Source organism: Mesorhizobium dulcispinae (assembly GCF_033977345.1).
In the GTDB taxonomy this organism is placed as follows: Bacteria; Pseudomonadota; Alphaproteobacteria; order Rhizobiales; family Rhizobiaceae; genus Mesorhizobium; species Mesorhizobium dulcispinae.
The window spans coordinates 1-113,657 of record NZ_JAVIIY010000002.1; the positions used below are offsets into that span (position 1 = coordinate 1).

Here is a 113,657-nt window from a genome sequence, read left to right on the forward strand (position 1 = left end):
CCATCGCCTGTGGCCCGCGGGTTCCTTCCTCGGGGACTTTCGTACGCCTGCCGGCGCCCGAAACTCTTCACGAAAGCGGTCGGTCGGCTTCCGAGGCTCGGATTCTTAGAAGCGGACCTTGAGTCCTCTGCCGGCGTCGACGTGATCTGACCCGAAGCGGTCATCCGGCAGACTGCGGATTAGCCCGGAAGCTCCAGCTATGTTAGAGTTGCGGTGATCGCATCGCCAGAGTTGAGCGTATTTGGTGCGACACTCTTTGCCGATGATGCGACAGTTCAAGGCGCTATGGAACGCAAGCTTGCGGCCATTCTTGCCGCCGACGTCGTAGCTTACTCGGCCCTGATGGAGGCGGACGAAGCAGGCACTTTCGAACGGCTAAGGGCCAGCCGTAAGGAACTGTTCGAGCCCGAGATCGACAAGCGTCACGGGCGCATCTTCAAGCTGATGGGCGACGGCTTGCTGGCGGAATTCGGCAGTGCTGTCGATGCCGTCGAATGCGCGGTGACGCTTCAACGCGGCATGGTGGAGCGCAACGCGAGCGTCCCCGAAAGCAAGCGCATCGAGGTCCGTATCGGGATCAATCTGGGAGAAGTGATCATCGAAGGGGACGATCGCCACGGCGAGGGTGTCAATGTCGCGGCGCGCCTGCAGCAGGTGGCTGATCCCGGCGGCATCTGCGTCTCGGGAAAGGTCTCGAAAGAGGTCGAGAAAAAGCTCGCCTTCGGCCTTGAGCCGATGGGCAAGCAGCGGATGAAAAACATCGCTGAGCCGATCGCTTGCTATCGCGTCCGCCTACAAACCTCGTCGGCATCCGCTAAGCCCGACCGACCCTTACGCACTCCACCAGGCTTGCCCAACAGGGCGGCAATCGCCGTTCTGCCATTCACCAACATGAGCAGTGACCCGGAACAGGAATACTTCGCAGACGGCTTGGCCGAAGATTTGATTACCGATCTGTCCAAGGTGCCCGGGCTGCTCGTCATCTCGCGGCATTCGGCATTCGCCTACAAAGGGAAGTCTGTCGATATTCGTGTGGTCGCGACGGATCTGGGCGTGAGGTTTGTTGTCGAAGGCAGCGTGCGCAGGGTTGCGGCCCGGGTCCGCATCAATGTCCAACTCATCGATCCGGAGGATGGAACACACCTTTGGGCTGACCGGTTCGACCGCGATCTAGCAGACATTTTCATGGTACAGGACGAGGTGGTGGGCAGGATCGTAGATGCTCTTTCCCACTTGCTACCATCGGCGCACCCCGTTGCCAGGCAAAGGGCCACGAACCTTGAAGCTTACGATCTGTTCGTACGCGGGCGGGTGCTGGTAACGCAATCGGTTCAGAGTAACAGAGAGGCTCGCCCGCTCCTCGAGAGAGCAATCGAACTCGATCCAGGCTTCGCCGACGCGCACGCCTGGCTTGCGATGAGCCATGTTTGGGGATGGTCGTACTGGGGAGAAGCGCCTGAACCCGGTCGCTCGCTTGCTCTCGCGGCAGCGCGACGAGCCGTGTCGCTCGACCCAGAAAACGCTGGTGCGCACGCGATTCTCGGCTTTGTGCGGTTCTTGGATGGTAGGCTGGATGCGGGCGCACCAGAATTGACGACAGCGCTCGAAATCAACCCTAACCACTCCGACGCTTGGGCATTCCTGGGTGTGATGAAAGCGTTCGAGGGCAGCGCTGGCGAAGGCATCGACTCCTTGCGGAATGCGTTCCGTCTCAATCCGCACCCGCCAGGATGGTACTATTGGCATCTCGGTCTTGTACAATATCTGGCGCGCCAATACGAAGATGCAGTCGAAACTTTGCGACACGAGGCTACACACCGTTCGGGTTCGCAACGCATCCTGGCCGCCAGCCTAGCGCAGCTTGGCCGCATGGACGAAGCCAAGACGGAAGCAGCGCAGTTCCTTGTCGCACACCCTAACTTCTCGGTAGAGGACTGGGCGAGCAGGCAGCCGTTCCAGCGCCGCGAGGATCGGCAGTGTTTTGTCGAAGGGTATCTAAAGGCGGGTCTGCCAGGGTGAGAGCGGTGCTACCAACCGATGTCCACAAGTTCGCCGGCGGCATTTCGCGTCAACCAGATGCGTCGGCGATACATCAATGGCTGGCGAAGAGGCCCCAATGAATAGGACGGCCATCGTCAACACCGACCCGGAAGCGGCGCTTGCCGATGCCCAGGCCCGCTATGCCGCGAGCAATTCGGAGAGTCTGACGCGACATGAGGAAGCCTGCGAGGTGTTTCCCGGCGGGACCACGCGCACGGTGTTGTTCTATCCTCCGTTCCCCTTGACGATGGTTCGCGGGGAAGGCGCGAGGCTCTGGGACGCAGATGGGCACGAATACATCGATTTCCTTGCAGAGTACACGGCAGCCGCCTACGGCCACTCGCATCCCAAAATCCGTGCTGCAATCAACAAGGCGCTCGACGGCGGTATAGACCTGGGAGGCCACAATAGGTTTGAGGCAAGACTGGCCGCTGCCTTGTGCTCTCGCTTTCCCTCAATCGACCTAGTCCGCTTCACCAACAGCGGAACCGAGGCGAACCTCATGGCGGTCAGCGCGGCCTGCGCCATAACCGGTCGCACGAAGGTCCTTGTGTTCGATGGCGCCTATCATGGAGGCGTGTTCCTTTTCGCGAACGGTGGCAGCCCAATCAATGCGCCTTTCGGATTCGTAGTCGCCAATTACAACGACCTCAATCAAACGATCGACCTGGTCGAGCAGCAGGCGAACGATCTGGCGGCTGTGCTGATAGAGCCGATGATGGGCGTCGCTGGCTGCTTGCCCGCCGACAGAGCGTTTCTTCAGGCCCTGCGTGATGCCACCCATAAGCACGGCATCCTCCTCATATTCGACGAGGTAATGACGTCACGTCTGTCACCGGGCGGTCTACAGGAATTCCACGGAATTCTGCCGGACATAACCACGCTTGGGAAATATATCGGCGGCGGCATATCGTGCGGTGCCTTCGGTGGCCGCAAGGACATCATGGACCGCTTCGACCCTCGCAAGCAGGGTTCTTTCCCCCATGCCGGGACTTTCAACAACAATGTCTTGACCATGTCCGCTGGAATTGCCGGCCTGACGGAGGTCTATACACCTGAAGCTGTTCGCCAACTCAATGGCCTCGGTGACCGGATGAGAAGTCGGCTCAACCAGTTGGCCCAGGCCGAGAGCGTAAGGATGTGTTTCACCGGGCTCGGATCGATGATGAGCGTCCACATGCGCAGCGGCCCCATCCATACGCCGGCAGACGCTTTGAAGGGAAACGCCACACTGAGGCAGCTCTTCTTTTTTGACATGATCGAACGGGGCGTATGGATGGCTCCGCGCGGCATGATCAACCTTTCACTGCCCATCACCCAAGAAGACAGCGAGAGGTTTGTCGCCTCGGTGCAGGAGTTCATCGAATCACGGCGATCACTGCTAGGCCCTTAACCGGCATTGATTTGCCGTACTCCGACCGTACCGCCGGAGAGTGGTCGCGGCTTGCAAAGTCTGCTTCGACGCAACCGCGACCTCCAGCGCGGTCGCCGGCAATGTCTGCTTTCAGGCGGCGGCAACGCTCACCTCAACGGCCGACATTGAGGCGCTAAGCTGCCGTCGAAATCGGGTCTGCGTACGCCGCGATCCGCAATCCGGCGGATCAGCTATGCTGACATTGTGGATAATTAAACGGCGCGCCATGGTCTCAGCGCAAAAGGTCCGTTGAGCGCCTTCCTGGCATCGCCGATGAACGGCAAGCCGTCGGGCACGTTCCTGCGAGCGCACTATGGCGCAAGTCGGCCCATTGCCGACTTTCCCGCACCCAATATTCCTTGCGAAGGATGATCCTGCTTTGAGGTCAACCGGCGCCCACAACACCAAGGCTTCAACGGTTTTTTTGCGGCCAATTAGCCTCTGCCGGGCCGTATACGGGCAGCCGTCACTCCGGCAAGCCCGCGATCCGCATGTGTTCGATCCAGCGGTCGAGGCTTCCGGGGGCGGTCCATAGCTTCTCCCACTCCCTGCGTTCCTTACTGATGGATTGACCGGGCGAGTCTTTAAGGAAAACCGCAAGCGCTTCCCTTGCCTCGCGCTTATTTCCCAGACAAGCGTGGATTCCCGCAAGCATTCGGTGCGCGCCGCTCGGGATTGTGGACATTTTCCGCATCGCCGCCAGCGCAGCCCCGCAATCGTTCTTTTCCCAGAGCGCCCAGCCCATCTGCCAGTTGAAGTCGTCTGGGTAGAAAGGATCGATGCCCATGGCCTGCTTGATCCGATCGATCGCTTCGTCTGTACGGCCAACATAGAGTAGCAGATCCGTGCTGCGGACCAGGATATCGGAGTTGCTGGGGTTCAGGGCGATTGCCTGATCGTACTGGCCACTGGCCTGCTCGACCTCGCCGGCTTCGGTGTGGATGCTGGCGCGGATATTATGCGCTTCAGCGTCATCAGGAGCGAGCAGGATGGCCTTGTCGGCGTATTCGGCCGCGCGCTTCAACGCCTCGTCACGGTCAGGTTCCTGCTCGTTCCAGCCGAACATCGCATCGTTGCGATAGGACCAGGCCAGCCCGATATAGCCGAACTGCGAGTTCGGATCTTCTTCGATCGCCTTGAGGTTCAGCTGCCGAAACAGCTCGTTCCTCGGGGCCGAGAAATCCTCTCGGATCTCGGCAATCCCCATCAGATGATAGTGGAGCGCGCTGACCCTGGCGGCACCGGTCTGTGGCAAGGGGCGCTCGATCCTGCGCCCGACCCGTACCGCAAGCGTGCGGATGATTTCCTCCTGGACGACGAAAAGATCGCCAATCTCCCGGTTGTAGGAGTTCGCCCAGACATGCGATCCATCATGCGCATTCAGCAGTTGGGCCGTCACTTTCAGCCGGTCTCCCACCTTCTGCTGGCTACCCTCAAGCAGGTAGTCGACCCTGAGTTCATCTCCGATCTGCCTGGTGTCGGTGGGCTTACCGCGGTACCTGAAACTCGAGTTCCTGGCGATGACGGCATAAGTCTTGCTTCGTGCCAGCTCGGTGATGATCCCCTCGGCAACGGCATCGCTGAGATATCCCTTGTCCGCTCCGGCACTGAAGTCATCGAAGGGAAGGATTGCAATCCTGGGCATATCGCTCGAAGGAACCGGAGCGGCTCGCCACATTTCGGTGCCGTAGTATGCGCCGATCGCTGCCGCAGCGAGAACGATTGCAGCAAGAATGAAGCCGCGCTGCGAGAATCGTTTCTTGGCACGTTCCGTGACGGCTGCGGCGTTTGGGGCCGCCGCGTCCGACAGATCGGCATTCAGTCGGTAGCCTCTCCTTGGGACGGTTTCCACGATCACGTGCGCGTCGTCCGCCAACGCGCGGCGAATATCGGCAATACATTGCGTGAGGCTGTCGTCGGTCACGAAGGTATCGGGCCAAACCGCCTGCATCAGCGCATCCTTCGACACGATTTCGCCCGGTCGCGCCGCGAGCACCGAGAGCACCTCGGCGGACTGGCTGCGAAGACTGACCGCTTTGCCTTCGACGGTTCGGAGTTCTTTGCTTTTCGTCAGGAAGACAAAACCGCGAAACGTGATCGTTTCAGCAGATTTCAGGTCAATTTCAGGGGCCGTTCGGGACATTTCACCTTCCTGGCGCGCTTTCTAGTTTAGCCCATTCGGCCTTCGCCTCCAAGCGATCCCAGCAGCACCGGATGAGACGGAGGACGACATGAATCGCATCAAGCTCATCATCGCTCTCGCTCTTCTTTTGGCAGCGCAAACGGCCGCAAAAGCGGATTCCCGCACCGCGAGATCCTGTGGCCCTGACCATGTCAACCAGGTTGCCTCAGACGAGGTCCGTCCCAGCCCCCGCGGTTATAATGTCGCCAGCCTTGAGTCGATGGATAGCCGGACCGTGCTCTCCGCCAGCGCTGTCACAATCCTTCTGACCAACCACGGGGAGCTAATCAGGCTCCCCGACGTGAAACCCATGACCTCCATGGCCGAGTGCAGAGCTTGGACCCATCAACAGGAGTTCATGCCCGGACTCCCCGGCTATCTCGCCACCTTCCATTACTGCGACTACGCATTGTGAGCTGCCGAGCCGGGACGACCATGGTCGGACGCGCCTTTTCGCGGGGGGCGCGCATGTTTGGTACGAACTGAGGTGGCGCCCCAGCGAAGATCCGCAAGATTCCAGAAATTTGGATTTCGCTTACACGCATCATCGAATGTCAGGTTTGGTCCTCTATCCTGCCAAAGATGACAATTCCTGGTACTTCCGCTTCTCATCTATTCAGGACGTTCCGACCGTGATGTCGCAACGACTGCACAGCTGGTGGCCGTTCCATGCTCCTGTTCGGCCCTCCAGGCGGCGGAAAGAGCCATCTTGCTTCGGCCATCGGGCTGGCCCTCATCGAGAACGGGTGGCGGGTCATGTTCACCCGCACCACCGATCTCGTTCAGAAGCTGCAGGTCGCGCGCCGCGAGCTCGGCCTCGAAGCCGCCATCAATCGGCTCGATCGCTTCCACCTGCTCATCCTCGACGACCTCGCCTATGTCACCAAGGATCAGGCCGAGACCAGCGTGCTGTTCGAGCTCATCAGCGCTCGCTACGAGCGGCGCTCCATGCTCATCACCGCCAACCAGCCCTTCGGCGAATGGGGAAAGGTCTTCCCGGACCCCGCCATGACGCTCGCCGCGGTCGACCGCCTTGTCCATCACGCCACCATCTTCGAGCTGAATGTCGAGAGCTATCGGCGGCGCGAGGCCATCGAGCGAAAAAGAGGGCCAAGCAGGCCGGCGTCATATGCAACCCCGGCCAACGTCGCTCCTGATTGACGCGCCGCGACAATCAAACCGACAAAACCTCTTGCGCGCGACAATCAATGCCGCGATCATCACAACCGCCGCGACACAAGATTCTCATCCAGATTGTCGCGCGCCTCTCTCCCAGATTGTCGCGCTATAACTTCTGTCGGAGCGCTGATAACTGGAGTTTCGGTTAGCCGCTCAGATCCCCGTGGCCTCCTGCGGTGGCCCGCGCCTCTGCGGATTCGATTCTTGCTTCCGGCCACCGCAAGGTCATGGGGCAACTGGAGTTCGAAGATTGTCCGCAGAACCGTTCTCCATAAAGCACGATCTTTTCCAGCTGGGGCGTAAAGGATTCGCTGTCCTCGAGAGCATGGTCTTCCCCTTGCCGCTCGACCGCAAAGACGCCAAGTACCGGGCGGCTCGCCTCACGATCCGAACAGGCGAAGCTCAGTACGCTATCTTCGCTGCGAACATGAATCTGGAAGCTGCAAAGGAACTTGCCAGCCTGCTGCCGCTTCCTCGTCCAGAACTTAACGGGTTGAAGCTCACTGCTGGCCATGACCAATTGCGCAGCTGGGGCGATCCGCTTGTAGCGGCAGGCCAGCTGCCGTCGCGTGATTGGGTTCTGCAGGTCGACGATCCTGGCGACGCTGCTGTTCAGGTCGACGACATCTTCACGCCGGATGGCCTCGATCGCATGACGCCGTCGAACCATCCCAATGCCCAAATCGAAGACCATGTCGCCAGGGAATTCTATCGTCTGCGGACCACTGACCAGGAAGTCAAGCTGGCGCTCTGAGCAGAGAGGCAACGCTTCCGCATGCTACGCGGCGAGTTCGAACCCATCTGCCTCTTCTCGCGTAATCTCCACATGTCCTGCGGCGCCGATAGCAAACAGAAAGTGGAGTATGCGTTCATCAGCCGAGACGACAAGGCAGGTTAGTCTGCCGGTGGCGTATGCCCCGGTATCGATGGCGATACGGCAGCGCTCCTTCTCGGGCAGACAGTTCGACGTTGGCGTGTGGCCGTGGACGACGACGTGAGACAGCTCGCCCTTGTATTGAAGGAAGGGTTCGCGGATCATCATCATGTCCTTCGGATCCTGTTCCGTGATGGGGCGATTTGGATCGACTCCCGCGTGAACGTAGGCGAGGCGGTTATCGACTATGATCGGGACGGATTTCCGCAATGCCTCCACGTGTCGGGCAAAGTTTGCCCTGAATGCGGATGCAATGTCGGAGATATCGCCGTCGGCAAGCAGCCCATAAGATTCCAGGGTCTCGTAGCCGCCCAGCCGTAGCAGCCACTTGGTGAACCTAACCTCGTCGACAGCATCGGAGGTCATGAAATCCAGGAAGTAGGCATCATGGTTGCCACGGATCAGCCGCGACCGAGGCCATATCTCCAGGGTGTGGCAGACAAGGTCCAGCGCCTGCCGGCTCGATGGGCCGCGGTCGACGATGTCCCCGAGGAAGAGCACGCGGGGCTCGCGGCCGGATGCGCCAGCTTCCCGGCCGATGGCATCAAGGAGAGGCGCAAGCAGGTCAGCACGGCCGTGAACGTCGCCTATGGCGTAGGTGGTGTATGGCAATCCAGGAATCCTTCCGAGGACCCACAAGTAGCGGCTGTCTCGGCAATCGTTTTGGTCAAACGAAACGTGGCTTGGGGCTAGCGCTTCGTCCCAGTCGGTCGCTTTGCGCGGCGTTTGATAGGGACCAAGTCGTCGAGGCCTTCGTCATATTCATAGGCAACGCCATCGAGGGTAATCCGACCGTCATGGGGCGGGAGAGGGGGTGCTCCGTTGGCGTGGGCCTCGCAATCAACGGAAAGCCACGACTTGTCTCGTAGGCTGCCCGGCTTGCCGCAGGTCTCGCAGTATCGATAGGAACGCAAGTCGGCGAGGACCTCTGCCCTATCCAGTGCAAGGTGAACAGAGCGGGTAACGGCGCCCTCGGGCATCGCATCAACCCTCAGGCTTCCATATTTCTCGTAGACTTTGTCGAGGCGTAAGCGCGTTCCTGATGGAAGGGCGGCGGAGACGTCGCCGAAATACTTGTCCAGGACCTTTTCCCATCCCGGCCCGCACTCGAAATCCATTCGGGCCGGAATCAGGTCCGGGTACTTCGTCTTCAAATTCGGGAAGTCTGTCATCTGGAAGCCTTTCACCTTTCGCCAAGGCACGCCAGCTTGCAGCGATAGCAAGATAGAGGTGAAGGCTTCGTTCATCCCTTCGTCTAGCTCGTTACGAGTATTCCGGAAACACCGACGGTCAGGGGCATGGCCATCCGAGTACCGGCATGCAGTCTGCATATTGTTTCTTCTGGTTGAAGGTTCGCCTGAAGCTGTCAAGTCTCAGAAGAAACGGAACTCTCCTGGAGCCTTACTAGGCCTCCACGCTCGAAGACACTTGCCGAGAGGTAGACCTCTCGTGCAGCCGAAGTGCCAGCTATAATCATGACCGGCTTTGGACATCGATAGCTGATTTCCTTTGAAATCGCCCGCATTTCCTTGATGTCGCTCGCGCTCGGCTCGGGCGCTGCGCGTGGGTGCGAATGCCATTCCCCGACGTAGTATTCGCCATGGCGCCAACGGCTTTGGAGAAGGTCTTTCAAGCCATGGACACCACGCTGAAACCATGTCCGACCTGACCGAGAATCCTTAGACTGCGTCGTTGCCTCGGAGACGGTTACGTTATTCCCGTGGCCATCGTAGCGGCCGACTAGGATGCCTCCGGTCTCGCGGTCTCCCGCCGCCAGCGCGTATTCTTTGATCGTGTGAACGGCCACTCCGGTCAGATGTACTGAGATCCCATGAACCTGGCTTACGAAGTCTTTTCCGTCCTCAGGCATCCTGACGCTCCACGGTCCCGTCCACGCCCTGCCTGAAATACTCGCAACGCCTTTGCGGAGACCGGATCGCCCTTAGAATGGCTTTCGATCCAATCGCGCCCCACAATCGCACGTCCGATGCATCTGCCGGGAACACAGGGTGCCAGCAGCCGATACCTTCTATTCGCGCGTCATCAAGAGAGGCAGGGGGAACGCCGAAATCCGCGAAGCTCTCTTTGGCGTCCACCGTGGGAAACGAGGTTTCCGATGCAGTAAACACGAGCAAGCCTTCGCCTTTCCAGGTCATCGCTAAGCTGACGAACGTTTTTTCGTCCCCCCAGTCGAACATTGACAGGGCATCAAGAACACTGTCCGATCCCGAGCAATCGACAATCACGTCGAATGAACGCACCTGTTCTGCTATCTCCGTGTCTGTCGGCGGGAAACTCGATGCGAAGCCCGTGACGTTTGCGTCCGGCATGATCAGGTTCAGGGCACTGGCAAGCGCCGAGGCTTTGTTGTGGCCAACCGCGTCCATGCCCAGCGCGTGTCGGGTAAGGTTGCCGACGTCGAGAAGGTCGGCATCAAGGACACCCATCTCGATCAAACCCATCCGAACCAGATTCTCGCACACCGCGCTGCCGAGAGAACCTGCCCCGATGACGAGGACCCGCTTCGACGGCACCACATTCTCCGGACCTGCGCGGGCCCGGATTTCCTCGGGCTCCCAGTTCACCGTGCGGAGCCATTTCAGGTTCGAATTCAAGGACGCGCGGGAGCGGTCGATGAACTGCCGCGTATTTTCATTCGCTCGGAAACCGTTTTTCTTTGCCCGACGGTCAGCAAGTTCGACGCCGTCGATCGCTAGCCAATGATAGCGCAAGGGCGGTTCGCCGATCGTGTACGAAAGTGGAAAACCAAGAAGCATCATTACGGGACCGCTGTCCTTCGTTCGGTGACGGCGATCCGCTCCCGATCGAACAAGGACCTCTCCGAGATCGACTCCGACGGTTTCTAGGTAGGAGGACAGGGCGGCCCAGGTCCGTGGCAACTCCCATGGCGCGACGACAGGCAACCGATCGAGGGCGATCCAGAGCGCTGTTGCGGACGACTCCTGGGCCGCGATCAAGCGGCCCCATTTCAGCTCGCGGATCGATTTTTGACCTTTGCCGTGGAAAGCCGTGATGCCATAGCTTGCGACCGATCTCGGAAGCCGTGCTAGGTCTGCCCATCCCCACTGACCGTTCATTGCCTGCCAGTACTGAAGGTCGTCGACCGAGCTCGTGAAACCCACCACAGGAAAACTTGTCTGACCAGGACCGGACGGCAGTTCCAGAGGCTCTCCCGGGACCGCGAGTTTATCGCTCGCCCCAGCGTCGATCCAAACAAGTAGCCGCTCGAGATGCCACCAAATCTTCTCGTCGATGGCTTTGGGTTCGCCTGCCCAGGCGACGCGGGCGAAAGCTGCTGCTTGACGATTAAGGCACGGATTGCCCAGCCGCCACGGTAGGGCGGCCGGACCTTCGTCATTGAAACTCTGGTGCTGGTGGGTCGCAGTTATCCCACCTACCTTCGATGGGAAGACGGTCACAGACACGCTGGCCGGATCGAACACCAGATACCAGTTTGTCTCCGTTGGAATGGTGCCACATTCGGGAACTGAAAGGCGCGCGCATATATACAGCGTCCACCGGCTGTCGGCCAGACGTGTCCACGGCCGGAGTACCGTAATTCGGCTGTGGCCGACAACGCTGTCGGCCACGTTCTGAAGGACCTCAGGTACGAACAACTACGAGGTCCTCATGCGAACCGCTCGGTCCTCCGTGGTTCGGCGGGCTGCGCAGGCGCGGTGAAGAAACCTGGCTTTCGATCTCCTCCGTTCGGACCGGGAAGGGGGAACTTTCCGCCGAACAGTTTTTGCCAGAGCTGGCCGCTCTCCTGAACGTCGTCACACTCCAGCGCCTCGCGCGCCTGATCGGCCGCGGTCGTGATCGCAGAGTGGAATGCCCTGAAGTCTTCCAGAGACAGGCGCTTGAGGACGTTGTGCTCGGGCACGCCGTGGTCCGCCAGTACAGGGACCTTGCCCACGAGGGCTTCGAACCTCCATTTGTCCCGCATCGTCTCGAATACCTGGACGAGGCCTGAAGCCATGGAACTGGTGCCTTCCTCAAGGACGTGGCCGATCATATGCTCCAGCGGGTAACCCTTGGGATATTTGGGGAGGGTCTCGGCATACTGCTGCCGCCACCATTTCGTCGCGCGTACCAGATTGACGTAGTGTCCGTTGCAAGCTCGATTCTTGGCGGCCGTCCACTGGATTTGAGCCAGCGGATGCGTACGTCCCCACCTCCCGACATCGCGGTCGGGAAGGAAAAGCGGATGTGGTCGCCAGTTGCCTGAAGGCGCGTCCTCAAGCAACTGCGGCTGAACTCCGAAGGGCGTTGGCTGCCAGCGCTCGTTCAGCCGCCAGCTCATGTCGTCTTCGATAGTACTGGTGGTCAACACCGAGTTGGACCGATACAGACGCTCCATTGCCTGACGCGACGTCGGATCAGTCGGAAGCGCGGTGATGACCAGATCGAGATCGACATAGGAAAGTTCGATCCCGAAGGAACGTCCCTGAGCCCGCCACTTGCCTGGGTAGTGTCGATCGAGGAACGGCACGAACTTGTCCATCGCCTGCTGGGGGGTGGTTTTGTCACAGTCGATATCCGTCACCACCACCACATCGACATCCGGACGCTTGTCGCCCGTCGGACGAATGGCAGTGGAACGTCGGATGCTTCCCTGCAGGAAGGTCGCCACCACGATTCCACTCAGGTCCCTGTCCGCCGCTAGGCGAGACCGGAGCGTGTTCGAGCCCGTCTTCCATTCCTCCTTCTGGCGATCGGTAGGGCGGATTTCCCTGAGAAACTCACTGAACTGCGATTTAAGTTCCATGTTCAACCGATCCTGATAGAGGGGATGTAGCTGCCGTCCACGGCGCTCTTGAAGTCGAATTCGTATAGCGTCACAGGACCCATCGAGTCGCGGTGCTGGCCCATGAAGAATGTGAAGGCATTCGGGGCCGTTATGAAGAAGTGCCGCCGCGCGCTGATCGGCGGGCGAAGCGCCTTCACGGCACCCGCGATCTGATCGGCGAGATCGGCTGCATGCTCTCCGCCAGCGAGCGCTTTCTGGCTCGGGCCGTTTGCGGCGACGACGTGCAGGATTCTCCCGATGCTCGGGGCGGTCGTCCTGATGTATTCCTGGACATCCGCCAATGCATTTCGCGAGAAGCTGACCACGACAGCGATCTCGTCGCCGGATCCGACTGGAATCACCTCGGTTGTGGCCGCCGGGCCGACTTTCCCGTCGTCCGACCGCCATACGGTGGTCGGCCCTCGTCCCTTCTGGTTGAGTTCGACGTGCGTGCTGGTCTTGAAGCCGAGCATCGCGCCTGCAAGGAAGGCAATCGAGGAATGGCTATCTAGGAACAGACGGATGTCCTTGTCCGTCTGGCGAACGCGCGTGAGGAACTCCTCGACAGCAGAACGGACGTCGGTGTTCCAGTCGATTCCCTCCCTGAGATGCCGCAAGTTGAACAAGTCCACGAGCGAGAGCGTGTTTTCCGGCTGAGCATCGAGGTAGTCTGTCGGACCGTCTGTGAATGAACGGATGGAAATGTTCTTTCTATCCTCCGGCTGGGTCGTTCTCACCCAGCCTTGTTCGATGCACAGCTCTTCGAAGGCCTCACGGGTAAGCACATTTCGCTGAGTCGCCTTGAGTGCCCGGGCTGCACCATCGAACTTGAATTCGAGGCTGTTACCCCCGGGTGCCAGACCGACGACCTGGAATCTGAGGTCGACGTTTTCACGCATGTCTTGCAGCGAATGATACGCCTCCATGATATGGAAGGTGTCGAGGATCGCGTAGAGTTCTTCGTCCGATTCCAGCTCGAGATGATTGCGCCAAAGAGCGCGGACCTCACCCATTTCGCTGCGTTCTGTTTTCCCTACGGCGAGCTTTTCCAGGTCCAGCGACTTGTCCGCCGTTTTGAGAAGCTTGGACAGCGGGTCATCATCGCGGACGCGATCTGTCGTGACCAATGTGAACGTCGAGCGGGGTGGGGCTTTCGCCACCGCTTCCTTCAGGCGCTGCAAGATAGAGATCGCGCTGGCGCCGATAAACTCGGGTTCCACAAGCTCCCTGAAGCCGAAACGCCCAGCTTGGTTTACATGAAATTTGACCTGGTGGTGGGCGGTCTCGACTCTGAACGAGCGACGCCCGGCCATACCAGGATTATATCGCACGACAACGTCGTCGAACCCTTTCGGGCCGTCGGCCTCGTACGAAACTTCGACCACATGGGGTGTCTCCGGATTGCGGAGACCCGAAGCATGTATCCAGAAGAATCGGGCCTGATAGTCATGCCCGTCCCAGTTTGCAATCACTGCGTCAGCCATAGGCACCCACTACCTATACTCTCAATTCTCGTTTTGTTCGCCGTACCATTTTCCGGGCACCCTAGTGCCCGGAAACGTTCGTTTCAGTGTTCGCCCGACCTATTCAGGCCGGGTGAGCGGACTTCGTGTGTCGAATGAGCGATCTACCTTGACGTTGAGTGAGATTCAGTGACGCGTCAGGGTCGAGGCGGCATCTAGTCCTCAGCTGCACCCACTCGTCGAACCACAAGTATCGCACTTCTCGCAGGTGCCGTTCCGCACCATGGTGAAGTTGTGGCATTCGGAGCATTCGTTGCCGGTATAACCTTGGAGCAGCGACTGCTGGCGGCGGGTGGCGGCGAGCTTCTTCGCCTCGGCGGCCTCGTTGGCGGCTGCGTCAGTGAATAAAGCCTCGGCGCCGCCAGCAGCCTCGGCTTCCCGTTCGACCATTTCCTCGGCCAGTTCCCTGGCACGCTCCTCATAGTCGCGCTTGTAGGCGATCGCCTCGTCGCTTGCCGGCTTCAGCGTCAGCACGTTGGAGCCCGAGAAGGCGGTTGGTGCGGCGCGGGCAGGAGCCGTCGTCGGGGTCGAGCCGCCAAAGCCCTTGGGCTCGCCGCCGATGCCCGACACCAGCTTCACCGGCGAGGCGCCGCGATAGAGACCCTTGGAGAAGGGCGTCGCCTTGCCTTCGGTGATGCCGCGGCCGAGCGCCGTCTTGTCGAAGTCCGACTGGTCGACATGGGCAAGGTCGTGGCGGCCGAGATAGGAGACGGCAAGCTCGCGGAACACGTAGTCGAGGATCGACGTCGCGTTCTTGATCGCGTCGTTGCCCTGCACCATGCCGGCCGGCTCGAACTTGGTGAAGGTGAAGGCCTCGACATATTCGTCGAGCGGCACGCCATATTGCAGGCCAAGCGAGATGGCGATGGCGAAGTTGTTCATCATGGCGCGGAAGGCAGCGCCTTCCTTGTGCATGTCGATGAAGATCTCGCCGAGGCGGCCGTCGTCGAACTCGCCGGTTCTGAGATACACCTTGTGGCCGCCAACGACCGCCTTCTGCGTGTAGCCCTTGCGGCGGTTCGGCAGTTTTTCGCGGTCGCGGTAGAGGCGCTCCACCACACGCTCGACGATCTTTTCCGTCACCTGCACGGCGCGCTGCGCGGCGGGGGCGGCGATGAACTGCTCGACCGCCTCGTCCTCATCCTCGTCGTCATCGGCAAGCAGCGAGGCATTGAGCGGCTGCGACAGCTTCGAGCCGTCGCGATAGAGGGCGTTGGCCTTCAGCGCCAGCTTCCAGGACAGCATGTAGGCGTTCTTGGCGTCCTCGACCGTCGCCTCGTTCGGCATGTTGATGGTCTTGGAGATGGCGCCCGAGATGAAGGGCTGCGCTGCAGCCATCATCAGGATGTGGCTCTGGATCGACAGCGAGCGCTTGCCGATCTTGCCGCAGGGGCTGGCGCAGTCGAACACCGGCAGATGCTCGGGCTTCAGGAAGGGCGCGCCTTCGAGCGTCATGGCACCGCAGACATGGATGTTGGCGGCGTCGATCTCCTTCCTGGTGAAGCCCAGCGCCGGCAGCATCTCGAAGGAGAAGTCGCTGAGCTGCTCGTCGGTGAAGCCGAGCGTTTCCTTCACCCAGTCGGCGCCCAGCGTCCACTGGTTGAACACGAACTTGATGTCGAAGGCCGACTTCAGCGCAGCATTCAGCGCCGCGATCTTCTCGTCGGTGAAGCCCTTGGCCTTCAGCGTCGACGGGTTGATGCCCGGCGCCTGGTTTAGGTTGCCGTGGCCGACCGCGTAAGCCTCGATCTCGGCGATCTGGCTTTCGGAGTAGCCCAGCGTGCGCAGCGCTTCCGGCACGGCGCGGTTGATGATCTTGAAATAGCCGCCGCCGGCGAGCTTCTTGAACTTCACCAGGGCGAAGTCGGGCTCGATGCCGGTGGTATCGCAGTCCATCACCAGGCCGATCGTGCCGGTCGGCGCAATCACGGTCGCCTGCGCGTTGCGGTAGCCATGCTCCTCGCCGAGCTCGATGGCGCGGTCCCAGGCGGCGCGGGCATGCTCGGCCAGCGCCTGCTGCTTGAGGTCGGCAGCGACCAGCGGCACCGGATTGACGGCGAGCTTCTCGTAGCCGTCCTTGTCGCCATAAGCGGCGCGGCGGTGGTTGCGCATGACGCGCAGCATGTTCTGGGCGTTGCGGTCATAGTCCGGGAAGGCGTCGAGCTCGGCGGCCATTTCGGCCGAGGTCGAATAGGCGACGCCGGTCATGATGGCGGTGAGTGCTGCGCAGATGGCGCGGCCCTCGTCGGAGTCGTAGGGAATGCCGGACGTCATCAAGAGGCCGCCGATATTGGCGTAGCCGAGGCCGAGCGTGCGGTAGTCGTAGGAGAGCTTGGCGATCTCCTTCGACGGGAACTGCGCCATCATCACCGAGATTTCGAGCACGACGGTCCACAGCCGAACGGTGTGCTCGTAAGCGGCGATGTCGATCGTGCCGTCTTCCTTGCGGTAGGGCAGAAGGTTGATCGAGGCGAGGTTGCAGGCCGTGTCGTCGAGGAACATGTATTCCGAGCACGGGTTGGAAGCCCGGATCGCACCGGCGGAGGCGCAGGTGTGCCAGTCGTTCATCGTCGTGTTGAAGTGCAGGCCGGGATCGGCCGACGCCCAGGCGGCGTAGCCGATCTTTTCCCACAGATCCCGCGCCTTCAGCGTCTTCAGCACCTTGCCGTCCTTGCGGGCGGTGAGCTGCCAGTCGCCATCGGCCTCGACGGCGCGCAGGAAATTGTCCTTCAGCGACACCGAGTTGTTGGAGTTCTGGCCGGAGACGGTGAGGTAGGCGTCCGAATCCCAGTCGGTGTCGTAGGTCTTGAACGACATCGAGGTGTAGCCCTGGCGGGCGAACTGGATGACGCGGTAGATATAGTTTTCCGGCACAGAGTTCCGCTTGGCCAACTTGATCTCACGCTTCAGCGCGGTGTTCAGCGCCGGGTCGAAGCAGTCGTCGCCATTGCCTTCGCAATTGACGCAGGCCTTCATGATCGCTTCGAGGTGCTTCTTGACGATCTTCGAGCCGGTCACCAGCGAAGCGACCTTCTGCTCTTCATTGACCTTCCAGTCGATGAAGTCCTCGATATCGGGATGGTCGGCGTCGACGATGACCATCTTGGCGGCGCGGCGCGTGGTGCCGCCCGACTTGATGGCGCCGGCCGCGCGGTCGCCGATCTTGAGGAAGCTCATCAGGCCGGACGAGCGGCCGCCGCCGGAAAGCTTCTCGCCTTCGCCGCGCAGCATGGAGAAGTTCGAGCCGGTGCCGGAGCCGTATTTGAACAGGCGCGCCTCACGCACCCACAGATCCATGATGCCGCCCTCGTTGACGAGGTCGTCCTGCACGCTCTGGATGAAGCAGGCATGCGGCTGCGGGTGCTCGTAGGCGGACTTGGACTTGGTCAGCTTGCCGGTGAAGGGATCGACATAGAAATGACCCTGGCTCGGACCGTCGATGCCATAGGCCCAGTGCAGGCCGGTGTTGAACCATTGCGGCGAGTTCGGCGCGACGCGCTGGGTGGCCAGCATATAGGCGAGCTCGTCGCGGAAGGCGCGCGCGTCTTCTTCCGACTTGAAGTAGCCGCCCTTCCAGCCCCAATAGGTCCAGGTGCCGGACAGCCGGTCGAAGACCTGGCGGGCATCGGTTTCCGAACCATAGCGCTCCGCTTCCGGGAGCTTCGCAAGTTCGGCCTCGTCGGCAACCGAGCGCCACAGGAAGGAGGGGACGTCGTTCTCCTCGACCTTCTTCAGGCGCGCCGGCACGCCGGCCTTGCGGAAATACTTTTGGGCCAGGATGTCGGCCGCGACCTGGCTGAACTGGGCCGGCACATCGATGTTGTCGAGACGAAACACCACCGAGCCATCGGGATTCTTGATCTCCGACAGGGCCTTGCGGAATTCGATCTCCGCATAGGCAGCCCTTTCTTGACCTGCTTGGTCTGGCTTGGTGAAGCGACGCTCGATGCGCATTGGTCCGGTCCCTTTTGTCTACATATAGCGCTTTTCCCCAGGGATTTCTGCCCCGATAGCCAAAAGCGCGGTCCGCCGTTTGCCGGCATTGCGAACAACGCCGGCATTCTCCTCGTCGCAGGTGCCGCCGTGCAGACAGCAAAACGCCTTGCCCAAGCATTTGCCCGGGCTGCAGGCCGACCCCCGCGGGTCCCTAACTGAAACTTTGGTCGATTCCCTCGTTCGAGGGAGGTTCACACTATCTAGGGTCGAGCCTGCCTGCAAACACTAAATATAGTGTTAACAGATCATTTTTTCCAGGCCGACAATTCTCCCTTTCGCCCACCCAAGCCCCAACATCCCAACGCTTCCGCCGGCCTCGCGACCAGGCGGAAATGCGGGCAAAACGCACAAAATCCGGGAAAAAAGACCGGCCTCTGAACTCTCCGGTCACGCCCACAACAGGAGCGCATGGCCTATAAAAAGCGACTCGTTCTGACCCGTCAAGGATTCGTTTTTGTAGCTTTTGTGACCCCAATATGTTGTGTGTCACATATGTGGATAACGGGGACAGAAAGGCGCCTCGAAAGGCCCGGATTCGACCGGTCGTTGCAGACAGGTTCGCCGGGTGGCCCGGAGCCGAGCCCGACGAGCGGCTTTTCATTTTAGCTGGCTTGCACTATCTCTTGCGCTTGCGCGGGGGCGTGTCTTGTCAAGCCTAAAAGCATTCGTTACGCCCCGCTCATGACAGTTACCGTTCGTTTCGCCCCATCGCCGACCGGCCGCATTCATATCGGCAATGCGCGCACCGCGCTGTTCAACTGGCTGTTCGCCATGAACAACAAAGGCCGCTACATCCAGCGCTTCGACGACACCGACATTGCCCGCTCGACGCAGGAATTCGCCGATTCCATCCTGTACGACCTGCATTGGCTGGGCATTTTCCCGGATGTCACCGAATACCAGTCGCGCCGCGTCGAGATCTATGATGCGGCGGTCGAGCGGCTGAAGGCGGCACGTGTGCTCTATGCCTGCTACGAAACGCCGGAGGAGCTCGATCTGCGCCGCAAGGTGCGCCGCACGCGCGGCCTGCCGCCGGTCTATGGCCGCGAGGCGCTGACGCTGACGCCCGAGCAGGTGGCCGAATACGAATCCGACGGGCGCCGTCCGCACTGGCGCTTTCTTCTGCCGAATTTCACGAGCGACCCGCTGCAGCCTGAACGCACCGAGGTGCACTGGAACGACCTGGTGCGCGGCGAGGAGACCGTCGATCTGGCCTCGCTGTCGGACCCGGTGCTGGTGCGCGAGGACGGCACCTATCTCTACACGCTGCCTTCGGTGGTCGACGATATCGAGATGGGCGTCACCCATGTCATCCGCGGCGACGATCACGTCACCAATACCGGCGTGCAGATCGCCTTGTTCCAGGCGCTGGGCGCCGAGCCGCCGGTGTTCGGCCACCACAATCTCTTGACCACCGTCTCGGGCGAGGGGCTGTCGAAGCGCACCGGCGCGCTGTCCATCGAAAGCCTGCGCGAGGACGGCATCGAGCCGATGGCGGTCGCCTCGCTCGCCGTGCTCGTCGGCACGTCGGAAAACGTTGCGGCCGCGCACGATCTCAACGAGCTCGCCGGGCATTTCGACCCGGCGGCGACGTCCAAGTCCGCCGCCAAGTTCGATCCCGACGAATTGTTCGTGCTCAACCGGACGCTGATCCATCAAATGTCGTTCGAGGAGGCGCGCGACCGGCTGATCGTGCTCGGCATTTCCGGCGACAAGGCCGAGCCGTTCTGGCTGGCGGTGCGCGGCAATATCGACCGCTTGTCGGACGCCGTCGCCTGGTGGCGAATCCTGAGCGACGGGCCGCAGGAGCAGGCGGAGTTTTCCGGCGAGGATCGCGATTTCCTTCACCAGGCGTTCGACCTCCTGCCCGAGGAGCCGTGGAACGGCTCTGTCTGGAAGGACTGGACGGGCAAGATCAAGGAAGCGACCGGCCGCAAGGGCAAGCCGCTGTTCATGCCGCTGCGGCTCGCGCTCACTGGGCGGACTTCGGGGCCTGAGCTTTCAGATCTATTGCCGCTGATGGGTCGGGAAGGAACGCTGGCCCGACGACCCTGACCTTGCGCTGTTCCGGCGGCAGCACTGAGACCGGTGACACCGGCACCTTGGTGGTCAGGCGCTTGATCGCCGCGCGATCGAGCCCGCCTTCGGCATTGGCGAGCGTTTCGGGGTCGGCGCCAGGATCGGGTTTGGCGGCCGGCGCCGGGATGAAGGGTGTGGCCTCGCCGTCCGGCTGCGACTGTTCGGGATTGGGCGGATTGCCGGCGATGATCGAGAAGTTTTCAGCCCGGGCGTTGCAGCCGCACTGCGGCGGCCGCGAGAAGTTGGCGCTCTTGTAGAGGTAGGCCGTCGGCAACTCGCTGTAAGGGCGGCCGGTTACGGACGAGGTCATCGCGCCGGCATCGTCGTCCATGCCGCGCGTGTAGAAGACCTGCATCTCGGTGCCGGGGCAGCTCGATTCGCAATTCTTCTGGTCGCGCTCGAAATCGCCGTAGGACGCGGCGTTCGACATCGGGAAGAAATAGCCGTCGCAGGTGCGTACGCAGACTGTGCGGAATTCGCCGTTCAGCCGCGGCAGGTCCATGCCGTCCGGCTGGTTGATGACGCCGCGGATGTTACGCACGCTCGGATCATCGGATGGCACCTCCGATGCATCGGGCACGTCGAGAGGCTCGGCTTCCTGACCGCGGCCGAAAAGCTGTTCGAAGAGATTGCCGTTGCCATCGTCGCGGGCGGCCTCCGGCATAGGAGGGCGGCGCGGCGCGATCTCCTCGTCGCGGCAGCCATTGGCGTCGAGCGCCGCAAGGATGCGGCTGCGGTCGCGCCGGGTGCCGCCGTCGGCCAGCCGCTCGCGCTTGGCCTGCAAGGTGTCGAGATTGGCGTTCATGCGCTCTATCGAGGCATTGATCGCCGCGCATTGGCCGACATTGCGCGAAAACAGCGTGAAGCCGCAATTGGCGTCGCTTGCCCGGCTGCGCGCCTTCGCCAGTTGCTCGCGCTGGCGGGCGATCGCGTCGTCATATTTGCGGATCAGGGCCGGGCCGCCGCCGCCGCCACGTGCGCCGGCCAGCTCGGCTTCGAGCTGGCGGCACGTGCGGGAAGCCGCCTGCGGCTCGGTGACGGCGACAGCCGACGCCGCCAACGCTGCAAGCAGCGCCGCGAGATGCGTCAGCTTCAACCCCTTCATCCGCCTGCAATCCCGATTGCCCGTGGCCGGAAGGCTGCTGCGTTCGTGGTTAACTGTTCCCTAGTAGAGGCCATACCGATGCCAGCAAGAGCATGACGATTCCAACAAACGCAACGTTCCAAACGAGCGAGCGAAGCAGGGGAACGCCGAATGCATAGAGCGGAAGATAGACCAGCCTGGCCGAAAAATAGAGTCCGGCTCCCCACTTGCTGAGCGCGGTCTCGTGGCCAGCCGCGTGGACGAGAAAAACCGCCGCCACGAACACCGGAAATGTCTCGACGAAGTTTCGCAGTGCCCTTTCCAGGCGCCCCGCCATTCCCGTGAGCGGAGGGACTTCGGCGTCTCGGGCGCTGGCCGTCGAGCGGTAACCTCGCTGGAAGCTCGCCGAATGCGAGGCGAGAACTATGTGGATGAAACAGAGCACACAACTTGCAGCGAGCATGGCTAGTTCGAAGCTCATTCAACCCTCGCACCTGGCCATTCATCATTCGCCCCGCGATGGCCACCACTGGTGTTTACGGCTAGAGCGGTCCTCAACCCAGATTGGCGATCGCCTGCGCCTTGTGCGCCGCTTCCACCACCGCCAGCGCCGTCATGTTGACGACGCCGCGCGAGGTCACCGAAGGCGTCAGGATATGCGCGGGCTTGTCGGTGCCGAGCAGGATCGGCCCGACATGCAGCGCATCCATCATAGCACGCAGCGCCGTCAGCGTGATGTTGGCCGAATCGAGGTTCGGGAACACCAGGAGATTGGCTTCCCCTTTCAGCCGCGAATGCGGGTAGACGCGCTGGCGCAGATGCTCCGAAAGAGCGGAGTCGGCATGCATCTCGCCGTCGCACTGCAGGTCCGGCGCGATGCGCGCCAGGATCGACGCTGCTTCGCGCATCTTCAGCGCGCCGGGCGAATCGCGCGAGCCGAAATCCGAATGCGACAACAGCGCTGCCTTGGGCTCGATGCCGAAGCGCTGGATCTCTTCCGCCGCCAGCACCGTCATCTCGGCGATCTCCTCCGCCGTCGGATCGACCGAGACATGGGTATCGGTGAGGAAGATGATGCCGCGCTGGGAGATCAGCATCGACAAGGTCGAGAGATCGCGGTCCTTGATGCCGGGACGCGGCCCGATGATCAGCGTGACATTGCGCAGATGCCGCTCGAAGCGGCCTTCGAGCCCGCAAATCATCGCATCCGCATCGCCGCGCTTCAGCGCAAGCGCGGCAATCACGGTGTTGTTGGTGCGCACCATGGTGCGAGCGGCTTCCGTCGTTATACCGCGGCGGCCGGCGAGCTCGATCAGGAGATCGACATAGTGGCGATAGCGCGGATCGTCTTCCGGGTTGATCAGGCCGAAATCGACGCCGGGCTTGATGCGCAGGCCGTAACGCTTCAGCCGCACGTCCACGACATGCGGGCGGCCGATCAGGATCGGCTCGGCGATGCCTTCCTCCAGCACCACCTGTGCGGCGCGCAGCACGCGCTCGTCCTCGCCGTCGGCGTAGATGACGCGCTTGGCGCTGGACGCCTTGGCCGAGGAGAACACCGGCTTCATCACCAGGCCGGAGCGGAAGACGAAGCGGTTGAGCTTGTCGATATAGGCTGAAAAGTCGGCGATCGGGCGCGTCGCCACGCCGGTGTCGCAGGCGGCTTTGGCCACGGCCGGCGCGATGCGCAGGATCAGACGCGGATCGAAGGGCGAGGGGATCAGGAAATCCGGGCCGAAGACCGGCGTCTCGCCGGAATAGGCGCGCGCGGCGACGTCCGACGGTTCTTCGCGGGCAAGAGCCGCGATCGCCCTGACCGCGGCCATCTTCATCTCCTCGTTGATGGCGCTGGCGCCACAGTCGAGCGCCCCGCGGAAGATGTAAGGAAAACACAGCACGTTATTGACTTGATTGGGAAAATCCGAACGTCCGGTGCAGATCATGGCGTCCAGCCGGGCCGCCCTTGCCACTTCCGGCATGATCTCCGGCGTCGGGTTGGCGAGCGCCAGGATCAGCGGCTTCGGCGCCATGTGCTGCAGCAATTCGGGTTTCAATACGCCGGCGGCGGAGAGGCCGAGGAAGACATCGGCGCCTGGGATGACGTCGGCCAGCGTGCGGGCTTCCGTATCCTTCACATAAGGGTCTTTCCAGCGGTCCATCTCCTCGACGCGGCCCTTATAGGCGACGCCGAAACGGTCGGTGACCCAGATGTTTTCCACCTTGGCGCCGAGCGAGACCAGGAGGTTGAGGCAAGCGAGCGCCGCCGCACCGGCGCCGGAGGTGACGATCTTGATGTCGGAGATCGTCTTGCCGGCGAATTCCAGCCCGTTGAGCACTGCCGCGGCGACGATGATTGCGGTGCCGTGTTGGTCGTCATGGAAGACCGGGATGCCCATGCGGGCCTTCAGCCGCTCCTCGACCTCGAAGCATTCCGGAGCCTTGATGTCCTCGAGATTGATGCCGCCGAAGGTCGGCTCGAGCGCGGCCACCGTCTCGACCATGCGCTCGATCTCCGGCGCGTCGATCTCGATGTCGAAGACGTCGATGCCGGCGAACTTCTTGAACAGCACCGCCTTGCCTTCCATCACCGGCTTGGAGGCGAGCGGACCGATATTGCCGAGGCCAAGCACCGCCGAACCGTTGGAGACGACGCCGACAAGGTTGGCGCGCGCCGTGTAGTCGGCGGCGGTCGCCGGGTCGTCGCGGATCTCGAGGCAGGGGGCGGCGACGCCCGGCGAATAGGCAAGCGCGAGATCCCGCTGGTTGCCGAGCGGCTTGGTCGCCTGGATCTCGAGTTTTCCCGGGGTGGGGTACTTGTGGAAGAAGAGCGCGGCCTCGTCGAGGTCCGATCGGGCCATTTTCTTGCTCTCGCCGTCCATTCGCGGCCCCTCCTTGCGCTTCCTGCTTTCGAGCCTTTTAGCACGCGGCGACGATTCTTCGCGACGCCAAATCTCGGCTCCGGTATTCACAATGCCGAAGCGACAATAATCAATCTATTTCAGCCTGTTGGCTCGGAAACTTCCGACGGATTGACGACGCTCGTCAGAAAGCGCTGACGTAGAGGCCACCATCCACCGGAATGTTCTGGCCGGTGAGATAGCCGGCATGGACCGAGCACAGGAAGGCGCAGATCTGGCCGAATTCCTCCGGCGTGCCGAGACGCTTTGCCGGCACATCGGCGCTGATGCGGGCCTTGCGCGCGGCCGCCGCCGCCGGGTCTTCCGGCGTGCCGGCCTCATGCGGGCCGCGCAGCCGGTCGGTGTCGAGCTTGCCGGGCAGCAGGCTGTTGATGGTGACGTTGCGGTCGATCACCGTGCGCGCCACGCCGGCAAGGAACGAGGTCAGCCCGGCGCGGGCGCCCGATGACAGGTCGAGGCCCGGGATCGGCACATAGACCGACAGCGAGGTGATGTTGACGATGCGGCCGAAGCCGCGCTTGGCCATGCCGTCGATCACCGCCTGGATCAGCTCGATCGGCGTCACCATGTTCTGCGTCACGCCTTCGAGGATTTTTGCGCGGTCGAGCTCGCGGAAATCGCGAAGCGGCGGGCCGCCATTGTTGTTGACCAGGATGTCCGGGTCGGGGCAGGCGGCGAGCAGCGCCTTCTGTACCTCCGGCTTCGAGACGTCGCCGGCGATCTCGATCACCTCGACGCCGAGTTTTTCGCGGATTTCCCGCGCGGTCCTCGCCAACAACTCGGCATTGCGGCCGTTGACGACGAGGTCGACGCCGGCTTCGGCCAGCGCGATGGCGCAGCCGCGCCCAAGTCCCTTGCTCGAAGCGCAGACGATGGCCTTCTTGCCGCGAATGCCGAGATCCATGGTGGTTTCTCCTTTTTCAAGGGCGGCAAGCTAGCGCCTGGGCTGGACCAACCGCAACCGTCATACGGTTGTTGCATGAATCGAGGCATAGGCACGCGAAAGAAAGGTGGAAATCGCGATGTCCGGTCCAGAGCCCCGCACTTTTCGCACCATGTTCATTTCCGACGTGCATCTCGGCTCGAAAGCGGCCAAGGCCGATTTCCTGATCGATTTCCTGCGCTACCATGACGCCGATACCATCTATCTGGTCGGCGACATCGTCGACGGCTGGCGCCTGCGGCGCAGCTGGCATTGGCCGCAGAGCCACAACGACGTGGTGCAGAAATTGCTGCGCAAGGCGCGCAAGGGCGCCTCGATCACCTATATCGCCGGCAACCACGACGAGTTCGCCCGCCAGTTCCAGGGCGTGCATTTCGGCGGCATTGTCGTTGCCGACCGCGCCATCCATGAGACCGCCGACGGCAAACGACTGCTTGTCATCCATGGCGACCAGTTCGACACTGTCGTGCACAACCAGCGCTGGCTCGCTTATCTCGGCGACTACGCCTATGACGCGGCGATGCTGGTCAATCGGGTCGTGACCAGGCTGCGCCATCTGCTGGGCCTGCCTTACTGGTCGTTCTCGTCCTGGGCGAAGGTCAAGGTCAAGAAGGCGGTGAACTTCATCGGCTCGTTCCAGACGGTGCTGTCCGAAGAAGCGCGGCGCTCGCATGTCGACGGCGTCATCTGCGGCCACATCCATCACGCCGCGATCGAAAACTATGGCGACGTGCAGTACATCAACACCGGCGACTGGGTGGAAAGCTGCACGGCTGTGGTCGAACATTTCGACGGCCGCATGGAGATCCTGACCTGGGCGCATGTGCTACCCGAGGTTCCGGCCGGCAAGGACGTGCTGGTGCCCGTCGATATCGTCAATCTCAAGGGCAGGGCGGCGGCCAAGGCCGCCTGAGCGCCTTTCCGCCTTCTCCGGGCCGAGATTCCTTGTCTTTCAACAGCTTTAGCCGGATCGATTGGTCCAGGCAGTTCCGCCTCGCATTGCCGCATGATAGGGATCGAGATGCGCTGAAGGTCGTAAAATGCAGCGTAATTGGATCGATTCATGTCGCTGCCGCCGCTTTCGCCTGAGCAACTCGTCAAGCCCGACCATTTCGAACTGCGCATGAGCCTGATCTTCGCGACTTTGTTCGTGTCGCAGGGCACGCATCTGCCCTATTTTCCGCTCTGGCTGGAGGCGAAAGGTTTTCATGCCGAGCAGATCGCCGTCATCCTGGCCGCGCCGATGTTCCTGCGCGTCGTGACGACGCCGATGCTCACCGCGCTGGCCGACCGGGCGAAGGACCGCGCCAACGTCTATATCGCGCTGGTTGCGGCGACGATGATCATTTCGGCCGGCTATTTCCTGCCGGCCACCTATGTGGGCGTGCTGGCCGTCTCGCTGTTGGTCTCGATCCCGTGGGCGCCGCATTCGCCGATGGCCGATTCGCTGTCGCTGTCGGGCGTGCGCCGCTTCGGCTCGAACTACACCGCCATGCGCAAATGGGGTTCGATCTCCTATTTCTGCGCCAATATAGTGGGCGGCTTCATCCTGGCGGCCACGGGTCCTCAGGCCGTTCCGGCGATCATCTTCGTGGCCCTGGCGGCGGCCCTTGTCGCAGGACTGTGGGCGCCGCGCATGGGCAAGCCCCGCAAGGCCTCGCCGCTGTCGGCGACCGACATCCAGCATTCCGCCCCGAGCCTGTTCAACGCCTATTTCCTCTATTTCACGCTCGGCGTCGGCATCATCACCGCCAGCCACGCCTTCCTCTACGGCTTTGTGTCGATCTACTGGAAGTCGATCGGCATTAGCGATTCCGTCGTTGGCCTGCTGTGGGCCTGGGGCGTGGTCTCTGAGGTCTGCATGTTCGTGTTCTTCAACCGGATTTTCGCTTCCGTCTCGGTCGTCAGGGTAATGGTGATCGCCGGCATTGGCTCGATCGTGCGCTGGATCGCCTTACCGCTGGTCTGGCCGCTCGGCCTCGGCGTCGTCGGCTTCTTCGGGGTGCAGACGCTACATGCGGTATCAGTGGCGATGGTGCTGATCGGCCTGCAGAAGATGATCGGCGAGACGGTTTCCGAAGAGCGCACGGGCGCCGCGCAAGGCATCGCCTATTTCTTCAACGGCTTCTTCATGGCCGCGGTGACGCTGGCCTCGGGACCACTCTACGACCGTCTCGGCGTCGGCGGGTTCCTGGCGATGATTCCGATCGCGATCATCGGCCTCGTGCTGATCGGTCTTGCCGCGCGCTCAGCCCCACAGCGCCCGCTCAGGGGGTGACACCAGCGACCCCTGGTAGACGAGACCGGGCTCGCGGTCGCGCGCCAAGAGCAGCGGCCCGTCGAGGTCGACGAAATCGGCGCCTTGAGCCAGGAGCACGGCCGGCGCCATGGCGAGCGACGTGCCGACCATGCAGCCGACCATGATGCCGAAACCCAGTTCGCGGGCACGGTCGCGAAGCATCAGCGCTTCGGTCAGGCCGCCCGATTTGTCGAGCTTGATGTTGACGGCGTCGTAGAGGCCGACCAGCGCTTCGAGATTCTTCGCCTCGTGCACGCTTTCGTCGGCGCAGATCGGCACGGGATGCGCGATTTCGCGCAAGATGCCGTCACGGCCAGCCGGCAGCGGCTGCTCGATCAGCGCTATGCCGTGCTGCGCCGCGAAAAAGAGGTTCTCGACGATGTTGTCGTCCGTCCAGCCTTCGTTGGCGTCGAGGATGATACGGCTTTGCGGCGCGGCTTCCGTCACCGCGCGAATCCTTGCCGTGTCGTCGTCGCCGCCGATCTTGACCTTGAGCAGTGGTCGCGAGGCATTGGCTCGTGCTTGCGCGGCCATCGCCTCAGGCTCGGCGAGCGACAGCGTGTAGGCGGTCTCCAGCGCCGTCGGCGAAACGACCCCGATCGCGTCCGCCACCGGCCGGCCGCTCAGCTTTGCCTCGAGATCCCACAAGGCGCAGTCGACGGCGTTGCGGGCCGCGCCCGCCGGCATGGCCGCGAGCAGGGCGGCGCGGCCGATGCCGCCGATGATCTGGCCGCGCATCGCCTCGATCGCGGCGCGCACGCCCTCCATCGTCTCGCCGTAGCGCTTGTAGGGAACGCATTCGCCGCGACCGGCATGCCCGTTCTCGCCGATCGTCACTGTGATGACCTCGGCCTCGGTCTTCGATCCACGCGAGATGGTGAAGGTGCCGGCGATCGGGAATCGCTCGGCCTCGACCGAAATGACACGCGCCATATTTTTCTTCTCCGGCTGTGCGACACCGGTCTGCCGGCAAATCGACACGCCAGTCCCGTCACGCTAAACAGGACGCCATGTTGAACATCCGCAAACGCGACGCAAGCCGCACGCCAGCCGGTGAGGCCAATCACCAGCCGCGCATCGCCGTGGGCGAGGAAGGCGGCGTGCTCGGCTGCGCGTTCTCGGGTGTCTGGACGACGCGGACTGTGGCCTCGGTCGACGCCGAGATGCGCAGAATAGAAAAGCGCAACAGCGCCAAGACGCTGATGCTCGACCTTTCCAAGATCGAGAAGATGGACACGGCCGGCGCCTGGCTGATCGACCGGCTGGCCAGTGCCTTCGAGAAGAAAGGCGTCGAGGTCCATGTGCAGGGACAGAGCGAGATCGCCTCGATCCTGCTCGGCGCCGTCGGCGACGCGGTGCGGCGCGAGCCCGAATCGGGACCGGCCGGCCCACCCAACATCATCCTGCGCGCGCTGGAGCTGGTCGGCCGCCGCGTCTACGAGATGCGCGACGACTTCCTCGCCTCGATGAACATCCTCGGCGCCACCATCCGCGGCGCGCAGATGAAGCTTGGCCGCGGCCATGCCGTCAATCCGGCCGCGATCTTCAACCAGATCGACCGCATGGGCGTCGGCGCCATTCCCGTGGTGGTGCTGATGTCGGCCATCGTCGGCGCCATCGTCGCCCAGCAGGGCGCCTATCAGCTCAGCTATTTCGGCGCCGACATCTTCGTCGTCGACCTCGTCGGCGTGCTGATCCTGCGCGAGCTCGGCGTGCTGATGACGGCGATCATGCTCGCCGGCCGCTCGGGCAGCGCCATCACCGCCGAGATCGGCTCGATGAAGATGCGCGAGGAGGTCGATGCGCTGAAGGTGATTGGGCTGAACCCGATCGGCGTGCTGGTGTTTCCGCGGCTCGTCGCCCTGGTGATTGCGCTGCCATGTCTGACGATCATCGCCAATTTCGCCGCGCTTGGCGGCGGCATCATCGCCGCCTGGCTCTATTCCGACATTCCGCCGGCTGCGTTCATCGACCGGCTGCGTGTCGCGATCGACCTCAGCACCATCTTTGCCGGGCTGATCAAGGCACCGTTCATGGCCATGATCATCGGCACCATCGCATCGGTCGAGGGCATGAAGGTCGGCGGCAGCGCCGAATCGCTCGGCCGGCACGTGACCGCCTCGGTGGTGAAGTCGATCTTCGTCGTCATCATCCTCGACGGGCTTTTCGCCATGTTCTACGCAGCGATCGAGTTCTGAGATGGCAGTCGCAAGCGGCAACGGGGTCAAGACGCAGGAGAACGCGGACGAAAGCGAAATCGTGCTTTCGGTGCGCGACGTAACCGTTGCCATCGAAGACAAGCTGATCCTTGACAAGCTTTCGCTCGACATCACGCGTGGCGAGATCCTGGGCTTCGTTGGCGCGTCGGGCGCCGGCAAGTCTGTCCTGCTGCGCACCATCCTCGGGTTGATGCCGAAGCAATCGGGAACCATCACGCTGTTCGGCGTCGACGTCGACAAGGCAAGCGAGGTCGAGCGCCTGCGCATCGACATGCGGCTTGGCGTCCTGTTCCAGCACGGCGCGCTGTTTTCGGCGCTGACGGTCCTGGAAAACGTGCAGGTGCCGATGCGCGAATATCTCGACCTGCCGAAGAAGCTGATGGACGAGCTCGCCATGCTCAAAGTGGAGTTGGTCGGGCTGCCGCCGGATGCGGCGCAGAAATTTCCCTCCGAGCTGTCGGGCGGCATGATCAAGCGCGCGGCGCTGGCGCGCGCGCTGGCCCTCGATCCGGACATCGTCTTTCTCGACGAGCCGACCTCCGGCCTCGATCCGATCAGCGCCGCCGAGTTCGACGAGCTGGTTGTCAAGCTGCGCGATACGATGGATTTGACGGTCTACATGGTCACGCACGACCTCGACACGCTGTTCACCGCCTGCGACCACGTGGCGGTGCTCGGCAAGAAGAGGGTGCTGGTCGAAGGCACGATCGACGACATGCTGAAGAGCGAAGAGCCGTGGGTCAAATCCTATTTCCGCGGAAAACGCGCCCGCCAACTTGATCTTGCGGCGCGCGCATAGCCATAAGTGGAGCAATGGAAACCAGAGCCAACTATGTAATTGTCGGCATCTTCACGCTGGCCGCGATCCTCGCGGCCTTCGCCTTCGTCTATTGGACGGCCGCGATCGGCGAACGGGGCGAGACGACGCTTCTGCGCGTGCGCATCCCGGGCTCGGCTTCCGGCCTTGGCCGCGGCAGTTTCGTGCTGTTCAACGGCGTCAAGGTCGGCGACGTCAAACGGGTCTATATCGACGTCGACAATCCGACCGTCGCCATCGCCGACACCGAGATCGACCGCATGACGCCGATCACCAAGTCGACGCAGGCCGATATCGGGCTTGCCGGCCTTACCGGCCAGGCCAATATCGAGCTGAAAGGCGCCGATCCCAAGGAGGTGAAGCTGCTCGACCAAGCCGAAAAAGAAGGCAGGGTTCCGGAGATCGTCGCCAATCCGTCAGCCGTTACCAACCTTCTGCAGACCGCTCAAAACATCTTCACCCGTGCCGACAAGGTGCTTTCAGAGCTCGAGGGCTTCACCAAGGACGTTCGCGGACCGCTGACGCAGACCGTCAAGAACGTCGAGACCTTCTCCGATGCGTTGGCCAAGAATTCGGACGGCATCGACAAGTTCCTGTCCGCCGTGAGCTCGCTTTCGGAGCAACTGCAGAATGTGTCGGGCCGACTCGACAGCACGCTGAAAGCGGCCGAGGGCCTGCTCAACTCGGTCGACAAGGACCGGATCAAGAGCATCGTCGCCAATGTCGACACGGTCACCGCGAACCTCAAGGAAACCAGCAAGCAGTTCGATACCACCCTCGAAAACGTCAACACGGCGGTTGGCTCGATCAACGACTTCGCCAAGCAGACGCAAGGGACGCTCGCCAAGGTCAACGGCGTTCTCGATGGAATAGATCCGGCGGATGTCCGCACGGCGCTCGCCAACATCCAGAAGGCGAGCGACAGCGCCAACAAGGCGGCCGCCGACATCGCCAAGGTCACCGACAAGATCGCCAACCGCTCCGACGACATCAATGACACCATCAAGAATGCCCGCCAGCTCACGCAGCGCCTCAATGATGCTTCGGTGCGCGTCGACGGCATCCTCGAAAAGGTCGACCAGCTTCTCGGATCCGGCGAGGCCAACGGCGTGATGGCCGATGCCAGAGCGACGCTGAAATCCTTCAAGCAGGTTGCCGACACGCTGAACTCCCGCCTCGGCGCCATCGTCGACAATCTGTCGCGCTTCTCCGGCTCGGGGCTGCAGGATGTGAAGGCGCTGGTGCAGGACAGCCGGCGCTCGATCACCCGCATCGAGGAAGCCGTCACCGATCTCAGCCGCAATCCGCAGCGCATCCTGACGGGCGGCGAGGGAGAGGTTCGTCAATTCGACGGCAGGGCTCGGCGTTGACTTCGGCTGCCGCGAACGCCAAGAAAGATGGTTGCAGCTGCAAGTTGATCGTCAGATCCGGGGACATAACGGGGATCGCGCGTGAAATCGGGTAGAGGGTTGAAGACGGTTGCCGCCGCGACGGTCGTGCTGACGCTCGCCGGCTGCGCAGCACTGGGAGGCAAGCCGGCGCCGCTCGACACGTTCGAGCTTTCCGCCCCGTCGGTCGACATGCGCGGCCATAGCCGCCGCCAGATCCTGATCGCCCAGCCCTCGGCGCTGAAGGCGCTGGACAGCCAGAACATCGTCATCAGGCCGTCCGACCAGTCGATCCAGTTCCTCAAGGGCGCGCAATGGGCGGACCGCCTGCCGCTGATCGTGCAGGCAAGGCTCGCCGAGACCTTCCAGCGCTCCGGCAGCTTTGCGGGCGTCGGCAAGCCGGGCGAGGGGCTGGCGATCGACTACCAGATCATCGTCGAGGTGCGGTCCTTCGAAGTCCGCGTCAATGGCGGCGAGCATGCCGATGTCGACCTGTTCGTGCGCATCCTCAACGACCGCAACGGCGAGGTGCGCGCCTCCAAGAGCTTTACCGCTAGCGCGCCGGTCTCGGGCGGCGGCAACGCCGCCTATGTCGGCGCGCTGGACAGCGCCTTCGGCCAGGCGGCGAAGGACATCGTCCGCTGGACGGATTCGGTGATCTGAGCCAAATGGCCGTCAGTTTTGTTCAAAGGACGTTTTCGGTCGATGGTAGGGAGGTGACCTGCCGCTTCTTTTTGCCCGAGGCGAAGCAGGGGCGAGATTTCCAGTGCCGGTATGAAATAGCGTGGCCCGAAGGTTCGCGTTCTCGAAAAGCTTACGGAGTCGACCAAGTGCAGGCGCTATTGCTCGCAATGCAAATGGCCCATGCTGAACTTCTATCAGAACGCGAAAATAATGGACGCCAAGTACTATGGCTCGATCAGCGAAGCTTGGGTTTGCCTATAGCCAACTCAATTCGCGATTTGGATCCTGACGGCGGTTTCTGAACGTGAGTCAGATGAAAAGGCGGGCTTCGGCCCGCCTTTTTCATATCCTGATCCGCCGGCTCAGTGCAGGCGGCCGCTGGCGTGGGCCAGCATGGTGTAGACTTTGCCGGTGTCCGACGTGAGATAGGTCTGCGCCATGATGTTGTCGCGGTCGTTGCGCGAGACATCCTTGAGCAGCTTCTCGAAATCGTCGCAGTAGCGGTCGACGGCGGCGCGGAACTCGGCCTCTGCCTGGTACTTGCGGCGAATCTCGTCGAAGGTCTGCTGGCCCTTCAGCGTGTAGAGGCGGCGCGTGAAGACGTCGCGTTCGCCGCGGCGGTAGCGGTTCCACAGTTCGATCGAGGCGTCATGATCGATGGCGCGGGCGATGTCGACGGAGAGCGAGTTGAGCGATTCCATGACATGCAGCGGCGAGCGCTGGGGAGGGGTCGCGCGCGGCGCTTCCGCCGGCGCTGCCGGCTTCAGCTCTTCCTCGCGCGAGGCGTTGGTCAGGAGATCACGCACCCAGCCACCCTGCGGCGTGCGGCCGTTCGGATCGCGGCGCGGGGCTTCGGCGGGGCGCTCGATATCGAGCGTGCCGCGCAGCGTCGTTTCGGCGAGCGGTGCCGGGGGTGCCGGTCGTGCCGGCTGAGGCTGCTGCGGCGCCGGACGGCGCAATGGCTGCTCGACGGGGCGGGCAGGCGCCTGCGGGGCGGGACGCAATCCGCGCGGCTCGCCGGTCTCGCTGCTGCCGCTGCGGCCGGATTTCGCAACGATATCCGACAGTTCCTTGAGCGCGTTGATCTGCTCGGATACGGCGCGGCGGATGGCCGAGGTCGATTCCTTGGCCTCCTCCGGCATCTCGATGACGCCCTTCTTGAGCTCGGCGCGGGTCAGGTCCAGCTCGCTCTTGATCGAGCTTGCGGTGCGCCGCATCTCCTCGGTCGCGTCGGCGAAACGGCGCGTCGCTGAATCGACGACCTCGGCGATGGCCGTGCGGATCTTTTCCGCCGATTCCATCGTCCGGCCCTCGGCGGTCTGCATCGTCTGGCCGACGAGGTTCTCGAAGGAGCGCATCACCTTCTCGAGGTCTTCCGACTTCTTGACCAGGCCGACGGCGAGGTCCTCCAGCGAGGATTGCCGCTCAAGCGTGTGCTCGAGATTGCTCTGCGCGGAACTAAGCAGATTGGAAGCGCTCGACAGCAGTCGGCTATGCTCGTCGAACTTGGTCGCGATCGAAGCGACCTCGCGCAAGGTCGCCGACGACAGGTCGGTGAGCCTCGTCGTGTTGGAATCGACGAGACGCGCCGAGCTGGCAAAGGTCTGGGCCGCCTTTTCCGTGGTCGAGGCGAAGCTCTGCGTGCTGCCGTTCAGTCGTTCCTCGATCTGGCCGAGGTTGATGGCAGCCTGGTCGATCAGCTGGCTGAGCTGAGCGCTGGAGCTGCCCATGCGGCCGATGAGGTCGGCAACGCTGTCGGCCAGCGTCGAGCGCGCGCCCTCGACGGCCGAAAGCGTCTCCGCTGTGCGGCTGGCAAGCGCATTGACGAGGACGGCGTTTTCGCTGCGCAGCTTCTCGGTCGCCCGTTCGGTGACCTCTTCCATGCTCTTTTGCAGCTCGGAGCCGCCCTGGGCGAAGCGTTCGACCAGCGGACGCACCGTCTCGTCGAGGATCTTCGACATTTCGGCGGAGCGCGCCGCGAGCATGGTGTTGAGCTCGCGGGTGTTGGCGCCGATGGTCTTTGCCGCTTCGTTGGTGCTCTGGCCGATATGCTGGCCGACCGCCGTGAAGGTCTCGGCGATGACGTTGGCGCGCGAGATGAGCTGGGCCTCGGCGCTTGAGACCTGCTCGCCGAGCTTCTGGCCCATCGTTTCGGCGCTGTAGGAGAGGCGGTTCTCGACGCTCGCCACCTGCTCCTCGACACGGGCCGCGGCCGCGGCCGCGCTCGACGCCAGCCGTTCGTCGGCGCCGGCAAGCGCCTGCTCTATCTCGCGGGCGTGGACGGCGAGCTCCTGACCGGTCTGCCGGGCGCGATCCGCGACGCGCTGCTCGGTGGCCGCGAATGCGCCGACAATGGTGTCGGCATGTTCGCCGATGGTCGAAGTGCTGCTCGCGATGCGCGACACCAGGCGGCTGTCGGCGTCGTCGAAGATGCGGGCGATCTCGGACGCCCGCGACGACAGCGCCTCCGAACCTTCCGCGATGCGCGAGATCAGATGCTGGTCGGCGGCATCGAAGATGCGGCCGAGATCGGAGGCGCGTGCGGCCAGCGCCTCGGCCGATTCGGTAATGCGCATGCTCAGCCGCTCGTCGGCGCCTTCGAAGTTGCGCAGGATGTCGCCGGCGCGCGCCGCCAGAGACTGCGCCGTCTCGACCGCGCGGGCGACCAGCTTCTGGTCGGCGGCGTCGAAAGTGCCGGCGATCTCGCCGGCGCGGGCGGCCAGCTTGTCGGCGGTTTCCTCGGCGCGGGCCATGAGCGAATTGGACGCATCGTCGGCGCGGGCCATCAGCATGCTGGAGGTGTCCTGGGCGCGCTCGTGCAGGCGGCGGTCGGCCTGCTCGAAGGCGCTGGCAATGTCTTCGGCCCTGGCGAGCAACGCGGCCGAAGTCTGCTCGGCGCGTTCGGCGATCTGGCGATCGGCGTCGCTGAAGGCGGCGCCCGCCTGCTCGTGCAGCGTGCTGGTGATTTCCATGACCTTGTCGCGCAGCGCGCCGGCAACGAAGACGGCGGTCTTTTCGAGAACGCCGCGGACATTGTCGACGCCGGTCGAGAGCGCACGCTCCATGGTGCCGGCGCGTTCTTCGATGATGCCGGTCTGGCGGCTGAACGCCTGCTCGATCTTCTCGACATCGACAGCGATCGCCGCCGAGATGTCGCTGCTCTTGGCCGCGATCTGGTCGATGTGGCCGGACACCGAACGGTCTACGTCCTTGCGCGCCTCGGCGAGCTTGGCGAGATCGTCCTCCAGCGCGCGGGCCAGCATGTCGCGTCCTTCGGACAGCTTGCCGACATGGCTGGCAATGACGTTGTCGATCTCCGAGCGGCTTTCGGCCAGCTTCTGCAGATCGGTTTCAAGAGCGCGCTTGAGGATATCGCGACCCTCGGCGAGCTTCTCGACCTGGCCGGAGACCAGCCCGTCGATACCGGCGCGGCTTTCGGCCAGCTTGGCGAGGTCGGCCTCGAGGGCGCGCGTCAGGATATCGCGGCCTTCGGCGAGCTTCTCGACCTGACCGGCAACGAGGCCATCGATCGAGGCGCGGCTTTCGGCGAGCTTGGCAAGGTCTGCTTCGAGCGCACGCTTGAGGATGTCGCGGCCTTCGGCGAGCTTCTCCACCTGGCCGGCGACCAGCCCGTCGATCGAGGAGCGGCTTTCGGCCAGCTTGGCGAGGTCGTCCTCCAAGGCCTTGGACAGCACCGCGCGGTCTTGCGAGAGCCTCTCGGCATGGGTCTGCATGAGACCGCTGGCATTGGTCATGTCGGAATCGAGGGCGCGCGACAGCTCGGCGCGATGATCGGCGATCTTCTGCGAATGATCGACGATGGCGCCCTGGATGGTGTTGAGGTCCGCTTCCAGAGCGCGCTTCAGGATATCGCGGCCTTCGGCGAGTTTCTCGACCTGGCCGGCGACCAGGCCGTCGATCGAAGAGCGGCTCTCGGCGAGCTTGGCCAGATCGTCTTCGAGCGACTTCGACAGCACCTCTCGATCCTGCACAAGCCGGTTCTGGTGGTCGGAGATTGCGCCGCTGACCGTCTGCAGGTCGGCTTCCAGGGCCTTCGACAGCTGCGAGCGGTCTTCCAGCACCTTGTCGGAGTGTCCCGCGATGGCGCCCTTGATCGTGTTGAGGTCTGCCTCCAGGGCGCGCTTGAGGATGTCACGGCCCTCGGCGAGCTTCTCGACCTGGCCGGCGACCAGCCCGTCGATCGAGGCGCGGCTCTCGGCGAGCTTGGCAAGGTCGGCCTCCAGCGTCTGCGACAGCAGGCTGCGGTCGTCCGCGAGCCTGCCGGCGTGGCTGTCGATCAGGCCGCGGATGCCGCTGAGGTCGTCCTCCAGGGCGCGGCTGAGCTCGCCACGATCCTCGGCGAGCTTGGTCGAATGGGTCTCGATCAGGTTCCTGATGCCGACGATGTCGGTCTCGAGCGCCTTGGCCAGCACTGCGCGGCCTTCGGCAATCTTCTCGACCTGGCCAGCAACGAGGCCGTCGATCGAGGCGCGGCTGTCGGACAGCTTGCCGAGATCGGCTTCCAGCGCGCGCGCCAGAATGTTGCGGCCTTCGGCCAGTTTGCCGACATGGCCAGCGACCATTTCGTCAATCATCGTACGGGCTTGCACAAGTCTGCCGGAGTCTTCGTTCAACGCCTGGGACAGGCGGTTGCGACCCTCTTCGAGCTGTTCGAGATGGCTGCCCAGCGAAGCATCGATGGCGGCGCGCGACTCGTTGACCTTGCGCAGATCCTCTTCCAGGGCGCGCGAGATCAGGCTGCGGCCTTCGGCCAGCTTCTGCACCTGATTAGTGACGGCGGCATCGATCTCGGCTCGACCCTCGGCGAACTTCGCCAGGTCCTCCTGCATAGCGGCGGCCATGCGGTCGCGGCTTTCGGAAAGCATGCGGCTGTGGTTTTCGACGGCTTCTTCAATGCCGACTCGAGCATTGGCAAGCCGCTCGATGTCGGAGTCGAACGAGCGCGACACGACGTGGCGGGCGGCCTCCATGCGTCCGGCGAAATCGGTGGCGCGGGCCTCGAGCATGGACGAGGTCGACGAGATGATGTCGGCCATGTCGGCGCCGATCTGGGTCTTGCCCTGATCGATCATCGCCGACAGCTGATCCTTGCTCTCGGCAAACGTGCCGGCGATCTCGCGCGCGCGTTCGACCAGAGTCTCGTTGATCTGGCGGGCGCGTGCCTCGAGCGCGGCATTGAGCTTCTGCGTGCCGGTGTCGAGCGCTTCGGCGCGGGTCTGGAACTCGCCGATCAGCGCCTGGCCGCGCTCGGCCAGCGTCCGCTCGATGCCGCTGAGGCTCGCTTCGAATTCGGAGCTCAGCGTGCGCGCGGCGCCGCCGAGCAGCGAGACCATGCCGCTGGTGCGGTCGTCGAGCAGGTCGGTCAGCGAGCGGGTGAGGCCGTCGGTGGTGTCGGTCAGCTTGGCGATGCGGGTGTCGAGCAGGCTGGCGAAGGCCTCGCCCGAGGTCGACAGGCGGTCGGTGATCGAATCGAGCCGGGTTTCGACCGAATCGAAGATCGACGTCGAGCTCTCGTTGATGCGATCGATCAGCGTATCGCCGGAATTGTTGATCGTCATCGACAGCTTGGTCGAGGCGTTGAGGATCGAGTCGCGGATGATGTCGCTTGCGGCGCCGATCTCGTCGCGCAGCGTCTCGTGGGCGCCATGGATCGAGGCGCGCACGCGCTCGGCATGGGTCACGACCGCCTCGCGCTCGCTGCCGAGCCCGTCGACCAGGGAGCGGATGCGGGCCTCGTTTTCGGAATAGGAGCGCTCGATCTGGCTGACTTCGCTGTGGACGAGCGTTTCGAGTTCGACGGCGCGCGCCAGAGTGCGCTCGATGCCTTCGCCCATGGCCGCCACCTCGCGGCGCACGGCCTGGCCGATCATCATGACGCGATCCTGGGCAAGGTTTTCCGGCTCGGCGAGGCGGAAGGCCACTTCGGTCATCGATTGCGCGGCAAGGCGCATTTCCTGTGCGCGCCGGATCATCGCGGCGAAGGCCCAGAACAGAATGACCGGGATGATCGCCGCGACCGCCAGGCCGATCAGCTCGGGGCGGGCGAAGAACTGGTCGAGGGTGCGGATATTCCAGATGCCCGAACCGAACAGAAGGTTGGCGAGGCCGCCGGCGCCGGCAATCCAGGCAAGCGAAATGAACGCCACGACCCAGTAGACAGTGCTGGACGCACGCCGGTTGAGGCTGTGCAGAAGCGTTCGGTAATCCTTCTGGCGGTCGTCATTTGCCGGCGTGAAACCGGCGGGAGCAGGCGTGAAGCCAGCCGGCTGCGGACCGCGCGATTCAACCGGGCGGAGTTCCGCCGGCTTAGGCTGAGGCGCCGCCTTCACGGCCTGAGGCTCATTTGCCGGCTCAGCCCTCTGGCTGCGGCCTTCGCGCGCCAGTTCGTCCGCGGCGGCCGAAATCTGGGCCTCGAGATCTTCCATCGACGCGGCCATGTCGAGCCCGCCTTCGCCGTTAAGGTCAAGGTCAAGCGCCTTTTCCAGCTCCGCGGCTACGTCGCTCTCGAGAGATTTGGTCGTCGTCGGTTTCTTAGCCATGCCTTCGCTACCCTGTACTAGCTGCCGCGGGACTTATGATTTTGGCCTGATTCTGGCTTGTCTGGTCCCAGACAGGAGGCTGAAAATGGACGTTCGTATCGTAATGACACACAGGGGTAAAGAAAACATGCATTCCGGGCGATACGTAAAACTTTAAATATAAGGTTAACGCAAGCGTGATTTGGCCGCCTCCGTGACAACATTTTTCTCGCGCAACCGTTAACCCGATGGCGACGCGGGTCGCCTATTTTTTTGGCCGCAGGCCGCCTTTTGCAGGAGTTGCAGTGCGTATGCGTGGTGACAGTGGGATCGCGTTTTCCATGCCCGGCGGCGACGTGTCGGGAACGGCTGGGTCACGACCTGTGGATATGGCCCACCTTGCGCGGCAGACGATGGATGATCGCGCGCTCGAACAGGAGGTGCTGGCGCTCTTCGTGCAGCAGGCGCTTTCGGTGCGCGACAAGATCGTCGATGCCGATGCCAAGGAACGGGTGCTCCTTGCACACAGCCTGAAAGGCTCGGCGCGCGGCATCGGTGCCTTTGCCGTCGCCGAATGCGCCTCGGCAATCGAAAAGCAGCCCGAGGACGCCCGCACCCTGAAGAAGCTCGGCATGTTGATCGAGCAAGTGCGGGACTTCGTCGCCGCCATCAGCCGCTAAAGCATCGTGCTTCGCAAGAATCGAGCGACGCGCTTCCAACCGGCCGCCGCGCCCTAAAGCGCGTCGCGATCTTTCAGGTTCGCTCCATGCGCTTTAGGTTTTTGATTTTACGCATGTCTTTGTCCCGAAACCGGTTCCCACTTTCGGGAGACATGCTTTAGCGCCGGCGAGCAGCCACCTTCTAAAAAAAACGTCATTTGGTGGCGTTTTCCCGCCGCAGTTGACTTGTCCGGTGGAGTGATTATCTCCGCTGCGACTCCTCAGGTGACCGATGACCAAGCTGACTTACATCGCCAATGACGGCACTCAATTCGACGTGGAAGCCGAAAACGGTTCGACCGTCATGGAAAACGCGATCCGCAACGCGGTGCCCGGCATCGAGGCGGAATGCGGCGGCGCGTGCGCCTGCGCGACCTGCCATGTCTATGTCGACGAGGCCTGGACATCCGAGGTCGGCGAGCCGGAGGCGATGGAGGAGGATATGCTGGACTTCGCCTATGACGTCCGGCCGAATTCGCGCCTGTCCTGCCAGATCAAGGTGCGCGACGCGCTCGACGGGCTGGTCGTTCGCGTGCCCGAACGCCAGGGCTGAACCAACTCTCCATTTTCCAATTTCGCGCCTGGCCGCTTGGCAGCGGGCCATGGCTCATGCACTGTCCCGCGGTTTCCCTACAGCGCCGCGCGTCCTCTTGGACGCGCAAAGGACGCTGTAGCACTTTGATTGGCGCATGATCCTTTCCGAGAATCGATCCCGATTTCGGGGTCATGCGCGACGGGGCGGAGCTGATGACGGACACGATCAAGACAGACGTACTCATTGTCGGGGCGGGACCAATCGGCCTGTTCGCCGTATTCGAGCTTGGCCTCTTCGATATGAAGTGCCATCTCATCGACATTCTCGACCGTCCGGGCGGACAGTGCGCGGAGCTCTACCCGGAAAAGCCGATCTACGACATTCCCGGCTGGCCATTGATCACTGCCCAGGGCCTTGTCGACAAGCTGCTGGAGCAGATCCATCCCTTCAAGCCGGACTTCACCTTCAACCGCATGGTCTCCAGTCTCGAAAAGCTCGAGGATGGTACATTCCGCGTCACCACCGACGAAGGCGAGGTGTTCGTGGCCAAGGTGGTGGTGATCGCCGCCGGCGGCGGCTCGTTCCAGCCCAAGCGCCCGCCGATCCCGGGCATCGAGCAGTACGAGGGCAAGAGCGTGTTCTATTCGGTCCGGCGCATGGAGGATTTCCGCGGCCATGACCTCGTCATCGTCGGCGGCGGCGATTCGGCGCTCGACTGGACGCTCAACCTGCAGCCGATCGCCAAAAGCGTGACGCTCGTCCACCGGCGCCCGGAGTTCCGAGCAGCGCCCGACAGCGTCAACAAGATGTACGCCATGCAGGAGATGAAAGAGCTGGAATTCCTGGTCGGTCAGGTGAGCGGCCTTGCGGGCGTCGACGGCCAGCTCTCGTCAGCGACCATCAAGGGCGGTCCGGACGGCGACGTCGAGGTGCCTTGCACCCGCATGCTGCCGTTCTTCGGCCTCACCATGAAACTCGGGCCGATCGCCGAATGGGGGCTGAACCTGCACGAGAACCTGATCCCGGTCGACACCGAGAAATTCCAGACGTCGGTTCCCGGCATTTTCGCCGTCGGCGACATCAACTCTTACCCCGGCAAGCTCAAGCTGATCCTGTCAGGCTTCCATGAGGTCGCCCTGATGGCGCAGGCCGCCAAACGCATCGTCAGCCCCGGCGAGCGCATCGTCTTCCAATACACGACCTCGTCGACCAGCCTGCAAAAGAAGCTCGGCGTCCACGATTAAAGCGTGTCTCCCGAAAGCGAGATCGCGACGCGCTTTGACGCGGTCATTCGGCGAGCACGGGCGCTGCGTGCTCGTCCTTGCCGCGCAGCGGCTTTTCCGGCATCAGCGCCAGCGCGATCAATGCCAGGACAAGCGTGATGCCGGCGGTGAGGAAGATCATCACGAACGGCAACGCGGATGTCAGCTCGATATGCGCCTGCGAGCCCTCGGCGGCTAAAGGCAGGCCAAAGCCGAGCGCGACGGCGCCGAGCATGGCAACGCCAAGCGCGCCGCCCAGCGAACGCAGGAAGGTCAGGACGCCGGTCGCGACGCCGAGATGGGCGCGATCGACCGCGTTCTGGACCGAGACGGTGCTGACCGGGAAGGTCGTGCCGCTGCCGAGGCCGATGAGGGTCGTCAGGATTTCGACTTCGAGCAGCGAGGCGTGTCCCGCGATGGCGCTGAGCACGCCGATGCAGGCGATCGCCAAAGTGACGCCGACCATGGCGATGCGCTTGTAGTGATAGAAGCGCGGGATCATGCGGCCGCTGAAAGTGGCGCCGGCAACGGTGCCGAGCAGGAGACCCAGCATGGCGGTGCCGGACCCGCTGACCGAGAGCCCGACGACCGACTGCAGATAGACCGGCAGGTAGACCGACGCACCGATGTTTGCCGCCTGCAGCAGGAACATCGACGACGTCCCTGCGAGCACGATCCGGTTGCCCAGCACTTCGAGCGAGATCAGCGGTTCGCTGGCCCTCGATAGCCGCAGCGCGAACAGCGCCCAGAACACGGCCGAGCAGGCCACAAGGCCAAGGATTTCCGGCGAGAACCAAGGATAGGTGCTGCCGCCCCAGTTGAGCGCCAGAAGCAGCAGCGCCGTGGCCACCACCAGAAGCACTGCGCCCAGCCCGTCGATGCGGTGATGCTTGGCCGCGGTCGGCAGCTTCTTCAGCGGGTTGTTGATTATCGCCATCGCCAGGAAGCCGATCGGCAGGTTGATCCAGAAGATCAGTGACCAGTGCAGATGCTCGGCGAAGACGCCGCCAAGCAGCGGGCCGGCGACGCTGGCGACCGCCCAGGTGCCGGAGATCCAGGCGGCGTAGCGGGCCCGCTCGCGCGGCGGCACGAGATCGCCGATGACGGTTTGCGTCAGCGCGAAAAGGCCGCCGCCGCCCGCGCCCTGGATCGCCCGGCCGATGACCAGCACCAGCATGTTGGGGGCCAGAGCGCTGACCAGCGATCCGAGGAGAAATATCAGGATGGCGGCGTAGATGACCGGGCGGCGGCCGTAGACGTCGGAAATCTTGCCGTAGAGCGGCGCCATCGCGGTGGCTGTCAAAAGATAACCGGTCACGATCCAGGGCAGATATTCGGCGTGGCCGAGCGCACGCGCGATGGTCGGCAAAGCAGGCGCGACGATGGTCTGGTCAAGCGCCGCCAAAAGCATCGACAGCAGCACGCCGCCGATGATGGCGTTCTTCTCGCGCTCGCTGATCGAAGGCGAGGCGGTTGTCGCCATCGTCGTGCGATTGTCGACGGTCTGGTCCATGCGTTATTCTTCCAAGGTCGGTGCGCCGGCAAGAGCAAGCCGGGTGCGGGGCGTCTTGCGCCTGTCGTTCGTGTCTTGTGTTTCCGAAGTCCGCCGGAGGCGAACCCGATATATGCCGTTCGATATAGGCCGTTTTCGACCACCGCTCGAAAGTTTTTCGGATCTGGCACCATGGTTCGGCGGGATTGGCTTTCGCCGCTACCGCCGCTTCGATGGTCAAGCCGGCGGCAACTGACCGCTTTGGATGCGCTGCATCCGGTAGCGCAGGAGCCGGATGATCCGGCTTTCGAAATTGACGCCTTCGACGCGGTCGAACTGCACCTGGGCGCGATCATGCCTGGCGAGGACGGCGGCCGAGATTTCGGCGGCCTTGGCCTTCGCGGCTTCGCAGGTGTTTTGGGGATAAGTCGCCTTCAGTGCGTCCTCGAGCTCGCGCGCGTGGTTCTTGGCGATCTCGACGTGGCGCTCCTCATGGCGCTTGATGTCGGCCGACAGCGTGTCCCAGAACAGCCGGACTTCCGGATCGGCCTTGCGCGGCCGCCGCCATTCCGGAAGGATCACCTTGACCTTCACGGTCACCTGCGCATTCGCGATCCGGCAGGAATTCGCCGTCTGCGCGTAGCTGACGCGGGTGGTGAAAGCCATCTGCGTGGCGCCCGGGTGCCTGGAACCCGTGCTCTTCACTTCAGGGCCGTTTTTCGTCAGCTGTTTTTCGATGTCGTCCAGCGTGCGGCCGCCGACGCTGAAATAGCTATAGGTCTTCACCAGGCTAGCCGCGGCGGCCGGTGTGGCGGCGAGCGTGAGCATCAGGGCGCAAAGCAGGGGACGGTTCATCATGTTGCCTCTTTAGCCACCTTGCTTTACGGCCGTTGCCGGCGCAACGGAATTGATTTCGCGCGGATCACGCATGGTTGATGGACAATGACGACAAAGCGATGGCAGCTCGCGCATGGACGCCATCTCGACCTCGGCCCCAAGGCGGTCGTGGTCGGCATCCTCAACGTCACGCCGGACAGCTTTTCCGACGGGGGATTGTTCATCGCGCCGGAGAAGGCGATAGCCCAGGCGCGCCGCATGGCGGAAGAGGGGGCCGCCGTCATCGATATCGGCGGGGAATCGACACGACCAGGCTTTGCCCCGGTCACCGCCGAGGAAGAGCAGGCGCGGGTGCTGCCGATCATCGAGGCGCTCGCGGCATCGGGCGAGGCGCTGATCTCGGTCGACACCTATCGCGAGGACACCGCGCGGCGGGCCGTCGCCGCCGGCGCGCATATCGTCAACGATGTCTGGGGCCTGCAGCGCGAGCCCGGCATTGCGCGCGTCGCGGTTGAGACCGGCGCCGGCCTCATCATCATGCACACCGGCCGCGAGCGGCAGAAGCTGCCGGACGTGATCGAGGACCAGTTCCTTTTCCTGCGCAAATCGCTGGAGATCGCGCGCGCCGGCGGCGTTGCCGACGGCCAGATCGTTCTCGACGCCGGCTTCGGCTTCGCCAAGGAAACGACCGAGGAAAATCTCGACCTGATGGCGCGGTTCTCGGAGCTTCAGGCACTCGGCTTTCCGCTGATGGCGGGGACATCGCGAAAGCGTTTCATTGGCGGCGTCACGGGGCGCGAGCCTGCCGAGCGCGCGGTCGGCACCGCGGCCACCAGCGTCATCCTGCGGCTCAAAGGGGCCGATCTTTTTCGCGTCCACGATGTCGCAATCAACGTGGACGCGCTTGCGGTGGCCGATGCTATGCTGGCGCGAGAGAACGAACTTTCGCCCGGACGCTGACCATGTATGTCATCCGCATGAAGAACTGCGCCTTCTTTGCCCGGCACGGCGTGCTGGACGAGGAGGAGACGCTTGGCCAGCGTTTCTATGTCGACGCCGAATTGACCGTCGAGCCGAGCCGGCCATTGGAAGAGGACTCCATCGAAGACACCGTCAATTACGGCGTCGCCTTCGCGGTGATCGAGAAGATCGTCACCGGGCAGCGCCGTTTCCTGATCGAGGCGCTGGCGCTGGAAGTGGCGAAGGCGCTGGCGGCGCGGTTTCCGCAGATCAGGAAAGCCGAGATCACGGTGCGCAAGCCGAACGCGCCGGTGCCGGGCGTGCTCGATCATGTCGAGGTGACCGTTGTCTGGCCCCAATAGCCTCGTCTATCTCAGTCTCGGCGGCAATCTCGGCGACCCGGCGAAATCCATGGCCGCGGCGCTGCGCATGCTGGACGGCGACGACAGGACGCGCGTCACCGCCGTCTCCTCGCTCTACCGCACGCCGCCCTGGGGCAAGCTCGACCAGCCGGATTTTCTCAACGCCGCGGCCGCGATCGAAACGGCGCTGTCGCCACGTGCTCTTCTCGACCTTTGCCTGGACGTCGAAAGGCGGTTGAAACGGGTGCGCGAGGAGCGCTGGGGACCGCGCCTGATCGACATCGACATCCTGGTGTTCGGCGACCGGGTGATCCACGAGACCGGACTTGAGGTTCCTCATCCACGCATGCTGGAGCGCGCCTTCGTGCTGGCGCCGCTGGCCGAGATCGCGCCCGACCTTGCGGTCGGCGGCAAAAGCGTGTCGGAGCGGCTCGGCGCGGTCGACGCGTCGGGGATCGAGCGCCTGCCGTCGGGCCGGGAGTGGTGGCTGGGTTAAAAATCAGCCAGAGAAGCCACCGCCATCGAGAAATGTCTTCTCCTCGGGCGTCGTCTCGCGGCCGAGCATCCTGTTGCGATGCGGAAAGCGGCCGAAGCGCTGGATGATCTCCAGATGCTCCTCGGCGTATTTGAGATAGTCCGGCGCCCGTGCGGCCGTGAGTTCGACCGAGCGCTGCTGATCCGCAAGCGACTCCGAATGCTCGAAGGGCAGGTAGAGGAAGACGCGGACGATATCGTCGAGGGCCAGGTCGTGGCCGGCTGCGATCGCTTTGTCGGCGAAATGCCTGGCCAGTGGATCGGTCGCATACATATGCCCGGTGCCTCGGAAGCAGTTGCGGGGAAACTGGTCGAGCAGGATCATCAGCGCCAACGATCCTTCGGCATGCGCGTTCCAGTCGTCGCATTCCCGCCTGGCGGTCGCATGGTGCAGTTCCAGGAAGCGGTTGCGGAAATCCGCGTCGAAGGCGTCGCTCTTCTCGAACCAGGCGTCCTCGCCGGCGTCGCGCCAGAATTTTGTGACGGAAAGCGCTCGCGCGTCGAGCTCTGCCATGCGTTACCCTCTCAGCTATTCGTCTCTGCCTTGTTCAGCACGCCGGCCGTCTCTTCGTTTAGCGCCCTGCCGGCTCGACGCGGCTGCGTGAGCGGTGTCGGGATCGGGGTGCCGATATTGCCCTTCAGGAAGCGCTGGCCGGCACGGATGCCTTCGGCGAGCTGTGTCTCGAAGCGGGCTTCGTCGCGGCGGCGCACGTCCTCGATCACCTCGGCGACCTCTTCCGGATCGACGCCCAGCGCCTCCAGCGCCGAGCCGCCGAAGACCAGTGCGGATTCGAAGGTCTCGCGCAATTGATAGTCGACGCCGGCGCGGATGAGCTGCAGCGCGGTGCCGCGGTCGAAGGCGCGCGCCAGTATGGTGACCAGCGGGAATTCGGCCTTGATCAGCTGCGCGATGCGCACGGCCGCGTCCGGCTTGTCGACGCAGATCAGCACGGCGCGCGCCCGGCCTGCGCCGGCCGCGTGCAGGATGTCGAGCCGCGTGCCGTCGCCGTAATAGACCTTGAAGCCGAAATCGGCCGCCGCCTGGATCATCTCGACCTCATTGTCGATGATTGAGACGTCGAGGCCGCGCAAAAGCAACGGCTGGCTGGCGATCTGGCCGAAGCGGCCGAAGCCGATGATCAGCACGCTGCCGGTGAGGCCGTCGGCAATGTCGACGCCCTCGAGCGACTGCTCGTCGCGCGGCGTGAGGTAGCGCAGCGCCACGATGGCCAAGGGCGTCAGCACCATGGAGATGATGATGATGGCGGTGAGCGTGGCATTGGCCTGGCCGTCGATGATGCCGACGGAGGCCGCCGAGGAATAGAGCACGAAAGCGAATTCGCCGCCCTGCGCCATGAAGACGGCGCGTTCGAGCGCCTCGCGGTGGCCGCTCCTGAGCATGCGCGCCACGATGTAGATGCCGAGCGCCTTCATGATCATGTAGGCGACGACGTAGATCGCGACGAGGCGCCAGTTCTGGGCGACGACGCCGAGGTCGAGCGACATGCCGACGGCGAGGAAGAACAGGCCGAGCAGGATGCCGCGGAACGGCTCGATGTCGGCTTCGAGCTGATGGCGGAAGGTCGATTCGGAAAGCAGCACGCCGGCGAGGAACGCGCCCATTGCCATCGACAGGCCGGAAAGCTGCATGGCCAAAGCCGACCCAAGGACCACCAGCAGGGCGGCGGCCGTCATCACCTCGCGGGCGCGGGCGTCCGCGAGGATGCGGAAGAGCGGGTTGAGCAGATAGCGACCGGCCACGACGAGGCCGACGATCGCCGCGACGCCGATGCCGACCTCGGTCAGCCGTTCGGACAGGCTGGTGTCGGCGCCGCCGGGCGCCAGGAATGCGACCAGCGCCAGAAGCGGCACGATCGTCAGGTCTTCGAGCAGAAGGATCGAGACGATGCGCTGGCCCTTGGGCGTGGCGATCTCGCCGCGTTCCTCGAGCAGTTGCATGACGATCGCCGTCGAGGTCAGCACGAAGCCGGCGCCGGCAACGAAGGATTGCGCGATCGGAAAGCCCCCGGCCAGGCCGACCAGCGTCAACAGAATGGCGCAGACGCCGACCTGCAGCGCGCCGAGCCCGAAAATCTCGCGGCGCAGGCTCCAGAGCCGCGACGGCTGCATTTCCAGGCCGATGATGAACAGGAACATGACGACGCCGAGCTCGGCGACGTGGAGGATGGCTTCCGATTCGGAAAAGACGCGGAGGCCGAACGGCCCGATGACCACGCCGGCGGCGAGGTAGCCGAGGATCGAGCCCAGCCCCATGCGCTTGAAGATCGGCACGGCGACCACGCCGGCAGCAAGCAGCGCCACCACCTGTACGAGATCGCTGCTCGATGCTTCAGCCGCCATGCCTGTCGTCCCGTTGTCTCGAAGCACTCCTTGCATGCAGGGGGACCGAGAGGCAAGGGCAGGGAGCCTGGCAGGAAGGGCAGGGCCCTCGGCAGGAAACAAAGGTGGCGCCCGTCCGGCAAACTCCTGTTGCAGCCTCGTTACACAAGTTTACGCGGCGCGGTCGTTGCGCGCCGCCACAATCGAAGGTTATGGCACATCTGGCTTCGGCCATTGGAAGGCAGCGGTGATGGGCCGCTGCCTTTTTTGAGGAGATGACTGACATGAAGAAGTTTTTGCTCGTTGCCGTCGGTGTTGCGGCGCTGGCCGTTTCGGCCTGTTCGAAGGGACCGGAATGCACGCAGGAGATCGCCACCAAGAAGGCGCAGGACATGGCCGCCGCGCTTCAGGAGGCAATCACCAAGGATCCGAGCAAGGCGGCCGATCTGACGGCCAAGGTGCAGGCCGTGACGACGAAATATCAGAACGCCACGACACTGGACGAAGCCTGCAAGGCCTATGATGAAGTGACCGCCGCCATCAAGGGTTGAGCGACCTCGTCAAAAACGAAAGAAGGCGGCAGCCAATGGCTGTCGCCTTCTTGTTGCCTGGCCCAGGCGTTTGCTCAGTTTTTGGCGATGGAGCCGACCTCGACTGTGTCGATGCGCTTCAGGCTCATGCCGATGACCGGCACCAGCTGCTTGTTGACGCGCACGGCGACCGTCACGGTCATCGAATTGTCATCCGGGACGCGCGCCTGCATGACGCCGTTCAACTGATTGCGGTTGATGGTGAAGACGACCTTCTGGGGATCGACGACATTGCCGCCGACGATGTCCATCCCGTTGCCGGTCGAACCGCCCATGAAGGTGCCTCTATAACCATCCCGTCCCCGGCGTTCGACGGTCGCGGACATCTTCTGGGTAAAGACACCAACCCGGCAGTCTCCGTCCAGTGTCATGCCGACCTTGTCGTCCGGCGTAGAACCGTTGAAATTGCAGGTGAATTTCGTGCCCTTGTACTTGCCGGCGATGATTTCGCCAGGGCCGACCCATTTGCCTTCCACCGAACGGAAAAACTGCTTGTCGGGCTCTGCTGCAAAGGCCCTTTCGGCAGAGCCGAGCGGCACGGCGACCGCAGCGGTCATGACGCAGGACAAGATTACGCTTTTCATGGACAACACCCGGCACGAACGAGTCTGCTGTTGGAACCAGAGTGACCATGAAGAAGATTGGTTAATGCTTCGTCACTGGCGACCGTTTCTGCATTTACCTTACTTCTCGGTCTTATGCTCGCTTTGGCCCTCCTTTCGCGTTGCGAACGAGGTCAATGCCGAGAGGAAATCGCCTAGCCCCGGTCGCTTTGCCGCGATGAAAGGCAGCGGGCGCGTCGTTTCCATCGCCGCGATGCCGATGCGCGCGGTCATCATGCCGTTGACGACGCCTTCGCCAAGCTTTGCCGAGAGCTTCGCGGCAAGGCCGTGGCCGACGATCTGCTGCACGAAACTGTCGCCGACGGCGATCGAACCGGTCACCGCCAGATGGGCGAGCACGCCGCGGGCCAGCCGGAAGAAGCCCAGCGTGCCGGGACGGCCGCCATAGAGTTCCGACAGGCGCCGGATCAGCCTGCCGGCCTCGAACACGACATAGGCGACGTCGACCAGCGCGCGCGGGCTGACCGCCGTCACCAGCGAGACGCGCTTCGCGGCCTCAAGGATCATCGTCCTGGCGCGGGCATCAAGCGGCGACAGGATCTCGGTCTCGGCGAGCCGCACCAGATTGCCGCCGTCGATGATCTCTCCGCGCAGTTCGGCAAGCGCGCGGCGGCCGGCCGCGGTCTCAGGCTTTGCCGCGACGAAGGCGGAAAGCTCGTCGACCAGGGCGCGGGCGGCTTTGGGGTCGTCGCGCGCCACCGCATCCAGGGCCCGCCGCTGCAGCTTCTCGACTTCGGCAAGGCGGGCGATGGCGAGGAATTCGCGGATCAAGATGACGAACAGCGACAAAAGCGCGATGGCCGCCATGCCGGCCGCCAGCCAGCCCAGCCATTCGGCGCGCGCGAAGAGGTCGCGGATGAGCTGGTCCGTCCACAGGCCGGCCGCAAGCGAGACGAGCACGCCGAGAGCGCCGAAGAACAGGCGGGCGAGCAGCGAGCGTTTCCTTGGGGCGGTCGCCGGCGGCGGCGCTGCCTGCTCGATATCCGGCTCGTCGAAAATGTCGATCTCCGAAGGAATGACGACGGCGACATCGGATCTGGCGGCGCGTGGCCTGCGCCCGGCCTGTTCGTCGGCGCGGTGCTTCTGTTGCGGCTCCTGTCTGTTTGCCTCCCGTCTGGGCGCCGGCTGGGGCTCGATGCGGAAGGCCGCCGGTTTGCGGGGCGGGGTCATGCCAGATGATCTCCGATCAGGAACTGCAGCGCGCGGTCAAGCCGGATATGCGGCAAAGACAGCGTGGCGCCTTCGGCCGTGCGCTCGAGCTTCGGCGGACGGAACCGCACGAAGCGGATCGCCGGTTCATTGTTTTCCGCCTGCGGCCCGGAAACATCGAACACTGCATCGACCTTTTCCGGCAAGTCACCGGGAAATATGGCGGTTTCGGCCTTGCCGTCGAATGCCTCGCCGTTGATCTTCTCGCCGTTCAATGGCGTGCCGATGATGACAGGCAATGCCTCGCGGCCTTGTTTCACGGTGCCCTCGCGGGTCGAACGCACCGCCGCCATGGCGAGCACATCGACATAGGCGCCGCTGAAGTTCGCCCGCGCCACGGCCCGGTCGGCCAGCCTGCGCACGATCGCCTGCAGCCGGTCATGGCTTTCATGGTGCAGTTGGTCGGCTTTGGTCGCCGCCACCAGGATGCGGTCGATGCGCCTTGAAAACAGATCGGTGACGAAGTTGCCCCGCCCGGGCCGGAAACAGGAGAGGATTTCGGTGACGGCCCGCTCCAGATCGGCCATGGCGGCCGGGCCGGCGTTGAGCGCCTGCATGGCGTCGATCAGCACGATCTGCCGGTCGAGGCGGGTGATATGCTCGCGAAAGAACGGTTTTACGACATGCGTCTTATAGGCCTCGTAGCGACGCTCCATCATCGCGTGCAGCGATCCGGAACGGGGGCGTCGCTCCGGCAGCCTCATCAGCGGCGCAAAGGTCAGCGCCGGCGAGCCTTCGAGATCACCCGGCATCAGGAAACGGCCCGGCGGCAGCGTCGATAGCGCGCGTTCGTCGAGCTTGCAGGCCTTGAGATAGGCCGCGAAACTTTCGGCGAGACGGCGCGCGGTCATTTCATCGGCGTCGGCGTCCGGATCGATCTTGGCGGCCAGCGCCAGCCAGCCCTGCGACAAGTCGGAGCGCACGGACAGTGCCGCCAACTCGACAGCCTCGCGCGAGAAATCGGCGAAGGATTTGCCGAGCAGCGGCAGATCGAGCAGCCATTCGCCGGGATAGTCGACGATGTCGACCGACAGCTTTCCTGCCGAAAACAGCCGGTTCCAGCCGGAGGCCGACTCGTATTCGATGGTGAGCCGCAGCTCGGAAATGGCGCGCGTCGAATCCGGCCAGGCGCGGTCGTCGACCAGGGCAGCGATATGGTCCTCGTACTGAAAGCGCGGGACGGCGTCGTCCGGCTGCTCCTCGAGGAAGGCGCGGGCGATGCGGCCCGATTTTTGCGCCTCGAACAGAGGCAGCCGCCCACCATGGATAAGGTTGTGCACGAGGGCGGAAATGAACACCGTCTTGCCGGCGCGGGAAAGACCGGTGACGCCCAGGCGCAGCGATGGAGAGAAGAGCCCCGCGGCACGGCCCGACAACGTGTCGAGCGCAATCCTTGCCTCGTCGGTGAAAGTGGTCAGCGATGATGCCAAATCTGCCTCTGGGTCGCCCGTCAGGGCCCGATATAGGCCTTGGGCACGGCGTTTGAAATGGTGTCAGAGATCGGCGGGGGTGAGAAAGGCTTCGAGATAGCCGTTGCCCTGGCCTGCTTCGCCAAGATTGCCGGGAAAACGCACGACGGCTAACCCGGAGGTCGGAAAGCCGTGGTTGAGCATGCCGCGCGCGGTCTCGTCGCCGTCACCCGACACCGCCATTGCGAGGTCCTCCGTCATCGGATTGTGGCCGATGACCAGCAAGGAGCCGGCCCCGCCATTCCGGCGGATGATGTCGAGGTAGCCGGCGGCATCCTCGCTGTAGAGCGTGTCGAAGAACAGCACGCGGCCGGTGTCGGTGCGACCCGCGAGGCCTTCCAGCGTCTGCCGCGCCCGCTTGGCATTGGAGCAGAGCGTGACGTCCGGCACGTAGTTGCGGGCCCGCATGGCGGCGCCCATCACCTCGGCGTCGGCCATGCCGGATTCGTCGAGCGGGCGGTCGAAATCGCGCACCCCGGGCAGCGCCCATCCGGCCTTGGCATGCCTCAACAGATAAAGTCTGCTCAACCGGCTTCCCCTTTATGCTGAATTCGCTGAGCGTTTTGGCGATTAGTCACCAGAACGGTGTCGTGCACAATGGCATACGACGCGCAACCGCGCCGAATCGCTGATGAATTCGATCCCGACCGTTGAGAATGGCCGTCGCGAATGCCTGCTGCTGTGAAGACTAACAAATGCGTGAAACTGTTATCGTTTGCGCTTGTGCAGCCCCTTGTCCGCGAATATATAGGCGCCAAATTTGGGGTTGTTGGGTGAGTCGAATGAACGACATCGTTACCGCCGATTACGTACCCTCCGAAGACGAGCCGTTCATGAACGAACGGCAGAAATCATACTTCCGTCAGAAGCTTATCACATGGAAGAACGATATCCTTCGCGAAGCGCGTGAAACCCTCGAAATCCTCCAGCAAGAAAACGCCAACCACCCCGACCTCGCCGACCGCGCCTCTTCCGAAACCGACCGAGCCATCGAACTGCGCGCCCGCGACCGCCAGCGCAAGCTCATCTCGAAAATCGATTCCGCGCTGCAGCGCATCGACGAAGGCACCTACGGCTATTGCGAGGAAACCGGCGAGCCGATCGCGCTGAAGCGGCTCGACGCCCGCCCGATCGCGACGCTGTCGATCGAGGCGCAGGAGCGCCACGAGCGCCGCGAGAAGGTCTACCGCGACGACTGACGCGGGCAGGCAGGCATAGAGTTTGAAAACGGCCGGGTTTTCCGGCCATTTTTGTTTTCGGCCACCTTGTCAAAGGCTGCGGGGTCGGCCAGCGGCTATTCGCCCAAGGCACCAATCGACAGGTTCACGGTGGTTCCCGTCATCCCGCTTGCCCGGTCCGAGGCAATGAAGACCGCCGTGTTCGCCACCTCGTCCAGTGCCATCACGCGCCGGGGATGCGTGGTGCCGGCGAGATAGGCCTGGAACTCACCTGCCGCGGACACTTCCGGGTCGATAAAACTGCAGACTGTCAGTCGAGTATCGCCGGGGTCAGCGTTTGTGGTTGGCCAGCTCGCCGAGAAGCTTGGTCATCTCGTCATCGAGCGAAGGCTTCGCCGCCGGCTTGCTGCTTGCCGGTTTGGGGTGCTGCTCGTCCAGCGATGCTTCGAGTTCGTTCATCAGCGTATCGTCGATCGTGTCGTTGGAGGGGGGCGGCGGGGCATGCCGGCCGCTGCCATTCGGCGTTCCATAGGCAGGGAGCGGCATGACTTTCGCGGTCGGCTGGCTCGGGGCCACCGGACCGGGCGCAGAGGTCACCGTGCGCGGACGCGCCGTGGACTCGGTGACTGGAGCAGGGGCTGGCACCGGAGATTGCCTCGCCGGTGCAGGTGCAGGCTGCGGCGCGCGCGGGCGCGGCGCGGCAGCCTGCTGCTGGCCGCTGTCGCCGGTCAGCGCCGGGCGGCGGGGCGCCGCCAGCCTAATGTCGCGTTCGACCACGACATCCGTCGGGCCGCCGATCAGGATCAGGTGTTCGATATCGTCGCGCCGCACCAGCACCAGCCGGCGGTGGCTGTCGACGGCGGTGGCGTCCATGACGGCGAGCCGCGTCTTGCGGTTCCTGCCGCCGGCAACGAAGGTGCCGAAAGTCAGGTTGCGGACCACCTTGATGACGAGGAGGACGACGACCAGCAGGATAAGGGCTGCGAACGTCCACAGGATTGCAGCGACATAACCCGGACCCGCCACGCTATCCAGCCACTGCAGCATCGGTGCACCCAATCGCCTTTGAAGTGACGCGACACTAGACCTTAGGGACTAGCCGCCGCAAGGCGGCATCACCCATCGTGAACAGTTTGAAACATGAATCGTTGATTTTATCGGACATTTGCCGTCGGGGCCTTTTCCGCTACAGGAGAATGTGATTCAACCGGCCGTTCGCGGGTGTCGGGGCATCGGAATCACGAGCAGGGGGCACATGGCCAAGGAAACGCGCGGCGATTTCTATCCGGTACCGATCGTCGACCAAAACACGCGTCCGGGCGCCGTCGCCAGGCTCATCATCTTCATCGTCGTCTTGACCGGCGCCGCGGTCGTCTTCGGCTTGTTCCGCGAGCGCCTCGGCGATCCGTTCCTGCTCGGCATGCTTGGCGTGCTCGCCATGATCGGCGTCGGCTTTCTGTTCGCGACGGCGATCGGCTTCGTGCAGATCGCTCCGCGCTCGACCGGCGACGAGTTGTCGAAAGCCTTTGTCGATTCAATGTCGCAGGGTCTGCTGGTCACCGACACCAAGGGTCGCGTTATCTACGCCAACCGGGCCTATGCCGACATGACGGGCGCAGCTTCGGCGACGGACCTCAAGACGGTCGAGGGGCTGCTTTCGGATGTTCCCGAGGCTTCGATGACCATCTACCGGCTGGCCTCTGGCCTGCGTGACGGCCAGGCCGGCGACGGTGAATTCCGCCTGGCGCAATCGATCAAGCCAGGAGCCGAGCCCGGCGCGCGCTGGTATCGCGCCCGCGCCCGTGCCTTCAACGTGCCGGGCCAGCGGCTGCCGATGCTTGCCTGGCAGATCGCCGACATCTCGCAGGAGCGGGCGGAACAGGAGCGTTTCTTCCTCGATCTGCAGAAGGCGATAGACCATCTCGACCACGCGCCGGCAGGTTTTTTCTCGGCCGACCAGGAAGGCCGCGTCACCTATATCAACGCCACGCTGGCCGAATGGCTGGGCATCGACCTTGCCAGCTTCACCCCGGGCGCGGTCACGCTGCCGGAGATCGTCGCCGGTGACGGCATGGCGCTCGTCCGCTCGGTCAAGGCGGATCCCGGCACCACGCGCAATGCCGTCATCGACCTCGATCTCACGACAATGAGCGGCCAGGCGCTGCCGGTCCGCTTCATGCATCGCGTTTCGGCAAGCCGCGAAGGGGTGAACGGGCCGACCCGCACCATCGTGCTCAACCGCACCCAGGGTGAGGATGCTTCCGCGGACCTTCGCGCCTCGGAGGTCCGCTTCACCCGCTTCTTCAACTCGACGCCGATGGCGATAGCCGGCGTCGATCCCGGCGGGCGCATCCTGCGCACCAACGCGCCATTCCTATCGCTGTTTTCGTCCGTGGTCGACCGCGACGCGGTCGACCGGCGCGTGCGCTTCGAGACGGTGGTGCATGAGCGCGACCGGCCGGCCTTCGCCGCCGCCTTCGAGAAGGCGCGGCAGCGGCAGGCCAATATCGAGCCGATCGACTCGCTGCTGCCCGGCCATGAGGAGCGCCACATCCGCTTCTACGTCAATGCGGTCGCCGACGGCGCCGGCGAGGGAGCGGAAGAGTCGGCAATCGTCTACGCCGTCGAGACCACCGAGCAGAAGGCGCTCGAGGGCCAGATGGCGCAGAGCCAGAAGATGCAGGCGGTCGGCCAGCTTGCCGGCGGCATCGCGCACGACTTCAACAACGTGCTCACAGCCATCATCATGGCATCGGACCTTCTGCTCACCAACCACCGGCCGTCGGACCCGTCCTTCCCCGACATCATGAACATCAAGCAGAACGCCAACCGCGCGGCGTCGCTTGTCAGGCAATTGCTCGCCTTCTCGCGCAAGCAGACCTTGCGGCCGGAAGTCCTCAACCTGACCGATGTGCTCGCCGATCTGCGGATGCTGCTTGCCCGCCTGGTCGGCAACGACATCAGGCTGAAGATCGACCACGGCCGCGATCTGTGGCCGGTCAAGGTCGATATCGGCCAGTTCGAGCAGGTGGTGGTCAATCTCGCCGTCAACGCGCGCGACGCGATGCCCGTCGGCGGCGATCTTACGGTGCGCACCCGCAATGTCGCGACCGAGGAGTGCAAGTCCTTCGGCTACCGGGAGCTCACACCGGCCGATTATGTGTTGGTCGAAGTCGAGGACACCGGCAGCGGCATCGCGCCGGACGTGCTGAAGAAGATCTTCGAGCCCTTCTTCACCACCAAGGAGGTCGGCAAAGGAACGGGCCTTGGCCTCTCGATGGTCTATGGCATCATCAAGCAGACGGGCGGCTTCATCTATTGCGATTCCGAGGTCGGCAAGGGAACGGTGTTCCGCATCTTCCTGCCGCGCCATGTCGCGGAGGCAAAGAAGGTTGTCGAGGCAGGCGAGACGGCAGCGGCTTCGGTGCCCGCAAAGCCGGTCGACATCGCAAAAGACCTGTCCGGCTCGGCAACAGTGCTTCTGGTCGAGGACGAGGATGCCGTTCGCATGGGCGGCGTGCGGGCGCTGACCTCGCGCGGTTACACGGTGCACGAGGCGTCTTCCGGCGTCGAGGCGCTGGAGGTCTTCGAGGCCCTCGGCGGCAAGGTCGACATTGTCGTGTCCGATGTGGTGATGCCGGAAATGGACGGCCCGACGCTGCTCGGCGAGCTGCGCAAGCGGCAGCCAGACATCAAGTTCGTCTTCGTTTCCGGCTATGCCGAGGACGCCTTCGCCAGAAACCTGCCGGCCGACGCGCATTTCGGCTTCCTGCCCAAGCCCTTCTCGCTCAAGCAACTGGCGACGATCGTCAAGGACGTGCTGGAATCCTAAAACAGCTATCGCTTGCACATTGCTGCGACCCTGCCATGATGGAGACCGGATGGGTCCTGTCATGGGGGTGATAGCGCGTGACGCCGCACATCGAGGCGGGCAGGGGAGATTATGCCGAAACGGTGCTGCTGCCCGGCGACCCCGAGCGCGCGCAATGGATGGCGGAGACTTTTCTGGAGGCGCCGCGCTGCGTCAATCGCCGCCGGGGCGCCCTTGGCTTCACCGGCCGGTTCCGCGACAAGCCGGTCAGCATCCAGGCGACCGGTATCGGCGTCTCGTCCTTCCTGATCTATGCCCATGAGCTGCTGGACTATCATGGCGTGAAGACGCTGATCCGCACAGGAACATGCGGCGCGCTGTCGGAGGAGGTTCCGTTGCGGGGCCTGGTCGTTTCCAGCGCTGTGCGCGCCGAAGGGGCCATCAGCGGGCAGGTGTTCGGGCTTTATCAGCCGGCGGGGCCTGATCAGGCGCTCCATGAACTGGCGCTGCAGCGGGCCGCCGATCTCGGTATCGCCTGCAGCGCCGGGCTGACGGTCTGCAGCGACGTCTTCCATCATCCCGACGGCCGCGCCCGGTTCGACGAGCCCAGGGCGCTCGGCGCGCTGGCGGTCGATATGGAAACCAGCGCGCTCTACCGCATCTCGGCGCGGTTCGGCGCGCGCGCGCTGTCGCTGCTTACCGTGGTCGACCACGTCGTCACGGACGAGCAGACCGACTATTCCGAACGCCAGGCACTGTTCACCGACATGACGCGCCTGGCGCTGGAAATTGCCGCGGCAAACTAGGCGGCTTCGCGCTTGAGCTCTGCCTGCTCTTGCACCGTTGGCCGGTGGCCGCGCAGATAGAGCGCGCAGGTCGTGCGCAGCATCGAAGCGAAGTTGGGAATCTGACCATTGATCTCGATCGCCTCGTCATAGAGCGTCGAGATGAATTTGGGTGTCGTCAGGCCTTGGCTCTCGGCGATCTCGTCGAGGAGCGCCCAGAACGTCGCCTCGAGCTGGATGCTCGTCGAATGCCCGTCTATGCGGATCGACCGATTGATCTGCCGGTAGCCTTCCGGATCCTGTCCGGCAAAGACTCTGCACATCGTTACCTCCCATTCTTGTTGGTCTTGGGCGCCGATTTGACCTGCTTGGCGCCTCCTGAACACTGCCTGCGTCTTTCATCTTCGACCCGACCGCCGGCCGCGGCAATCGGACTTTCGTCCTTAAAGCGCGTCGCGCTGCACGGATTCAGGCGACGCGCTTCAAGCCTTTGTTTTTATGCATGTCGTTTTCGCAAAACCGCTGCACACTTTTGCGCGACATGCACTAGAACCGGCGCGAGACTAGCCGTTTTCCAGCCGTATGCGTGGTAATCGGCTGCCACCACCTTTTTTTGCCGGCGCGCATAATCGTTTTCCAGAGCACCAAAGCTGCGGAGTCCGATTTGGCGAAGGCGATCCACACCATGATCCGGGTTCTCGACGAGACCCGGTCCGTCGATTTCTACAACAAGGCCTTCGGTCTCGATGTCGCTCAGCGGCTCGATTTCGAGACTTTCACGCTCATCTATCTCAGCAATGCGGATGCTGCGTTCGAGGTCGAACTGACCGTGAACAAGGGCCGCACGGAGCCATATGCGCTCGGCGACGGCTACGGCCATCTGGCGGTTTCCGTCGCCGATCTCGACAGCGAGCACGACCGGCTCGGCGCGCTCGGATTCAATCCGAAGAAGATCGTGGAGTTCAACCGCGACGGAGCCCTGATTGCGCGCTTTTTCTTCATCGAGGACCCCGATGGCTACAAGATCGAGGTCCTGCAGCGGGGAGGGCGCTTCCAATAGGGGACAAATGCCGCGCGGACCGGTGCGGCGCCAGCAACGGCACTCGCCAAGTGCGAACAGCAAGCAGGGAGGAAACTATGGTCACGATCTATGAAAGGCAGCCGCATGAGAGAAAGCCTGGCCTTTCGCGGCGCGAGCTTCTCAAGCGCGGCGGCGCCGGCGCGCTGCTCATCATTTCCGGCAGCGCCGTCATCAGCCCCGAACATGCCTGGGGGCTGGAAACCTCGGCGCTGAAGCCGGAGACGATGGCGACGCTGATCCAGGTGGCGCGCGACATCTATCCGCACGATCAGGTGCCGGACAAATATTACGCCATCGCCGTCAAAGGCCATGACGAGACGGCCGCCAAGGATCCGGCTCACAAGGAACTGATCGAAAAAGGCATAGCCGATCTCGACAAAAAGGCCGGCAGTAGCGGCTATCGCGGGCTCGGCTGGGAGGAGCAGCGGGTCGCCCTGCTCAAGGAGATCGAGACGACGCCGTTCTTCCAGGCGGTTCGCGGCGGCCTTGTCGTCAGCCTCTACAACCAGAAGGAGGTTTGGCCGATCTTCGGTTACGAGGGCGAATCCTACTCCAAGGGCGGCTACATCGCGCGCGGCTTCAACGACATCGAGTGGCTCTGAGCCGCTCTGTCCCGAACCGCTTTTGACCGATTGAACCGCTTTGACCGATTTCATGGGAGGAAACCATGGCAGCACAATTTGATCTCAAGAACGACGGCGTGGTCGTCATCATCGGCTCGGGCGCCGGCGGCGGCACGCTCGGCAACGAGCTTGCGCAGAAGGGCATCGACGTCGTCATCCTGGAAGCGGGCGCCCGCCACGAATATGAGGACTTCATCAATGACGAGTGGGACTCCTTCACCCAACTCGCCTGGAAGGACAAGCGCACCACCTCCGGCGACTGGCGCGTGGCGAAGGATTTCCCGAACCTGCCGGCCTGGATCGTCAAGTCGGTCGGCGGCTCGACCACGCACTGGGCGGGCGCGTCGCTGCGCTTCCAGGAGCATGAATTCAAGACGCTTTCGACCTACGGCAAGGTGAAGGGCGCGAACCTTCTCGACTGGCCGGTAACGCTTGCCGAGATGGAGCCCTACTACGCCAAGGCCGAAGCCAAGATGGGCGTCACCGGCACCAACGACTGGCCGCGGCTGCCCGGCAACAACAACTTCAAGGTGCTCAAGGCCGGCGCAGACAAGCTCGGCTACAAGGAATGCCACACCGGCAACATGGCCATCAATTCGGTGCAGCGCGACGACCGCAATTCCTGCCAGCAGACCGGCTTCTGCTTCCAGGGCTGCAAATGGGGCGCCAAATGGTCGACGCTCTACACCGAGATTCCGAAAGGCGAAGCGACCGGCCATCTCGAAGTCCGGCCCAATTCCATGGTCATCAAGATCAACCACGACGCCAGCGGCAAGGTGACGGGCGTCGTCTATGCCGACAAGGACGGCAAGCTGCAGGAGCAGAAGGCCCGCATCGTCGCCGTCGCCGGCAACTCGATCGAGAGCCCGCGCCTGCTGCTCAATTCCGAATCGAGCAAGTTCCCGCACGGGCTTGCCAATTCGTCGGGGCAGGTGGGCAAGAACTACATGCGCCACACGACCGGGTCGGTTTACGCCGTCTTCGACAAGCCGGTGCATATGTATCGCGGCACCACGATGGCCGGCATCATCCGCGACGAGGCGCGGCACGATCCGTCACGCGGCTTCGTCGGCGGCTACGAGATGGAGACGCTATCGCTCGGCCTGCCGTTCATGGCCGCCTTCCTCAATCCCGGCGGCTGGGGCCGTTCCTTCACCACGGCGCTCGACCATTACGATCATATGGCGGGGCTGTGGATCGTCGGCGAGGACATGCCGCGCGAGGAGAACCGCATCACGCTGCACAAGGACGAAAAGGACGAGCACGGCATGCCGATCGCTGACGTCCATTTCGACGACCATGCCAACGACACAGCGATGCGCCATCACGCCTACAAGCAGGGCCAGGCGCTCTACGCAGCCGTTGGAGCGACCCGAACCTTCCCGACGCCGCCCTATCCCTCGACCCACAATCTCGGCACCAACCGGATGAGCGAGAAGCCGGCCGACGGCGTCGTCAACAAGCACGGCCAGACGCACGACATCAAGAACTTGTTCGTCTCCGACGGCAGCCAGTTCACCACCGGCGGCGCCGAAAATCCGACGCTGACGATCGTGTCGCTGGCCATCCGCCAGGCCGACTACATCGCCGCCCAGATGTCGGCGAGAAGCATTTAGGGCGGTTCGGCGTAATCGCCGATCCGCTCTTTGTTACGCAATTCCGGACGGAAAACCGCTACGCACTTTTCCTGGAATTGCTTAGTCCTCCCCGACTGCCTGCTGGCGCGGGACCTGACCGGGTTCCGCGCCTTTTTTATGCCGCTGCTCCGATGCTCAGGCGCCGACCGGCTGGCCGTCCTTGCGGCGGATGGCGACGACCGAAGGCCGCGGCGGCTGGCCGTCCTTGAAGTCGGGCCACAGCGACTGCGCCTTGTCGAGCGACTCGGCGTCTTCGGACGGGTGCTGGACCGAGAGGAACAGCGTCGTGCCGTCGGGCGTGAAGCAGGGCCCGGTCGCTTCCGCGCCATGCGGGCAGGTGAAGAGCAGTTTCGGCAGGCCGCGCGCCGCGCCCTCGGTGTCGACGCCGTAGACGCCGTCAGGCAGGTCGAAGTCGTTGGCGCCGTCTGTAGCCACCCACAGCCGGCCGGCCGGATCGAAGGTGATGTTGTCGGGGCAGACGAACCAGCCATTGTCCGAGGTGTCGGGGTGGAAGGTGGCGCCAACCTTGGCGTCCTTGGGATTGCCGCAGAGCACGAACAAGTCCCAGGCATATTTGTCGGCGGCGTGATCGGCGTCAGGGCCGTCGCCGCCGGGCGGGATCAATTCGACGATATGACCCCAGAGGTTTTCCGGCCGCGTGTTGGCCGGATTGACCTTGGATTCGTCGCGCTTCTTGTTCTTGGTCATGACGGCGTAGACGCGGCCGGTGACCGGATTGGTCTCGATATCCTCCGGCCGGTCCATCGGCGTCGCGCCAAGCGCGTCGGCGGCAAGGCGGGTCTTCAGAAGCACCTCGGCCTGGTCGGCAAAGCCGTTCTCGGCGGTGAGCTTGCCCTGGCCGTGGACCAGCGGCAGCCAGCTCATCGCGCCGTCGGCGTCGAAACGCGCCACCGAGAGCACGCCATCGTCGAGAAGATCCTTGCCGGAGGCGGGGTTCGCGGCGTCGTAAGCTTTTGCCGAGACGAAGCGGTACATGTACTCAAAATAGTCGTCGTCGCCCATATAGACGACGATACGGCCGTCCTTGTTGCGAACGACAGTCGAGGCCTCATGCGACATGCGGCCGAGCGCGGTGCGCTTCACCGGGTTCGACTGCGGATCGTAGGGGTCGATCTCGACAACCCAGTCGAAGCGGTTCGGCTCGTTCGGCTCCTTGTCGATGTTGAATCGGTCATGGAAGCGGCCGCGGCCGTAGATGTCGGAACCGTCGAAGCCGTAGCGGTCGAGGATGTCGGCGGTCGGCGCCTTCTTCGGATCGCCGCCGAAGAGATCGGAAACGCCTTCCTCGCAAGTCAGTACCGTGCCCCAGGGCGTGACGCCGCCGCTGCAATTGTAACTGGTGCCCAGCACCTTGGCGCCAGTCGTGTCGGCCGAGGTCTGCATCAGCGCGTGGCCGGCAACGGGGCCGGAGACGACCATCTCGGTGTTGGCGGTGATGCGGCGGTTGAGCGGACTGTCCTCGACGGTTGCCCACTTGCCGTCCTTGAGCATCACTTCGACGATCGAATGGCCCATCGCGGCGAGGCCGAGATCGACCTGTTCCCTGGTCATCGTCTTGCCGGCATCGTCCTCAGTCATGCCGGGGAACATCACGTTCGGCGAAATGTACTCATTGTTGACGCAGAGCAGGCCGTGGTCGGAATTCACCGAACCCTTGGGCAGCGGCATGAAGGCGATGTAGTCGCAATTATAGCCGAACCGCTTCTCCTGCTCTTCCGCCGCGACCTTGTTGCCGTCGAATTCGGACAGGCCGGCCGCAAGCGGATCGCCCCAGCGCGCGACGATGGTCGTCTCGTAACCTTCGGCGGCGGCGTGGGTCTTGCCGTAGACCCGCTTCAGCTCCGGAAAGCCGAGCGTGGAAAGGGCTGCAGCGGCATGTGTTTCGCCGGCAAACAAGGAGCCGACGAAGCTGCCGCCGGCAATCAATGCGCCGGAGGCGAGGCCCCTTTGAGGAGCTCGCGGCGCGAGACGCGCGCGGCGATCACGTCGCGAATGACAGGGGAGGGTGAAGACGGAGAGTTGGCCATCGTGTCTGCCTCTCGAGGTGGATGTGGACGACATGCGCTGCCTAAGCCGCTTCGGCAACATCCGGATGACATGAGAGGGCGTGCCGCGACGGCAAAAGCGGACGGTGCCGCCGCTACTTCCTGGTGCAGGTCGAGGCGGTGAAGGCGCCCTCCTGCTGCTTCATGATGATATCGAAGGAGGGCGCGTTCGGATCATCCAGCGTCGCCTGGGTCAGCGAGATCGAGTTTCCGCCGCTGGTGTAGCCGCCAAGCGGACCGAGCCAGCTGATCTCGCCATTGGCGTCCATCTGGTAGTTGTATGTTCCCGAGGTGCCGAAAGTCATCGGGCCGCTATAGACATTGCCCTTGATGGTGATGTCGCCGAGGTTGAGGAAGAGGCCGAGCAGATAGATCTCGCAGTGATAGACGCCGTCCGGCAGCTTGCCTTCGGCGAAGTCGGCGCGGGCGCTGCCGGCGGCGGACATGAGAAGCAGGAAACTCAGGAAGAAGCGGAAGGCCATGACGTCGCTCGTTTGCGCGGCGACCTTGCCCCATTTTGCCGTCGGCCCGCAACAGGCGCCAAACGGGTCGCATCCAGGGCAGATTAAAGTTTGAGCATTTTTACCATTTGGGCAAAATCTAGGCAGCATTGCGTAAACTTTTCTCAGCCTTCGCGCGCCACAGCAGCGCGAAATGTTCGGCGGCTATAGGATAACTGACTGTAAACGCTTCATTATCCCACTATTTGTCGCTGCGCTTCAGCGTCTGGCACGTCGCTTGCACCGTTATGTTGCGATGCAAAACAACCAGCGTGGGAGCGTGGAACATGAGGGGTAATTTCTCGACAATAACAAAAATGTTTTCGGCCGGCGTGATCGCTGCCGGCCTGTCGATGTCGGCACCCGCCAAGGCGGCCGACGACACGATCAAGGTCGGCATCCTCCATTCGCTGTCGGGCACCATGGCGATTTCGGAGACGACGCTGAAGGACGTCATGCTGATGCTGATCGAGGAGCAGAACGCCAAGGGCGGCCTGCTCGGCAAGAAGCTCGAGGCAGTCGTCGTCGATCCGGCGTCCAACTGGCCGCTCTTTGCCGAAAAGGCGCGAGAGCTGATCTCGAAGGACAAGGTGGCGGCGGTGTTCGGCTGCTGGACCTCGGTGTCGCGCAAATCGGTGCTGCCGGTGTTCTCGGAGCTCGACAACATCCTGTTCTACCCGGTCCAGTATGAGGGCGAGGAGAGTGAGCGCAACGTCTTCTACACCGGCGCCGCCCCGAACCAGCAGGCCATTCCGGCCGTTGACTACCTGATGAGCGCCGATGGCGGCTCGGTGAAGCGCTGGGTGCTCGAAGGCACCGACTATGTCTATCCGCGCACCACCAACAAGATCCTTGAAGCATACCTGAAATCGAAGGGCGTGCCTGCCGAGGACATCATGGTCAACTATACGCCGTTCGGCTTCTCCGACTGGCAGACCGAGGTCTCGGCGATCAAGAAGTTCGGCTCGGCCGGCAAGAAGACGGCGGTCGTGTCGACGGTCAATGGCGACGCCAACGTGCCGTTCTACAAGGAACTCGGCAACCAGGGCATCAAGGCCGAGGACATCCCGGTCATGGCGTTTTCGGTCGGCGAGGAAGAACTGGCCGGCCTCGACACCGGTCCGCTGGTCGGTCATCTCGCCGCCTGGAACTATTTCGAGAGCGTCGACACGCCCGAGAACAAGAAGTTCATCGACGACTGGCACAAGTTCATCAAGAACGACAAGCGCACCACCAACGACCCGATGGAAGCCCACTATATCGGCTTCAACATGTGGGTGAAGGCGGTCGAGAAGGCCGGCACCACCGATCCGGACAAGGTCATCGACGCCATGGTCGGCGTCTCGGTGCCGAACCTCACCGGCGGCTATTCGACCATGATGCCGAACCACCACATCACCAAGCCGGTGCTGATCGGCGAGATCCAGGCCGACGGCCAGTTCGAGACCGTCTCGCAGACGCCGGGCCTGGTGATGGGCGACGAGTGGTCCGACTACCTGCCGGACTCGAAGGACCTGATCTCCGATTGGCGCGCCCCGCTCAGCTGCGGCAACTTCAACGTCGCCACCGGCAAGTGCGGCGGCAAGGGCACCAACTGATCACGGTCCGGACGTTGGTCCGTGACCTCCCAGGTCTATCGGATCGCGGTGTGGCCCCACGATCCGAGACCGCGGCCCGGGCGGGCTTTTTCGGTCCGCCCGGGCAGAAACCTCCAACCTTTGAGAACTGCTCGAAGACGATGATCCTGCTGCGTGCGATCGGCCTGATGCTGCTGCTGACGATGGCAAGCCTGTTGCCGTCGAGCGCCGCCGAGAGCGATCTGCGCGCCGCGATCGCCAAATTCGCGACAGCCACCAATTTCTCCGCCACGGAGGGCGTGGTGCGCGAGCTGGCCGCGAGCGGCGATCCGGCCGTCGAACGGCCGCTCTCGGCGCTGGCCGACGGCAATCTCTATGTCCGCAAGGCCGATTCCCAGGTCTTCGTCGGCAAGGAGGCCGGCGAGGGTATCGAACTGCTCGATCCGCTAAGCGGCGAGAAGGCAGCCGACGCCGCCAAGGCCGACCTCACCAAGATCAAGGTCAACAATGGCCTGCGCCGTACGATCCGCGATGTGCTGGGCACGCTGACGCTGCGCGCCAAGGATGCTGCCGTGCGCCTCGCCGCCGCGGCGACCATGTTCAAGACGCCCGATGCGGCGAACATCGAGCCGCTCGATGCCGCCATCGCCGCCGAGGCCGATCCTGCAGTCAAGGTCCTGTTCGAGCAGGCCCGCGCCGCCTCAATTCTCGTTTCCGATAAGCCGGAAGCCGACAAGCTGACTGCGATCTCTGTCGTCGCGGCGCGCGGCGACCGTGACGCGCTGTCGTTGCTGACCTCGGTCGAGGCCAGCGCTCAGGGCGCGGTCAAGGATGCCGCGACGGCGGCCATCGGACATATCAACTCGACGCTGGCGCTCTGGGATGCCGGCCAGAACATCTGGTACGGCATCTCGCTCGGATCGGTGCTGCTGCTCGCCGCGATCGGGCTCGCCATCACCTTCGGCGTCATGGGCGTCATCAACATGGCGCATGGCGAGATGGTGATGCTCGGCGCCTACACCACCTTCGTCGTCCAGCAGGTCATCCGCACCTCTTTCCCCGGCCTGTTCGACTGGTCGCTGGTCATCGCGCTGCCGCTCGCCTTCCTCGTCGCCGCGCTGGTTGGCCTTGCCATCGAGCGCGGCATCATCCGCTTCCTCTATGGCCGCCCGCTGGAGACGCTTCTGGCCACTTGGGGCGTCTCGCTGATCCTGCAGCAAGCGGTGCGCACCATCTTCGGGCCGACCAACCAGGAGGTCGGCAATCCGTCGTGGATGTCGGGCTCGTTCGATATCGGCCAGCTGGCTATCACCTGGAACCGGCTGTGGATCCTGGTCTTCGCTCTCGCGGTCTTTGCTGTGCTGCTCTACGTCATGAAGCGCACGCCCTGGGGGTTGCAGATGCGCGCTGTCACCGCAAACCGCCGGATGGCCGCCTCGATGGGCATCAGGACGCCGTGGGTCGACGCGCTGACCTTTGCGCTCGGCTCCGGCATCGCCGGCATAGCCGGCGTCGCGCTCAGCCAGATCGACAACGTCTCGCCCAATCTCGGCCGCGGCTACATCATCGACAGTTTCATGGTCGTCGTCTTCGGCGGCGTCGGCAACCTCTGGGGCACGCTGGTCGGCGCCTTCTCGCTCGGCATCGTCAACAAGTTCCTCGAGCCTTATGCCGGCGCCGTGCTCGGCAAGATCGTCGTGCTGGTGCTGATCATCCTTTTCATCCAGAAACGCCCGCGCGGCCTGTTCGCGCTGAAGGGCAGGGCGGTGGAAGCATGATCACGCAGCGCTTATTCGGTGCCGACCGCCGCATCGCCGTCACGATCTTCGTCCTGCTTGCGGCCGCCGTCATTGTACCGCTGCTCAATCTCGCGGTCCCCTCGTCGAGCGCGCTCTACGTGCCGCCCTATATCGTGGCGCTTGTCGGCAAATATCTCTGCTATGCGCTGCTCGCCTTGTCGCTCGATCTGGTCTGGGGCTATTGCGGCATCCTCTCGCTCGGCCATGGCGCCTTCTTCGCGCTCGGCGGCTATGCGATGGGCATGTATCTGATGCGCCAGATCGGTTCGCGCGGCGTCTATGGCAATCCGATCCTGCCCGACTTCATGGTGTTCCTGAACTACAAGGAGCTGCCCTGGTTCTGGTACGGCTTCGATCATTTCTGGTTTGCGGCAACGATGGTGCTGGCTGGGCCCGGCCTGCTCGCTTTCGTGTTCGGCTGGTTCGCCTTCCGCAGCCGCGTCACCGGTGTGTACTTGTCGATCATCACCCAGGCGATGACCTATGCGCTGCTGCTTGCGTTTTTCCGCAACGACATGGGTTTTGGCGGCAACAACGGCCTGACAGACTTCAAGGACATTCTCGGCTTCAACGTGCAGGCCGACGCGACGCGCTCGGCCCTGTTCGCGGCGAGCGCGATCACGCTGGCGCTCGCGGTCTTCGTCACCGCAGCGATCGTTCGTTCCAAATACGGCAAGCTTCTGATGGCAGTGCGCGACGCCGAAAGTCGCACCCGCTTCCTCGGCTGGCGGGCCGAGAACGTCAAGCTGTTCGCCTTCACCGTCTCGGCGATCATGGCCGGCATCGCCGGCGCGCTCTACGTGCCGCAGGTCGGTATCATCAACCCCGGCGAGTTCGAACCTTCCAATTCGATCGAGGTTGTGATCTGGACCGCCGTCGGCGGGCGCGGCACCATCGTGGGCCCGATCATCGGCGCGCTGCTCGTCAATGCCGGCAAATCCTGGTTCACCGGTGTGCTGCCGGAATTCTGGCTGTTCGCCTTGGGCGGGCTGTTCGTCGCCGTCACTTTGTTCCTGCCCAGGGGTGTCGTCGGCACCTGGGATGGCTGGCGCGGCAAGGCCAGGGCATTGCGCACCGCCTCGCTCGCCGCGGAAGCCGGCGTCGATCCGGAAGAGCCTTCAGTCAAGATCGTGCGCTCGGCGGCGAGGACGCCAGGCGCTTGGTCCTCCGGCCCCGAGCCGCAGCCGGCGGAGTGAAACGGTCATGAGCAAGTCGACCACCATCCTCTATCTCGACGGCGTCTCGGTTTCCTTCGACGGTTTTCGCGCCATCAACAATCTGTCGCTGGTGCTCGACAAGGGTGAGATGCGGGCGATCATCGGGCCCAACGGCGCCGGCAAGACGACGATGATGGATATCGTCACCGGCAAGACGCGGCCGGACGAGGGCGAAGTGTTCTTCGACGGCCAAGTCGACCTCACAAGGCATGACGAGGCCGAGATTGCCATGATGGGCATTGGCCGCAAATTCCAGAAGCCGACGGTCTTCGAGAGCCACAGCGTTGAGGACAATCTGATGCTGGCGCTGAAAGGGCCGCGCTCGATCTTCCCGGCTTTGTTCCACAGCCGCTCGGCCGCCGAGACGCGGCGCATCGACGACATCCTCGGCATCATCAGGTTGGGGGATAAGCGCGACGAGCTTGCCGCCAATCTCAGCCATGGCCAGAAGCAGTGGCTCGAAATCGGCATGCTCCTGGCACAGGACCCGAAGCTCTTGCTCGTCGACGAGCCGGTCGCCGGCATGACCGACGCGGAGACCGAAGAAACCGCACGCCTGCTGAAGGACATCGCGCGCGACCATTCGGTGATCGTCGTCGAGCACGACATGCATTTCGTGCGCGAGCTCGGCGTCAAGGTCACCTGCCTGCACGAGGGCTCGGTGCTGTCCGAAGGCACGCTCGATTTCGTTTCGGCGGACGAGCGCGTCGTCGAAGTCTATCTGGGGCGCTGAGCATGGTCTGGCGGGTTCCGTTTTATCGCTTCGATTTCGCTTTCCTGAAGCGCTGGAGAAGGGGCTGACCATGCTCGAAGTCTCCAATGCCACGCTTCACTACGGCGCCGCACAGGCGCTACGCGGCGTTTCACTGAAGGCAGGTGCTGGCAAGATCACCTGCGTGCTCGGTCGCAACGGCGTCGGCAAGACCAGTTTGATGAGATCGATCGTCGGCCACCACCGGCTGACGAGCGGAAGCGTTGCCTTCGAGGGGAAGGCGCTCGACCGGAGCGCGGCGTATGACCGCGCCCGGTCGGGCATCGCATTCGTGCCGCAGGGCAGGGAGATTTTTCCGCTGCTCACGGTACGCGAGAATCTGGAATCGGGCTACGCGCCGCTGAAGCGCGCCGACCGCAATGTTCCGGTGCATGTCTTCGAGCTGTTTCCGGTGCTGAAGCAGATGCTGGGGCGACGCGGCGGCGATCTCTCCGGCGGTCAGCAGCAGCAGCTCGCCATCGGACGGGCGCTGGTGACGCGGCCCAAGCTGCTCGTGCTCGACGAGCCGACCGAAGGCATCCAGCCCTCGATCATCAAGGATATCGGCCGCGCCATCCGCTACCTGCGCGACCAGGCGGGCATCGCGGTGCTGCTGGTCGAGCAATATCTCGACTTCTGCCGTGAGCTTGCCGACGAGGTCAACATCATGGACCGCGGCCAGATCGTGCACACCGGACCGGCCGAGGATCTGGACCGGGCGGATGTAAGGAAGTTCCTCACCGTCTAGTTCCTCGGCATAGGGAATTTTTGAATCTGTGATGCGGGCGGGACAGCGCCCCCTCTGTCCTGCCGGACATCTCCCCCCCCCCTCGAGGGGGGAGATTGGGTGTCATCCCGACTTTCGCAATCGCCAACGTCGCGGGAAATGAGCGGAGCGCCTAAGCTGCCGATCTCCCCCCAAGTGGGAGAGATGTCCGGCAGGACAGAGGGGGACGCGAAGGATCGCCACGGCATTCGTCTTGCGCCGCATTCCTCGGCTGAAGTCCTGACATGGATACTTGGGTCTCGCTCTGCTTCGCCCAAGGATAACGAAGTCATTGCTAACTATGGCGCCTCCGAAGCTGCGTGCTAGTCTTTTCTTGGCCTTGGTGAGTCGGCCGCTTTTCCGTACCAGTCGCGAATGAAGGGGAAGGCGCGGGCCTAGCCGGCAAGTTCCACGCAAGCATACCTGCCTAGCTTTCTCCTGAGTGTCGGTCAATGCGTCCAACAAAGAACTTGCCAGGGGAAGGCGATGGAACGTTTTGTCGAGGACTATCAGAAGCGGCGCCTCACCGAACGTGTCGACATCATGACGGCGATCAACATCCTGATGTCGCAGGGCTACGACGAGGATGACCTGCTCGGAGAAATAACCAAGGTCTTTTACGTCGATCTCGACGCCTACAACGAAGTGATCGGGCGACACTGAGGGCCTAAAGCGCGTCGCGATCCTTCCGCTTCGCTCCAATGCGCTTTAGGCTTTGATTTTGCGCATGTCTTTGTCCCGAAACCGGTTCCCACTTTCGGGAGACATGCGCGGGCCTCTAATCTTCAAGCGCAGCGGCGGATGTCGAGCACGCGGTTGCGGCCGCCGCGTTTGGCTGCATAAAGCGCCTTGTCGGCGGCGCTGAGCACCTTGTCGAAGCTCACGCCTTCGCTGCTGCCGAACGCGAAACCGGCGCTCACCGTGCAATTGAGCCGGCCCGTCTCGGTCTCGATCGTTCGCGCCGCGAATGCGATTCTGATCCGCTCGGCCGTACCTTCGACCATCTCGGGCAGGGCTCGTTTCAGCACGAGCGCGAATTCCTCGCCGCCCATGCGGGCGGCGACGTCGGTCGGGCGCAGATTGCCGGACAGTTCTTCGGCGAAGACCTTCAGCACCTCGTCGCCGGCGGCGTGGCCGAACCGGTCGTTGATTGCCTTGAAGCCGTCGAGGTCGAACACCACCACTGCCACAAAGGCGCCGACAGGTGTCTTGCCGTGCAGGTCGAACAACGCGCGACGGTTGAGCAAGCCGGTGAGCGCATCGGTCTCGGCCTCGCGCTTGTGGTGGCGCGCGAGCCGCCCCTGATTGAGCGCCAAGGACAGCGCGCCGATGCCGGTCATCGAGGCGATGACGATGACCAGGCTCAAATCCTCGGCCCAGTTGCTCGGCGCGTGGCCGAGGACCGGCTTGCCGTCCCATGCGAGCACGGCCGCGCACAATACGAAGGATGATGCGGTCAGCGAATAGAGCAGCGCCACGCCAACAAGCTGCGCCGGCGCCTCTTCGCGGCCCTTCCAATATTCATATGCGGTGCCGAACAAGAGCAGCGCGGCGAGGGAGTTCTCCAGCATGAAGCCCAGCCCGTCATAACCGAGCGCCATCGGCGGCAATGCCAGCATAAGGGAGATGCCGGCGCCAATCGCGATGTGCGGCAGCGGCGAGCGGCCGGTCCGGAACTGGTGGGCGGCGCCCAGCATCACGGAGAAGCCGAGCAGCAGCAGCGCCAGCGTCAGGATGCCGAGGGTCGTTCCGGGCGCTGCGATATAGGCGTCATAGGCAAAGACCTCAGCCACCACCAACAACACGCTGATCGCCCATGTGAGCAGGAATTTGTCGGAACGGGCGGTCAGCCAGGTTCCGAACAGGGTCAGGCTGAGACAGGCCGCGGAGAAGCCGACGGCCAGCAGCAATGAGTTGTAATCGAGCAGCATGCACCCGTCCTTGCCGCGCTAGGCCTCTGCAACCTGGCGTAGATGCGTTAATGCAGCAAGGAAGTATCGATTGCGTTACGATAGCGGTGAAGATGCCGGAATTCCTGCGTTACAGGATCGCTGCCGACAATAGCAGGATAAGGCCGATCGCCATCATCAGCAGACCTGGCCAATTCTGTGAGAGGCCGAGGAAACCGAGGCCGCGCCGGCGTGGCTCGAGCGTCGGGCCAGGCGTTGCAAGGTATGGCTTCGGGCGATCCGAGGCTGCAGGTGCCGGAGAGCTAAGTTGCCCGCGCCAGAGGACTGCACCCGCCATGTACACAACTCCGGCGACTGTAAGCAACGCCCCGATGAGGATGACAGCCATATCACCTCGCTTCTTCGGGTTCTCCCGATACCGCAGCCCTAGCCGGCGCTCTGCGGCGCAACCGCTATGAGAACCGGCCCCTGGCGAGATAGGCAAAACGGTCGAGATGCCCGGCAAGTTCCGGCGGAGCTTTCGCAAAGTGTATCCATGCTTAAAGCGCGTCGCGTTGAAGCGGATTCAGGCGACGCGCTTCAAGCTCTTGTTTTGATGCATGTCGTTCTCCCAAAACCGCAGCGCACTCTTGGGCGACATGCATTAAACAAAAGGATTTGACCGCAGTGAAGGCTCGCCGCTTTATTCGGTTACCCGCTTCATCAGCGCCATGGCGCCGAAGGGCGCGCGCACCTTGCCCTCGGTGATGAAGTAGACGAACACGTCGCGCGGCTTGACCGGCGCATCGGTCCTGGGGTCGGCGCGCGGCAGGTCGACCGGCTGCTTGCCCTCGGCCCAGGTCTTTGCCCGCGCCGCCCACTGGTCGAGGCCCTTCGGCGTGTAGCAGTCGGGATTGTCGTCGCTGCCGGTCTGCAGGCGGGCATAGACGAAATCGCCGGTGACGTCGGCGATCGCCGGATATTTGGCATGATCGGCATAGACGATGGCGGCGTTGTATTTTCGCGCCAGCGCGGGAAATTCCGGCACGATGAAGCTGTCATGCCGCACTTCGAGCGCATGGCGCAGCGCAACACCGTCCTGCTTCTCGGGCAGCAGCTTCAGGAAGGCCTCGAAATCGTCCGCGTCGAATTTTTTTGTCGGCGCGAACTGCCACAGGATCGGCCCGAGCTTGTCGCCGAGCGCCGCGACGCCAGAGCCGAGGAAGCGCATCATCGATTCGCCTGCCTCGCCGAGCACGCGGCGGTTGGTAACGAAGCGGTTGCCCTTCAGCGAGAAGACGAAACCGTCCGGCGCCTCGCTGGCCCATTTGACAAAGGTCGGTTCCTTGAAGCTGGAATAATAGGTGCCGTTGACCTCGATGCTTGGCACCTGGCGGCTTGCATAGTGGAGCTGCTTCGCCTTCGACAGCTTGTCCGGATAGAAGGACGTATCCCAAGGCTCGAAGGTCCAGCCGCCCATGCCGGAGCGGATCTTTCCTTGGCTCATCGTCTTCCTCCCGGTTTTCGAATTGATCAGGCCGCTTTGTCGATCGGCTTGGCCATGTCGACCACGGTCCATCCTGGCCGGTACGGATTGGCCCGGCGACCCGTTTCCCGATAGCCGTAGGCGGAATAGAGGGCGATGTTCCGCTCCATCCGCGAATTGGTGTAGAGCCGCACCTCGGGCACGCCCCATGACCGCGCCTGCTCGTCGGCGAAGTTGAGCAGCGCGATGCCGAGCTTCCTGCCCTGGAAGGCCGGCGCGACGGCGACGCTGAAGATCATGGCGTGGTCAGGATGCCGTTCCAGCACGATCAGCCCGGCCAGTTCGCCGCCGCTCTCCAGCAGCCAGATCTCGCCGCGCTCGATACGCGGCGCATAGTCTTCCGTAACCGGGATCGGAGGCGCGCCGAACAGGGCTGTGTAGGGGGTGTAAGCGTTCGTGGTCAGCGCGACGATGGCGGAGAGATCTTCGGAGCGAGCAAGTCTCATGATTAATTGGTTCCAGCAGCGGCCGCGATGACCTTTTCCATGCCTGCGGCGATAGCCGTCACGGCATCGCGGCTGGCCTCGCTGAGACCGTGGCGTTCGGCCAGCCATTGCGTGTCGTTGTAGGACAGCCAGGCCTTGCCTTGCTCGTCTTCCCAAGCGAGCGCCTTGATCGGCAGGTCGATGCCGGCAAGCTGCCGGTCCTGCATCAGCGGCGTGCCGCCTTTCGGATGGCCGAAGATCAGCAATTCGGTCGGGCGCAGCGGCGCGCTGATTTCATGCGCGCCTGCGGCATGGTCGATCCGGGCGAAAACGCGCAATCCCGCACCGGTGACAGTCTCGACCAGCCGGTCGATGGTTTCGGCCACGCCAAAACGGCTTTCAACGGAGACGAGGCCGTTGCTCGCCATCACTCCGCCGCTTCGCGCTTGCCCCCGGGGCGGCGCTCCAGAAGCTCCTTCAGGAACTGGCCGGTGTAGCTGCGCTTCTCGCGCACGATCGCTTCCGGCGTGCCCGACGCGACCAGCTCGCCGCCGCCATCGCCGCCTTCGGGACCGAGGTCGAGCACCCAGTCGGCGGTTTTTATCACCTCGAGATTGTGCTCGATCACCACCACCGTGTTGCCCTGGTCGACCAGCTCGTGCAGCACTTCGAGCAGCTTGGCGACGTCGTGGAAGTGGAGGCCGGTGGTCGGCTCGTCGAGAATGTAGAGCGTCTTGCCGGTCGCCTTGCGCGACAATTCCTTGGCGAGTTTTATCCGCTGCGCCTCGCCGCCCGACAGCGTCGTCGCCTGCTGGCCGATATGGATGTAGCCGAGGCCGACCTGGTTCAGCGTCACCAGCTTGTCGCGCACGCCTGGCACCGCCGAGAAGAAGTCGACGCCTTCCTCGACCGTCATGTCGAGCACGTCGGCGATCGACTTGCCCTTGAACAGCACGTCCAGCGTCTCGCGGTTGTAGCGCTTGCCGTGGCAGACGTCGCAAGTGACGTAGACGTCCGGCAGGAAGTGCATCTCGATCTTGATGACGCCGTCGCCCTGGCAGGCTTCGCAGCGGCCCCCCTTGACGTTGAAGGAGAAGCGGCCCGGCTGATAGCCGCGCGCCTTGGCTTCCGGCAATCCGGCGAACCAGTCGCGGATCGGCGTGAAGGCGCCGGTATAGGTCGCCGGGTTGGAACGCGGCGTGCGGCCGATCGGCGACTGGTCGATGTCGATGACCTTGTCGAGGAACTCCAGCCCCTCGATGCGGTCGTGATCGGCCGGATGCTCGCGCGAGCCCATAATGCGGCGTGAGGCCGCCTTGAACAGCGTCTCGATCAGGAAGGTCGACTTGCCGCCGCCGGAGACACCGGTGACGCAGGTGAAGGTGCCGAGCGGAATCTCCGCCGTCACGTTCTTCAGATTGTTGCCGCGCGCGCCGACAACCTTGATACGCCGGTTCTTCTTTGCCTCGCGGCGCACCTCCGGCGTCGCCACTTCGAGCTCGCCCGAAAGATATTTGCCGGTGATCGAGGCGGGCGTGGCCATGATCTGCTGCGGCGTGCCCTGGGCGATGATTTCACCGCCATGGATGCCGGCGGCCGGGCCGATGTCGACGACATAGTCGGCATGCAGAATGGCGTCCTCGTCATGCTCGACGACGATCACCGTGTTGCCGATGTCGCGCAGGTGCTTCAGCGTGTCGAGCAGGCGCGCATTGTCGCGCTGGTGCAGGCCGATCGACGGCTCGTCCAGGACATAGAGCACGCCGGTGAGGCCGGAGCCGATCTGCGAGGCGAGGCGGATGCGCTGGCTCTCGCCGCCCGACAGCGTGCCGGAATTGCGAGACAGCGTCAGATAGTCGAGGCCGACATCGTTGAGGAAGCGCAGCCGCTCGCGGATTTCCTTGAGCACCCGGACCGCGATCTCGTTCTGCTTCTCGTTCAACTGCGCCGGCAGGTCGGTGAACCACTGGTCGGCCTTGCGGATCGACAGTTCGGTGACCTCGCCGATGTGTCTTCCGGCGATCTTCACGGCAAGCGCTTCCGGTTTCAGCCTGTAACCATTGCAGGCGGGGCAGGGGGTCGCCGACATGAAGCGCTCGATCTCCTCGCGCATCCAGGCCGATTCCGTTTCCTTCCAGCGCCGATCGAGATTGGGAATGACGCCCTCGAAGGTCTTGGTGGTCTTATAGGAGCGCAGGCCGTCGTCATACTGGAAGGTGATCTCGCGCTCGCCCGTGCCGTGCAGCACGGCCTCTTGCGCCTCGGCGCTCAGATCCTTGAACTTGTCGCCGAGTTTGAAGCCATAGGCCTTGCCCAGCGCTTCCAGCGTCTGGGCGTAATAGGGCGAGGTCGACTTCGCCCACGGGCTGATGGCGCCGTCGCGCAGCGAGACGTTCTCGTCGGGCACCACGAGGTTGGCGTCGATGGCGCGCTGGCTGCCGAGACCGTCGCAGGTCGGGCAGGCGCCGAACGGATTGTTGAAGGAGAACAGCCTCGGCTCGATCTCGGGAATGGTGAAGCCGGACACCGGGCAGGCGAATTTCTCCGAGAACATGATCCGCTCATGCGTCTCGTTCTTCGACTTGTTGACCGAGTCCTCGCCGGTCTGGCTGGCGTCGAGCGGCCTGTCGGCGAATTCGGCCACCGCCAAGCCGTCGGCGAGCTTCAAAGCCGTTTCCATCGAGTCCGCGAGCCGCGTCGCCAGATCGCCGCGCACGACGATGCGGTCGACGACGACGTCGATGTCGTGCTTGTATTTCTTGTCCAGCGCCGGCACGTCGGCAATCTCGTAGAAGACGCCGTCGACCTTGACGCGCTGAAAACCCTTCTTCTGCAGCTCCAGCAGTTCCTTGCGGTACTCGCCTTTGCGGCCGCGCACGATGGGCGCCAGCAGATAGAGGCGTGTGCCTTCCTCCAGCGCCAGCACGCGGTCGACCATCTGGCTGACCGTCTGGCTCTCGATCGGCAGGCCGGTGGCCGGCGAATAGGGGATGCCGACACGCGCGAACAGCAGGCGCATATAGTCGTAGATCTCGGTGACGGTGCCGACCGTCGAGCGCGGGTTGCGCGAGGTGGTCTTCTGCTCGATGGAGATGGCGGGCGACAGGCCGTCGATCTGGTCGACGTCCGGCTTCTGCATCATCTCCAGGAACTGGCGGGCATAGGCCGACAGGCTTTCGACATAGCGGCGTTGGCCTTCGGCATAGATGGTGTCGAAGGCAAGCGACGACTTGCCGGATCCTGACAGGCCGGTCATGACGATCAGGCTGTCGCGCGGCAGGTCGAGATCGACGTTCTTGAGATTGTGTTCGCGCGCCCCGCGAATGGAAAGGTATTTTTGGTCGGCCATCGCCGGTCGCCGCCTCAGGTCTGGAATTTTGCTGGATTGGCGGGTTTGTCCCGGCCATCCCCTATGTAGGTAGTTTCGCCGCTGCGTCGAGAGACGCCACAAATCTCGACGAAAGCAGCCACCATGGGTTTAACCGGCTTTCGCGCGTGCGAGCAAGCGCAAAGAACAAAGGCCGAACACGCTCCTGACAAAGCGCTGTGGAAAGAGCGGCTGCAAAAACCGTCCCGACCGAGCGGCCGAAAGGCATTCTTCTTACCTGGACGTAACCTCCAACCGATCACATTTTTCCGTAACCGGCTATTCAACGGTTGACGTCTCGGACCCACGGGGGCAGTCTCTGGGCGTCAGCGAAGCCGGCCGTCTTTCGATGGCCTCGCCACCCGAAGGTGGCCTGCGAGACGCCGTGGGCATTTGCGACGAGAGCTTCGTAAGACAATGGTCGCAACGGACAGAAGGAGCGGAGCATGACGCCACCGGACAGTCCCTTGAGGCTCCACACAAAGATGGAGCCGCGGCGGGCATAAGTGCCAGGGCGGGCGTGAGCGCCAGCCCGACAAACCGTGACCTGCCGATTGCGTACAATCAGAGACCATAGTCGGATCGTCGGCTGAACGCCGCGTTACATCCGAAACAGAATGCCGGCAGTCCACTCCCGGCTAAAATTGGGTTTCAGATCCATGAAAGCCCCGTCCACCTGCGGAAGCAGTGGCGGGGCTTACATTTTGTGGGTCGGAAGCCCGGCCATTGGCGTCCGCAGCGGTGAGCTTCAGTGGTTGGGCGGCCTGATGCCGCCCGTTGCCATGTCGATGGTGATGCTGCCGGAAATCCTGACATCGGTATCGCCGATCTTGAACGTGCCGTTGCTGCCGGCCGGCAGCGCGTCGTCCGGCTCGGGCTGCGGGGCAGGCTTGGCAATGCGGTAATCGCTGCTGACACCTGGAAGCTTCTGCGCCGAACTGTCGCCGGCAAAGGCTGCCGTGCTGCCGATCAGAGCGCCCGCGAGAGCAGCGAGGGCGATGCGTAAATGTCTGGATTGTCGGTGCGTCGTCATCCGCGAACTATAGAGATCCGCTCGGAGCGAGGCCAGACGCGCGGCAATCAAATTGCCGCGCGTCGTCCGTCCACCTCAGGCCGCTTTCTTGCGGGTGTCGTAGACATGGTCGACGAGGCCCCAGGCCTTGGCCTCCTCGGCGGTCATGAAATAGTCGCGGTCGAGCGTGCGCTCGACCTCTTCGTAGCTGCGACCGCAATGCCTGGCATAGAGTTCCGTCATGTGGCGCTTGGTGCGCAGGATGTCCTCGGCATGGCGCTGGATGTCGGAGGCCTGGCCCTGGAAGCCACCGAGCGGCTGATGCAGCACGATCCTGGTGTTGGGCAGTGCGATACGCCGCCCGGGCGAGCCCGCCATCAAAAGGAAGGAGGCCATCGAGGCCGCAAACCCCATGCACACCGTCGACACTGGGCAGGAAATGTACTGCATCGTGTCGTAGATGGCGAAGCCGCTGGTCACCACGCCGCCCGGCGAGTTGATGTAGATCGATATCTCCTTGTCGGGATGGTCCGATTCCAGGGACAAGAGCTGCGCGCAGACCAGCGCCGAGACGCCGTCGTTGATCTCGCCGTTGATGAAGACGATGCGCTCGCGCAGCAGCCGCGAGAAAATGTCGAAGGCGCGTTCACCGCGGCTCGACTGCTCGATCACCATCGGCACCAGATTGGCAAATGCGTTCATGGCCAGGTCTCCTCGGTTGTCTTTGGTCAGGCCGCGCGCAGCATCATGCAGGGCGCATTGGCGGCGGTCGGGTTCCTGCGCGCGTCGAGGGAAAGCCCGCAGCCGGCGCCGGCAACGGCGACGACGGGCTGCGCCACCGGCACGAAGCCGTCATGGACGATGCTGAGATGCGTGCCGCCGGAGACCGTGCGCGCGAGCGTGAAGGTGACAACGCTATCGAATGCCGGCAGACGGTCGGCATCTTCGGCACTTGGCCGCTCGCGCCAGGAATAGCGCAGCAGCTTGCCGGGCTCGGCCTCGAGCACTTCGCAGTCGATCGGTGCGTCCGGCCGGGCAAAGGCGAAGCGCTTGCCGGTTTCCGGCTTCATGTCGTTCGGCATCATCCATGCCGCGAGCAGCTCGGGCTCGGTGAGCGCCCGCCAGACCTTTTCCGGCGGATCGGGAAGCTCGCATTCGAAGCTGAGCGGCACATCGGCCGCTGTCGGGTGCTTTGTCGCCGTCATTGGTCCATTTCCTTCAGAACCGTCTTCAACTTCTCGATGCGCTCCGGCCAGAAGGCGCGGTAGCGCTCGATCCAACCGAGCAGCGGATCCAGTCCTTGCGGGTCGGCGCGGTAGTAGGCATTGCGGCCGGCGCGCCGCTCGACCACGAGGCCGGCGCCGCGCAGCACCGCCAGGTGCTGGGAGACCGCGGGCTGCGACACGCTCATGCCGGCGCGCAGCTCGGACACGCTCATCTCGCTTGCCGCGAGCCGTTCGTACACGGCGCGGCGGGTAGGGTCGGCAAGCGCCCGGAAAATCTCCGCTTCGATCATATGCGAAGCATAAGTCGATACTTATTGGTTTGGCAAGCGCCGTTTTAGGGCGTCCAGCGTTTCACCGGCTCCGCGGCTCCGTCGAAGCTTGCCTCGAAGATCGGCGATGCGAGAACGGCATGGATGTGAAGCGTGCCGGAACCGACATTTCGAAAGCCATGTTTGCAGTGCGCGGGAATGATCAGCGACTGCCCGGCGGTGAGCACGGCGCGTCGGTCATCGATCCACATTTCGGCTTCGCCGGCAATCACCGTTAGCACTTCCTCGACCGCGTGCGCATGGGTCGGTGCGCCGGTACCCGGTCCGACCCACTGCTCGAATATGCAAAGCTCGGCTGCACCGTTGATGGCGGCGATCTGCATGCGGGTCTCCACCCCGGCTCGCCAAATCTCTCGCGGCTGATGCTCATGCGTAACGATGTTCATTCGGATGTCTCCCCTTTTGTTTCCCCTACGGAACACTACCTCTTGGTGACATTCCTTGACAGAGGCTGTGGCCAGGACTAGAACGAAAAGAGAACAAAAACCTTGTGGGAAAAGCCAGCCTTTGCGGGCATGAGCGACCTGCAGGCTGTAAGGTGAGCGACTTAAAATTTGTTTCGGATGAGAGCGGAGAAGTACGATGGCGGGTAGCGTCAATAAAGTCATTCTGGTCGGCAACCTCGGAGCCGACCCTGAAATCCGCCGCCTGAATTCGGGGGATCCGGTCGTCAACATCCGCGTCGCCACGTCGGAGAGCTGGCGCGACAAGAATTCCGGCGAGCGCAAGGAAAAGACCGAGTGGCACAACGTTGTCATCTTCAACGACCAGCTCGCCAAGGTGGCCGAGCAGTATTTGAAGAAGGGCATGAAGGTCTATGTCGAGGGCCAGCTGCAGACGCGCAAATGGCAGGACCAGACCGGCAATGACCGCTACACGACCGAGATCGTGCTGCAGAAATTCCGCGGCGAATTGCAGATGCTCGACGCGCGCGGCGAGGGCGGCGGCCAGGTCGGCAATTATGCCGGCGGCGGCAACAGCCGTGGTTCCGATTTCGGCCAGTCCGGCCCGAACGAAGGCTTCAGCCGTGGCGGCGGTGGTGGTTCCAGAGGCGGTGGCGGCGGCTCATCGCGCGAGCTGGACGACGAGATCCCGTTCTGAGAAGCGCGTGACCGGCATCTGAGGAGAGGCGATGTCGCTCGGACCACTTCTGTCGGCGCCGCCTCCCATTCCATGGCATGCCTTCGCGGCCTTCGCCGCGCTCGCCGTCGGCGGTGCCCAGCTGGCGCTGCCGAAAGGCACGATACGTCACCGCGTGCTGGGCTACGCCTGGGTGGCGCTGATGCTGGTCGTTGCCATATCGAGCTTCTGGATCCAGCAGATCCGGCTGATCGGGCCGTTCAGCCCGATCCATCTTCTGTCGATCCTGGTGCTGGTGACGGCGCCGCTGGCGGTATGGTATGCGCACATCCATAAAGTGGCCGCGCATCGCGGCGCCATGATCAAGCTCTACCTGTTCGCGCTGATCGGCGCCGGCATCTTCACGTTGTTGCCCGGCCGGATCATACATGCGGTCGTGTTCGGCCAGTAGGCCTCAGTCTCACAAGGAAGAATGCAGTGAAAGCACGCGTCAAATGGGTCGAGGAACGCACCTTTGTCGGTGAGTCCGGCAGCGGTCATAGGGTGGTGCTGGGCACCGCGCATGGGCCGGAAGGCCTGACGCCGGGGCCGAGCCCGATGGAGCTGGTGCTGATCGGCACCGGCGGCTGCTCGGCCTATGACGTCGTCCATATCCTCGAGAAGGGCCGCGAGGCGGTCGAGGACTGCGTGGTCGAGCTCGACGCCGACCGCGCCGAGACCGAGCCGCGCGTCTTCACTCGCATCCACATGCATTTCATCGTCAAGGGCCGCGCGCTGTCGCGCGACAAGGTGAAACGCGCGATCGACCTCTCGGCCGAGAAATACTGCTCGGCAACGGCGATGATGGCCAAGACGGCGACGGTCACGCATGATTTCGAGGTCGTTGACACGGCGCGAAATGAGGCAGCAGGGCAGTAGGATACCTGCTCAGGCGGCCATCAGCGCCCTGATGCCGTCCGCCACGAACTGCACGGCAAGCGCCGCCAGGATGACGCCGAGCAGCCTTGTCAGGATCGAGCGGCCGGTCTGGCCCAGGATGCGGTCGATGCGCTCGGCCAACACGAACACCAGAAAGGTGAGCACAAGACAGATCGCGATGATGCCGACCAGGGCCGCCTGCGCGGCAAAGCCTTCGAAGTGCCCGGACAGCAGCACGGTCGCCGAAATCGCGCCCGGGCCGGCGATCAGCGGAATCGCCAGCGGGAAGGCGGCGATGTTGTGGATCATGTCCTTGGTGATGGCGACGTCGCCGATCTTCTCCTTGCGGTCCTGACGCCGCTCGAACACCATTTCGAAGGCGATGAAGAAGAGCAGGAAGCCGCCGGCGACACGGAAGGCCGGCAGCGTTATGCCGAACACCGACAAGATCGAGGCGCCGGCGACGGCAAACAGCGCCATCACCAGAAAGCCGATCACCGAAGCGCGCACCGAGACCTGCTGACGCTCTTCGCGGTTCATGCCGCGCGTCACGGCGAGGAAGAGCGGCGCCAGCCCGGGCGGATCGATGGTCACCAGGATGGTGACGAAGGCGTTGAACAGGCTGTCGAAGCTCGGCATCGCTGGTCCCCTCCCGCCGGGCGAAGCCCAGGCTCTGCAATTGGTAGAGCAAAGCCGGGGCGCTGGAAACAGGCGGAAGGGGAAATCAGCCAGCTATTCAGCCTCGCCGCAGTAGGCCTCAAGCCGGTAGCCGTCAGGGTCGATGACGAAGGCGGCATAGTAGTTGTCGCCATAGGCGGCACGCAGTCCGGGCGGGCCATTGTCCTTGCCGCCCTCGCGCAACGCCGCAGCATGGAAGGCATCGACGCCGGCGCGCGTCGGCGCGGCAAAGCAGAAGTGCAGGCCGGAGTCGGTGTCGGCCGGTACAGGCCGACCGGCCTCATTGACCCAGAGCTCTACCGTCTTTGCGCCATAGCCGAGCGAGCCGGGCGACTGACTGAGGCAGGAATAGCCGAGCGGCTGCAAGGCGGCGTCGTAGAAGCGTTTCGAGGCGCTGGCGTCGCGGACGCCGATCGAGACATGGTCGATCATTGTTTTCTCCATGATTGCAATTGGTTGATCGATCAGGCTGGAGTCGCGCGGCGCGCCAAAAACTCGACCTCGATGCGCCAGGTCGCGCCGCCGTCATGCGAACGTTCGCCCAGCCAGCGGAACGAATTGTCGGTGATGCGCGAAAAGCTCCAGCGCACCGATGCGCCGGTGCCATCAGCACCGATCTGCACGATCGTGTCGCCTTCGGCGCGTCCGAGCTGCCGGCTGTAATACTGGTTACGGGGGTCGCTCCAGAAAATGTGCCAGGCGTCCGCGCCGGGATCGTAGACGCGCAGCGTCGTGCCGTAAAAGGTCCATGGTCCAAGCGACGGCGACGGGCCGGTGTCCCGCGCGGGCAGTATCCAGACGTCCTGGACGGCCTTGCCTTCCAGGACCCAGCCGAAATGCACCTCGCCGCGTCCGGTAAGCTTGGTGCCATCTTCCAGGGTGCGCGTGGCGTCGAACGTCCAGGAGCCGATGAAGCGGCCATAGAGTTTCAGCTTTTCGGCGCGATCCGGGTTGGGGTGGTCGCTGTGCAGGGCTTCGGCAAAGGGATCGGTCATGGCTGCTGCCTCGTTTGTCAGGAGAAGCCGAGCAATAGGAGCATGCCGGGGTTTTGCGCTTGGGAAAAATTGCTATCTTTCGGTGATGGCGACGACTGGGAAAAATCTTGCCTCGGGACCTGGCTGGCAGGTGTCCGACGTGATCTGCACGGCTCGCGCCGGCGACAGGCCGTTCGAGGAACAGCATCGCAGTTTCTGCATCGCCGCCGTGACCAGGGGCACGTTCCGCTACCGGACGCGCCAGGGCACGGCGGTGCTTGCTCCCGGCGCCATCCTGCTCGGCAATCCAGGCGCCTGCTACGAATGCGGCCACGAACATGGCGCCGGCGACCGCTGCCTCTCCTTCCATTTCTCTCCCGCCTACATAGAGAGCCTTGTCGCGGGTGCGCCGGGCGCGAAGCGGCTGGGCTTCGCCGGTCCGCGCCTGCCGCCCTTGCCGGCGCTGGCCCCGTTGCTGGCGCAGGCGGAGGCTGCGCGGGAAATGGCCGACAGCGAGGCGTTCGAGGAGCTTGGGCTGCGCATTGCCGGCGCGGTGATCGGGGCTGCGGCCGACACGCCCGAGGTTGCCCGGACACCCAGCCGTCGCGACCAGAAACGCGTTGCCGAGGCGGTGCGCCTGATCGAGCTCAATGCCGAGCGGCCGCTATCGCTGGCCGAGCTCGCCGACGGCGCGGCGACCAGCCCGTATCATTTTCTGCGCACATTCCGGCATGTCGCCGGCATGACGCCATACCAATTCCTGTTGAGGACCAGGCTGCATCGCGCCGCGGTGCGGCTGCGCGCGTCGGACGAGGCGATCTCGACGATCGCCTTCGACGCCGGCTTCAACGATCTGTCGACCTTCAACCGCCGGTTCCGGCGCAAGATGGGCGAGGCTCCCGGCGCCTATCGCGCCAAACGGGCGGGCGGACGCGGACGTTAGCCAAGGCTGCTCGATATTGCCGACCTTGCCCGGCGCGCGCGAAATGATGCTTGGCCATATCGTCGCAATCAGCGATATCCATTTGAAATTGCCATCAAAATTGTCTCTGGAAAAGTGTCGCCGCCATTGGAGTTTCAGCCCGGCTTCCTATATAAGCGGCAAGTGATTCCCGACTGGATTGTGACCTGATTTGACCGACCAGAAGACACCGCGCGGGCCGGAGGGCGGCCCCACCGGCATCGAGCCGATTTCGATCATCGAGGAGATGCAGCGCTCCTATCTCGATTACGCCATGAGCGTGATCGTCAGCCGCGCGCTGCCCGATGTGCGCGACGGGCTGAAGCCTGTTCACCGCCGCATCCTCTATGCCTCGCACGAGAGCGGCTACCATTGGAACCGCAAATATGTGAAGTCGGCGCGCCCGGTCGCCGACGTGATGGGTAAATACCATCCGCATGGCGACGCCTCGATCTACGACGCCTTGGTGCGCATGGCGCAGGACTGGTCGCTGCGCGTGCCGCTGATTGACGGTCAGGGCAATTTCGGCTCGATCGACGGCGATCCGCCGGCGGCGATGCGCTACACCGAGTCCCGGCTGACCAAGGTTGCGCACGAATTGCTGGAAGACATCGACAAGGAAACCGTCGATTTCCAGGACACTTACGACGCCTCCGCCACCGAGCCAAAGGTGCTGCCGGCGCGCTTCCCGAACCTGCTTGTCAACGGCTCGGGCGGCATCGCCGTCGGCATGGCCACCAACATCCCGCCGCACAATCTCGCCGAAGTCTGCAACGGCGCCATCGCCATCATCGACAATCCGGCCATCGACCTGCCGTCGCTGATGGAAATTGTGCCCGGTCCAGATTTCCCGACCGGCGGCATCGTGCTCGGCCGTTCCGGCATCTACAATGCCTATTCGACGGGCCGCGGCTCGATCGTCATGCGCGGCCGCGTCAATATCGAGGCGCGCGGCAACGACCGTGAATCGATCATCATCACCGAGATTCCCTATCAGGTGAACAAGGCGGCGATGATCGAGAAGATGGCCGAGCTGGTGCGCGAGAAGCGTATCGAGGGCATTTCCGACATCCGCGACGAGAGCGACCGCCAGGGCTACCGCGTCGTCGTCGAACTGAAGCGCGAGGCCGTCGCCGACGTCATCCTCAACCAGCTTTATCGCTTCACGCCGCTGCAGACCTCGTTCGGCGCCAATATGGTGGCGCTGAACGGCGGCAAGCCGGAAGTGCTGACGCTGATAGACATGCTGAAAGCCTTTGTCGGCTTCCGCGAGGAGGTGATCAGCCGGCGCACGAAATACCTTTTGCGCAAGGCTCGTGAGAGGGCTCATGTGCTGGTCGGTCTGGCGATAGCGGTCGCCAACATCGACGAGGTGATCAAGCTGATCCGCACCGCGCCCGATCCGCAGACGGCGCGCGAGCAGTTGATGGAGCGGCGCTGGCCGTCCCACGACGTCGCTCCGCTGATCCAGCTGATCGACGATCCGCGCCACCGCATCAACGAGGACGGCACATACAATCTCTCCGAGGAGCAGGCGCGCGCCATACTCGATCTGCGCCTGCAGCGCCTGACCGCGCTCGGCCGCGACGAGATCGCCGACGAATTGAACAAGATCGGCGCCGAAATCGTTGATTACCTTGACATTTTGTCGTCCCGCGCGCGCATCCAGCAGATCGTCAAGGACGAACTGATCGCGGTCCGCGACGAGTTCGGCACGCCGCGCCGCACCGAGCTCGCCGAGGGCGGGGCGGATATGGAAGACGAGGACCTGATCCAGCGCGAGGACATGGTCGTCACCGTCAGCCATTCCGGCTACATCAAGCGCGTTCCTCTGTCGCTCTACCGGGCGCAGCGCCGCGGCGGCAAGGGCCGCTCCGGCATGTCGACCAAGGACGAGGATTTCGTCACCCGGCTGTTCGTCGCCAACACGCACACGCCGGTGCTGTTCTTCTCCTCGCGCGGCATCGTTTACAAGGAAAAGGTCTGGCGGCTGCCGGTCGGCAATCCGCAGTCGCGCGGCAAGGCGCTGATCAACATGCTGCCGCTCGAGCAGGGCGAGCGCATCACCACCATCATGCCGCTGCCGGAGGATGAGACCAGCTGGGGCGAGCTCGACGTGATGTTCGCCACCACGCGCGGCACGGTGCGCCGCAACAAGCTTTCCGACTTCGTCCAGGTCAACCGCAACGGCAAGATCGCCATGAAGCTGGAGGAAGAGGGCGACGAGATCCTCGGCGTCGAGACCTGCACCGACAATGACGACGTGCTGCTTACGGCGAATTCCGGCCAGTGCATCCGCTTCTCGGTCAGTGACGTGCGCGTCTTCCAGAGCCGCAACTCCGTCGGCGTGCGCGGCATCGCCATGGCCGAGACCGATCGCGTGATCTCGATGTCGGTGATCGAGCATGTCGATGCTTCACCGGCCGAGCGTGCGGCCTATCTCAAGCGTGCGGCGTCCGAACGCCGGCTGGCCGCCGGCGGTGCGGCCGAGGAGGAAGAGATCGCGCTGACCAATGAGGAGATCGGCGAGGAAGCCGAGCTTTCCGACGAGCGCTACGAATTCCTCAAGGTGCATGAGCAGCTTGTGCTGACAGTGACCGAATACGGCTACGGCAAGCGCTCGTCGTCCTACGATTTCCGCCTGACTGGCCGCGGCGGCAAGGGCATCCGCGCCACCGATGTCTCGAAAGTGGCCGAGATCGGGCGGCTGGTGGCGACCTTCCCGGTCGGCAACGACGATCAGATCATGCTGGTTTCGGACGGCGGCACTGTCATCCGCGTGCCGGTCGACGGCATACGTTTCGCCAGCCGCGCCACCAAGGGCGTGACCATCTTCAACACGGCCGAAGGCGAGAAGGTAGTGTCGGTCGAGCGGATTTCGGAGCCGCAGTCGGAGGAGGAAGCCGAAGAAGCGCCTTCGGGTGAAGCTGGCACCGCAGAAGATGCGGGCGAGGGAAATCCCGAATAGGCTTTGGCTACGCGCCACCGGCCCTCGGGGCCGGTGCGATCATGGCTGGAAATCAGAAGCGACGGTAAACGTTGCGGGCAGCGAAGCCATCGAGGCGCTTGGTGTTGGCCTTGACGCGCACCCGCGCTGATTCCTGATGCAGCCCGAATGCGGTGGCGATCAGCATCACGATGGTCATTGCAGTGGCAAGCATGTAGATCAGCATTTTGCGTGTTCTCCTGCACTTACAACGATAGAAATGGTGCTTTGGTTTCATCTCCTGAAGCGGCAACCTAGTGAACGCTGCGTGAAGCATTCGTGATTGTCGCATTCATCCGTCGTTCATGTCCGTGAAAAGGTTCACGAGCGGGCGCAGCAATGGATTTGCCTTTGTTTGAGAGGCTCGCTAGAAGCCTGCCATGACTGAACGCACCGCCCTTTACGCCGGCTCCTTCGATCCGCTGACCAACGGCCATCTCGATGTCTTGAAGGCTTCGCTTGCCGTGGCCGACACCGTCTATGCGGCGATCGGTATCCATCCCGGCAAGACGCCGCTGTTTTCCTTCGAGGAACGCGTGAAGCTGATCGAGGCCGCGACCAAGGCCGAGTTCGGCAGCGACAGCGCCCGCATCAAGGTCGTTGCCTTCGACGGTCTGGTCGTCGACTCCGCCAGGAAGCATGGCGCCTCGATCATCATCCGCGGCCTGCGCGACGGCACCGATCTCGACTACGAGATGCAGATGGCGGGCATGAACGAGACCATGGCGCCGGAGCTGCAGACCGTTTTCCTGCCGGCCAGCCCCTCGGTGCGCACCATTACCGCCACACTCGTCCGCCAGATTGCGTCGATGGGCGGCGACATCCGCCCGTTCGTGCCGGCCGCCGTTGCAGGCGCGCTTACTGCCAAATTCGCGAAATAGTGCATGTCGCCCAAAAGTGGATTCCGGTTTTGGGTCAACGACATGCACCCAAACAAAGACCTTCGGAGAATATCATGCAGCTGAAAAAGCTCGCTTCGTTCCTTGTCGTGCTTGCCGGCCTTTTGGCGGCATCCTTTCCGGCCTTCGCCGCCGACAAGGAAAACACCATGATCATCACGCTGAAGGATGGCGACGTGACCATCGCTTTGCGTCCGGATCTCGCGCCCAAGCATGTCGCGCAGATCAAGAAGCTCGTGCGTGACGGTGCCTATGACAATGTCGCCTTCCACCGCGTCATCGACGGCTTCATGGCCCAGACCGGCGACGTCAAGTTCGGCAACATGAAGAAGGGCTTTAATCCCGAAGCCGTCGGCACCGGCGGTTCCGATCTTCCCGACCTGCCGGCCGAGTTCTCGCAGACCGAGCAATTCACCCGCGGCGTCGTCGGCATGGCCCGCTCGCAGGACCCGAATTCGGCCAATTCCCAGTTCTTCATCATGTTCGCGCCGGCGCCGAACCTCGACGGCCAGTACACCATCGTCGGCAAGGTCGAGAGCGGCATGGAACTGGTGGACAAGATCAAGAAGGGCGATGAGGCCGACAACGGCACGGTCACCGACCCCGACCGCATGATCAAGGTTCGCATCGCCGCCGACGGCAAATAACTCCCTCAATTTTCAAAAGGATTTTCTGACATGGCTGAGATCAAGGACCGCGAGAACGCGCTCATCATGGAAACGACCAAGGGCCCGGTCGTCATCGAAATGTATCCCGACCTGGCGCCCGGCCACGTCGCCCGCATCAAGGAGCTGGCGCGCGAGGGCGCCTACGACGGCGTGGTGTTCCACCGCGTCATCGACGGCTTCATGGCGCAGACCGGCGATGTCAAGTTCGGCAATTCGTCGAAGCCAACCTTTGCGCCATCCCGCGCGGGCATGGGCGGCTCGGACAAGCCCGACCTGAAGGCCGAATTCTCCAACGCCAATCACGGCCGCGGCACCTGCTCGATGGCGCGCGCGCAGAACCCGAATTCGGCGAATTCGCAGTTCTTCATTTGCTTCGACGACGCCTCCTTCCTCAACCGCCAGTACACGGTCTGGGGCCAGGTGATCGAAGGCATGGAGAATGTCGACAAGATCAAGCGCGGCGAGCCGGTGCAGGATCCCGACAAGATCGTGTCGCTGAAGGTCGCGGCAGACGTCAAGTAAAGCAGAGTAAGGCAGAACGACGATGATGGGCGCTGTCTGGTCGCTACTTGGCATCCTGTCCGGCGCCTTCATCGCCATCCAGGCGCCGATCAACTCGCAATTGGCGCGCGGCCTCGGCCTTCCGGTCGCGGCTGCCGCCTTTTCCTTCCTGTCCGGCGCGATCGTGCTTGGTATCATCGCGGTCGCCGTGGTGAGACTGCAGGGCATCTCACTCGACTGGAAGGCGCCGGCGCCATGGCTGTTCGTTGCCGGCGGCATGCTCGGCGGCTTCTATGTCACGCTCTCCACCATCCTCACGCCGCGCATCGGCGCGGCCGCGCTGATGGCCTTCCTGGTCGCAGGCCAGCTGATCGCCGGCATGCTGGTCGACCGCGCCGGCTTCCTCGGCGTCGCCGTGCGCGAGATTTCACTTGGCCGCGTCGCCGGGGCCGTGTTGCTGCTGGCCGGAGCGCTGCTCATCCGGCTCTACTGATGCGCGTCGATCTGTTCGACTTCGATCTGCCGGAAGAACGCATCGCGCTGCGCCCGGCCGAGCCGCGCGACAGCGCCAGGATGCTGGTCGTCAGGCCCGGCCAAGGTCTCGATGATCGAACGGTACGCGATCTGCCGTCGCTGCTCCGCGAGGGGGATGTGCTGGTGTTCAACGACACCAAGGTCATCCCGGCGCAACTGAAAGGCATCCGCAGGCGCGGCGAAGCGATGGCGCAGGTCGAGGCCACGCTGCATATGCGCGTGGCGCCGGACCGTTGGAAGGCTTTCATGCGGCCTGGCAAGCGCATCGCTGTCGGCGACCGCATCCATTTCGGCCATGACCAGAATTCCTGCTTCCTCGGCCAGCTCGACGCGACGGTGATCGAAAAGGGCGAGGCCGGCGAGGCGCTGCTCGGATTCGACCTCTCCGGCCCGTTCCTCGACGAGGCAATGCATGCCGTCGGTCACATTCCGCTGCCGCCCTACATCGCCTCGAAGCGCGACGATGACGAGCGCGACCGCAGCGACTATCAGACCATCTATGCCAGGGAAGAGGGCGCCGTCGCCGCACCCACTGCCGGCCTGCATTTCACGCCGGAGCTGTTCGCGGCGCTCGACGCCAAGGGTGTCGAGCGCCGATTCGTCACGCTCCATGTCGGGGCCGGCACCTTCCTGCCGGTAAAAGTCGACGATACTTCCGACCACAAGATGCATGCGGAAACAGGCTCGGTGAGTCCGGAGACGGCGGCGGCGCTCAACGCCGCAAGGGCGCGGGGAGGGCGGATCGTCGCCGTCGGCACGACGTCGCTGCGCCTGCTGGAAAGTGCCGCCCGCGAAGGCGGCAGCATCGAGGCCTGGTCGGGACCGACCGATATCTTCATCACGCCCGGCTACCGTTTCCGGACAGCCGACATCCTAATGACCAATTTCCATTTGCCGCGCTCGACACTGTTCATGCTGGTCTCGGCCTTCAGCGGGCTGGAGACGATGCGTTCGGCCTATGCGCATGCCATCGAGAGCCGCTACAGGTTCTACTCCTACGGAGACTCCAGCCTGCTTTTCCGAGCGGAGACGAGCGATGGACGATGATCTCGAGACAATGGACCGCGATGCGCTGATCGCGGAAGTGGAGAAACTGCGCGCCGGCATCCGAGCGCATCGCGACGCGACCGGTCACGATCTGTGCTGGCATCATCCCGACCTCTGGGATCTGCTGCCGGAGAAGACCGAGCCGGCGATCGCCGTGCCGCCCTGGCCGAAATTCATGCGCGGCTGCATCCGCTACCGACAGTCGCTCGATGAGCAGGCACCTGGCGCGCCGGTGCACGACAAGGAATTCGATGGCTGAGACTTTCTCCTTCAAGCTCGTCGCCACCGACGGCAAGGCGCGGCGCGGCGTAATAAGCATGCCGCGCGGCGAGATCCGCACGCCGGCCTTCATGCCGGTCGGGACCGGCGGCACCGTCAAGGCCATGTACATGGACCAGGTGCGCGGCGTCGGCGCCGACATCATCCTCGGCAACACCTATCATCTGATGCTCAGGCCAGGCGCCGAGCGCGTGGCGAAGCTCGGCGGCCTGCATGAATTCGCGCGCTGGCCGCACCCGATCCTGACCGACAGCGGCGGCTTCCAGGTTATGTCGCTGTCGAAGCTCAGGAAGCTGACGGAGAAGGGCGTCACCTTCCGCTCGCATATCGACGGCTCGCCTTACGAGATGTCGCCGGAACGATCGATCGAAATCCAGGGGCTGCTCGATTCCGACATCCAGATGCAGCTCGACGAGTGCACCGCGCTGCCGGCCAAGCCGACGGAAATCGAGCGCGCCATGGAATTGTCGCTGCGCTGGGCCGAACGCTGCAAGACGGCTTTCGGCGACCAGCCGGGCAAGGCCATGTTCGGCATCGTGCAGGGCGGCGACAGCGCGGTGATGCGCGTGCGCTCGGCGCAGGCGCTGGCGGCGATGGATCTCAAAGGCTATGCCGTCGGTGGGCTGGCGGTGGGCGAGCCGCAGGCGGTGATGCTGGAGATGCTGGACATAACCTGCCCGGAGCTGCCGGCCGACAGGCCGCGCTACCTGATGGGCGTCGGCACCCCGGACGACATCTTGAAGTCGGTGGCGCGCGGCATCGACATGTTCGACTGCGTGATGCCGACGCGTGCCGGCCGCCATGGGCTTGCCTACACGCGCCGCGGCAAGATCAACCTGCGCAACGCCCGCCATGCCGACGATCCGCGTCCGCTGGACGAGGAAAGCGATTGCCCGGCAGCGCGCGACTATTCGCGCGCCTATCTGCATCATCTCGTTCGCTCACAGGAATCGCTCGGTGCGATGCTGCTCACCTGGAACAACCTGTCCTATTATCAGACGCTGATGCAGGACATCCGCGCCGCGATCGAGGCAAAAGCCTTCGAGACGCGCGCCGCCGAGATTTCGGAAGGCTGGGCGCGGGGCGATATTCCGGCCATCTGACGGCAGTCCAACGATTGACCGACCGGCTGCCTCGGGAGCAGAGTCTGTTGGGGATCGGCTATGGCTGTGACGTACGACTTTGCCGGCAGGACAGCGATCGTGACCGGTGGCTCAAGGGGTATCGGCAAAGCCGTGGCCACGCAGTTGGCACGGTCGGGGGCTGACGTCTGGGTTTGGGATGCCGATCCTATACCGGCCATCGGAATCCGCGACCAGACGGTTGATGTGACCAGGGCGGGCGACATTCGCGGCGCCTTGGCAGAGGTTGTCGCGGCGACGGGCCGGGTCGACATTCTCGTCAACAATGCGGGCTATCTCGGTCCCTATCTCGGCTTCGAGGCTTTCGATGCGGTCGAGTGGCAGCGCATCATTGGTGTGAACCTCATTGGAACGTTCGAGGTCACGCATCAAGTTTTGCCGATCATGCGCAAGACCGGCAGCGGTCGCATCGTCAATATGGGATCACTCGCGGGCAAAGAGGGATTGCCGAACCTGGCGGCCTACTCGGCGGCGAGCGCGGGCATCATTGGCTTCACCAAGGCCCTGTCGCGTGAGGTCTGCGACACCGATATCCGCGTCAATTGCGTCGCGCCGGGTCCGATCGACACGGATCTTATCCGGCGTCTGGGAAACGAAGTCGTCAGCGACATGATCGGCGCCAGCCCGCTGAAGCGACTTGGGTCGACCAATGAGGTTGCAGCGCTTGTTCTCTGGCTCTGTTCCGATGCCGCCAGCTTCAACACCGGCGCGGTGTTTGACATGTCGGGGGGCAGAGCGCGGTATTGACGCGCTAGGTGCTCACCGAAGTCGAGGCCCGCAGGCTGCAGCCGGTGATCTTGAAGCTGCCGTCCGGCTGCTGTTCCAGCGTGTAGACCGCCTCGTAGTCCTTGCCGTCGGGGCCGACGATCAGCACCTGCTGGATGATCGAGCCCGGGCCGGTCTGCTCGACCTTGCCGAAGGAGTAGCTTTGCGGCCTGCGCACCGGCGCATAGCCGTTGGTCACCATGTTCATGAAGGTGTCGACCGTCGGGAAGATCCGCTTCACGTTCGGAGCGGCGTAGCTGTAGGCGGTGGCGCCGTCATCGGCGAGGAAGGCTTTCAGCTGGCTGTCGATCACCGTTTGCGCGGCTTTGATCTCGGCGTCGCCGGCAAAGGCGATCGAAGCCACGAGCATTGGAATGAGAGCTAGTGCGAACAATACGCGGCGCATGGCCTGCCTCCCCGGAATTCGCTTTGCGAACGCAATCTAACATACGCGCGGCGGCGTCCGGTGGTTTCATCGCTGTCGGAAGATTGTTGGCCTAGTCGTATCGGCGCGGCATGCCGGTCGTCGAATTGCGGCAAGCGGTCGCCAAGGCACTTGCAGCCCGATGCTTGAAAGCCCGTCTCCAGTCTGCCACAAGGGCCGCTATTCGCGAAAGACTGGCAGGACCGGCAATGAAGGCATTTTTCGTGCAGATAAAGTGCGACCTGGGCAAAGCCTATGAGGTCGCCAGCGCGCTCGCCGATGCCGAGATCGCCTCCGAGATCTACTCGACCGCCGGCAATTACGACCTGCTCGCCAAGTTCTATCTCGACGATGAGGAAGACATCGGCCACTTCGTCAATGAGAAGGTGCAGATCCTGCCGGGAATCAAGGACACCTTCACCATCGTCACCTTCCGGGCATTCTGACTTGCCGTTCGATGCCTGGTCACCGGGCAGGGTCTGACCCAGCATCGTTCCCGCTGCCCTAATCTTAGGCAATTTGCATAGAGCGGCCATCGCGGCGGCCCAAATCGCCGATTGCGCTTGATTTTCTCCGATGAGGCCAGTGAAATGGCTTCCAGAGGGGAGTACGCGATTGGCAGCGTTCGACGAAATGCTTCCGGAAGTCTCCGGATTGAGAAGACCATACCAGGCTTACGATCGCTGGCTGAAGGAACAGGACCCGGCCAGGCTCACCGAGAAAATGCAGGACGCCGAGCGCGTCTTTCGCAAGACGGGCATCACATTTGCCGTCTACGGCGAACAGGAAGCTTCCGAGCGGCTGATCCCCTTCGACATCGTCCCGCGCATCATTTCCGGACAGGAATGGCGCCGGCTGACGCAGGGCATCGAGCAGCGCGTGCAGGCGCTGAACGCCTTTCTCGACGACATTTATCATCGCCAGGAAATCCTGCGCGCCGGGCGCGTTCCCAGGGAGCTGGTGGCGAAGAACGAAGCGTTCCTGCCGGAGATGATCGGTGTGAAGCCGCCGGCCGGCGTCTACACGCACATCATCGGCGTCGATATCGTCCGCATCAGCGAGAACGAATTCTACGTGTTGGAGGACAATGCCCGCACGCCGTCGGGCGTCTCCTACATGCTGGAGAACCGCGAGACGATGATGCAGCTCTTTCCCGAGCTGTTCCAGCAGATCAAGGTGCGGCCGGTCGAGAATTATCCGCAGCTGCTGCGCCAGTCGCTGGCCGCGGTGCGTCCGCAGGGCGTCAAGGGCGCGCCGACCATCGCGGTGCTGACGCCGGGCAGCTACAACTCAGCCTATTTCGAGCACGCCTTCCTCGCCGACCAGATGGGCGTTCAGCTCGTCGAGGGGCAGGATCTGCGCGTCGTCGATGGTCATGTCACGATGCGCACCACCGAAGGCTACAAGCAGATCGACGTGCTCTACCGGCGCGTGGACGATGCCTTCCTCGATCCGTTGACGTTTAGGCCGGATTCCGCGCTCGGCGTGCCGGGCATCATGGATGTCTATCGCGCCGGCAACATCACTATCGCCAATGCGCCGGGAACCGGCATCGCCGACGACAAGGCGATCTATTCCTACATGCCCGAGATCGTCGAGTTCTACACCGGCCGCAAGGCGATCCTCGGCAACATCCCGACCTGGCGCTGTTCGGAGCCGGACAGCCTGAAATATGTGCTGGAGCACATCGGCGAACTGGTCATCAAAGAGGTACACGGCTCCGGCGGCTACGGCATGCTGGTCGGCCCGGCGGCGACCAAGAAAGAGTGCCAGGAGTTCGCCAAGAAGCTGCAGGCGAAGCCCGGGAACTATATCGCCCAGCCGACGCTTGCGCTGTCGACCTGCCCGATCCTGACCGAGAAGGGCCTGTCGCCGCGACACGTCGATCTCAGGCCTTACGTCCTCGTCTCCGACCGCATCCAGATCGTGCCCGGCGGTTTGACGCGGGTGGCGCTCAAGGAAGGGTCGCTTGTCGTGAACTCTTCGCAAGGCGGCGGCACCAAGGATACCTGGGTGCTGGATGATTAAGACGAGCGAATAGCGAGTAGCGAATAGCGAGTAGGGAAAAGAGGGGAATACGACGGCAATCAATTCCTACCGAGATCTGATCGTTTGGAAGGCAGCCTTGAAGTTGGCGGTAAATTGCTACTCGGCCACGAAAGGTTTTCCGAACAGCGAAGCATACGGAATGACCTCTCAGATACGACGCTCGGCGGCTTCCATCGCAGCGAATGTTGCAGAGGGTCACGGAAGAGAAAGTACAGGAACCTTCATTCAGTTTCTTCGCACGGCGCAGGGCTCTCTGAAAGAGTTGGAGACTCATCACATACTGAGTGGAGAGGTAGGATTGATGGTCGAAGCGGAGGTCGCAAGCTTGCTTGGTCAAACTGATGAAATCGGGAAAATGCTACGTTCGATGATCAGGAGCCTGCAACAAAAGTCATGAAGTCCTTTTTCCGCTACTCGCTACTCGCTATTCGCTATTCGCTCGACACCGGAGCAAGCTGACATGCTTCTCGGCCGCACCGCCAACGGTCTCTACTGGATGAACCGCTACATCGAGCGGGCCGAAAACATGGCGCGCCTGGTCGATGCGGGCTTACGCATGGCGCTGACGCGCACGCAGAACGCTTCGGAGGAATGGAACTCCGTGCTGCTCAGCGCCGGTTCCGATGTCGCCTTCAGCCAGAGATACCAAGACTACACCGTCGCCAACGTCTCGGATTTCCTACTGCGCGACACCTCGAATCCGTCGAGCGCGATGTCGTCGATCGAGACGGCGCGCAACAATGCGCGCATGGTGCGCACCGCGCTGACGCGCGAGACCTGGGAGAGCATCAACGAGGCCTGGATGTCGCTGAAGCGCATGCTGGCAAGGCCGATCGACGAGCGCGACCTACCGACGGTGCTCGACGCCATCAAGCGCGAGACGGCGCTGATCCGCGGCTCGTTCTACGGCACCATGCTGCGCAACGAGATCTTCGACTTCTCGCAGCTCGGCACCTATGTCGAGCGGGCCGACAACACGGCCCGCATCCTCGACGTGAAATACTACGTGCTGTTGCCGTCGATCTCCTGGGTGGGTTCGACGCTCGACAATTATCAATGGGAATCGATCTTGCGCTCGGTGTCGGCGCACCGCTCGTACCGCTGGGTCTATGACGCCGAATACAAGCCGACCAACATCGCCGACTATCTGATCCTCAATGTCCGCATGCCGCGCTCGCTCACCTTCTGCTACCGCTTCCTCGGCGAGCATCTGAGATTCCTTGCCGACGATTATGGCGAGTGCCATGCCTGCCACGCCACGGCCGAGAAGATCCAGGCGATGCTGAAGAAGGGCTCGATCAAGGATATTTTCGACCACGGCCTGCACGAATTCCTGGCCGAATTCATTCGTGACAACACCAGGCTGGGCGACGAGATCGCCCTGGATTACCGGTTCTACTGAGCGCTGGAGAGAGGCGGCCATGCGGCTCAAGATCACCCACCGGACCGAGTACCGCTATGACGCGCCGGTGCAGTATCTGCTGCAGCGGCTGCGCCTGCTGCCGGTGAGCGGACCGACACAGACGGTCGTGTCCTGGACGATCAAGGTCGACGGCGCGCGCGAGGAAGTTCGCTTCACCGACCATTTCGGCAACGACACGCGGCTGGTGAGTGCCGAGGGCGGCCACCACACCATAATAGTCGAGGCGGCGGGCGAGGTGACGACACGCGACACGGCCGGTGTATCCGGCCAGCATCATGGTTTTGCGCCGCTCTGGCTATTCGGCCAGCAGACGCCGCTTACGACTGCCGGCGACGGCATTCGCGAATTGGCAGGCGCGGCGGGCGAGGGGACCGATATCGAGCGGCTGCACAGGCTGATGGCCTCGATCCGCGAGCGCGTCGACTATAAGCCGGGCACGACGAGCGTCGTCACAGCGGCGGAGGAGGCCTTGGCACTAAAGAGCGGTGTCTGCCAGGATCATAGCCACATCTTCGCCGCCGCGGCGCGTGCCATGGGTTTTCCCGCGCGCTATGTCAGCGGCTATCTGATGATGGACGCTTCGGTCGAGCAGGCGGCGAGCCATGCCTGGGCGGAAGCCTATGTTCCGGGGCTCGGCTGGGTTGCCTTTGACCCCGCAAACGGTATTTCTCCCGACGAACGCTATGTGAGGGTGGCGACGGGGCGCGACTATCGCGATGCCTCGCCGGTGTCGGGAATACTGCTGGGGCAAGCGGAAGAGAAGCTTGCCGTCACTGTCACGGTCGAGCAGTAATCGCCGTCAGAGCGGTTCAGCGTTTGATAGAATCGCTGAACTGCTCCAACTGTTCGTTTTTGCGCAATTCCGGACGGAAAACCGCCACACACTTTTCCTGGAATTGCTTGGGATTCGCTGCCAGAAGAAGAACCATGACTTATTGCGTCGGCCTCAAGATTGATCGCGGGCTCGTGTTCATGTCGGACACGCGCACCAACGCCGGCATGGATTCGATCTCGACCTTCAAGAAGATGCATGTCTGGGAGGATCCAGGCGAGCGCGTCATCGTGCTGATGTCGGCGGGCAATCTGGCCACCACCCAAGCCGTGGTCAGCCTGCTCGACGAGCGCACCAAGGCGGTCGGCGATCGCCACGAGAAGCTGCTCGAAACACCGTCGATGTATCAGGCGGTGCGACTTGTCGGCGACACGGTGAAAGAAGTGATCGCCCATTCGTCGCCGGCGGGCGACAAGGCCGATTCCTATTTCAACGCCTCCTTCATCCTCGGCGGCCAGATCAAGGGCAGCCCGCCACGGCTGTTCATGATCTATCCCGAGGGCAATTTCATCGAATCGACCGACGACACGCCATTCTTCCAGATCGGCGAAACGAAATACGGCAAGCCGATCATCATCCGCGCCTATGACCGGGCGATGAGCCTGGCCGAGACGGTGAAGCTGCTTCTGGTTTCCTTCGATTCGACGCTGAAGTCGAACCTGTCGGTCGGCCTGCCGCTCGACCTGCTCTTCCTGGAGCAGGACGCCTTCAAGGTCGGCCTGAAGAAGCGGATTGGCCAGGATGACCAGTATTACCGCACCATCTCGGATGGCTGGTCGAACGCGCTGAAGACGGCCTTCGCCAGCCTGCCGGATTTCCCGGGGTAGGCGGGCCGGGGTAATCGGGCACAACCGTTGCCTTGATTTATTTAACATGTTAATCAAAGCGCTGAAATGAACGGACGTATCGGCGCGTTCGGTCGGCTGCCGGGAGGATGCATGGACAACGAAGAATTTCGCGATTGGTCGAGGCGCGCCGCCGATTGGGGTGTCGATTACCGTTCGGGCCTCCGTGACCGACCGGTGCGGCCGGCAATCGCGCCCGGCGAGATATTCAGGAGTATCGAGGCCTCTCCGCCCGAAACGGCCGAGCCGATGGAAAGGATCTTCGCCGATTTCGAAGCGAAGATCGTGCCCGGCATGACGCATTGGCAGCATCCGCGCTTCTTCGCTTATTTTCCGGCCAACGCGGCGCCGGTTTCGGTCGTGGCCGAATACCTAGTCTCGGCGATGGCGGCGCAGTGCATGCTGTGGCAGACCTCGCCGGCGGCGACCGAGCTCGAGACGCGTATCGTCGACTGGATGCGCCAGGCGCTCGGCCTGCCCGAAGGGTTCTCCGGCGTCATTCAGGATTCGGCGTCGTCGGCGACCCTGGCCGCGGTGCTCACCATGCGCGAGCGGGCGCTCGACTGGCAGGGGAACAGACAAGGTCTCGCCGGGCAGGCGAAGCTGCGCGTTTATTCCTCCGACCAGGTCCATACCTCGATCGACCGCGCGATCTGGGTCTCCGGCATCGGCGAGGAAAACCTCGTCCGCATCCCGGTTGCCGGCCGTTTCCGCGCCATGGACACGGCGGCGCTGGAGGCGGCGATCATCGCCGATCGCAAGGCCGGCGTGGTGCCGGCGGGCATCATCGCCTGTGTCGGCGGCACCAGCACCGGCGGCACCGACGACATTGCCGCGGTTGCTGCTGTCGCGAAGCGGCACGGCCTTTATCTCCACGTCGACGCCGCCTGGGCCGGATCGGCGATGATCTGCCCGGAGTACCGGCATTTCTGGGCGGGTGTCGAAGGCGTCGATTCGATTGTCTTCAATCCGCATAAGTGGCTCGGCGCGCAATTCGACTGCTCGATCCAGTTCGTCCGCCAGCCGGAGGATCTCGTGCGGACGCTGGCGATCAAACCGGATTATTTGAAGACCCGCGGCCATGACGGCATCATCAACTATTCGGAATGGTCGGTGCCGCTCGGCCGCCGGTTTCGGGCGCTGAAGCTCTGGTTCCTGTTGCGCGCCTATGGCCTGGAAGGGTTGCGCGAGATGATCCGAAACCACGTCGCCTGGAGCGAAGGCCTCGCCGCACGCCTGGCCGGAGAGGCGGATTTTGAGCTCGTCACCGAGCCGATGCTGTCGCTGTTCTCGTTCCGGCACCGGGCCCCGGCGGACGCTGATCCGGACGAGCACAATCTGCGTCTTGTTGACGCCATCAACACGGACGGCCGCATCTATCTGACGCAGACGCGCGTTGATGGGCGGGTGGCGATCCGCTTCCAGGCGGGGCAGTTCGAATCGACGGCTGCCGATGTCGACATGGCTTTCGACGTCGTCACCGAGATCGCGCGAGAACTTGCATAGGCTTGCCAGCCGGCTGCGGATCGGTTTGCCTTTGCAGTCACATGAATTTCGTTAGCCGGCTTATGCCTTTTCATTGCTTTCGTTTTCCGTTATAGACGGAAAAAACGAAAATGGAGGACGCCGGATGTTTCTTTCGCCACGCCATGCCGAGATCATCCAGATGGCGAAGGACCACGGCCGGGTGCTGGTCGATGACCTGGCGACACATTTCAGCGTGACGCCGCAGACCATCCGCAAGGACCTCAACGACCTCTGCGACCAGCGCCTGCTGACCCGCATTCATGGCGGGGCGCTGTTTCCGTCCGGCATCGAGAACATGGAATACGAGGCGCGGCGCAAGATCGCCGCCGAGGAGAAAGAGGCGATCGGCCGCGCCGCAGCCAGGCTGATCCCCGACAACGCCTCGCTGTTCATCAATATCGGCACCACCACCGAAGCCGTCTCGAAGGCGCTGCTCGACCATAACGGGCTTATGGTCATCACAAATAATATCAATGTTGCCAATAGGATGCGGATCTATCCTTCGATCGAGGTGGTGATCGCCGGAGGCGTGGTGCGCGGCTCCGACGGCGGCGTCGTCGGCGAGGCCGCCGTCGATTTCATCCGCCAGTTCAAGGTCGACTACGCCGTCATCGGCGCCTCGGCCATCGACCATGACGGTGCGCTGCTCGACTTCGATTTTCGCGAAGTGAAGGTGGCGCAGGCGATCATTGCCAATGCGCGCCACGTTATCCTCGTTTCCGACCAGACCAAATTCGAGCGCACGGCGCCGGTTCGCATCGGCCATCTGTCGCAGGTCAACACCTTCATCACCGACCGCTGCGACATCCCTTCGGTGCGCAGGATCTGCGAGGAGACGGAGGTTCGTTTGATCGAGACGGCGCTCGAATAGGCCCGTCGCACGGGCATCTCACATGCCTGTGATATTTCGTTTGACATTCGTATTGAGTTCGAAATAATTCAGTCACGGTTTCGCGAAACACAAAAATGGTGCAATGCGAAATCGTGGAGGAAACCTGTGAACGCATCCCCGATCCATGACATTTTCGTCATAGGTGGCGGCATCAACGGCTGCGGCATCGCCCGTGACGCCGTCGGCCGTGGATTTTCGGTATACCTCGCCGAGATGAACGATCTCGCCAGCGGAACGTCCTCCGGCTCGACCAAGTTGATCCATGGCGGGTTGCGCTATCTCGAGTTCTACGAATTTCGTCTGGTGCGCGAAGCGCTGATGGAGCGCGAGGTTCTGTGGAAGAACGCGCCGCATATCATCTGGCCGATGCGCTTCGTGCTGCCCTATGCCAAGGGCCTGCGTCCGGCCTGGCTGATCCGGCTCGGCCTCTTCCTCTACGACCACATCGGTGGGCGCAAGCTGCTGCCGGCGACGAAGACGCTGGACATGGCCACCGATCCGGCCGGTAAGCCGCTGAAGCCGCTGTTTCGCAAGGCCTTTGAATATTCCGACGGTTGGGTCAACGATGCCCGCCTGGTGGCGCTCAATGCCCGCGACGCGGCCGACCGCGGCGCCGTCATCCGCACGCGCACCAAGGTGGTCAGCGCGCGCCGCGAGAGCGCGCTGTGGACGATCAAGATCCAGAATGTGCTGACCGGCGAGACCGAGGAAGTCCGCGCCCGCCTTCTGGTCAACGCCGCAGGTCCCTGGGTCGACCAGGTGCTGGCAAAAACGGTCGGCCAGAACGACGTGCACAATGTCCGCCTGGTGCAGGGCAGCCACATCGTCATCAGCAAGAAATTCGACGATCCGCGCGCCTATTTCTTCCAGAACAAGGATGGGCGCATCATCTTCGCCATTCCTTATGAGGAAGAATTCACGCTGATCGGCACCACCGACCGCGACTTTCCGGGCGATCCGCACGAGGTCAAGATCAGCGATGCCGAGATCGACTATCTCTGCGCCGCCGCAAGCGAATATTTCGCCCTGCCGGTCAGGCGTTCGGACATTGTCTGGACCTATTCGGCGGTGCGCCCGCTCTATGATGACGGCGCCTCAAAGGCGCAGGAAGCGACGCGCGACTATGTGTTGAAGGCCGATGGCGGGGAGGGTGCTGCCCCCCTGATCAATGCCTTCGGCGGCAAGATCACGACGTTCCGCCGGCTGGCGGAATCGATGCTGGAGAAGATCGAAGGCTTTCTCGGCAAGCGCGGCAAGCCATGGACCGCCAACGCGCCGCTGCCCGGCGGCGATTTTCCGGCGACCGGGTTCGACGCGCAGGTGTCGAAGCTCAAGAACGCCTATCCGTTCCTCGACCAGCGGCTGGCGCGCAGGCTTACCCGGCTTTACGGCACGCGCGCGGAGAAGCTGCTTGGGCTGGCCAAGGCGAATGGTGATCTCGGCCGCAATTTCGGTGCCGACCTTTACGAGGCGGAAGTGCGCTATCTCGTCGAGAACGAGTGGGCGCTCACCGCCGAGGACGTGCTGTGGCGCAGGACCAAGCGCGGCCTGCATTTCAACCGCGAACAGACAGCTGCCTTGGAAGAATTCATGCGTGGCCGGCGCCATGTCGCGGCGGCCGAGTGAAGGCCGCCCGATAATGCGCAAGGCCTGGGAGGAGGCGTGATGCTGGAACTGAGGAACGTGACGAAGACGGTCGGCGCGCAGGAGCATATCCGCGACGTGTCGCTGACGCTTCAGCACGGCTCGCTGAACGTTCTGCTCGGGCCGACGCTTTCCGGCAAGACCAGCCTGATGCGGCTGATGGCCGGCCTTGATGCACCGACCTCCGGCTCGGTCTGGTTCGACGGCAAGGACGTCACCGGACAGCCGGTGCAGAAGCGCAACGTCGCCATGGTCTACCAGCAGTTCATCAACTATCCGGCGATGACCGTCTACGAGAACATCGCCTCGCCGCTTCGGGTTGCCGGCGTGGAGCAGGCCAGGATCGACAAGGAGGTACGCAACGCCGCAGCGCTGCTGAAGCTCACGCCCTATCTCGACCGCACGCCGCTCAACCTGTCGGGCGGCCAGCAGCAGCGCACAGCGCTTGCCCGCGCCATCGTCAAGAATGCGAGCCTGGTCCTGCTCGACGAGCCTTTGGCCAATCTCGACTACAAGCTGCGCGAGGAATTGCGGGCCGAGCTGCCGAAGATTTTCGCCGCTGCCGGCACGATCTTCGTCTATGCCACAACCGAGCCGCATGAGGCGCTCTTGCTCGGCGGCAACACGGCGACGCTTTCTGAAGGCCGCGTAACCCAGTTCGGCCCGACCATCGACGTGTTCCGCAAGCCGGTCGACCTGGTGACGGCAAGGACCTTCGCCGACCCGCCGCTCAACACAATCGTGCTCGCCAAGAAGGGGTCGGATTTCCTGCTGGAAGGCGGCGTCAAGCTGCCGGTGCCGCCGGAACTGCTCGGCATTCCGGATGCCAGCTACACGATCGGCTTCCAGCCGCACCATCTGTCGCTCGAGCGTCCGAACGCGAGCGCCGTGCCGGTGCGGGCCAAGGTCACCATTACCGAGATCACCGGCTCGGAAAGCTTCGTCCATCTCGACTTCGCGGATGCGCGCTGGGTGATGCTCGCGCACGGCATCCTCGATTTCGAGACCGACGACGAGGTCGAGGTGTTCATCGATCCGCGCCACATCATGGTGTTCGACCAGAACGGCCGCGCCGTGACGGCGTCGAAGCTGGCGGCCTGAGGAGGAAGCGATGGCACGCATCGACGTCAATCATATCCGCCACTCCTACCTGCCCAATCCGAAGAAGGATTCGGATTTCGCGCTGAAGGAAGTGCACCACACTTTCGAGGACGGCGGCGCCTATGCGCTGCTCGGGCCGTCGGGCTGCGGCAAGACCACCTTGCTCAACATCATCTCGGGATTGCTCCACCCCTCCCACGGCCGGCTTCTGTTCAACGGCCGGGACGTGACCAATCTGTCGACGCAGGAACGCAACATCGCCCAGGTGTTCCAGTTCCCGGTCATCTACGACACCATGACCGTCTACGACAATCTGGCCTTCCCGCTGCGCAACCGCGGCGTGCCGGAAGCGGACGTCGACCGCAAGGTGCGCGAGACGCTCGACATGATCGATCTCGCCTCGATGGCGAACCGCAAGGCACGCGGTCTCACCGCCGACCAGAAGCAGAAGATTTCGCTCGGACGCGGCCTGGTGCGCTCTGACGTCAACGCCATCCTGTTCGACGAGCCGCTCACCGTCATCGATCCGCATATGAAGTGGGTGCTGCGCTCGCAGTTGAAGCAGCTGCATCGCCGCTTCGGCTACACCATGGTCTATGTCACGCACGACCAGACCGAGGCGCTCACTTTCGCCGACCGCGTCGTGGTCATGTATGACGGCGAAATCGTGCAGATCGGCACACCGGCCGAGCTGTTCGAGCGGCCGCGACACACCTTCGTCGGCTATTTCATCGGCTCGCCGGGCATGAACGTGCTGCCGGTTGCGCTCGAAGGCAGTACGGCGATGCTCGGCGCGCAGCGCATCGAGCTGCCGGGTGCGCCAAAGGCCGAAGCCGGTTCCGTCGAGCTCGGCATCCGTCCCGAATATGTGCGGCTCGGCCGTGAAGGCATGGCGGTGTCCATCAACAAGGTCGAGGACGTCGGTCGCCACAAGGTGGTCCGCGCCAGCCTGGAAGGCAGGGAGATCGCCGCCGTCATCGGCGAGGACGACGAGGTGCCGGCCGAACCAAAAGTCCGCTTCGACCCGGCCGGCATCAACATCTATGCCGATTCATGGCGCGTCGAGATGGGGGCCTAGATGGAAAAGACCTGGAACAACAGGGCCTGGTTCCTTGTCCTGCCGGTGCTGGTGCTGGTGGCGTTCTCGGCCGTCATCCCGCTGATGACCGTCGTCAACTATTCGGTGCAGGATACGTTCGGTAACAACGTCTTCTTCTGGGCCGGCACCGAGTGGTTCGAGGAACTGCTGCATTCCAATCGCTTCTGGGAAGCGATGGTGCGCAACCTGATCTTCTCCTTCATCATCCTGGCGATCGAGGTGCCGCTCGGCATCTTCATCGCGCTCAACATGCCGAAGAAGGGCTGGGGCGTGCCGGTCTGCCTCGTGCTGATGGCGCTGCCGCTGCTCATCCCGTGGAACGTCGTCGGCACGATCTGGCAGGTGTTCGGCCGCAACGACATCGGCCTGCTCGGCTACTACGTCAACGCGCTCGGCATCGACTACAACTATGTGCAGGACCCGATCGACGCCTGGGTCACCGTCATCATCATGGATGTCTGGCACTGGACGAGTCTCGTCGTGCTGCTCTGCTATGCCGGCCTGGTCTCCATTCCCGATGCCTTCTACCAGGCGGCCAAGATCGACGGCGCGTCGCGCTGGGCGGTGTTCCGCTACATCCAGTTGCCGAAGATGCAGCGCGTGCTTCTGATCGCCGTGCTGTTGCGCTTCATGGACTCGTTCATGATCTATACCGAACCTTTCGTCGTCACCGGCGGCGGGCCCGGCAACTCGACGACGTTCCTGTCGATCGACCTCGTCAAGACCGCGCTCGGACAGTTCGACCTCGGTCCGGCCGCCGCCATGTCGCTGGTCTACTTCCTGATCATCCTGTTGTTGTCGTGGGTGTTCTACACCGTGATGACCAATTACGACGCGGAGCGCTGAGATGGCGAGCGCCAACGAGACGACACGCGTGAGCGAAACGGCGGTCACGGAAGTGGGCAGCACGCTGTCGCAGGACGAAGTGGCGAAGCTGATGCGCCGCCGCGGCGAGGAATCGCGCTGGTGGTGGATCGTGCCGACGCTCTACATCGTCGTGCTGCTCCTGCCGATCTACTGGCTCATCAATATGAGCTTCAAGACCAATGCGGAGATCGTGTCGTCGCTGACGCTGTTCCCGCACAATCCGACGCTCGCGAATTACCGCACCATCTTCACCGATGCATCCTGGTATTCCGGCTACATCAACTCGATCACCTATGTGGTGATGAACATGGTGATCTCGGTCGCTGTGGCGCTGCCGGCGGCCTACGCCTTTTCGCGCTACCGTTTCCTCGGCGACAAGCACCTGTTCTTCTGGCTGCTCACCAACCGCATGGCGCCGCCGGCGGTGTTCGCGCTGCCGTTCTTCCAGCTCTATTCGGCCTTCGGTCTCATCGACACCCATATTGCCGTGGCGCTGGCGCACTGCCTGTTCAACGTGCCGCTGGCGGTGTGGATCCTAGAAGGCTTTATGTCCGGTGTGCCGAAGGAGATCGACGAGACCGCCTATATCGACGGCTATTCCTTCCCTCGCTTCTTCGTGAAGATCTTCATGCCGCTGATCGCGAGCGGCATCGGGGTGGCCTGCTTCTTCTGCTTCATGTTCTCATGGGTGGAACTCTTGATCGCGCGCACGCTGACCACGACAGACGCCAAGCCGATCGCCGCGACGATGACGCGCACAGTCTCGGCCGCGGGGATGGACTGGGGACTGCTTGCGGCCGCCGGCGTGCTGACGCTGATCCCCGGCGCGGTCGTCATCTGGTTTGTCCGCAACTATATCGCCAAGGGCTTCGCCCTGGGGAGGGTGTGATCATGAACCTCGACCTCTCCTGGATGGCTTGGACCTGGCCGACGGCGGCTTTCTTCGGAACCATCCTGCTGCTGCTTTGCGGTATGGCGGCTTGGGAATACGCTTCGCCCGGCGGCAATCCGCGCGTCGGCATCCTGCGCTTCGAGACGACGCGCGGCGATCGCCTCTTCCTTTCGCTGCTCGGCAGCGCCTTCATCCATCTCGCTTGGTTGGGTCTCGTTGGCCCCAACCTGTGGTGGGCTCTCGCTCTCTCCGTGATCTACGCCTTTGGCGTGTTCCGATACGTATAGAGGGGGAATAGCCGGAGCGGCCGCGTGCTGGCGGCCGCTCCGGATCACACTTGAAACCTAAGACTGGAGGAGACACATGCGACGGCAATTTCTTACATCGACGACCGCCCTTGTCCTGTTGCTGGGCGCGGGCCATGCCTATGCCGGAATGGATGAGGCAAAAGCCTTTCTCGATAAGGAGATAGGCCCCCTGTCGACGCTTTCGCGCGCCGATCAGGAAAAAGAAATGCAGTGGTTCATCGACGCCGCCAAGCCGTTTGCCGGCATGGACATCAAGGTCGTGTCGGAAACCATCGCCACCCATTCCTATGAATCGCAGGTGCTGGCGCCTGCCTTCTCGGCCATCACCGGCATCAAGGTCACGCACGACACGATCCAGGAAGGCGACGTCGTCGAGAAGATTCAGACCCAGATGCAGACCGGCCAGAACCTCTATGACGGCTGGGTCAACGATTCCGACCTCATCGGCACGCACTGGCGCTACCAGCAGGTACGCAACCTGACCGACTGGATGGCGGGCGACGGCAAGGACGTCACCAACCCGAACCTCGACCTGAAGGACTTCATCGGCACGTCGTTCACCACGGCGCCCGACAAGAAGCTTTACCAGCTGCCCGACCAGCAGTTCGCGAACCTCTACTGGTTCCGCTACGACTGGTTCAACGACGAGAAGAACAAGGCCGATTTCAAGGCCAAGTACGGCTACGACCTCGGCGTGCCGGTCAACTGGTCGGCTTATGAGGACATTGCCGAGTTCTTCACCGGCCGCGAGATCGACGGCAAGAAGGTCTATGGCCACATGGACTACGGCAAGAAGGACCCGTCGCTCGGCTGGCGGTTCACCGATGCGTGGCTGTCCATGGCCGGCAATGGCGACAAGGGCATCCCGAACGGCCTGCCGGTCGACGAATGGGGCATCAAGGTCGACGAGAATTCGCGCCCTGTCGGCTCCTGCACCGCGCGCGGCGGCGACACGAATGGGCCGGCGGCGGTCTATTCGATCCAGAAGTATCTCGACTGGCTGAAGGCCTATGCTCCCGCGGAAGCGCAGGGCATGACCTTCTCCGAAGCCGGCCCGGTTCCGGCCCAGGGCGCGGTTGCCCAGCAGATGTTCTGGTACACGGCCTTCACCGCCTCGATGGTCGACGCCAGCGCCAAAGCGGTGCTGAACGACGACGGCACGCCGAAATGGCGCATGGCGCCGTCGCCGCACGGCGTCTACTGGAAGGACGGCATGAAGCTTGGCTACCAGGACGTGGGTTCCTGGACGCTGATGAAGTCGACGCCGACCGACCGGGCGAAGGCCGCGTGGCTTTATGCACAGTTCGTCACCTCGAAGACCGTCGATGTGAAGAAGAGCCATGTCGGCCTGACCTTCATCCGCGAGAGCACGATCCACGACAAGAGCTTCACGGAGCGCGCTCCGAAGCTCGGCGGTCTGATCGAGTTCTACCGCTCGCCGGCCCGTGTCCAGTGGTCGCCGACCGGCACCAACGTGCCTGACTATCCGAAGCTGGCACAGCTCTGGTGGCAGGCGATCGGCGATGCCTCGTCCGGCGCCAAGACGGCGCAGGAAGCGATGGACTCGCTCTGCGCCGAGCAGGAAAAGGTCATGAGCCGCATCGAGAAGTCGGGCGTCCAGGGCGATATCGGCCCGAAGATGGCCGAAGAGCATGACCTCGCCTACTGGAACGCCGACGCGGTCAAGAAAGGCAATCTCGCTCCTCAGCTGAAGATCGAGAACGAGAAGGAAAAGCCGATCACCATCAATTACGACGAGCTGGTGAAGAGCTGGCAGAAGTAACTGCATGACGTGGGCGTGCTCGTCCGCGTAAGAAATGCAGGGGAGGCGGCTTTGCCGTCTCCCCTGTTGCATGAGAAGTGGAGGATGCGGAATGAGCGGTGTTGTGCTGGCCATCGACCAGGGGACGACCTCGACCAGGGCGATCCTGTTCGACGACAAGATGAAAGTCGCCGGCATCGGCCAGCAGGAATTTGCGCAGCATTACCCGGCCTCCGGCTGGGTCGAGCATGACCCGGAAGATATCTGGGCGAGCGTGGTCGCGACGGTGAAGGCAGCGCTGAAGGCCGCCGGCCGCGCGGCATCGGATGTTGCCGCGATCGGCATCACCAACCAGCGCGAGACGGTCGTCATCTGGGACAAGGCGACCGGCAAGCCGATCCACAATGCCATCGTTTGGCAGGACCGCCGCACCGCGCCGCTCTGCCAGAAGCTCCGGAAACAGGGGCTGGAGAAGACATTCACGAAGAAGACCGGACTGCTGCTCGATCCCTATTTCTCCGGCACCAAGATCGCCTGGATGCTGGACAAGGTGAAGGGCGCCAGGAAGCACGCCGAGAAGGGTGAACTGCTCGCCGGCACCGTCGACAGTTTCCTGATCTGGCGGCTGACCGGCGGCAAGGTGCACGCCACCGATGCGACAAACGCCTCGCGCACGCTGATCTACAACATCGAGAAGAACGTCTGGGACGACGAGCTGCTGTCCATCCTGAAGATACCGGCCGCGATCCTGCCGCAGGTGAAGGATTGCGCCGACGATTTCGGCGTCACCGAGAAGAGCCTCTTTGGCGCCGAGATGCGGATCCTCGGGGTCGCCGGCGACCAGCATGCGGCGACCATTGGCCAGGCCTGTTTCGAGCCCGGCATGATGAAATCCACCTATGGCACCGGCTGTTTCGCGCTGCTCAACACCGGCGCCGACCTGGTGCGCTCGAAGAACCGGCTCTTGACCACCATCGCCTACCGGCTGAACGGCAAGACCACCTATGCGCTGGAAGGCTCGATCTTCATCGCTGGCGCCGCCGTGCAATGGCTGCGTGACGGCATCAAGGTGATCGGCAAGGCCGAGCAGAGCGGCGCGCTCGCCGCGACCGCCGATCCGGCGCAACAAGTCTATCTGGTGCCGGCCTTTGTCGGCCTCGGCGCGCCGCATTGGGACGCGGATGCGCGCGGCGCCATCTTCGGTCTTACCCGCAATTCCGGGCCCGCGGAATTCGCCCGCGCGGCGCTTGAATCCGTCGCCTTCCAGACGCGCGACCTGCTCGATGCCATGCGCAGGGACTGGAAAGGCGCCTCCGCCAAGACAGTTCTTCGGGTCGACGGCGGCATGGTTGCATCCGACTGGACCATGCAGCGGCTGGCCGACATCCTCGACGCGCCGGTCGACCGGCCGACGATCCTGGAAACGACCGCGCTGGGCGCAGCCTGGCTTGCCGGATCGAAAGCCGGCGTGTGGCCGAAGGCGAAGGATTTCGCCAAGACCTGGGCGCTCGACCGCCGCTTCAAGCCGGAAATGGATGGAGCCGCCCGTTCGGCGAAGCTCGCCGGTTGGCGCGATGCTGTGCGGCGCACGCTGAGCGTGCAATAAGCGGGCAGGGTCGCAGCAATGCGAGAGGGCATGAAGCACCCGGACTGGTATCCTGCATGGCGCGATGAGGCGTTAGACCAGCTGAACGCCAAGAACGATCGTTTGCAGGATGAATTCCACCTCGGCAGCTGGTCGCGCTACGACTACGACTTGACGACCGGAAGGCTGCTTTTCTCGGCAGATGGCGTCGTGAAGGTGGTCTCTCAAGTTCAAATCGCCGGCTCCACAAGCGCCAAGGCAAGCAACTGGCTATGGGCCTGGGCGAATTCGAACTTGCCCGGCGACCTTCTCAGCGACGCTAAGCTGGTCCGAGCGTTCGGCGAGGAAAAGGGCATAGACGAACTGACGCAGGCTTATGTGATAGACATGGCCAACGACCTCGAAGCGCTTGGTTGGGAACTGACCGGCGCGATGGTTCGGATTTGCAACGCGCTTGGAGCATATCGCTCGCCGCGTGGTGAAGGAGGAGCCCTCTATCTGGTCTTTAAGAGCATCACCTGGGCCTGCTGACTCTGAACAGAAAGCCCGCGCCTTGCGGCGCGGGCCCGGTCAGCTACCGACTAAAGGCCATTAGTAAGGCGAAACGCACTGGCGGCGGGGACCGTAATTGGGCTGGAAAGTATTGTCCGAGGCCCGGTACGAGCGGTAGTGGTCATAGCACCACTGCACATGCGCGTCGCCGCGGTAGACGCGGTTGTTTTCGCTGTTGACGATCGCGCCGGTGATCAGCGCGCCGGTGGCAAAGGCAGCCAGCGGGAACCAGTAATCGCCATGCCGGCGATAGCCGCGGCGATATTCACGATAGCCGCGATGGCCGTTCCAGTAGACGGCGCCGTTCCTACGCGAGAAATCGCGGTTGAAGCTGCGGTGCCGTCTCCAATCCCGATACTGCACGGTCTGGACATCCGACGAGAGGCCCTGGGGTTGTGGCACATAAGTTGGCTGGGCGTTGACCGGCACCATCTCCGCCGCGATGAACGACGCCGAGAGGGCGGCTGCCAGCAGGCCCGATGCGATCCTGTTCATTACTCTGCTCCTCGAGGGTTGATAAACGTCCCTGTGTTGCGAAACGGGTCCGGGTTTCGATGGTTCCCATTCCAACTTCAACGTGTTGTTATTGTAGAGATTTCTGAAACAGTCCTGGTCTCAGTCATCGGCACTGACGCCGAAAGCCTTTTGCCCCCTCGAAATCTGTTCAAAATCCGCCTTGAAAGCCCATCTTTTTCCGGTTGACCGGTCGCGGCACTCTCCCTATGTTCCGCGCAATTTCGAGGGCGGCGTTTCCAGCCCGCGGGAGCGCGTAGCTCAGCCGGTAGAGCAACTGACTTTTAATCAGTAGGTCATGGGTTCGAATCCCATCGCGCTCACCAAAAACTCAAGTAAATCAAATAGTTGCGAGAGGTGAGTACCGGTTTTCGTGTCCGCGCGATTTTGTGTCCGTGCACTGTCCGCAAAATGGGGGAGGGGCGGTTGGACTTCGATTGGGTCGGCAAAGTGGACTGGGTCAACGTCGCGGTGCTGTTAGCGACGTTGGTTGCGTTGGGGATGGCGCTCCATTTCTGGAGGCGTAGGACCAGAGGCGGTTTGCGCCTGGGCGTTCGCAGAAGGCGGCGGCGGGCACTCGGCCTATGATGCCAACGGCCAGCGTGCTAACAGCACAGGCATGCTGCCCACGATATTGAAGGGTTTCGCAATAAACCAATTTATCGGTCCGCTCTGGGAACATATGCAACGGCAAATGGCGGCAGGGTGGGATTTTGGCGATGCTCCCCCGGTGCCATCGCAGGACGAGCTAGACGCGATCGCCCGCTCCATTGATGATCGACCTCAGCGGAAATTCTAGACGCCAATTGAAATTGTGATGCCCACCAGCGCGGTCCAGCGCTACCGGCAACGCGATATGGTCGGCATGGCCGCCTGCCTGATCATTGCTGGCTTGGCGCTCTACGTGCTGCTCGCCTAGCCCGTCTTAGGCTCGGGCTCTGGAAGCGCCGCGTTCGGGTCGGGACAATCAGACAATTGCTCACACGGAGGGGGCCGATCGCCAACACCGCCATAGCGTTCCACGAGTTTTGCGAATCCGTAGGCGAAGGCGAAAAGAAGCGCCAGAACAACCACTATTCGAACGGCCATTCGGGATTGTAGCAGGGCCTCAATCGAGGTTTGACTAGCTACAGGTAGAAGAGCGATTCCTATTGCGCCAGCCAAAGGCGTCCTTCGTTCATATGCTGCGCATATTGGCCAGAGCGCGCCCGCCGTCGGCGGAGTGATCTGCTCCCGGGCGGCGGGTTGGTGCTGTATGCGTTGCTGAGCAAGGCCTACCTCCCGCTTCGTCCTTATGGATGATGCCGATCATATCGGCAGGGACCTATGTTCATTGTCAGCCGGTGCCGTGTTTCGATTCCGAGCCCCCGCCGGTTAGGCCCGGCTTGCGCTGGCCTACCCCGCTAGCCTGCCGGGCCGCTTGCGGTTGACGTTCGAGATTGCGATGTCGGCGCGGCACAACCTTTCGCCTATCGGTTTGGCCGATCCTCACGCATAACATCATAGAGAAGCAGGCCAGCCACTAACGACACGACGGCGCCAAACATGTCAGGGCCGGTCAGCCCTGAATAATAGACGAAAGCGAATGCCAACTGGGACATGGTTCCAACCAGGATGTGTTTCCCTGAGAGAACCGTTAGGCAGCGCTAATGTTCCTCCCGCTACGAAAACGCGTCTACCCCTTCCGCCTGTCCGGCGTCCCCGCATGGTTGGTGAACTGCAGGTTCCGGTCGTCGCGGCCGGCAGCGCGGCATTCGTGGCAGTAAATGATCTTGATTAGATCCCAATGCATTGCGCCATAATCTGGCCCAAACCGCTTCACCGCGGGAAGGGTCGGACAGCACCAGCACATCCCCCCAGCAATAAGAGGTCACAGGCCAAGTTTGCCCGCGACATAAAAGCGACGGCCGGGCCGGCTTGCATGGGTAGAACGGTTGCGCGATGCTGCCGGTGGGGAGTGGTGTTCGCAATACCGATTCTGTGGAAGCACCACGATGTTCATTGACTACTACGAGCTTCTTGAAATCAGCCCGAACGCCAATTCGGAAACGATTGAACGGATATTTCGTTATTTTGCCATGCGCTACCATCCCGACAATCGGGACACCGGCGACGAGTCACGCTTCAACGAAATCGTGGAAGCCCACAACACGCTCAAGGATCCGGTCAAGCGCGCCCAATACGACGTCCGGTATAAAGACCATTTGAGCCTCCGCCGCGAGCTGTCCGAGGAAGCCAGCAACGCCAAGGGGCTCGAGCGGGACGTCATCATTCAGGCCAAACTGCTGTCGCTTCTTTATGTAAAACGTCGGCAAGACGTCCACAATCCAGGTATTGGCGACGAA

At 63.2% G+C, this 113,657-nt stretch carries 105 protein-coding genes, 1 tRNA gene and 1 pseudogene (1 of these 107 running past the window's edge); 64 read left to right on the forward strand and 43 right to left on the reverse strand.

What is annotated here, in order from left to right:
• Positions 1-213 precede the first annotated feature (213 nt).
• Complete coding sequence (locus tag RFN30_RS04665; protein WP_320260980.1) at positions 214-2,019, forward strand: adenylate/guanylate cyclase domain-containing protein; 1,806 nt, start codon at positions 214-216, stop codon at positions 2,017-2,019.
• Between the two features lie 97 nt (positions 2,020-2,116).
• The gene (locus RFN30_RS04670; RefSeq protein ID WP_320260981.1) at positions 2,117-3,433 is read left to right on the forward strand and encodes an aspartate aminotransferase family protein; all 1,317 of its coding nucleotides are present in this window, start codon (positions 2,117-2,119) and stop codon (positions 3,431-3,433) included.
• A 487-nt stretch (positions 3,434-3,920) separates the two neighbouring features.
• Here the strand turns inward: RFN30_RS04670 and RFN30_RS04675 are convergent, their stop codons facing one another.
• On the reverse strand, positions 3,921-5,597 hold the full coding sequence (locus RFN30_RS04675) for a winged helix-turn-helix domain-containing tetratricopeptide repeat protein (protein WP_320260982.1): 1,677 nt from the start codon (positions 5,595-5,597) through the stop codon (positions 3,921-3,923).
• An 88-nt stretch (positions 5,598-5,685) separates the two neighbouring features.
• Between RFN30_RS04675 and RFN30_RS04680 the strand changes: the two genes are divergently transcribed.
• From RFN30_RS04680 to RFN30_RS04690, 3 genes and pseudogenes are all read left to right on the forward strand, one after another.
• Entirely contained in the window at positions 5,686-6,051 is a 366-nt protein-coding gene (locus RFN30_RS04680; protein ID WP_320260983.1) for a hypothetical protein, read from the forward strand.
• Between the two features lie 245 nt (positions 6,052-6,296).
• Positions 6,297-6,797 (forward strand): annotated as a pseudogene (locus RFN30_RS04685) (ATP-binding protein); the annotation flags it as partial.
• Positions 6,798-7,065: 268 nt separating this feature from the next.
• Positions 7,066-7,569, forward strand: a complete 504-nt coding sequence (locus RFN30_RS04690) for a hypothetical protein (RefSeq protein ID WP_320260984.1) — start codon at positions 7,066-7,068, stop codon at positions 7,567-7,569.
• Positions 7,570-7,593: 24 nt separating this feature from the next.
• Here the strand turns inward: RFN30_RS04690 and RFN30_RS04695 are convergent, their stop codons facing one another.
• The 7 genes from RFN30_RS04695 to RFN30_RS04725 form a co-directional block, all read right to left on the reverse strand.
• Positions 7,594-8,361, reverse strand: coding sequence for a metallophosphoesterase (locus tag RFN30_RS04695; protein ID WP_320260985.1), 768 nt, complete (start codon positions 8,359-8,361; stop codon positions 7,594-7,596).
• A gap of 77 nt (positions 8,362-8,438) precedes the next feature.
• Positions 8,439-8,996, reverse strand: a complete 558-nt coding sequence (locus RFN30_RS04700) for a hypothetical protein (protein WP_320260986.1) — start codon at positions 8,994-8,996, stop codon at positions 8,439-8,441.
• Between the two features lie 119 nt (positions 8,997-9,115).
• Complete coding sequence (locus RFN30_RS04705; protein WP_320260987.1) at positions 9,116-9,619, reverse strand: Mov34/MPN/PAD-1 family protein; 504 nt, start codon at positions 9,617-9,619, stop codon at positions 9,116-9,118.
• The gene (locus RFN30_RS04710) at positions 9,612-11,387 is read right to left on the reverse strand and encodes a HesA/MoeB/ThiF family protein (RefSeq protein ID WP_126093745.1); all 1,776 of its coding nucleotides are present in this window, start codon (positions 11,385-11,387) and stop codon (positions 9,612-9,614) included. Before RFN30_RS04710 ends, RFN30_RS04705 begins: the two co-directional genes overlap by 8 nt.
• Before the next feature lie 11 nt (positions 11,388-11,398).
• Complete coding sequence (locus tag RFN30_RS04715; RefSeq protein WP_320260988.1) at positions 11,399-12,538, reverse strand: SMODS domain-containing nucleotidyltransferase; 1,140 nt, start codon at positions 12,536-12,538, stop codon at positions 11,399-11,401.
• A 2-nt stretch (positions 12,539-12,540) separates the two neighbouring features.
• Positions 12,541-14,043, reverse strand: coding sequence for an SAVED domain-containing protein (locus RFN30_RS04720; protein WP_320260989.1), 1,503 nt, complete (start codon positions 14,041-14,043; stop codon positions 12,541-12,543).
• 201 nt (positions 14,044-14,244) lie between these two features.
• Positions 14,245-18,036 (reverse strand): vitamin B12-dependent ribonucleotide reductase, encoded by a 3,792-nt coding sequence (locus RFN30_RS04725; RefSeq protein ID WP_320260990.1) that lies wholly within the window; start codon positions 18,034-18,036, stop codon positions 14,245-14,247.
• Between the two features lie 723 nt (positions 18,037-18,759).
• Between RFN30_RS04725 and gltX the strand changes: the two genes are divergently transcribed.
• On the forward strand, positions 18,760-20,133 hold the full coding sequence (gene gltX / locus RFN30_RS04730) for a glutamate--tRNA ligase (protein WP_320260991.1): 1,374 nt from the start codon (positions 18,760-18,762) through the stop codon (positions 20,131-20,133).
• Here the strand turns inward: gltX and RFN30_RS04735 are convergent.
• The 4 genes from RFN30_RS04735 to RFN30_RS04750 form a co-directional block, all read right to left on the reverse strand.
• A complete protein-coding gene (locus RFN30_RS04735) occupies positions 20,051-21,262 on the reverse strand; it encodes a DUF2865 domain-containing protein (protein ID WP_320260992.1) in 1,212 nt (403 codons plus the stop codon). The two genes, gltX and RFN30_RS04735, sit on opposite strands and share 83 nt — an antisense overlap.
• A gap of 49 nt (positions 21,263-21,311) precedes the next feature.
• A complete protein-coding gene (locus RFN30_RS04740; protein WP_320260993.1) occupies positions 21,312-21,722 on the reverse strand; it encodes an MAPEG family protein in 411 nt (136 codons plus the stop codon).
• A 73-nt stretch (positions 21,723-21,795) separates the two neighbouring features.
• Positions 21,796-24,120: an NADP-dependent malic enzyme gene (locus RFN30_RS04745; RefSeq protein WP_320260994.1), complete on the reverse strand. Its 2,325-nt coding sequence runs from the start codon at positions 24,118-24,120 to the stop codon at positions 21,796-21,798.
• A 163-nt stretch (positions 24,121-24,283) separates the two neighbouring features.
• Positions 24,284-25,063, reverse strand: coding sequence for an SDR family oxidoreductase (locus RFN30_RS04750; RefSeq protein ID WP_320260995.1), 780 nt, complete (start codon positions 25,061-25,063; stop codon positions 24,284-24,286).
• A 118-nt stretch (positions 25,064-25,181) separates the two neighbouring features.
• Here RFN30_RS04750 and RFN30_RS04755 point away from each other — a divergent pair, with 118 nt between their 5' ends.
• Entirely contained in the window at positions 25,182-26,015 is an 834-nt protein-coding gene (locus RFN30_RS04755) for a UDP-2,3-diacylglucosamine diphosphatase (RefSeq protein WP_320260996.1), read from the forward strand.
• Between the two features lie 150 nt (positions 26,016-26,165).
• A complete protein-coding gene (locus RFN30_RS04760; RefSeq protein WP_320260997.1) occupies positions 26,166-27,380 on the forward strand; it encodes an MFS transporter in 1,215 nt (404 codons plus the stop codon).
• Here the strand turns inward: RFN30_RS04760 and dgcA are convergent.
• Positions 27,351-28,334 carry an N-acetyl-D-Glu racemase DgcA gene (gene dgcA / locus RFN30_RS04765; RefSeq protein WP_320260998.1) on the reverse strand — a complete coding sequence of 328 codons (984 nt, stop codon included), beginning with the start codon at positions 28,332-28,334 and terminating at the stop codon, positions 27,351-27,353. The genes RFN30_RS04760 and dgcA overlap by 30 nt on opposite strands.
• Before the next feature lie 77 nt (positions 28,335-28,411).
• Between dgcA and RFN30_RS04770 the strand changes: the two genes are divergently transcribed.
• From RFN30_RS04770 to RFN30_RS32375, 5 genes are all read left to right on the forward strand, one after another.
• Positions 28,412-29,599: an ABC transporter permease gene (locus tag RFN30_RS04770; RefSeq protein WP_320260999.1), complete on the forward strand. Its 1,188-nt coding sequence runs from the start codon at positions 28,412-28,414 to the stop codon at positions 29,597-29,599.
• Position 29,600: 1 nt separating this feature from the next.
• A complete protein-coding gene (locus RFN30_RS04775; protein ID WP_320261000.1) occupies positions 29,601-30,419 on the forward strand; it encodes an ABC transporter ATP-binding protein in 819 nt (272 codons plus the stop codon).
• A 14-nt stretch (positions 30,420-30,433) separates the two neighbouring features.
• On the forward strand, positions 30,434-31,807 hold the full coding sequence (locus RFN30_RS04780; RefSeq protein WP_320261001.1) for an MlaD family protein: 1,374 nt from the start codon (positions 30,434-30,436) through the stop codon (positions 31,805-31,807).
• Between the two features lie 81 nt (positions 31,808-31,888).
• Positions 31,889-32,488, forward strand: coding sequence for an ABC-type transport auxiliary lipoprotein family protein (locus tag RFN30_RS04785; protein WP_320261002.1), 600 nt, complete (start codon positions 31,889-31,891; stop codon positions 32,486-32,488).
• Positions 32,489-32,493: 5 nt separating this feature from the next.
• Positions 32,494-32,811 carry a DUF6968 family protein gene (locus tag RFN30_RS32375; RefSeq protein ID WP_430698638.1) on the forward strand — a complete coding sequence of 106 codons (318 nt, stop codon included), beginning with the start codon at positions 32,494-32,496 and terminating at the stop codon, positions 32,809-32,811.
• 60 nt (positions 32,812-32,871) lie between these two features.
• Here RFN30_RS32375 and RFN30_RS04790 read toward each other — a convergent pair whose 3' ends face one another.
• Positions 32,872-39,069 carry a coiled-coil domain-containing protein gene (locus tag RFN30_RS04790; RefSeq protein ID WP_320261003.1) on the reverse strand — a complete coding sequence of 2,066 codons (6,198 nt, stop codon included), beginning with the start codon at positions 39,067-39,069 and terminating at the stop codon, positions 32,872-32,874.
• A 290-nt stretch (positions 39,070-39,359) separates the two neighbouring features.
• Here RFN30_RS04790 and RFN30_RS04795 point away from each other — a divergent pair, with 290 nt between their 5' ends.
• The 3 genes from RFN30_RS04795 (at position 39,360) to RFN30_RS04805 (ending at position 41,546) form a co-directional block, all read left to right on the forward strand.
• Positions 39,360-39,728, forward strand: coding sequence for an Hpt domain-containing protein (locus RFN30_RS04795; RefSeq protein WP_320261540.1), 369 nt, complete (start codon positions 39,360-39,362; stop codon positions 39,726-39,728).
• A 271-nt stretch (positions 39,729-39,999) separates the two neighbouring features.
• On the forward strand, positions 40,000-40,320 hold the full coding sequence (locus RFN30_RS04800) for a 2Fe-2S iron-sulfur cluster-binding protein (RefSeq protein WP_126089062.1): 321 nt from the start codon (positions 40,000-40,002) through the stop codon (positions 40,318-40,320).
• 194 nt (positions 40,321-40,514) lie between these two features.
• Positions 40,515-41,546 carry an NAD(P)/FAD-dependent oxidoreductase gene (locus RFN30_RS04805; protein WP_320261004.1) on the forward strand — a complete coding sequence of 344 codons (1,032 nt, stop codon included), beginning with the start codon at positions 40,515-40,517 and terminating at the stop codon, positions 41,544-41,546.
• A gap of 43 nt (positions 41,547-41,589) precedes the next feature.
• Here the strand turns inward: RFN30_RS04805 and RFN30_RS04810 are convergent, their stop codons facing one another.
• Together RFN30_RS04810 and RFN30_RS04815 are read right to left on the reverse strand one after the other, a co-directional pair.
• The gene (locus RFN30_RS04810; RefSeq protein ID WP_320261005.1) at positions 41,590-43,077 is read right to left on the reverse strand and encodes an MDR family MFS transporter; all 1,488 of its coding nucleotides are present in this window, start codon (positions 43,075-43,077) and stop codon (positions 41,590-41,592) included.
• A 216-nt stretch (positions 43,078-43,293) separates the two neighbouring features.
• Entirely contained in the window at positions 43,294-43,914 is a 621-nt protein-coding gene (locus tag RFN30_RS04815; RefSeq protein WP_320261006.1) for a DUF922 domain-containing Zn-dependent protease, read from the reverse strand.
• Positions 43,915-43,998: 84 nt separating this feature from the next.
• Between RFN30_RS04815 and folP the strand changes: the two genes are divergently transcribed.
• From folP to folK, 3 genes are read left to right on the forward strand one after another with little or no spacing between them, the layout of a single operon-like run.
• A complete protein-coding gene (gene folP, locus RFN30_RS04820; protein ID WP_320261007.1) occupies positions 43,999-44,853 on the forward strand; it encodes a dihydropteroate synthase in 855 nt (284 codons plus the stop codon).
• 2 nt (positions 44,854-44,855) lie between these two features.
• Positions 44,856-45,215 (forward strand): dihydroneopterin aldolase, encoded by a 360-nt coding sequence (folB, locus tag RFN30_RS04825; RefSeq protein WP_040972244.1) that lies wholly within the window; start codon positions 44,856-44,858, stop codon positions 45,213-45,215.
• Positions 45,199-45,711 carry a 2-amino-4-hydroxy-6-hydroxymethyldihydropteridine diphosphokinase gene (gene folK, locus RFN30_RS04830; protein WP_320261008.1) on the forward strand — a complete coding sequence of 171 codons (513 nt, stop codon included), beginning with the start codon at positions 45,199-45,201 and terminating at the stop codon, positions 45,709-45,711. The genes folB and folK overlap by 17 nt, the downstream gene beginning before the upstream one ends.
• Before the next feature lie 3 nt (positions 45,712-45,714).
• Here folK and RFN30_RS04835 read toward each other — a convergent pair whose 3' ends face one another.
• The gene (locus tag RFN30_RS04835) at positions 45,715-46,263 is read right to left on the reverse strand and encodes a DUF924 family protein (RefSeq protein WP_320261009.1); all 549 of its coding nucleotides are present in this window, start codon (positions 46,261-46,263) and stop codon (positions 45,715-45,717) included.
• Positions 46,264-46,274: 11 nt separating this feature from the next.
• Complete coding sequence (locus RFN30_RS04840; protein WP_320261010.1) at positions 46,275-48,110, reverse strand: monovalent cation:proton antiporter-2 (CPA2) family protein; 1,836 nt, start codon at positions 48,108-48,110, stop codon at positions 46,275-46,277.
• A 263-nt stretch (positions 48,111-48,373) separates the two neighbouring features.
• Here RFN30_RS04840 and RFN30_RS04845 point away from each other — a divergent pair, with 263 nt between their 5' ends.
• Positions 48,374-48,640, forward strand: a complete 267-nt coding sequence (locus RFN30_RS04845; RefSeq protein ID WP_059185639.1) for a hypothetical protein — start codon at positions 48,374-48,376, stop codon at positions 48,638-48,640.
• 74 nt (positions 48,641-48,714) lie between these two features.
• Here the strand turns inward: RFN30_RS04845 and RFN30_RS04850 are convergent, their stop codons facing one another.
• The 4 genes from RFN30_RS04850 to RFN30_RS04865 form a co-directional block, all read right to left on the reverse strand.
• Positions 48,715-49,263, reverse strand: coding sequence for a hypothetical protein (locus RFN30_RS04850; RefSeq protein WP_430694628.1), 549 nt, complete (start codon positions 49,261-49,263; stop codon positions 48,715-48,717).
• Positions 49,264-49,362: 99 nt separating this feature from the next.
• Positions 49,363-50,472, reverse strand: coding sequence for a YcjF family protein (locus RFN30_RS04855; RefSeq protein ID WP_320261011.1), 1,110 nt, complete (start codon positions 50,470-50,472; stop codon positions 49,363-49,365).
• Positions 50,469-51,941, reverse strand: a complete 1,473-nt coding sequence (locus RFN30_RS04860; protein WP_320261012.1) for a YcjX family GTP-binding protein — start codon at positions 51,939-51,941, stop codon at positions 50,469-50,471. The genes RFN30_RS04855 and RFN30_RS04860 overlap by 4 nt, the downstream gene beginning before the upstream one ends.
• Before the next feature lie 63 nt (positions 51,942-52,004).
• A complete protein-coding gene (locus tag RFN30_RS04865) occupies positions 52,005-52,508 on the reverse strand; it encodes a SixA phosphatase family protein (protein ID WP_320261013.1) in 504 nt (167 codons plus the stop codon).
• Positions 52,509-52,762: 254 nt separating this feature from the next.
• On the opposite strand from RFN30_RS04865, the gene dksA reads away from it, so the two are divergent.
• On the forward strand, positions 52,763-53,179 hold the full coding sequence (dksA, locus tag RFN30_RS04870; RefSeq protein ID WP_040972254.1) for an RNA polymerase-binding protein DksA: 417 nt from the start codon (positions 52,763-52,765) through the stop codon (positions 53,177-53,179).
• 95 nt (positions 53,180-53,274) lie between these two features.
• Here dksA and RFN30_RS04875 read toward each other — a convergent pair whose 3' ends face one another.
• Together RFN30_RS04875 and RFN30_RS04880 are read right to left on the reverse strand one after the other, a co-directional pair.
• Positions 53,275-53,442, reverse strand: coding sequence for an SDR family oxidoreductase (locus RFN30_RS04875; RefSeq protein WP_320261014.1), 168 nt, complete (start codon positions 53,440-53,442; stop codon positions 53,275-53,277).
• A gap of 46 nt (positions 53,443-53,488) precedes the next feature.
• Complete coding sequence (locus RFN30_RS04880) at positions 53,489-54,205, reverse strand: flagellar biosynthetic protein FliO (RefSeq protein WP_320261015.1); 717 nt, start codon at positions 54,203-54,205, stop codon at positions 53,489-53,491.
• Between the two features lie 208 nt (positions 54,206-54,413).
• Between RFN30_RS04880 and cckA the strand changes: the two genes are divergently transcribed.
• Positions 54,414-56,990, forward strand: coding sequence for a cell cycle histidine kinase CckA (gene cckA / locus RFN30_RS04885; protein WP_320261016.1), 2,577 nt, complete (start codon positions 54,414-54,416; stop codon positions 56,988-56,990).
• Between the two features lie 77 nt (positions 56,991-57,067).
• Positions 57,068-57,775 carry a purine-nucleoside phosphorylase gene (locus RFN30_RS04890; RefSeq protein WP_320261017.1) on the forward strand — a complete coding sequence of 236 codons (708 nt, stop codon included), beginning with the start codon at positions 57,068-57,070 and terminating at the stop codon, positions 57,773-57,775.
• Here the strand turns inward: RFN30_RS04890 and RFN30_RS04895 are convergent.
• Positions 57,772-58,077 (reverse strand): ribbon-helix-helix domain-containing protein, encoded by a 306-nt coding sequence (locus tag RFN30_RS04895; RefSeq protein ID WP_320261018.1) that lies wholly within the window; start codon positions 58,075-58,077, stop codon positions 57,772-57,774. The two genes, RFN30_RS04890 and RFN30_RS04895, sit on opposite strands and share 4 nt — an antisense overlap.
• Before the next feature lie 341 nt (positions 58,078-58,418).
• On the opposite strand from RFN30_RS04895, the gene RFN30_RS04900 reads away from it, so the two are divergent.
• The 3 genes from RFN30_RS04900 (at position 58,419) to RFN30_RS04910 (ending at position 61,074) form a co-directional block, all read left to right on the forward strand.
• On the forward strand, positions 58,419-58,814 hold the full coding sequence (locus tag RFN30_RS04900) for a VOC family protein (RefSeq protein ID WP_320261019.1): 396 nt from the start codon (positions 58,419-58,421) through the stop codon (positions 58,812-58,814).
• A gap of 77 nt (positions 58,815-58,891) precedes the next feature.
• The gene (locus RFN30_RS04905; RefSeq protein ID WP_320261020.1) at positions 58,892-59,437 is read left to right on the forward strand and encodes a gluconate 2-dehydrogenase subunit 3 family protein; all 546 of its coding nucleotides are present in this window, start codon (positions 58,892-58,894) and stop codon (positions 59,435-59,437) included.
• 65 nt (positions 59,438-59,502) lie between these two features.
• Complete coding sequence (locus RFN30_RS04910; protein ID WP_320261021.1) at positions 59,503-61,074, forward strand: GMC family oxidoreductase; 1,572 nt, start codon at positions 59,503-59,505, stop codon at positions 61,072-61,074.
• Positions 61,075-61,230: 156 nt separating this feature from the next.
• On the opposite strand, the gene RFN30_RS04915 is transcribed toward RFN30_RS04910, so the two are convergent.
• Together RFN30_RS04915 and RFN30_RS04920 are read right to left on the reverse strand one after the other, a co-directional pair.
• Complete coding sequence (locus tag RFN30_RS04915; protein WP_320261022.1) at positions 61,231-63,042, reverse strand: PhoX family protein; 1,812 nt, start codon at positions 63,040-63,042, stop codon at positions 61,231-61,233.
• Positions 63,043-63,256: 214 nt separating this feature from the next.
• On the reverse strand, positions 63,257-63,643 hold the full coding sequence (locus tag RFN30_RS04920; protein WP_320261023.1) for a hypothetical protein: 387 nt from the start codon (positions 63,641-63,643) through the stop codon (positions 63,257-63,259).
• A gap of 305 nt (positions 63,644-63,948) precedes the next feature.
• Between RFN30_RS04920 and urtA the strand changes: the two genes are divergently transcribed.
• The 6 genes from urtA (at position 63,949) to RFN30_RS04950 (ending at position 70,434) form a co-directional block, all read left to right on the forward strand.
• The gene (urtA, locus tag RFN30_RS04925; RefSeq protein ID WP_320261024.1) at positions 63,949-65,259 is read left to right on the forward strand and encodes an urea ABC transporter substrate-binding protein; all 1,311 of its coding nucleotides are present in this window, start codon (positions 63,949-63,951) and stop codon (positions 65,257-65,259) included.
• Positions 65,260-65,399: 140 nt separating this feature from the next.
• On the forward strand, positions 65,400-67,016 hold the full coding sequence (urtB, locus tag RFN30_RS04930) for an urea ABC transporter permease subunit UrtB (RefSeq protein ID WP_320261025.1): 1,617 nt from the start codon (positions 65,400-65,402) through the stop codon (positions 67,014-67,016).
• Positions 67,013-68,233, forward strand: a complete 1,221-nt coding sequence (urtC, locus tag RFN30_RS04935; RefSeq protein WP_320261026.1) for an urea ABC transporter permease subunit UrtC — start codon at positions 67,013-67,015, stop codon at positions 68,231-68,233. Before urtB ends, urtC begins: the two co-directional genes overlap by 4 nt.
• Positions 68,234-68,240: 7 nt before the next feature.
• Positions 68,241-68,987 (forward strand): urea ABC transporter ATP-binding protein UrtD, encoded by a 747-nt coding sequence (urtD, locus tag RFN30_RS04940; RefSeq protein ID WP_320261027.1) that lies wholly within the window; start codon positions 68,241-68,243, stop codon positions 68,985-68,987.
• 70 nt (positions 68,988-69,057) lie between these two features.
• A complete protein-coding gene (urtE, locus tag RFN30_RS04945; RefSeq protein ID WP_320261028.1) occupies positions 69,058-69,753 on the forward strand; it encodes an urea ABC transporter ATP-binding subunit UrtE in 696 nt (231 codons plus the stop codon).
• Positions 69,754-70,257: 504 nt separating this feature from the next.
• Complete coding sequence (locus tag RFN30_RS04950; RefSeq protein WP_320219154.1) at positions 70,258-70,434, forward strand: hypothetical protein; 177 nt, start codon at positions 70,258-70,260, stop codon at positions 70,432-70,434.
• A 122-nt stretch (positions 70,435-70,556) separates the two neighbouring features.
• Here the strand turns inward: RFN30_RS04950 and RFN30_RS04955 are convergent, their stop codons facing one another.
• The 10 genes from RFN30_RS04955 to RFN30_RS05000 all read right to left on the reverse strand — a co-directional run bounded on the left by RFN30_RS04955 (position 70,557) and on the right by RFN30_RS05000 (position 79,888).
• The gene (locus tag RFN30_RS04955; protein WP_320261029.1) at positions 70,557-71,702 is read right to left on the reverse strand and encodes a GGDEF domain-containing protein; all 1,146 of its coding nucleotides are present in this window, start codon (positions 71,700-71,702) and stop codon (positions 70,557-70,559) included.
• A 661-nt stretch (positions 71,703-72,363) separates the two neighbouring features.
• Entirely contained in the window at positions 72,364-73,167 is an 804-nt protein-coding gene (locus RFN30_RS04960; RefSeq protein ID WP_320261030.1) for a DUF72 domain-containing protein, read from the reverse strand.
• A gap of 26 nt (positions 73,168-73,193) precedes the next feature.
• Complete coding sequence (locus tag RFN30_RS04965) at positions 73,194-73,652, reverse strand: GNAT family N-acetyltransferase (RefSeq protein ID WP_320261031.1); 459 nt, start codon at positions 73,650-73,652, stop codon at positions 73,194-73,196.
• 2 nt (positions 73,653-73,654) lie between these two features.
• Complete coding sequence (locus tag RFN30_RS04970) at positions 73,655-74,059, reverse strand: DUF302 domain-containing protein (protein WP_320261032.1); 405 nt, start codon at positions 74,057-74,059, stop codon at positions 73,655-73,657.
• A complete protein-coding gene (uvrA, locus tag RFN30_RS04975; protein WP_320261033.1) occupies positions 74,059-76,980 on the reverse strand; it encodes an excinuclease ABC subunit UvrA in 2,922 nt (973 codons plus the stop codon). The genes RFN30_RS04970 and uvrA overlap by 1 nt, the downstream gene beginning before the upstream one ends.
• 766 nt (positions 76,981-77,746) lie before the next feature.
• The gene (locus RFN30_RS04980; protein ID WP_320261034.1) at positions 77,747-78,031 is read right to left on the reverse strand and encodes a hypothetical protein; all 285 of its coding nucleotides are present in this window, start codon (positions 78,029-78,031) and stop codon (positions 77,747-77,749) included.
• Between the two features lie 75 nt (positions 78,032-78,106).
• Positions 78,107-78,712, reverse strand: coding sequence for an ATP-dependent Clp protease proteolytic subunit (locus tag RFN30_RS04985; RefSeq protein WP_320261035.1), 606 nt, complete (start codon positions 78,710-78,712; stop codon positions 78,107-78,109).
• Between the two features lie 26 nt (positions 78,713-78,738).
• A complete protein-coding gene (locus RFN30_RS04990; protein WP_320261036.1) occupies positions 78,739-79,215 on the reverse strand; it encodes an SRPBCC family protein in 477 nt (158 codons plus the stop codon).
• Positions 79,212-79,526, reverse strand: coding sequence for an ArsR/SmtB family transcription factor (locus tag RFN30_RS04995; protein ID WP_320261037.1), 315 nt, complete (start codon positions 79,524-79,526; stop codon positions 79,212-79,214). Before RFN30_RS04995 ends, RFN30_RS04990 begins: the two co-directional genes overlap by 4 nt.
• A gap of 44 nt (positions 79,527-79,570) precedes the next feature.
• Positions 79,571-79,888 carry a cupin domain-containing protein gene (locus RFN30_RS05000; RefSeq protein ID WP_320261038.1) on the reverse strand — a complete coding sequence of 106 codons (318 nt, stop codon included), beginning with the start codon at positions 79,886-79,888 and terminating at the stop codon, positions 79,571-79,573.
• Positions 79,889-80,147: 259 nt separating this feature from the next.
• Between RFN30_RS05000 and ssb the strand changes: the two genes are divergently transcribed.
• From ssb to RFN30_RS05015, 3 genes are read left to right on the forward strand one after another with little or no spacing between them, the layout of a single operon-like run.
• On the forward strand, positions 80,148-80,666 hold the full coding sequence (gene ssb, locus RFN30_RS05005; RefSeq protein WP_320261039.1) for a single-stranded DNA-binding protein: 519 nt from the start codon (positions 80,148-80,150) through the stop codon (positions 80,664-80,666).
• A 31-nt stretch (positions 80,667-80,697) separates the two neighbouring features.
• On the forward strand, positions 80,698-81,096 hold the full coding sequence (locus tag RFN30_RS05010; RefSeq protein ID WP_320261040.1) for a DUF2306 domain-containing protein: 399 nt from the start codon (positions 80,698-80,700) through the stop codon (positions 81,094-81,096).
• 26 nt (positions 81,097-81,122) lie between these two features.
• On the forward strand, positions 81,123-81,563 hold the full coding sequence (locus RFN30_RS05015; RefSeq protein ID WP_320261041.1) for an OsmC family protein: 441 nt from the start codon (positions 81,123-81,125) through the stop codon (positions 81,561-81,563).
• A gap of 9 nt (positions 81,564-81,572) precedes the next feature.
• On the opposite strand, the gene RFN30_RS05020 is transcribed toward RFN30_RS05015, so the two are convergent.
• From RFN30_RS05020 to RFN30_RS05030, 3 genes are all read right to left on the reverse strand, one after another.
• Entirely contained in the window at positions 81,573-82,202 is a 630-nt protein-coding gene (locus RFN30_RS05020; protein ID WP_320261042.1) for a MarC family protein, read from the reverse strand.
• 93 nt (positions 82,203-82,295) lie between these two features.
• Positions 82,296-82,673: a VOC family protein gene (locus tag RFN30_RS05025; RefSeq protein ID WP_320261043.1), complete on the reverse strand. Its 378-nt coding sequence runs from the start codon at positions 82,671-82,673 to the stop codon at positions 82,296-82,298.
• 32 nt (positions 82,674-82,705) lie between these two features.
• Entirely contained in the window at positions 82,706-83,236 is a 531-nt protein-coding gene (locus tag RFN30_RS05030; RefSeq protein WP_320261044.1) for a hypothetical protein, read from the reverse strand.
• Between the two features lie 85 nt (positions 83,237-83,321).
• Here RFN30_RS05030 and RFN30_RS05035 point away from each other — a divergent pair, with 85 nt between their 5' ends.
• Together RFN30_RS05035 and gyrA are read left to right on the forward strand one after the other, a co-directional pair.
• Positions 83,322-84,158, forward strand: a complete 837-nt coding sequence (locus RFN30_RS05035) for a helix-turn-helix transcriptional regulator (RefSeq protein WP_320261542.1) — start codon at positions 83,322-83,324, stop codon at positions 84,156-84,158.
• 190 nt (positions 84,159-84,348) lie between these two features.
• Positions 84,349-87,144, forward strand: coding sequence for a DNA gyrase subunit A (gene gyrA / locus RFN30_RS05040; protein ID WP_320261045.1), 2,796 nt, complete (start codon positions 84,349-84,351; stop codon positions 87,142-87,144).
• Positions 87,145-87,196: 52 nt separating this feature from the next.
• Here the strand turns inward: gyrA and RFN30_RS05045 are convergent, their stop codons facing one another.
• A complete protein-coding gene (locus tag RFN30_RS05045) occupies positions 87,197-87,349 on the reverse strand; it encodes a hypothetical protein (protein ID WP_320261046.1) in 153 nt (50 codons plus the stop codon).
• Positions 87,350-87,542: 193 nt separating this feature from the next.
• Here RFN30_RS05045 and coaD point away from each other — a divergent pair, with 193 nt between their 5' ends.
• The 8 genes from coaD (at position 87,543) to RFN30_RS05085 (ending at position 92,979) form a co-directional block, all read left to right on the forward strand.
• On the forward strand, positions 87,543-88,043 hold the full coding sequence (coaD, locus tag RFN30_RS05050; protein ID WP_320261047.1) for a pantetheine-phosphate adenylyltransferase: 501 nt from the start codon (positions 87,543-87,545) through the stop codon (positions 88,041-88,043).
• Between the two features lie 167 nt (positions 88,044-88,210).
• On the forward strand, positions 88,211-88,708 hold the full coding sequence (locus RFN30_RS05055; protein WP_320261543.1) for a peptidylprolyl isomerase: 498 nt from the start codon (positions 88,211-88,213) through the stop codon (positions 88,706-88,708).
• Between the two features lie 30 nt (positions 88,709-88,738).
• Positions 88,739-89,251 carry a peptidylprolyl isomerase gene (locus RFN30_RS05060; protein WP_040972289.1) on the forward strand — a complete coding sequence of 171 codons (513 nt, stop codon included), beginning with the start codon at positions 88,739-88,741 and terminating at the stop codon, positions 89,249-89,251.
• Between the two features lie 22 nt (positions 89,252-89,273).
• Positions 89,274-89,723 (forward strand): DMT family transporter, encoded by a 450-nt coding sequence (locus RFN30_RS05065; protein WP_320261048.1) that lies wholly within the window; start codon positions 89,274-89,276, stop codon positions 89,721-89,723.
• Positions 89,723-90,811: a tRNA preQ1(34) S-adenosylmethionine ribosyltransferase-isomerase QueA gene (gene queA / locus RFN30_RS05070; protein ID WP_320261049.1), complete on the forward strand. Its 1,089-nt coding sequence runs from the start codon at positions 89,723-89,725 to the stop codon at positions 90,809-90,811. The genes RFN30_RS05065 and queA overlap by 1 nt, the downstream gene beginning before the upstream one ends.
• Complete coding sequence (locus RFN30_RS05075; protein ID WP_320261050.1) at positions 90,801-91,070, forward strand: hypothetical protein; 270 nt, start codon at positions 90,801-90,803, stop codon at positions 91,068-91,070. The genes queA and RFN30_RS05075 overlap by 11 nt, the downstream gene beginning before the upstream one ends.
• Complete coding sequence (tgt, locus tag RFN30_RS05080; RefSeq protein ID WP_320261051.1) at positions 91,063-92,193, forward strand: tRNA guanosine(34) transglycosylase Tgt; 1,131 nt, start codon at positions 91,063-91,065, stop codon at positions 92,191-92,193. Before RFN30_RS05075 ends, tgt begins: the two co-directional genes overlap by 8 nt.
• A 60-nt stretch (positions 92,194-92,253) precedes the next feature.
• Positions 92,254-92,979 (forward strand): SDR family NAD(P)-dependent oxidoreductase, encoded by a 726-nt coding sequence (locus RFN30_RS05085; protein ID WP_320261052.1) that lies wholly within the window; start codon positions 92,254-92,256, stop codon positions 92,977-92,979.
• A 4-nt stretch (positions 92,980-92,983) separates the two neighbouring features.
• Here the strand turns inward: RFN30_RS05085 and RFN30_RS05090 are convergent, their stop codons facing one another.
• Positions 92,984-93,403: a DUF4864 domain-containing protein gene (locus RFN30_RS05090; RefSeq protein WP_320261053.1), complete on the reverse strand. Its 420-nt coding sequence runs from the start codon at positions 93,401-93,403 to the stop codon at positions 92,984-92,986.
• 227 nt (positions 93,404-93,630) lie between these two features.
• Between RFN30_RS05090 and RFN30_RS05095 the strand changes: the two genes are divergently transcribed.
• From RFN30_RS05095 to RFN30_RS05175, 17 genes are all read left to right on the forward strand, one after another.
• A complete protein-coding gene (locus tag RFN30_RS05095; RefSeq protein WP_192248039.1) occupies positions 93,631-93,867 on the forward strand; it encodes an Lrp/AsnC ligand binding domain-containing protein in 237 nt (78 codons plus the stop codon).
• Positions 93,868-94,036: 169 nt separating this feature from the next.
• On the forward strand, positions 94,037-95,449 hold the full coding sequence (locus RFN30_RS05100; protein ID WP_320261054.1) for a circularly permuted type 2 ATP-grasp protein: 1,413 nt from the start codon (positions 94,037-94,039) through the stop codon (positions 95,447-95,449).
• Between the two features lie 58 nt (positions 95,450-95,507).
• Complete coding sequence (locus tag RFN30_RS05105; protein ID WP_320261544.1) at positions 95,508-95,867, forward strand: four helix bundle protein; 360 nt, start codon at positions 95,508-95,510, stop codon at positions 95,865-95,867.
• A gap of 63 nt (positions 95,868-95,930) precedes the next feature.
• A complete protein-coding gene (locus RFN30_RS05110) occupies positions 95,931-96,872 on the forward strand; it encodes an alpha-E domain-containing protein (protein ID WP_320261055.1) in 942 nt (313 codons plus the stop codon).
• A 19-nt stretch (positions 96,873-96,891) separates the two neighbouring features.
• Complete coding sequence (locus RFN30_RS05115) at positions 96,892-97,686, forward strand: transglutaminase family protein (protein WP_320261056.1); 795 nt, start codon at positions 96,892-96,894, stop codon at positions 97,684-97,686.
• A 134-nt stretch (positions 97,687-97,820) separates the two neighbouring features.
• The gene (locus RFN30_RS05120; protein WP_320261057.1) at positions 97,821-98,552 is read left to right on the forward strand and encodes a proteasome-type protease; all 732 of its coding nucleotides are present in this window, start codon (positions 97,821-97,823) and stop codon (positions 98,550-98,552) included.
• A gap of 111 nt (positions 98,553-98,663) precedes the next feature.
• On the forward strand, positions 98,664-100,076 hold the full coding sequence (locus RFN30_RS05125; RefSeq protein ID WP_320261058.1) for a pyridoxal phosphate-dependent decarboxylase family protein: 1,413 nt from the start codon (positions 98,664-98,666) through the stop codon (positions 100,074-100,076).
• Between the two features lie 124 nt (positions 100,077-100,200).
• Positions 100,201-100,968 carry a DeoR/GlpR family DNA-binding transcription regulator gene (locus RFN30_RS05130; protein ID WP_320261059.1) on the forward strand — a complete coding sequence of 256 codons (768 nt, stop codon included), beginning with the start codon at positions 100,201-100,203 and terminating at the stop codon, positions 100,966-100,968.
• Between the two features lie 126 nt (positions 100,969-101,094).
• On the forward strand, positions 101,095-102,615 hold the full coding sequence (gene glpD, locus RFN30_RS05135) for a glycerol-3-phosphate dehydrogenase (protein WP_320261060.1): 1,521 nt from the start codon (positions 101,095-101,097) through the stop codon (positions 102,613-102,615).
• A 39-nt stretch (positions 102,616-102,654) separates the two neighbouring features.
• Positions 102,655-103,734: an ABC transporter ATP-binding protein gene (locus RFN30_RS05140; RefSeq protein ID WP_320261061.1), complete on the forward strand. Its 1,080-nt coding sequence runs from the start codon at positions 102,655-102,657 to the stop codon at positions 103,732-103,734.
• 10 nt (positions 103,735-103,744) lie between these two features.
• The gene (locus RFN30_RS05145) at positions 103,745-104,812 is read left to right on the forward strand and encodes an ABC transporter ATP-binding protein (RefSeq protein ID WP_320261062.1); all 1,068 of its coding nucleotides are present in this window, start codon (positions 103,745-103,747) and stop codon (positions 104,810-104,812) included.
• A complete protein-coding gene (locus RFN30_RS05150; RefSeq protein ID WP_320261063.1) occupies positions 104,813-105,679 on the forward strand; it encodes a carbohydrate ABC transporter permease in 867 nt (288 codons plus the stop codon). It begins immediately after the preceding gene.
• Position 105,680: 1 nt separating this feature from the next.
• The gene (locus tag RFN30_RS05155; RefSeq protein WP_320261064.1) at positions 105,681-106,589 is read left to right on the forward strand and encodes a carbohydrate ABC transporter permease; all 909 of its coding nucleotides are present in this window, start codon (positions 105,681-105,683) and stop codon (positions 106,587-106,589) included.
• Between the two features lie 2 nt (positions 106,590-106,591).
• Entirely contained in the window at positions 106,592-106,879 is a 288-nt protein-coding gene (locus tag RFN30_RS05160; RefSeq protein ID WP_320261065.1) for a DUF2160 domain-containing protein, read from the forward strand.
• Positions 106,880-106,955: 76 nt separating this feature from the next.
• Entirely contained in the window at positions 106,956-108,683 is a 1,728-nt protein-coding gene (locus tag RFN30_RS05165) for an ABC transporter substrate-binding protein (RefSeq protein WP_320261066.1), read from the forward strand.
• A 91-nt stretch (positions 108,684-108,774) separates the two neighbouring features.
• Entirely contained in the window at positions 108,775-110,268 is a 1,494-nt protein-coding gene (gene glpK, locus RFN30_RS05170) for a glycerol kinase GlpK (RefSeq protein WP_320261067.1), read from the forward strand.
• 30 nt (positions 110,269-110,298) lie between these two features.
• Complete coding sequence (locus tag RFN30_RS05175; protein ID WP_320261068.1) at positions 110,299-110,778, forward strand: DUF6882 domain-containing protein; 480 nt, start codon at positions 110,299-110,301, stop codon at positions 110,776-110,778.
• 60 nt (positions 110,779-110,838) lie between these two features.
• Here RFN30_RS05175 and RFN30_RS05180 read toward each other — a convergent pair whose 3' ends face one another.
• Positions 110,839-111,294 carry a BA14K family protein gene (locus RFN30_RS05180; protein ID WP_320261069.1) on the reverse strand — a complete coding sequence of 152 codons (456 nt, stop codon included), beginning with the start codon at positions 111,292-111,294 and terminating at the stop codon, positions 110,839-110,841.
• Positions 111,295-111,562: 268 nt separating this feature from the next.
• On the opposite strand from RFN30_RS05180, the gene RFN30_RS05185 reads away from it, so the two are divergent.
• Positions 111,563-111,638: transfer RNA gene (locus tag RFN30_RS05185), tRNA-Lys, on the forward strand.
• Between the two features lie 1,668 nt (positions 111,639-113,306).
• Positions 113,307-113,657: the 5' portion of a DnaJ domain-containing protein gene (locus tag RFN30_RS05190; RefSeq protein ID WP_320261070.1), read on the forward strand. 189 nt of this gene lie beyond the right edge of the window; 351 of the gene's 540 nt are visible here — the first part of the coding sequence; the start codon lies at positions 113,307-113,309; its stop codon lies beyond the right edge, outside the window.

What these genes read in the sequence shown, in the direction of transcription:
- RFN30_RS04670 (WP_320260981.1), top strand. Translation starts at nt 2,117, where the DNA reads ATGAATAGGACGGCCATCGTCAACACCGACCCGGAAGCGGCGCTTGCC.
- RFN30_RS04675 (WP_320260982.1), bottom strand. Translation starts at nt 5,597, where the DNA reads ATGTCCCGAACGGCCCCTGAAATTGACCTGAAATCTGCTGAAACGATC.
- RFN30_RS04680 (WP_320260983.1), top strand. Translation starts at nt 5,686, where the DNA reads ATGAATCGCATCAAGCTCATCATCGCTCTCGCTCTTCTTTTGGCAGCG.
- RFN30_RS04700 (WP_320260986.1), bottom strand. Translation starts at nt 8,996, where the DNA reads ATGAACGAAGCCTTCACCTCTATCTTGCTATCGCTGCAAGCTGGCGTG.
- RFN30_RS04705 (WP_320260987.1), bottom strand. Translation starts at nt 9,619, where the DNA reads ATGCCTGAGGACGGAAAAGACTTCGTAAGCCAGGTTCATGGGATCTCA.
- RFN30_RS04715 (WP_320260988.1), bottom strand. Translation starts at nt 12,538, where the DNA reads ATGGAACTTAAATCGCAGTTCAGTGAGTTTCTCAGGGAAATCCGCCCT.
- RFN30_RS04720 (WP_320260989.1), bottom strand. Translation starts at nt 14,043, where the DNA reads ATGGCTGACGCAGTGATTGCAAACTGGGACGGGCATGACTATCAGGCC.
- RFN30_RS04725 (WP_320260990.1), bottom strand. Translation starts at nt 18,036, where the DNA reads ATGCGCATCGAGCGTCGCTTCACCAAGCCAGACCAAGCAGGTCAAGAA.
- gltX (WP_320260991.1), top strand. Translation starts at nt 18,760, where the DNA reads ATGACAGTTACCGTTCGTTTCGCCCCATCGCCGACCGGCCGCATTCAT.
- RFN30_RS04735 (WP_320260992.1), bottom strand. Translation starts at nt 21,262, where the DNA reads ATGAAGGGGTTGAAGCTGACGCATCTCGCGGCGCTGCTTGCAGCGTTG.
- RFN30_RS04740 (WP_320260993.1), bottom strand. Translation starts at nt 21,722, where the DNA reads ATGAGCTTCGAACTAGCCATGCTCGCTGCAAGTTGTGTGCTCTGTTTC.
- RFN30_RS04745 (WP_320260994.1), bottom strand. Translation starts at nt 24,120, where the DNA reads ATGGACGGCGAGAGCAAGAAAATGGCCCGATCGGACCTCGACGAGGCC.
- RFN30_RS04750 (WP_320260995.1), bottom strand. Translation starts at nt 25,063, where the DNA reads ATGGATCTCGGCATTCGCGGCAAGAAGGCCATCGTCTGCGCTTCGAGC.
- RFN30_RS04755 (WP_320260996.1), top strand. Translation starts at nt 25,182, where the DNA reads ATGTCCGGTCCAGAGCCCCGCACTTTTCGCACCATGTTCATTTCCGAC.
- RFN30_RS04760 (WP_320260997.1), top strand. Translation starts at nt 26,166, where the DNA reads ATGTCGCTGCCGCCGCTTTCGCCTGAGCAACTCGTCAAGCCCGACCAT.
- dgcA (WP_320260998.1), bottom strand. Translation starts at nt 28,334, where the DNA reads ATGGCGCGTGTCATTTCGGTCGAGGCCGAGCGATTCCCGATCGCCGGC.
- RFN30_RS04770 (WP_320260999.1), top strand. Translation starts at nt 28,412, where the DNA reads ATGTTGAACATCCGCAAACGCGACGCAAGCCGCACGCCAGCCGGTGAG.
- RFN30_RS04775 (WP_320261000.1), top strand. Translation starts at nt 29,601, where the DNA reads ATGGCAGTCGCAAGCGGCAACGGGGTCAAGACGCAGGAGAACGCGGAC.
- RFN30_RS04780 (WP_320261001.1), top strand. Translation starts at nt 30,434, where the DNA reads ATGGAAACCAGAGCCAACTATGTAATTGTCGGCATCTTCACGCTGGCC.
- RFN30_RS32375 (WP_430698638.1), top strand. Translation starts at nt 32,494, where the DNA reads ATGGCCGTCAGTTTTGTTCAAAGGACGTTTTCGGTCGATGGTAGGGAG.
- RFN30_RS04790 (WP_320261003.1), bottom strand. Translation starts at nt 39,069, where the DNA reads ATGGCTAAGAAACCGACGACGACCAAATCTCTCGAGAGCGACGTAGCC.
- RFN30_RS04795 (WP_320261540.1), top strand. Translation starts at nt 39,360, where the DNA reads ATGCGTGGTGACAGTGGGATCGCGTTTTCCATGCCCGGCGGCGACGTG.
- RFN30_RS04800 (WP_126089062.1), top strand. Translation starts at nt 40,000, where the DNA reads ATGACCAAGCTGACTTACATCGCCAATGACGGCACTCAATTCGACGTG.
- RFN30_RS04805 (WP_320261004.1), top strand. Translation starts at nt 40,515, where the DNA reads ATGACGGACACGATCAAGACAGACGTACTCATTGTCGGGGCGGGACCA.
- RFN30_RS04810 (WP_320261005.1), bottom strand. Translation starts at nt 43,077, where the DNA reads ATGGACCAGACCGTCGACAATCGCACGACGATGGCGACAACCGCCTCG.
- RFN30_RS04815 (WP_320261006.1), bottom strand. Translation starts at nt 43,914, where the DNA reads ATGATGAACCGTCCCCTGCTTTGCGCCCTGATGCTCACGCTCGCCGCC.
- folP (WP_320261007.1), top strand. Translation starts at nt 43,999, where the DNA reads ATGACGACAAAGCGATGGCAGCTCGCGCATGGACGCCATCTCGACCTC.
- folB (WP_040972244.1), top strand. Translation starts at nt 44,856, where the DNA reads ATGTATGTCATCCGCATGAAGAACTGCGCCTTCTTTGCCCGGCACGGC.
- RFN30_RS04835 (WP_320261009.1), bottom strand. Translation starts at nt 46,263, where the DNA reads ATGGCAGAGCTCGACGCGCGAGCGCTTTCCGTCACAAAATTCTGGCGC.
- RFN30_RS04840 (WP_320261010.1), bottom strand. Translation starts at nt 48,110, where the DNA reads ATGGCGGCTGAAGCATCGAGCAGCGATCTCGTACAGGTGGTGGCGCTG.
- RFN30_RS04845 (WP_059185639.1), top strand. Translation starts at nt 48,374, where the DNA reads ATGAAGAAGTTTTTGCTCGTTGCCGTCGGTGTTGCGGCGCTGGCCGTT.
- RFN30_RS04850 (WP_430694628.1), bottom strand. Translation starts at nt 49,263, where the DNA reads ATGAAAAGCGTAATCTTGTCCTGCGTCATGACCGCTGCGGTCGCCGTG.
- RFN30_RS04855 (WP_320261011.1), bottom strand. Translation starts at nt 50,472, where the DNA reads ATGACCCCGCCCCGCAAACCGGCGGCCTTCCGCATCGAGCCCCAGCCG.
- dksA (WP_040972254.1), top strand. Translation starts at nt 52,763, where the DNA reads ATGAACGACATCGTTACCGCCGATTACGTACCCTCCGAAGACGAGCCG.
- RFN30_RS04880 (WP_320261015.1), bottom strand. Translation starts at nt 54,205, where the DNA reads ATGCTGCAGTGGCTGGATAGCGTGGCGGGTCCGGGTTATGTCGCTGCA.
- cckA (WP_320261016.1), top strand. Translation starts at nt 54,414, where the DNA reads ATGGCCAAGGAAACGCGCGGCGATTTCTATCCGGTACCGATCGTCGAC.
- RFN30_RS04895 (WP_320261018.1), bottom strand. Translation starts at nt 58,077, where the DNA reads ATGTGCAGAGTCTTTGCCGGACAGGATCCGGAAGGCTACCGGCAGATC.
- RFN30_RS04905 (WP_320261020.1), top strand. Translation starts at nt 58,892, where the DNA reads ATGGTCACGATCTATGAAAGGCAGCCGCATGAGAGAAAGCCTGGCCTT.
- RFN30_RS04910 (WP_320261021.1), top strand. Translation starts at nt 59,503, where the DNA reads ATGGCAGCACAATTTGATCTCAAGAACGACGGCGTGGTCGTCATCATC.
- RFN30_RS04920 (WP_320261023.1), bottom strand. Translation starts at nt 63,643, where the DNA reads ATGGCCTTCCGCTTCTTCCTGAGTTTCCTGCTTCTCATGTCCGCCGCC.
- urtA (WP_320261024.1), top strand. Translation starts at nt 63,949, where the DNA reads ATGAGGGGTAATTTCTCGACAATAACAAAAATGTTTTCGGCCGGCGTG.
- urtB (WP_320261025.1), top strand. Translation starts at nt 65,400, where the DNA reads ATGATCCTGCTGCGTGCGATCGGCCTGATGCTGCTGCTGACGATGGCA.
- urtC (WP_320261026.1), top strand. Translation starts at nt 67,013, where the DNA reads ATGATCACGCAGCGCTTATTCGGTGCCGACCGCCGCATCGCCGTCACG.
- urtD (WP_320261027.1), top strand. Translation starts at nt 68,241, where the DNA reads ATGAGCAAGTCGACCACCATCCTCTATCTCGACGGCGTCTCGGTTTCC.
- urtE (WP_320261028.1), top strand. Translation starts at nt 69,058, where the DNA reads ATGCTCGAAGTCTCCAATGCCACGCTTCACTACGGCGCCGCACAGGCG.
- RFN30_RS04950 (WP_320219154.1), top strand. Translation starts at nt 70,258, where the DNA reads ATGGAACGTTTTGTCGAGGACTATCAGAAGCGGCGCCTCACCGAACGT.
- RFN30_RS04955 (WP_320261029.1), bottom strand. Translation starts at nt 71,702, where the DNA reads ATGCTGCTCGATTACAACTCATTGCTGCTGGCCGTCGGCTTCTCCGCG.
- RFN30_RS04960 (WP_320261030.1), bottom strand. Translation starts at nt 73,167, where the DNA reads ATGAGCCAAGGAAAGATCCGCTCCGGCATGGGCGGCTGGACCTTCGAG.
- RFN30_RS04965 (WP_320261031.1), bottom strand. Translation starts at nt 73,652, where the DNA reads ATGAGACTTGCTCGCTCCGAAGATCTCTCCGCCATCGTCGCGCTGACC.
- RFN30_RS04970 (WP_320261032.1), bottom strand. Translation starts at nt 74,059, where the DNA reads ATGGCGAGCAACGGCCTCGTCTCCGTTGAAAGCCGTTTTGGCGTGGCC.
- uvrA (WP_320261033.1), bottom strand. Translation starts at nt 76,980, where the DNA reads ATGGCCGACCAAAAATACCTTTCCATTCGCGGGGCGCGCGAACACAAT.
- RFN30_RS04980 (WP_320261034.1), bottom strand. Translation starts at nt 78,031, where the DNA reads ATGACGACGCACCGACAATCCAGACATTTACGCATCGCCCTCGCTGCT.
- RFN30_RS04985 (WP_320261035.1), bottom strand. Translation starts at nt 78,712, where the DNA reads ATGAACGCATTTGCCAATCTGGTGCCGATGGTGATCGAGCAGTCGAGC.
- RFN30_RS04990 (WP_320261036.1), bottom strand. Translation starts at nt 79,215, where the DNA reads ATGACGGCGACAAAGCACCCGACAGCGGCCGATGTGCCGCTCAGCTTC.
- RFN30_RS04995 (WP_320261037.1), bottom strand. Translation starts at nt 79,526, where the DNA reads ATGATCGAAGCGGAGATTTTCCGGGCGCTTGCCGACCCTACCCGCCGC.
- RFN30_RS05000 (WP_320261038.1), bottom strand. Translation starts at nt 79,888, where the DNA reads ATGCAGATCGCCGCCATCAACGGTGCAGCCGAGCTTTGCATATTCGAG.
- ssb (WP_320261039.1), top strand. Translation starts at nt 80,148, where the DNA reads ATGGCGGGTAGCGTCAATAAAGTCATTCTGGTCGGCAACCTCGGAGCC.
- RFN30_RS05010 (WP_320261040.1), top strand. Translation starts at nt 80,698, where the DNA reads ATGTCGCTCGGACCACTTCTGTCGGCGCCGCCTCCCATTCCATGGCAT.
- RFN30_RS05020 (WP_320261042.1), bottom strand. Translation starts at nt 82,202, where the DNA reads ATGCCGAGCTTCGACAGCCTGTTCAACGCCTTCGTCACCATCCTGGTG.
- RFN30_RS05025 (WP_320261043.1), bottom strand. Translation starts at nt 82,673, where the DNA reads ATGATCGACCATGTCTCGATCGGCGTCCGCGACGCCAGCGCCTCGAAA.
- RFN30_RS05030 (WP_320261044.1), bottom strand. Translation starts at nt 83,236, where the DNA reads ATGACCGATCCCTTTGCCGAAGCCCTGCACAGCGACCACCCCAACCCG.
- RFN30_RS05035 (WP_320261542.1), top strand. Translation starts at nt 83,322, where the DNA reads ATGGCGACGACTGGGAAAAATCTTGCCTCGGGACCTGGCTGGCAGGTG.
- RFN30_RS05045 (WP_320261046.1), bottom strand. Translation starts at nt 87,349, where the DNA reads ATGCTGATCTACATGCTTGCCACTGCAATGACCATCGTGATGCTGATC.
- coaD (WP_320261047.1), top strand. Translation starts at nt 87,543, where the DNA reads ATGACTGAACGCACCGCCCTTTACGCCGGCTCCTTCGATCCGCTGACC.
- RFN30_RS05055 (WP_320261543.1), top strand. Translation starts at nt 88,211, where the DNA reads ATGATCATCACGCTGAAGGATGGCGACGTGACCATCGCTTTGCGTCCG.
- RFN30_RS05060 (WP_040972289.1), top strand. Translation starts at nt 88,739, where the DNA reads ATGGCTGAGATCAAGGACCGCGAGAACGCGCTCATCATGGAAACGACC.
- RFN30_RS05065 (WP_320261048.1), top strand. Translation starts at nt 89,274, where the DNA reads ATGATGGGCGCTGTCTGGTCGCTACTTGGCATCCTGTCCGGCGCCTTC.
- queA (WP_320261049.1), top strand. Translation starts at nt 89,723, where the DNA reads ATGCGCGTCGATCTGTTCGACTTCGATCTGCCGGAAGAACGCATCGCG.
- RFN30_RS05075 (WP_320261050.1), top strand. Translation starts at nt 90,801, where the DNA reads ATGGACGATGATCTCGAGACAATGGACCGCGATGCGCTGATCGCGGAA.
- tgt (WP_320261051.1), top strand. Translation starts at nt 91,063, where the DNA reads ATGGCTGAGACTTTCTCCTTCAAGCTCGTCGCCACCGACGGCAAGGCG.
- RFN30_RS05085 (WP_320261052.1), top strand. Translation starts at nt 92,254, where the DNA reads ATGGCTGTGACGTACGACTTTGCCGGCAGGACAGCGATCGTGACCGGT.
- RFN30_RS05090 (WP_320261053.1), bottom strand. Translation starts at nt 93,403, where the DNA reads ATGCGCCGCGTATTGTTCGCACTAGCTCTCATTCCAATGCTCGTGGCT.
- RFN30_RS05095 (WP_192248039.1), top strand. Translation starts at nt 93,631, where the DNA reads ATGAAGGCATTTTTCGTGCAGATAAAGTGCGACCTGGGCAAAGCCTAT.
- RFN30_RS05110 (WP_320261055.1), top strand. Translation starts at nt 95,931, where the DNA reads ATGCTTCTCGGCCGCACCGCCAACGGTCTCTACTGGATGAACCGCTAC.
- RFN30_RS05115 (WP_320261056.1), top strand. Translation starts at nt 96,892, where the DNA reads ATGCGGCTCAAGATCACCCACCGGACCGAGTACCGCTATGACGCGCCG.
- RFN30_RS05120 (WP_320261057.1), top strand. Translation starts at nt 97,821, where the DNA reads ATGACTTATTGCGTCGGCCTCAAGATTGATCGCGGGCTCGTGTTCATG.
- RFN30_RS05125 (WP_320261058.1), top strand. Translation starts at nt 98,664, where the DNA reads ATGGACAACGAAGAATTTCGCGATTGGTCGAGGCGCGCCGCCGATTGG.
- RFN30_RS05130 (WP_320261059.1), top strand. Translation starts at nt 100,201, where the DNA reads ATGTTTCTTTCGCCACGCCATGCCGAGATCATCCAGATGGCGAAGGAC.
- RFN30_RS05140 (WP_320261061.1), top strand. Translation starts at nt 102,655, where the DNA reads ATGCTGGAACTGAGGAACGTGACGAAGACGGTCGGCGCGCAGGAGCAT.
- RFN30_RS05145 (WP_320261062.1), top strand. Translation starts at nt 103,745, where the DNA reads ATGGCACGCATCGACGTCAATCATATCCGCCACTCCTACCTGCCCAAT.
- RFN30_RS05150 (WP_320261063.1), top strand. Translation starts at nt 104,813, where the DNA reads ATGGAAAAGACCTGGAACAACAGGGCCTGGTTCCTTGTCCTGCCGGTG.
- RFN30_RS05155 (WP_320261064.1), top strand. Translation starts at nt 105,681, where the DNA reads ATGGCGAGCGCCAACGAGACGACACGCGTGAGCGAAACGGCGGTCACG.
- RFN30_RS05160 (WP_320261065.1), top strand. Translation starts at nt 106,592, where the DNA reads ATGAACCTCGACCTCTCCTGGATGGCTTGGACCTGGCCGACGGCGGCT.
- RFN30_RS05165 (WP_320261066.1), top strand. Translation starts at nt 106,956, where the DNA reads ATGCGACGGCAATTTCTTACATCGACGACCGCCCTTGTCCTGTTGCTG.
- glpK (WP_320261067.1), top strand. Translation starts at nt 108,775, where the DNA reads ATGAGCGGTGTTGTGCTGGCCATCGACCAGGGGACGACCTCGACCAGG.
- RFN30_RS05175 (WP_320261068.1), top strand. Translation starts at nt 110,299, where the DNA reads ATGAAGCACCCGGACTGGTATCCTGCATGGCGCGATGAGGCGTTAGAC.
- RFN30_RS05180 (WP_320261069.1), bottom strand. Translation starts at nt 111,294, where the DNA reads ATGAACAGGATCGCATCGGGCCTGCTGGCAGCCGCCCTCTCGGCGTCG.